At 67.0% G+C, this 113,823-nt stretch carries 103 protein-coding genes and 3 tRNA genes (1 of these 106 only partly in view); 65 read left to right on the top strand and 41 right to left on the bottom strand.

Translation table 11 applies throughout. The features are described from left to right. Positions 1-517: hypothetical protein (locus V7787_RS11065; protein ID WP_336088050.1), on the top strand; the 517-nt coding region annotated here is incomplete at its 5' end. Positions 518-704: 187 nt separating this feature from the next. Here the strand turns inward: V7787_RS11065 and V7787_RS11070 are convergent. Beyond that, a complete protein-coding gene (locus V7787_RS11070) occupies positions 705-1,163 on the bottom strand; it encodes a c-type cytochrome (protein ID WP_336088053.1) in 459 nt (152 codons plus the stop codon). Between the two features lie 8 nt (positions 1,164-1,171). After that, positions 1,172-1,549, bottom strand: coding sequence for a c-type cytochrome (locus tag V7787_RS11075; RefSeq protein WP_336088055.1), 378 nt, complete (start codon positions 1,547-1,549; stop codon positions 1,172-1,174). 373 nt (positions 1,550-1,922) lie between these two features. On the opposite strand from V7787_RS11075, the gene V7787_RS11080 reads away from it, so the two are divergent. The 6 genes from V7787_RS11080 (at position 1,923) to V7787_RS11105 (ending at position 12,560) form a co-directional block, all read left to right on the top strand. After that, entirely contained in the window at positions 1,923-3,086 is a 1,164-nt protein-coding gene (locus V7787_RS11080) for an efflux RND transporter periplasmic adaptor subunit (RefSeq protein ID WP_336088058.1), read from the top strand. Positions 3,087-3,198: 112 nt separating this feature from the next. Next, a complete protein-coding gene (locus tag V7787_RS11085; RefSeq protein WP_336088313.1) occupies positions 3,199-6,654 on the top strand; it encodes an efflux RND transporter permease subunit in 3,456 nt (1,151 codons plus the stop codon). Between the two features lies 1 nt (position 6,655). Next, a complete protein-coding gene (locus V7787_RS11090; RefSeq protein WP_336088060.1) occupies positions 6,656-9,757 on the top strand; it encodes an efflux RND transporter permease subunit in 3,102 nt (1,033 codons plus the stop codon). 107 nt (positions 9,758-9,864) lie between these two features. Then, on the top strand, positions 9,865-10,044 hold the full coding sequence (locus V7787_RS11095; protein WP_336088062.1) for a hypothetical protein: 180 nt from the start codon (positions 9,865-9,867) through the stop codon (positions 10,042-10,044). Between the two features lie 73 nt (positions 10,045-10,117). After that, positions 10,118-11,506: an efflux RND transporter permease subunit gene (locus V7787_RS11100; protein WP_336088064.1), complete on the top strand. Its 1,389-nt coding sequence runs from the start codon at positions 10,118-10,120 to the stop codon at positions 11,504-11,506. A 418-nt stretch (positions 11,507-11,924) separates the two neighbouring features. Further along, a complete protein-coding gene (locus V7787_RS11105) occupies positions 11,925-12,560 on the top strand; it encodes a class I SAM-dependent methyltransferase (protein ID WP_336088067.1) in 636 nt (211 codons plus the stop codon). 212 nt (positions 12,561-12,772) lie between these two features. Here V7787_RS11105 and V7787_RS11110 read toward each other — a convergent pair whose 3' ends face one another. Both V7787_RS11110 and V7787_RS11115 read right to left on the bottom strand, forming a co-directional pair. Continuing rightward, complete coding sequence (locus tag V7787_RS11110) at positions 12,773-13,978, bottom strand: TraB/GumN family protein (RefSeq protein WP_336088069.1); 1,206 nt, start codon at positions 13,976-13,978, stop codon at positions 12,773-12,775. 100 nt (positions 13,979-14,078) lie between these two features. Continuing rightward, a complete protein-coding gene (locus V7787_RS11115; protein ID WP_336088072.1) occupies positions 14,079-14,681 on the bottom strand; it encodes a TetR/AcrR family transcriptional regulator in 603 nt (200 codons plus the stop codon). Positions 14,682-14,860: 179 nt separating this feature from the next. Between V7787_RS11115 and V7787_RS11120 the strand changes: the two genes are divergently transcribed. Next, positions 14,861-15,499 (top strand): glutathione S-transferase family protein, encoded by a 639-nt coding sequence (locus V7787_RS11120; RefSeq protein WP_336088073.1) that lies wholly within the window; start codon positions 14,861-14,863, stop codon positions 15,497-15,499. Between the two features lie 224 nt (positions 15,500-15,723). On the opposite strand, the gene V7787_RS11125 is transcribed toward V7787_RS11120, so the two are convergent. Both V7787_RS11125 and V7787_RS11130 read right to left on the bottom strand, forming a co-directional pair. Then, on the bottom strand, positions 15,724-16,608 hold the full coding sequence (locus V7787_RS11125) for an alpha/beta fold hydrolase (RefSeq protein ID WP_336088075.1): 885 nt from the start codon (positions 16,606-16,608) through the stop codon (positions 15,724-15,726). Between the two features lie 62 nt (positions 16,609-16,670). Next, the gene (locus V7787_RS11130; RefSeq protein ID WP_336088078.1) at positions 16,671-17,291 is read right to left on the bottom strand and encodes a TetR/AcrR family transcriptional regulator; all 621 of its coding nucleotides are present in this window, start codon (positions 17,289-17,291) and stop codon (positions 16,671-16,673) included. Positions 17,292-17,489: 198 nt separating this feature from the next. Between V7787_RS11130 and V7787_RS11135 the strand changes: the two genes are divergently transcribed. Beyond that, complete coding sequence (locus V7787_RS11135; protein WP_336088081.1) at positions 17,490-17,639, top strand: hypothetical protein; 150 nt, start codon at positions 17,490-17,492, stop codon at positions 17,637-17,639. A gap of 14 nt (positions 17,640-17,653) precedes the next feature. Here the strand turns inward: V7787_RS11135 and V7787_RS11140 are convergent, their stop codons facing one another. From V7787_RS11140 to ykgO, 5 genes are all read right to left on the bottom strand, one after another. After that, complete coding sequence (locus V7787_RS11140) at positions 17,654-18,235, bottom strand: GNAT family N-acetyltransferase (protein ID WP_336088083.1); 582 nt, start codon at positions 18,233-18,235, stop codon at positions 17,654-17,656. Beyond that, on the bottom strand, positions 18,232-19,119 hold the full coding sequence (locus tag V7787_RS11145) for a carbon-nitrogen hydrolase (protein ID WP_336088085.1): 888 nt from the start codon (positions 19,117-19,119) through the stop codon (positions 18,232-18,234). Before V7787_RS11145 ends, V7787_RS11140 begins: the two co-directional genes overlap by 4 nt. Before the next feature lie 406 nt (positions 19,120-19,525). Further along, positions 19,526-20,560: an agmatine deiminase family protein gene (locus V7787_RS11150; protein WP_336088087.1), complete on the bottom strand. Its 1,035-nt coding sequence runs from the start codon at positions 20,558-20,560 to the stop codon at positions 19,526-19,528. Positions 20,561-20,564: 4 nt separating this feature from the next. Continuing rightward, the gene (locus tag V7787_RS11155) at positions 20,565-20,894 is read right to left on the bottom strand and encodes a phosphodiesterase (RefSeq protein WP_336088089.1); all 330 of its coding nucleotides are present in this window, start codon (positions 20,892-20,894) and stop codon (positions 20,565-20,567) included. Positions 20,895-21,104: 210 nt separating this feature from the next. Continuing rightward, complete coding sequence (ykgO, locus tag V7787_RS11160; protein WP_010342887.1) at positions 21,105-21,230, bottom strand: type B 50S ribosomal protein L36; 126 nt, start codon at positions 21,228-21,230, stop codon at positions 21,105-21,107. A gap of 293 nt (positions 21,231-21,523) precedes the next feature. Between ykgO and cmk the strand changes: the two genes are divergently transcribed. From cmk to galU, 8 genes are all read left to right on the top strand, one after another. Further along, positions 21,524-22,216, top strand: coding sequence for a (d)CMP kinase (gene cmk, locus V7787_RS11170; protein WP_336088091.1), 693 nt, complete (start codon positions 21,524-21,526; stop codon positions 22,214-22,216). 219 nt (positions 22,217-22,435) lie between these two features. Next, positions 22,436-24,121: a 30S ribosomal protein S1 gene (gene rpsA / locus V7787_RS11175; protein ID WP_336088092.1), complete on the top strand. Its 1,686-nt coding sequence runs from the start codon at positions 22,436-22,438 to the stop codon at positions 24,119-24,121. Positions 24,122-24,326: 205 nt separating this feature from the next. Next, positions 24,327-24,629 carry an integration host factor subunit beta gene (locus tag V7787_RS11180; protein ID WP_057947915.1) on the top strand — a complete coding sequence of 101 codons (303 nt, stop codon included), beginning with the start codon at positions 24,327-24,329 and terminating at the stop codon, positions 24,627-24,629. 272 nt (positions 24,630-24,901) lie between these two features. Beyond that, positions 24,902-25,186 carry a LapA family protein gene (locus V7787_RS11185; protein WP_336088100.1) on the top strand — a complete coding sequence of 95 codons (285 nt, stop codon included), beginning with the start codon at positions 24,902-24,904 and terminating at the stop codon, positions 25,184-25,186. A 2-nt stretch (positions 25,187-25,188) separates the two neighbouring features. Then, on the top strand, positions 25,189-26,364 hold the full coding sequence (lapB, locus tag V7787_RS11190) for a lipopolysaccharide assembly protein LapB (RefSeq protein WP_336088103.1): 1,176 nt from the start codon (positions 25,189-25,191) through the stop codon (positions 26,362-26,364). A gap of 2 nt (positions 26,365-26,366) precedes the next feature. Beyond that, a complete protein-coding gene (locus tag V7787_RS11195; protein ID WP_336088105.1) occupies positions 26,367-27,353 on the top strand; it encodes an MraY family glycosyltransferase in 987 nt (328 codons plus the stop codon). A gap of 36 nt (positions 27,354-27,389) precedes the next feature. Then, the gene (locus V7787_RS11200) at positions 27,390-29,300 is read left to right on the top strand and encodes a polysaccharide biosynthesis protein (RefSeq protein WP_336088106.1); all 1,911 of its coding nucleotides are present in this window, start codon (positions 27,390-27,392) and stop codon (positions 29,298-29,300) included. Next, positions 29,300-30,199, top strand: coding sequence for a UTP--glucose-1-phosphate uridylyltransferase GalU (gene galU, locus V7787_RS11205; RefSeq protein WP_336088107.1), 900 nt, complete (start codon positions 29,300-29,302; stop codon positions 30,197-30,199). The genes V7787_RS11200 and galU overlap by 1 nt, the downstream gene beginning before the upstream one ends. A 24-nt stretch (positions 30,200-30,223) precedes the next feature. Here the strand turns inward: galU and V7787_RS11210 are convergent, their stop codons facing one another. Further along, the gene (locus tag V7787_RS11210; protein ID WP_336088109.1) at positions 30,224-30,652 is read right to left on the bottom strand and encodes a hypothetical protein; all 429 of its coding nucleotides are present in this window, start codon (positions 30,650-30,652) and stop codon (positions 30,224-30,226) included. Between the two features lie 85 nt (positions 30,653-30,737). Here V7787_RS11210 and V7787_RS11215 point away from each other — a divergent pair, with 85 nt between their 5' ends. The 4 genes from V7787_RS11215 to V7787_RS11230 all read left to right on the top strand — a co-directional run bounded on the left by V7787_RS11215 (position 30,738) and on the right by V7787_RS11230 (position 34,325). Beyond that, positions 30,738-32,033, top strand: a complete 1,296-nt coding sequence (locus V7787_RS11215) for an NAD(P)/FAD-dependent oxidoreductase (protein ID WP_336088111.1) — start codon at positions 30,738-30,740, stop codon at positions 32,031-32,033. Further along, positions 32,030-32,404, top strand: a complete 375-nt coding sequence (locus V7787_RS11220) for a tRNA-binding protein (RefSeq protein WP_336088113.1) — start codon at positions 32,030-32,032, stop codon at positions 32,402-32,404. The genes V7787_RS11215 and V7787_RS11220 overlap by 4 nt, the downstream gene beginning before the upstream one ends. Before the next feature lie 226 nt (positions 32,405-32,630). Beyond that, positions 32,631-32,918 carry a hypothetical protein gene (locus V7787_RS11225; protein WP_336088115.1) on the top strand — a complete coding sequence of 96 codons (288 nt, stop codon included), beginning with the start codon at positions 32,631-32,633 and terminating at the stop codon, positions 32,916-32,918. Between the two features lie 234 nt (positions 32,919-33,152). Further along, positions 33,153-34,325: a glycoside hydrolase family 5 protein gene (locus V7787_RS11230; RefSeq protein ID WP_336088317.1), complete on the top strand. Its 1,173-nt coding sequence runs from the start codon at positions 33,153-33,155 to the stop codon at positions 34,323-34,325. A gap of 9 nt (positions 34,326-34,334) precedes the next feature. Here V7787_RS11230 and V7787_RS11235 read toward each other — a convergent pair whose 3' ends face one another. From V7787_RS11235 to V7787_RS11250, 4 genes are all read right to left on the bottom strand, one after another. Beyond that, positions 34,335-35,069, bottom strand: coding sequence for a methyltransferase family protein (locus V7787_RS11235; RefSeq protein WP_336088118.1), 735 nt, complete (start codon positions 35,067-35,069; stop codon positions 34,335-34,337). Between the two features lie 159 nt (positions 35,070-35,228). Beyond that, the gene (locus V7787_RS11240; RefSeq protein ID WP_336088121.1) at positions 35,229-36,434 is read right to left on the bottom strand and encodes an acetyl-CoA C-acyltransferase; all 1,206 of its coding nucleotides are present in this window, start codon (positions 36,432-36,434) and stop codon (positions 35,229-35,231) included. 27 nt (positions 36,435-36,461) lie between these two features. Then, positions 36,462-38,837 carry a 3-hydroxyacyl-CoA dehydrogenase/enoyl-CoA hydratase family protein gene (locus tag V7787_RS11245; RefSeq protein WP_336088123.1) on the bottom strand — a complete coding sequence of 792 codons (2,376 nt, stop codon included), beginning with the start codon at positions 38,835-38,837 and terminating at the stop codon, positions 36,462-36,464. 142 nt (positions 38,838-38,979) lie between these two features. After that, positions 38,980-39,600, bottom strand: coding sequence for a TetR/AcrR family transcriptional regulator (locus V7787_RS11250; protein WP_336088125.1), 621 nt, complete (start codon positions 39,598-39,600; stop codon positions 38,980-38,982). 428 nt (positions 39,601-40,028) lie between these two features. Here V7787_RS11250 and ndk point away from each other — a divergent pair, with 428 nt between their 5' ends. From ndk to aroQ, 11 genes are all read left to right on the top strand, one after another. Further along, positions 40,029-40,454 carry a nucleoside-diphosphate kinase gene (ndk, locus tag V7787_RS11255; RefSeq protein WP_055906769.1) on the top strand — a complete coding sequence of 142 codons (426 nt, stop codon included), beginning with the start codon at positions 40,029-40,031 and terminating at the stop codon, positions 40,452-40,454. Between the two features lie 156 nt (positions 40,455-40,610). Then, positions 40,611-41,789, top strand: coding sequence for a 23S rRNA (adenine(2503)-C(2))-methyltransferase RlmN (rlmN, locus tag V7787_RS11260; RefSeq protein ID WP_336088319.1), 1,179 nt, complete (start codon positions 40,611-40,613; stop codon positions 41,787-41,789). Next, the gene (gene pilW, locus V7787_RS11265; RefSeq protein WP_336088130.1) at positions 41,776-42,627 is read left to right on the top strand and encodes a type IV pilus biogenesis/stability protein PilW; all 852 of its coding nucleotides are present in this window, start codon (positions 41,776-41,778) and stop codon (positions 42,625-42,627) included. Before rlmN ends, pilW begins: the two co-directional genes overlap by 14 nt. After that, positions 42,627-43,451, top strand: coding sequence for a RodZ domain-containing protein (locus tag V7787_RS11270; protein WP_336088133.1), 825 nt, complete (start codon positions 42,627-42,629; stop codon positions 43,449-43,451). Before pilW ends, V7787_RS11270 begins: the two co-directional genes overlap by 1 nt. A gap of 135 nt (positions 43,452-43,586) precedes the next feature. Beyond that, positions 43,587-44,216, top strand: a complete 630-nt coding sequence (locus V7787_RS11275) for a YfgM family protein (RefSeq protein WP_336088135.1) — start codon at positions 43,587-43,589, stop codon at positions 44,214-44,216. Continuing rightward, positions 44,216-45,460, top strand: coding sequence for an outer membrane protein assembly factor BamB (gene bamB / locus V7787_RS11280; RefSeq protein WP_336088137.1), 1,245 nt, complete (start codon positions 44,216-44,218; stop codon positions 45,458-45,460). Before V7787_RS11275 ends, bamB begins: the two co-directional genes overlap by 1 nt. Before the next feature lie 429 nt (positions 45,461-45,889). Beyond that, positions 45,890-47,290 (top strand): ribosome biogenesis GTPase Der, encoded by a 1,401-nt coding sequence (gene der / locus V7787_RS11285; RefSeq protein ID WP_336088140.1) that lies wholly within the window; start codon positions 45,890-45,892, stop codon positions 47,288-47,290. Between the two features lie 407 nt (positions 47,291-47,697). Beyond that, entirely contained in the window at positions 47,698-48,318 is a 621-nt protein-coding gene (gene mobA / locus V7787_RS11290; protein ID WP_336088142.1) for a molybdenum cofactor guanylyltransferase, read from the top strand. Positions 48,319-48,355: 37 nt separating this feature from the next. After that, on the top strand, positions 48,356-49,576 hold the full coding sequence (locus tag V7787_RS11295; RefSeq protein WP_336088144.1) for a molybdopterin molybdotransferase MoeA: 1,221 nt from the start codon (positions 48,356-48,358) through the stop codon (positions 49,574-49,576). 184 nt (positions 49,577-49,760) lie between these two features. Next, a complete protein-coding gene (moeB, locus tag V7787_RS11300; RefSeq protein WP_336088146.1) occupies positions 49,761-50,897 on the top strand; it encodes a molybdopterin-synthase adenylyltransferase MoeB in 1,137 nt (378 codons plus the stop codon). Between the two features lie 73 nt (positions 50,898-50,970). Next, the gene (aroQ, locus tag V7787_RS11305) at positions 50,971-51,516 is read left to right on the top strand and encodes a gamma subclass chorismate mutase AroQ (RefSeq protein WP_336088148.1); all 546 of its coding nucleotides are present in this window, start codon (positions 50,971-50,973) and stop codon (positions 51,514-51,516) included. A gap of 100 nt (positions 51,517-51,616) precedes the next feature. Here the strand turns inward: aroQ and V7787_RS11310 are convergent, their stop codons facing one another. Together V7787_RS11310 and V7787_RS11315 are read right to left on the bottom strand one after the other, a co-directional pair. Next, on the bottom strand, positions 51,617-51,985 hold the full coding sequence (locus tag V7787_RS11310; RefSeq protein ID WP_336088150.1) for a RidA family protein: 369 nt from the start codon (positions 51,983-51,985) through the stop codon (positions 51,617-51,619). A 79-nt stretch (positions 51,986-52,064) separates the two neighbouring features. After that, entirely contained in the window at positions 52,065-52,844 is a 780-nt protein-coding gene (locus V7787_RS11315; protein WP_336088152.1) for an alpha/beta hydrolase, read from the bottom strand. Positions 52,845-53,114: 270 nt separating this feature from the next. On the opposite strand from V7787_RS11315, the gene V7787_RS11320 reads away from it, so the two are divergent. Next, positions 53,115-54,179 (top strand): DUF2272 domain-containing protein, encoded by a 1,065-nt coding sequence (locus V7787_RS11320; protein WP_336088154.1) that lies wholly within the window; start codon positions 53,115-53,117, stop codon positions 54,177-54,179. 152 nt (positions 54,180-54,331) lie between these two features. On the opposite strand, the gene V7787_RS11325 is transcribed toward V7787_RS11320, so the two are convergent. Then, on the bottom strand, positions 54,332-54,667 hold the full coding sequence (locus tag V7787_RS11325; protein ID WP_336088156.1) for a DUF1244 domain-containing protein: 336 nt from the start codon (positions 54,665-54,667) through the stop codon (positions 54,332-54,334). A 125-nt stretch (positions 54,668-54,792) separates the two neighbouring features. On the opposite strand from V7787_RS11325, the gene folD reads away from it, so the two are divergent. From folD to guaA, 3 genes are all read left to right on the top strand, one after another. Further along, complete coding sequence (gene folD / locus V7787_RS11330; RefSeq protein WP_336088158.1) at positions 54,793-55,671, top strand: bifunctional methylenetetrahydrofolate dehydrogenase/methenyltetrahydrofolate cyclohydrolase FolD; 879 nt, start codon at positions 54,793-54,795, stop codon at positions 55,669-55,671. A 453-nt stretch (positions 55,672-56,124) separates the two neighbouring features. Continuing rightward, positions 56,125-57,582, top strand: coding sequence for an IMP dehydrogenase (gene guaB, locus V7787_RS11335; RefSeq protein ID WP_336088160.1), 1,458 nt, complete (start codon positions 56,125-56,127; stop codon positions 57,580-57,582). A 75-nt stretch (positions 57,583-57,657) separates the two neighbouring features. Next, on the top strand, positions 57,658-59,226 hold the full coding sequence (guaA, locus tag V7787_RS11340) for a glutamine-hydrolyzing GMP synthase (protein WP_336088163.1): 1,569 nt from the start codon (positions 57,658-57,660) through the stop codon (positions 59,224-59,226). A 90-nt stretch (positions 59,227-59,316) separates the two neighbouring features. On the opposite strand, the gene V7787_RS11345 is transcribed toward guaA, so the two are convergent. Beyond that, positions 59,317-59,724 (bottom strand): GNAT family N-acetyltransferase, encoded by a 408-nt coding sequence (locus V7787_RS11345; protein ID WP_336088165.1) that lies wholly within the window; start codon positions 59,722-59,724, stop codon positions 59,317-59,319. A 394-nt stretch (positions 59,725-60,118) separates the two neighbouring features. Here V7787_RS11345 and V7787_RS11350 point away from each other — a divergent pair, with 394 nt between their 5' ends. From V7787_RS11350 to V7787_RS11370, 5 genes are all read left to right on the top strand, one after another. Next, positions 60,119-60,712, top strand: a complete 594-nt coding sequence (locus V7787_RS11350; protein WP_336088168.1) for a hypothetical protein — start codon at positions 60,119-60,121, stop codon at positions 60,710-60,712. A 97-nt stretch (positions 60,713-60,809) separates the two neighbouring features. Then, positions 60,810-62,393, top strand: a complete 1,584-nt coding sequence (locus V7787_RS11355; protein WP_336088170.1) for a tail fiber protein — start codon at positions 60,810-60,812, stop codon at positions 62,391-62,393. 75 nt (positions 62,394-62,468) lie between these two features. Next, positions 62,469-69,908, top strand: a complete 7,440-nt coding sequence (locus tag V7787_RS11360) for a LamG domain-containing protein (RefSeq protein WP_336088173.1) — start codon at positions 62,469-62,471, stop codon at positions 69,906-69,908. A 469-nt stretch (positions 69,909-70,377) separates the two neighbouring features. Further along, the gene (locus V7787_RS11365) at positions 70,378-70,536 is read left to right on the top strand and encodes a hypothetical protein (protein WP_336088176.1); all 159 of its coding nucleotides are present in this window, start codon (positions 70,378-70,380) and stop codon (positions 70,534-70,536) included. Between the two features lie 453 nt (positions 70,537-70,989). After that, positions 70,990-71,208 (top strand): hypothetical protein, encoded by a 219-nt coding sequence (locus tag V7787_RS11370; protein ID WP_336088178.1) that lies wholly within the window; start codon positions 70,990-70,992, stop codon positions 71,206-71,208. Positions 71,209-71,322: 114 nt separating this feature from the next. Here the strand turns inward: V7787_RS11370 and V7787_RS11375 are convergent, their stop codons facing one another. Then, entirely contained in the window at positions 71,323-72,012 is a 690-nt protein-coding gene (locus V7787_RS11375; protein WP_336088181.1) for a TetR/AcrR family transcriptional regulator, read from the bottom strand. Positions 72,013-72,118: 106 nt separating this feature from the next. Here V7787_RS11375 and V7787_RS11380 point away from each other — a divergent pair, with 106 nt between their 5' ends. After that, entirely contained in the window at positions 72,119-72,628 is a 510-nt protein-coding gene (locus V7787_RS11380) for a DUF1993 domain-containing protein (protein ID WP_336088184.1), read from the top strand. Positions 72,629-72,754: 126 nt separating this feature from the next. Further along, positions 72,755-73,234, top strand: coding sequence for a tRNA adenosine(34) deaminase TadA (tadA, locus tag V7787_RS11385; RefSeq protein WP_336088186.1), 480 nt, complete (start codon positions 72,755-72,757; stop codon positions 73,232-73,234). Between the two features lie 21 nt (positions 73,235-73,255). On the opposite strand, the gene V7787_RS11390 is transcribed toward tadA, so the two are convergent. The 4 genes from V7787_RS11390 to V7787_RS11405 form a co-directional block, all read right to left on the bottom strand. Next, positions 73,256-73,846 carry a hypothetical protein gene (locus V7787_RS11390; RefSeq protein ID WP_336088188.1) on the bottom strand — a complete coding sequence of 197 codons (591 nt, stop codon included), beginning with the start codon at positions 73,844-73,846 and terminating at the stop codon, positions 73,256-73,258. Positions 73,847-73,891: 45 nt separating this feature from the next. Continuing rightward, on the bottom strand, positions 73,892-75,028 hold the full coding sequence (locus V7787_RS11395; protein ID WP_336088190.1) for a Cache 3/Cache 2 fusion domain-containing protein: 1,137 nt from the start codon (positions 75,026-75,028) through the stop codon (positions 73,892-73,894). 689 nt (positions 75,029-75,717) lie between these two features. Then, entirely contained in the window at positions 75,718-76,200 is a 483-nt protein-coding gene (locus V7787_RS11400) for a DUF2721 domain-containing protein (protein ID WP_336088192.1), read from the bottom strand. 58 nt (positions 76,201-76,258) lie between these two features. Further along, the gene (locus V7787_RS11405) at positions 76,259-76,744 is read right to left on the bottom strand and encodes a DUF2721 domain-containing protein (protein WP_336088194.1); all 486 of its coding nucleotides are present in this window, start codon (positions 76,742-76,744) and stop codon (positions 76,259-76,261) included. 61 nt (positions 76,745-76,805) lie between these two features. Here V7787_RS11405 and orn point away from each other — a divergent pair, with 61 nt between their 5' ends. Further along, complete coding sequence (gene orn / locus V7787_RS11410) at positions 76,806-77,375, top strand: oligoribonuclease (protein WP_336088197.1); 570 nt, start codon at positions 76,806-76,808, stop codon at positions 77,373-77,375. Between the two features lie 551 nt (positions 77,376-77,926). Here the strand turns inward: orn and V7787_RS11415 are convergent. Together V7787_RS11415 and ppsA are read right to left on the bottom strand one after the other, a co-directional pair. Beyond that, complete coding sequence (locus V7787_RS11415; protein ID WP_336088199.1) at positions 77,927-78,889, bottom strand: mechanosensitive ion channel family protein; 963 nt, start codon at positions 78,887-78,889, stop codon at positions 77,927-77,929. 7 nt (positions 78,890-78,896) lie between these two features. Then, on the bottom strand, positions 78,897-81,275 hold the full coding sequence (ppsA, locus tag V7787_RS11420) for a phosphoenolpyruvate synthase (protein WP_336088202.1): 2,379 nt from the start codon (positions 81,273-81,275) through the stop codon (positions 78,897-78,899). Between the two features lie 134 nt (positions 81,276-81,409). Here ppsA and ppsR point away from each other — a divergent pair, with 134 nt between their 5' ends. The 5 genes from ppsR to V7787_RS11445 all read left to right on the top strand — a co-directional run bounded on the left by ppsR (position 81,410) and on the right by V7787_RS11445 (position 84,809). After that, positions 81,410-82,231, top strand: a complete 822-nt coding sequence (gene ppsR / locus V7787_RS11425; protein WP_336088205.1) for a posphoenolpyruvate synthetase regulatory kinase/phosphorylase PpsR — start codon at positions 81,410-81,412, stop codon at positions 82,229-82,231. A gap of 648 nt (positions 82,232-82,879) precedes the next feature. Beyond that, positions 82,880-83,440: a DUF1249 domain-containing protein gene (locus tag V7787_RS11430; RefSeq protein WP_336088207.1), complete on the top strand. Its 561-nt coding sequence runs from the start codon at positions 82,880-82,882 to the stop codon at positions 83,438-83,440. Positions 83,441-83,462: 22 nt separating this feature from the next. Next, positions 83,463-83,538, top strand: a tRNA-Ala gene (locus V7787_RS11435). A gap of 55 nt (positions 83,539-83,593) precedes the next feature. Beyond that, positions 83,594-83,669, top strand: a tRNA-Glu gene (locus V7787_RS11440). 156 nt (positions 83,670-83,825) lie between these two features. Then, a complete protein-coding gene (locus V7787_RS11445; RefSeq protein WP_336088209.1) occupies positions 83,826-84,809 on the top strand; it encodes an HNH endonuclease signature motif containing protein in 984 nt (327 codons plus the stop codon). Positions 84,810-84,940: 131 nt separating this feature from the next. On the opposite strand, the gene V7787_RS11450 is transcribed toward V7787_RS11445, so the two are convergent. From V7787_RS11450 to V7787_RS11480, 7 genes are all read right to left on the bottom strand, one after another. Then, positions 84,941-85,678, bottom strand: a complete 738-nt coding sequence (locus V7787_RS11450; protein WP_336088211.1) for a hypothetical protein — start codon at positions 85,676-85,678, stop codon at positions 84,941-84,943. Positions 85,679-85,766: 88 nt separating this feature from the next. Beyond that, positions 85,767-86,633 (bottom strand): STM4011 family radical SAM protein, encoded by an 867-nt coding sequence (locus V7787_RS11455; protein ID WP_336088213.1) that lies wholly within the window; start codon positions 86,631-86,633, stop codon positions 85,767-85,769. Positions 86,634-86,635: 2 nt separating this feature from the next. Then, a complete protein-coding gene (locus V7787_RS11460) occupies positions 86,636-88,018 on the bottom strand; it encodes an STM4012 family radical SAM protein (protein WP_336088215.1) in 1,383 nt (460 codons plus the stop codon). Continuing rightward, entirely contained in the window at positions 88,015-88,848 is an 834-nt protein-coding gene (locus V7787_RS11465) for an STM4013/SEN3800 family hydrolase (RefSeq protein WP_336088217.1), read from the bottom strand. Before V7787_RS11465 ends, V7787_RS11460 begins: the two co-directional genes overlap by 4 nt. Further along, complete coding sequence (locus V7787_RS11470; RefSeq protein ID WP_336088220.1) at positions 88,841-89,962, bottom strand: STM4014 family protein; 1,122 nt, start codon at positions 89,960-89,962, stop codon at positions 88,841-88,843. The genes V7787_RS11465 and V7787_RS11470 overlap by 8 nt, the downstream gene beginning before the upstream one ends. A gap of 3 nt (positions 89,963-89,965) precedes the next feature. Next, positions 89,966-90,877, bottom strand: coding sequence for an STM4015 family protein (locus tag V7787_RS11475; protein WP_336088222.1), 912 nt, complete (start codon positions 90,875-90,877; stop codon positions 89,966-89,968). A gap of 87 nt (positions 90,878-90,964) precedes the next feature. Continuing rightward, on the bottom strand, positions 90,965-92,362 hold the full coding sequence (locus V7787_RS11480; protein ID WP_336088224.1) for a GntP family permease: 1,398 nt from the start codon (positions 92,360-92,362) through the stop codon (positions 90,965-90,967). A 247-nt stretch (positions 92,363-92,609) separates the two neighbouring features. On the opposite strand from V7787_RS11480, the gene V7787_RS11485 reads away from it, so the two are divergent. Together V7787_RS11485 and V7787_RS11490 are read left to right on the top strand one after the other, a co-directional pair. Next, the gene (locus V7787_RS11485) at positions 92,610-94,835 is read left to right on the top strand and encodes a TonB-dependent receptor (protein ID WP_336088226.1); all 2,226 of its coding nucleotides are present in this window, start codon (positions 92,610-92,612) and stop codon (positions 94,833-94,835) included. Between the two features lie 288 nt (positions 94,836-95,123). Then, complete coding sequence (locus tag V7787_RS11490) at positions 95,124-98,462, top strand: hybrid sensor histidine kinase/response regulator (RefSeq protein ID WP_336088228.1); 3,339 nt, start codon at positions 95,124-95,126, stop codon at positions 98,460-98,462. Between the two features lie 774 nt (positions 98,463-99,236). Here V7787_RS11490 and V7787_RS11495 read toward each other — a convergent pair. Beyond that, a complete protein-coding gene (locus tag V7787_RS11495; RefSeq protein WP_336088230.1) occupies positions 99,237-99,902 on the bottom strand; it encodes a response regulator transcription factor in 666 nt (221 codons plus the stop codon). A 119-nt stretch (positions 99,903-100,021) separates the two neighbouring features. Between V7787_RS11495 and V7787_RS11500 the strand changes: the two genes are divergently transcribed. From V7787_RS11500 to V7787_RS11545, 10 genes are all read left to right on the top strand, one after another. After that, a complete protein-coding gene (locus V7787_RS11500; protein ID WP_336088232.1) occupies positions 100,022-102,055 on the top strand; it encodes a 3-hydroxybutyrate oligomer hydrolase family protein in 2,034 nt (677 codons plus the stop codon). A gap of 261 nt (positions 102,056-102,316) precedes the next feature. Next, complete coding sequence (gene pssA / locus V7787_RS11505) at positions 102,317-102,931, top strand: CDP-diacylglycerol--serine O-phosphatidyltransferase (protein ID WP_336088234.1); 615 nt, start codon at positions 102,317-102,319, stop codon at positions 102,929-102,931. Between the two features lie 72 nt (positions 102,932-103,003). After that, a complete protein-coding gene (gene phaE / locus V7787_RS11510) occupies positions 103,004-104,191 on the top strand; it encodes a class III poly(R)-hydroxyalkanoic acid synthase subunit PhaE (RefSeq protein WP_336088236.1) in 1,188 nt (395 codons plus the stop codon). A 1-nt stretch (position 104,192) separates the two neighbouring features. Continuing rightward, on the top strand, positions 104,193-105,263 hold the full coding sequence (locus V7787_RS11515; protein ID WP_336088238.1) for a class III poly(R)-hydroxyalkanoic acid synthase subunit PhaC: 1,071 nt from the start codon (positions 104,193-104,195) through the stop codon (positions 105,261-105,263). Between the two features lie 216 nt (positions 105,264-105,479). After that, complete coding sequence (locus tag V7787_RS11520; protein ID WP_336088240.1) at positions 105,480-106,199, top strand: SGNH/GDSL hydrolase family protein; 720 nt, start codon at positions 105,480-105,482, stop codon at positions 106,197-106,199. 7 nt (positions 106,200-106,206) lie between these two features. Further along, a complete protein-coding gene (locus tag V7787_RS11525) occupies positions 106,207-106,629 on the top strand; it encodes a DUF5329 domain-containing protein (RefSeq protein WP_336088242.1) in 423 nt (140 codons plus the stop codon). 46 nt (positions 106,630-106,675) lie between these two features. After that, complete coding sequence (locus V7787_RS11530) at positions 106,676-106,879, top strand: PspC domain-containing protein (RefSeq protein WP_336088245.1); 204 nt, start codon at positions 106,676-106,678, stop codon at positions 106,877-106,879. 57 nt (positions 106,880-106,936) lie between these two features. After that, positions 106,937-107,329: a hypothetical protein gene (locus tag V7787_RS11535; RefSeq protein ID WP_336088248.1), complete on the top strand. Its 393-nt coding sequence runs from the start codon at positions 106,937-106,939 to the stop codon at positions 107,327-107,329. Positions 107,330-107,781: 452 nt separating this feature from the next. Beyond that, a complete protein-coding gene (locus V7787_RS11540; RefSeq protein ID WP_336088250.1) occupies positions 107,782-108,324 on the top strand; it encodes a hypothetical protein in 543 nt (180 codons plus the stop codon). Between the two features lie 166 nt (positions 108,325-108,490). Beyond that, positions 108,491-109,024 (top strand): hypothetical protein, encoded by a 534-nt coding sequence (locus V7787_RS11545; protein WP_336088252.1) that lies wholly within the window; start codon positions 108,491-108,493, stop codon positions 109,022-109,024. Positions 109,025-109,349: 325 nt separating this feature from the next. Here the strand turns inward: V7787_RS11545 and V7787_RS11550 are convergent, their stop codons facing one another. After that, a complete protein-coding gene (locus V7787_RS11550) occupies positions 109,350-110,177 on the bottom strand; it encodes an NRDE family protein (protein WP_336088253.1) in 828 nt (275 codons plus the stop codon). A gap of 254 nt (positions 110,178-110,431) precedes the next feature. Here V7787_RS11550 and V7787_RS11555 point away from each other — a divergent pair, with 254 nt between their 5' ends. From V7787_RS11555 to V7787_RS11565, 3 genes are all read left to right on the top strand, one after another. Then, positions 110,432-110,749 carry a hypothetical protein gene (locus tag V7787_RS11555; protein WP_336088256.1) on the top strand — a complete coding sequence of 106 codons (318 nt, stop codon included), beginning with the start codon at positions 110,432-110,434 and terminating at the stop codon, positions 110,747-110,749. 3 nt (positions 110,750-110,752) lie between these two features. Then, positions 110,753-110,932, top strand: coding sequence for a hypothetical protein (locus tag V7787_RS11560; protein WP_336088258.1), 180 nt, complete (start codon positions 110,753-110,755; stop codon positions 110,930-110,932). Between the two features lie 126 nt (positions 110,933-111,058). Beyond that, positions 111,059-111,145: transfer RNA gene (locus V7787_RS11565), tRNA-Leu, on the top strand. Here the strand turns inward: V7787_RS11565 and V7787_RS11570 are convergent. Beyond that, complete coding sequence (locus V7787_RS11570; RefSeq protein WP_336088260.1) at positions 111,146-111,280, bottom strand: hypothetical protein; 135 nt, start codon at positions 111,278-111,280, stop codon at positions 111,146-111,148. Beyond that, positions 111,271-111,594, bottom strand: coding sequence for an I78 family peptidase inhibitor (locus tag V7787_RS11575; protein ID WP_336088262.1), 324 nt, complete (start codon positions 111,592-111,594; stop codon positions 111,271-111,273). The genes V7787_RS11570 and V7787_RS11575 overlap by 10 nt, the downstream gene beginning before the upstream one ends. A gap of 178 nt (positions 111,595-111,772) precedes the next feature. On the opposite strand from V7787_RS11575, the gene V7787_RS11580 reads away from it, so the two are divergent. Next, the gene (locus tag V7787_RS11580; RefSeq protein WP_336088264.1) at positions 111,773-112,153 is read left to right on the top strand and encodes a VOC family protein; all 381 of its coding nucleotides are present in this window, start codon (positions 111,773-111,775) and stop codon (positions 112,151-112,153) included. 13 nt (positions 112,154-112,166) lie between these two features. Here the strand turns inward: V7787_RS11580 and V7787_RS11585 are convergent, their stop codons facing one another. The 3 genes from V7787_RS11585 to metX all read right to left on the bottom strand — a co-directional run. Continuing rightward, positions 112,167-112,619 carry a DUF2214 family protein gene (locus V7787_RS11585; protein WP_336088266.1) on the bottom strand — a complete coding sequence of 151 codons (453 nt, stop codon included), beginning with the start codon at positions 112,617-112,619 and terminating at the stop codon, positions 112,167-112,169. Between the two features lie 164 nt (positions 112,620-112,783). Then, entirely contained in the window at positions 112,784-113,380 is a 597-nt protein-coding gene (locus V7787_RS11590; RefSeq protein ID WP_336088268.1) for a cysteine dioxygenase family protein, read from the bottom strand. After that, positions 113,377-113,823, bottom strand: the final stretch of a protein-coding gene (metX, locus tag V7787_RS11595; protein WP_336088270.1) for a homoserine O-acetyltransferase MetX. It continues 714 nt past the right edge of the window; only the last 447 of its 1,161 coding nucleotides appear in the window; the start codon falls outside the window, past its right edge; its stop codon occupies positions 113,377-113,379. The genes V7787_RS11590 and metX overlap by 4 nt, the downstream gene beginning before the upstream one ends.

Consider the following 113,823-nt stretch of genomic DNA (forward strand, 5'->3'; position numbering starts at 1 on the left):
GCCGGCGCCCGCGCCGGGCACCTGGTCCACGCCCAAGCGCGGCGACGATTGGGGCGAATCGAATCGCAACCGTCCGGGCGCGCAGCGCGGCGACTCGCCGGGGCTGTACAACAGCGACGGCAGCCTGCGCCTGGCCGACGCGCCGGGTTCGGCGTCGCCGGGCAATCCGCCGGGCACCATCACCGCGGAAATCAAGGATCTCGATCGCGCCGGCACCTGGCTGCGGCGCAAGCCGACCGATTACGAGCCGACCACGCTCGACAAGTATTGGCGGCCGGACGAAACCCTGTTGGCCGAGTGGGTGCGGCGCAGCGTGCGGATGGTGACGATTCCGATCCCGGGCTCCAACAAGCGGATCCAGTGCACGGTGGCGCTGTTGTTGGCCGGCGGCGGCTGCGGCATCAAAGATCCGAATTTCAACGAACAACCGGCCGAAGCGCGCCCGCCGCCGGATATCCCGTTCAAGAAGCATCTGCAGGAAGACAACGGCAGCGTCAGGCCGCCGCCGGGCGGTTGAGGGCGAGCGATTCGCGAAGTCCGACTGAAGCAGCGGCGTCCCGCGGGATTCGCTTCGGTCGCAAGCCGCGATCGCGGATCGTGGATGCCGGCGCGACTGCGATGCGGAGATTCGTCTGCAGCAGACACGAAAACGGCCCGCATGCGGGCCGTTTCGCTATCCGGGCGCGGACGGGCCGCGGCGCGGATCAGTGGATGCCGTGCAGATCGCGCAGGTGGATGTCCTTGTCGCGCGAACCGAAGTACGCGGCGAGGTCGGCGATCTGCTGGTCGGTCAGGTTCTTGGCCTGGCCCGACATCAGCGCGTGCTCGCGGTCGCCGTCGCGGTACATCTGCAACGAGTGGGCGATGTAATCGTGGTACTGGCCGGCCAGGGTCGGGTAGGTCGGATCGATCGGCGCATTGCCTTCCGGACCGTGGCAGCTCACGCACGACTGCTTGGTCGGGCTGCGTTCGCTGTCGCTGGCCAGCTTCTTGCCGTTTTCGATGTTGCCGGCCGGCAGGCCCGAGGAAGAACTGGTGTGGCCGGCGTTGCGGTCGGCCGAGGAATGGCCGGCCGGCACTTCGCCGCCGCCGGAGCAGGCGGTCAGGGCCAGAGCGAGCATGGCGATGGCGAGGCCGCTGTTGAGGAAGCTGGAGTTCGTCATGGGGCGGCTCACTTGGCGCTGGAAAGGAAGGCGGCGATGTCGGCGATGTCCTGGTCCGAGAAGCTCTGGGCCTGGGCCTGCATCGTCGGGTGCTTGCGCGCGCCCTTCTTGTATTCGGTCAGCGCATTGACCAGGTACTCCGGCGACTGACCGACGATCTTGGGAACGTGGTAGTTGGGGTACGCGTTCTTATAGCCCTGGACGCCGTGGCAGCCCTGGCACGTATAAGTGAGCATGCGGCCGGTTTCCGGATTGCCTTTGGCGGCGGCCGGGGCGGCGGTGGAAGCAGCGGCGGGTGCCGGGGCCTTGGCGGGTTCCTGTGCGGCCGCGGTGGCGGCGACCAGGGTCAGGGCAAAGCAGGCGGCGATCGTCAGCGGTCGCATCATGTCGTAGTCCGCAATCTCGAGTGGCTAGCGAAAGGTGTGGCTGGCTCTGCGGGGCCGAAGCCGCGCACAAGTCGGCGAGTATAGCCGGCGAGACGATTGCAACGAAGCCGTCCAATCACGCATCACATACTGATGCCGGTCCCGGAACTCGCCGCAAGGTCCTCCGAAGGCCGACTGGATGCCCATGCGATCCAGGTCCGATAAGTCCGGCCGCCCGTGCTCGCGCTTACCGTGCCTCAGAATAAATCCATGGCTCCAGTCATCATGACCTTCGGCGGATGTTGGCTTTCCGGGTCGGTGATATACCTATATACAACACCGGCATACGACCGGTAACCGACGAATTAATAGAACAATTTTGGGGTCGTCTCGAATGCGTCAACTCACCAACAACCGCAACAGCGGTCCGGCAGCGCGCGGCATGGCGCCCCCGGCCAAGGTAGCTCTGGCCGTCCTGGCGCTGGCATGCGCCCTGGGCCTGTCGGCCTGCAAGGGCGGGGCGGGCTCCGCCGAGGCGCAGGCCAAGGAAGCCAAGGACAAGGCCTCCGATGCGGTGCCGGTCGAAGTCGCCCAGGCCTCGCGCCGCGCGATCGCCGCCAGCTACACCGGCACCGCGCCGCTGGAAGCGCGGGCCGAATCGCAGGTGGTGGCCAAGACCTCCGGCGTCGCCTTCGAGGTCATGGTCGAGGAAGGCCAGCAGGTCAAGGCCGGGCAGGTGCTGGTGCGGCTGGACTCGGCCCGCGCCGAGCAGCAGGCCGCCCAGACCGGTGCGACCATGCGCAAGCTGGAAGCCAACTACGCCCGCGCCAAGCAAATGGCCGCGCAGCGCCTGCTCAGCGCCAACGACGCCGACCAACTGCGCTACGACCTGGAAAGCGCGCGCGCGGCCAATCGCCTGGCGACCCTGGAAGTCTCTTACGCCAAGGTCGAAGCGCCGATTTCCGGCGTAGTCGCCTCGCGTTCGATCAAGCCCGGCAACTTCGTCCAGATCAACTCGCCGATCATCCGCATCGTCGACACCTCGCGCCTGGAAGCGGTGCTCAACGTGCCCGAGCGCGAACTGGCCACGCTGAAGGCCGGCCTGCCGGTGCAGATGCAGGTCGACGCGATGCCCGGCAAGGTCTTCACCGGCACCGTCGACCGGGTCGCGCCGGTGGTCGATTCGGGCAGCGGCACCTTCCGGGTGATCTGCGCGTTCGACGGCGGCGGCGTGCTGCAGCCGGGCATGTTCGGCCGCCTGCGCATCGACTACGACAACCGCGCCGACGCGCTGGTGGTGCCGCGCGCGGCGCTGCTGGAAGACGAAGGCGATCCGGCGGTGTTCGTGGTGCGCGGCAAGAAGGTCTCGCGGGTGCCGGTCAAGCTGGGTTATCTGGATGGCGCCTGGGCCGAGGTCCGCTCCGGGGTCAAGCTCGGCGAGCAGGTCGTGGTCGCCGGCAAGACCGCGCTGCGCGAAGGCACCGAAGTGCTGATGATCAACACCAAGCCGGCCCCCGCGGTCGCCAGCGCCGCCGGCGCGGCCACCGACAAGCAGTAAGCGTCCGGCGCTTGCGGTCCGACGCGGCCGGCCCTCGGCCGCGTCCTTCGAAACCTATTGAACGTGGGGACTGACTGTGGCTCAGCTTCCGGACACGACGTCCTTTAACTTGGTGGAGTTTTCCACCCGCCGCCGGGTGACCGTGGCGATGGTAACCATCACCTTCCTGCTGTTCGGCCTGATCGCGCTGAACAGTCTGAAGGTCAATCTGCTGCCGGATCTGAGTTATCCGACGCTGACCGTGCGCACCGAATACACCGGCGCGGCGCCGACCGAAATCGAAACCCTGATCACCGAACCGCTGGAAGAAGCGGTCGGCGTGGTCAAGGGCCTGCGCAAGCTCAAGTCGGTCTCGCGCACCGGCCAGAGCGACGTGGTGCTCGAGTTCGCCTGGGGCACCGACATGGACCAGGCCAGCCTGGAGGTGCGCGACAAGATGGAGATCGTGCAGCTGCCGCTGGAAGCCAAGAAGCCGGTGCTGCTGCGCTTCAATCCCTCCACCGAGCCGATCCTGCGCATCGCGCTGTCGACCAAGGGCGGCGACAAGGCCAGCGACACCGAGGCGATCCGCCAGCTGACCGCGTTGCGCCGCTACGCCGACGACGATCTGAAGAAGAAGCTCGAACCGGTCGACGGCGTCGCCGCGGTCAAGGTCGGCGGCGGCCTGGAAGACGAAATCCAGGTCGATATCGACCAACAGAAAATCTCCCAGCTCAATCTGCCGATCGACACCGTGATCCAGCGGTTGAAGGCGGAGAACATCAATATTTCCGGCGGCCGCCTGGAAGAGGGCGCGCAGCGCTATCTGGTGCGCACGGTCAACGAATTCGCCAGCGTGCCGGAAATCCGCGAGATGCTGGTGACCACGCAGAAGCCCGGCGGCAACGCCGCGGCCGACGCGGCGGCGGAAATGGCGCGGGTGGCCGCGGCCTCGGGTTCGGCCGACGCGATGGCGGCGGCGGCTTCGGTGCAGAGCGCGAACTCGGGCGACCAGACCACCGCGGCCGGCGGCAAGCCGGTGCGGTTGAAGGACATCGCCGACGTCCGCCAGGGCTACAAGGAACGCGAGGCGATCATCCGCCTGGGCGGCGTGGAAGCGGTCGAACTGGCCATCTACAAGGAAGGCGACGCCAACACCGTGTCCACCGCCGACGCGATCCAGGCGCGGCTGGAGCAGATCAAGGCGCAGATTCCGCCGGACGTGGAACTGACCACGATCGACGATCAATCGCAGTTCATCCGCCACGCCATCAGCGACGTCAAGAAGGACGCGGTGATCGGCGGTTTCCTGGCGGTGCTGATCATCTTCCTGTTCCTGCGCGACGGCTGGAGCACGTTCGTGATCGGCCTGTCGTTGCCGGTGTCGATCATCGCCACGTTCTTCTTCATGGACCGCCTGGGCCTTAGCTTGAACGTGATGTCGCTGGGCGGCCTGGCCTTGGCCACCGGCCTGGTGGTGGACGACTCGATCGTGGTTCTGGAATCGATAGCCAAGGCGCGAGAACGCGGGCTCGGCATCCTCGAAGCGGCGGTGGTCGGCACCCGCGAGGTCAGCATGGCCGTGGTCGCCTCGACCCTGACCACCATCGCGGTGTTCCTGCCGCTGGTGTTCGTGGAAGGCATCGCCGGGCAACTGTTCCGCGATCAGGCCCTGACCGTGGCGCTGGCGATCGGCATTTCGCTGATCGTGTCGATGACCCTGATCCCGATGCTGAGCGCGCTGCGCGGGCGTCCGGCGCTGGGCTTCCAGGAAGAAGCGCCGCATCCGCGCTGGCGTCCGAACAATCCGGTGCTGAAGGTGCTGGCCTGGATTCCGTACGCGATCGTGGTGGCGGTGAGCTCGGTGTTCTTCGGCATCGCCTGGGTGGTGACGCGCGCATGGCGCATCCTCGGCGCGGTGGTCGGGCCGATCATGGGCAAGGCCAGCGATATCGCGATGGCGCCGTATGCGCGCGCCGAACGCGGCTACCTCAAGCTGCTGCCGGCGGCGATGGGGCATCGCGGATTGGTGTTGGGTCTGGCCGGTCTGGCCTTCGCCGCGACCCTGGCCGCGGTGCCGCTGCTCGGCGCGGATCTGATTCCGCAGCTGGCGCAGGACCGTTTCGACATGACGGTCAAGCTGCCGCCGGGCACGCCGCTGCGCGAGACCGACAAACTGGTGCGCGAGATCCAGCAAAAGCACGCCAAGGACCCCGGCATCCACGCCTGGTTCGGCGTCAGCGGCAGCGGCACGCGGCTGGACGCCAATCCGACCGAGAGCGGCGAGAACATCGGCAAGATCACCGTGGTGATGGCCGACGGCGGCAGCAAGCAGATCGAAGCCGAGGAAACCGAACGTCTGCGCCGCACCATGCAGGGCCATCCGGGCGCGCAGGTCGACTTCGCCCGTCCGCAGCTGTTCAGCTTCTCCACGCCGCTGGAAATCGAACTGCGCGGCCAGGATCTGGAAACCATCCAGCGCGCCGGCCAGCAGATGGCCAAGATGCTCCGCGGCAACCCGCACTTCGCCGACGTCAAGTCGACGGTGGAGCAGGGCTTCCCCGAGATCCAGATCCGCTTCGACCAGGACCGCGCCGGCGCGCTCGGCCTGGCCACCCGCGACATCGCCGACGTGGTGGTGAAGAAGGTGCGCGGCGACGTCGCCACGCGTTACAGCTTCCGCGACCGCAAGATCGACGTGCTGGTGCGCGCGCGCCAATCCGACCGCGAATCGATCGAAAGCATCCGCCGCCTGATCGTCAATCCGGGCAGCAACCGCCCGGTGACGCTGGAGTCGGTGGCCGAGGTGGTCGCCACCACCGGCCCGAGCGAAATCCACCGCGCCGATCAGGTGCGGGTGGCGATCGTGTCCTCGAACCTGCGCGACATCGACCTGGGCGGCGCCATCGCCGAGGTGCAGAAGCTGGTGCGCGAGCAGCCGCTCAGCGCCGAAGTGGGCATGCACATCGGCGGCCAGGGCGAGGAACTGCAGCAATCGATCAACTCGCTGTTGTTCGCGTTCGGCCTGGCGATCTTCCTGGTGTACCTGGTGATGGCCTCGCAGTTCGAGTCGCTGCTGCATCCGTTCGTGATTCTGTTCACCATCCCGCTGGCCCTGGTCGGCGCGGTGCTGGCGCTGCTGCTGACCCGCTCGGCGGTGTCGGTGGTGGTGTTCATCGGCCTGATCCTGCTGGTCGGCCTGGTGGTGAAGAACGCGATCATCCTGATCGACAAGGTCAACCAGCTGCGCGAACACGGCACGCCCAAGCGCGAGGCCCTGATCGAAGGCGCGCGTTCGCGGTTGCGCCCGATCATCATGACCACGCTGTGCACCTTGTTCGGCTTCCTGCCGCTGGCCATCGCCACCGGCGAAGGCGCCGAAGTGCGCTCGCCGATGGCGATCACGGTGATCGGCGGCCTGCTGGTGTCGACGCTGCTGACCTTGGTGGTGATCCCGGTGGTCTACGATCTGCTCGACCGCCGCGGCGACGAGTACTACCGCAACCGAGTGCGCAAGGCCGAACGCGAGGCCCGCGCGGCCGCCGACAAGATCGGCCACGACAACGATCCGCTGACCGAGGCGCACTGACATGAGCAGCGTTGCCGAGATCAGCATCAAGCGGCCCATCACGACCATCATGCTGTTCGTGTCGATGTTCGTGATCGGCCTGATCGCGGCGGTGCGGCTGCCGCTGGAATCGTTGCCGGACATCTCCGCGCCGTTCCTGGTGGTGCAGTTGCCCTACGACGGCTCCACTCCGGAAGAGGTCGAGCGCACCATCTTGCGCCCCGCCGAAGAGGCGCTGGCGACGATGACCGGCATCAAGAGCATGCACGGCAACGCAAGCTCGGATGCGGCGACCATCCAGATGGTCTTCAAGGATTGGGATCGCGACATCGCGATCACCGCCTCGGAAGCCCGCGAGCGCATCGATGCGATCATCGACGAGCTGCCCGACGGGTTTCAGCGCTATTTCGTGTTCAAGTGGTCCAGCGGCGATCAGGCGATCTTGCAAGTGCGTTTGGCCGGGGATATGGACCTCAGCCGCGAGTACGATCTGATCGACCGCGAGTTCAAGCGCCGTCTGGAACGCATTCCCGGCGTGGCCAAAGTCGAGATCGGCGGCGCCTCGCCCAACGAGGTGGAGATCGCGATCCTGCCCGACCGCTTGGTCGCCCACGGGGTGGATCTCAACACCTTGACCAAGAGCCTGCAGGCGCTGAACTTCTCGATTTCCGCCGGCCAGATCGAAGACGGAGGGCGCCGCCTGCGGGTGCAGCCGATCGGGCAGGTCACCGATCTGGAACAGTTCCGCAATCTGGTCATCAACAGCAGCGGCCTGAAACTCGGCGCGATCGCCGACGTTCGGCTCAAGCCCGCGCGTCTGGAGACCGGGCGTCGCCTGGACGGGCGCCCGGCGATCGGCCTGGACATCTACAAGGAGCGCAACGCCAATCTGGTGGAGGTCTCGAAGGCGGCGCTGGCCGAGGTCGAGGCGATCCGCGCCCAGCCGGCGTTGAGCAACATCGAAATCAAGGTGATGGAGAACCAGGGCGAGGAAGTCACCGGTTCGTTGTTGGAACTGGCCGAGGCCGGCGGCATCGGCCTGCTGCTGTCGATCGCGGTGTTGTTCTTCTTCCTGCGCCACTGGCCGTCCACGCTGATGGTGACCCTGGCGATTCCGATCTGCTTCGTGATGACCTTGGGCTTCATGCATTTCGTCGGGGTCACCCTGAACGTGCTGTCGCTGATGGGGTTGTTGCTGGCGGTGGGCATGCTGGTGGACAACGCCGTGGTGGTGGTGGAGAGCATCTACCAGGAACGCGAGAAGATGCCCGGCCAGCCGCAGTTGGCCTCGATCCTGGGCACCCGCCACGTCGCCATCGCCTTGTCGGCCGGCACCTTGTGCCACTGCATCGTGTTCCTGCCCAATTTGATCGGCGAAACCAACGACATCAGCATCTTCATGTCGCAGATCGCGATCACCATTTCGGTGTCGCTGCTGGCGTCGTGGCTCGTGGCGGTGAGCCTGATACCGATGATTTCGGCGCGGCTGAAGACTCCGCCGGCGGCCAATACCACCACCGGGCTGATTCCGTGGATTCAGCGCTCTTACGCCCATGTTCTGCGTTGGACCCTGGAACACCGCGGCCTGAGCCTGATCGGCATCGCGCTGGTGGTGGCCATCAGCCTGGTGCCGATGAGCAGGACCAAGTTCGATATGTTCGGCAACGAGGGCGGCACCGACGCTTTCATCCAGTATCGATGGAAAGGCAGCTACACCCGCGAGCAGATGTCGGCGGAAATCCTCAAGATCGAGCAGTTTCTGGAGGCGCGCCGAAAGCAGTACCACATCAAGCAGATCTATTCGTTCTTCAGCGAGCGCGGCGGCGGCGACGCCGGTACTCGCCTGCAGTTCCGCGAAGACGAGATCAAGAACAGCAAGGCGCTGGTCGAGACGATCTCCAAGGCGTTGCCCAAATCGGCAAAGGCCGAGATCAGCATGGGGCAGGGCGAGGACGGCGATCCGAACGGCGGTAAGAATGTCCAGGTTCAGTTGGTCGGCGATTCGACCGAAGCCCTGAGCGAACTGGCCGGCGACATCGTGCCGATGCTCGCGCGTCGGCCCGAATTGCGCGAGGTGCGCGTGGACGTCGGCGATCGCAACACCGAGCTCAACGTCAGCGTCGACCGCGAGCGCGCGGCGTCGTTCGGTTTCAGCGTCGAGGAGGTGTCGCGTTTCGTCGGTCTGTCGTTGCGCGGCGCGCAGTTGCGGGACTTCCAGCGCGGCGATTCCGAAGTGCCGGTGTGGGCGCGCTTCGCCGATGCGGAGAAGTACAGCCTGGAGAATCTGGCCGAGTTGACTGTGCGCGCTTCCGACGGCCGCAGCGTGCCGCTGCTGTCGATGGTCGACGTCAACGTGCGGCCTACCGCGAGCCAGATCAATCGCAACAACCGCCAGACCACGCTGACCATCATGGCCAGTCTCAACGGCAAGGCCACCACCCCGGAGGCGCGCAAGGCGATCGAGGACACGCTGAAGAGCGTGGCGTTCCCGGCTGGCTACAGCTACAGCTTCGACGGCAGCTCGTTCGAGCGCGACGACGACGCCGGCAAGCAGATGACCTTCAACTTGATCATCGCCCTGGTGATGATCTACGTGGTCATGGCCGCCGTGTTCGAGTCGCTGCTGTTCCCGGCGGCGATCATGAGCTGCGTGGTGTTTTCGATCTTCGGCGTGTTCTGGCTGTTCTGGCTGACCGGAACCGCGTTCACGGTGATGGCCTTCATCGGTATCCTGGTGTTGATGGGGGTGGTGGTGAACAACGGTATCGTCATGGTCGAGCACATCAACAACCTGCGAAGACGCGGGCTCTCGCGCAACCAGGCGCTGATCGAAGGCAGCCGCGAACGTCTGCGCCCGATCATGATGACGATGGGTACGGCGATCCTGGCGATGATTCCGATTTCGCTTAGCGACACTGTGGTGCTGGGCGGTCTGGCCTATTCGCCGATGGCGCGCGCGGTGGCCGGCGGTCTGGCGTTCTCGACCGTGGTCAGCCTGCTGTTCCTGCCGACGATCTACGCGATCCTCGACGACCTGCGCGCCGCCTCGGGCGCGCTGGTGGCGCGCGCGCGCGCCAAGCGGGGCGGATCGGGTGCGTCGGCGAGCGCGGTCGGACAGGCCTGAGCGCACGTACAGGCAAGCGGAGATTGACGCGGCATCTCCGCCGCGGCTATGGTCGCCGGGTCCGTCCCGCCGGGATGGACTTCATCGACAACTATCAAGGACGACACATGAAAAACCGATTGAAGCTCGCCGCGCTGTGCGCTTGCCTGACGCTTTCCGCCACCGTCATGACCGCTTCGGCCACCGGCGTTGGTGCGGGTGGGGTAGGGACTACCGGCACTCCCACCGCTCTGTGTGAAGCTGTGCAAGAAGTGATCTTCTTCTATGACTTGAAGTGCGGTCAGTAAGATATAGATCGCTTCGCCCGAGTCGTCATTCAGGGCGACGCTGACGGCAACGCAGAAACAAGAAGGCCGGCGAATGCCGGCCTTCTTGCGTTCGCGTCGGCGCGTGGCGGCGCCGATCCGCTTTCACCCCACCAACTTGCTGGCGATCTTCAGCGAGAACGGCGGCGGCAACGCCGGCACCCGCCTGCAATTCTTCGAGGATCAGATCAAGGACACCAAGACGGTGACCGATGAGATCAGCAAGATCCTGCCCAAGTCGGCCAAGGCCGAGATCACCGTCGGCCTGGACGGCGGCAACGGCGGCGGCGGAAACGAAGGCAAGAGCGTGCAGGTGCAGTTGGTCGGCGACTCCACCGAGACGCTGTCGGCATTGGCCGGCGATCTCGTGCCGATCCTGTCGCGGCGCTCGGAACTGCGCGACGTGCGGGTGGATGTGGGCGACCGCAACACCGAGCTCAACGTCAAGGTCGACCGCGAGCGCGCGGCTTCGTTCGGCTTCAGCGTCGAGGAAGTCTCGCGCTTCGTCGGCCTGGCCCTGCGCGGCGCGCAATTGCGCGACTTCCAGCGCGGCGAAACCGAGGTGCCGGTGTGGGCGCGGTTCGCCGGCGCGGAGAAATTCGGGATCGAGAACCTGTCCGAATTCACCGTCCGCTCGCCCGACGGCCGCAGCGTGCCGCTGCTGGCGATGGTCGACGTCAGCGTGCGTCCGACCGCCAGCCAGATCAACCGCAACAACCGTCAGACCACGCTGACCATCCAGGCCAACCTCAACGGCAAGACCACCACGCCGGAAGCGCGCAAGGCGATGGAGGAGACGCTCAAGGCGGTGGCGTTCCCGGCCGGCTACAGCTACAGCTTCGACGGCAGCTCGTTCGAGCGCGACGACGACGCCGGCAAGCAGATGATGGTCAACCTGGTCCTGGCCTTGATCATGATCTACGTGGTGATGGCGGCGGTGTTCGAATCGCTGCTGTTCCCGGCGGCGATCATGAGCTGCGTGGTGTTCTCGATCTTCGGCGTGTTCTGGTTGTTCTGGCTGACCGGCAGCTCGTTCACGATCATGGCTTTCATCGGCATCCTGGTGCTGATGGGCGTGGTGGTGAACAACGGCATCGTGATGGTCGAGCACATCAACAACCTGCGCAGGCGCGGACTGCCGCGCAACGAGGCCCTGGTCGAAGGCAGCCGCGAGCGTCTGCGCCCGATCATGATGACCATGGGCACGGCGATTCTGGCGATGATTCCGATCTCGCTCAGCGACACCGTGGTGCTCGGCGGCCTAGCGTATTCGCCGATGGCGCGCGCGGTGGCCGGCGGCCTGGCGTTCTCGACCGTGGTCAGCCTGCTGTTCCTGCCGACGATCTACGCGATCCTCGACGACATGCGCGTGAGCAGCGCGCGGCTGGTACGCCGCGCGCGCGGCAAGCCCGAGTTCGACACCGCCGCGCCCTCGCACGCCTGACCGCGGACGTCGCCCATCGTAGGCGAATCGAGTCCCCCTTTGAAAAAAGGGGGCTCGAAGCTGCGAGCAAGCCCACTCCCGCAGGGCTTAAGCCGCGCGACCCGAGCGGCAGTAACGATAGCGAACAGCGCCTGTCGCAGCTGCAGGCATTTGCCGTCCCCTTACCGGAAGCCGCCTAGGGATCTTAGGCGCCGCGCCCGGCCCGATGCATACGCAGCGCGACTGCAGGGCGCATCGCACGTGTCTACGTGCACGCAAGGCCGATTTCGTCGGATTGACCGGCGCCTGCGCCGACGGTTAGCCTCGGCGGGTCCTTCCGCTTGCCCGCGTGGTAACTGCGCCTCGGCGCGTCTTCCCGTGACATCGCGCTGCGCCAAGGAACCGTGCTGCTCTGCTGTTCACGATACAGGGACTAATCATGAATACGAGAACCAACACAATTGCGGCCGACTGGGAGACTCATAGTTACTACGAAGAAGCAGAGAGGTGGACTGCGTCGTTTTGGAACGAAGGTACCGCCTTTCGCTCTTTTTTCGACAAGCTCGACATTCGCCGAACCGCCGAATTGGCGTGTGGGCACGGCAGGCACGCGGCGCAAATCGTCGACCGCGTCGAGAAACTGACGCTGGTCGACGTGAATCGGTCGAATCTCGATGCTTGCAAGAACCGGTTTCGGGACCGCAAGAACGTTACCTACGTCAAAACGGATGGCGACTCGCTTCGCGATATCCCGAACGCCAGCCAGACAGCCGTATTCAGCTATGACGCCATGGTCCATTTCGAGGCCGACACGATCTTGCTCTACCTGGGCGAGATCGCTCGCGTCCTGGCGCCTGGCGGGCGGGCGTTGCTTCACTATTCGAATCTGCACAGCATGCCCGCCATCGAGTACGGCCAAGGGCCGCATATGCGCAGTTTTTTCAGCGAAACGATGATGATTCATTTCGCGCACCGGCGCGGCCTCAAGCGCGTCGACAGTCGGACCTTGGATTGGGGGCACGAACCCACCTACCATGCGCTCGACGCGCTTACGTTGCTCGAGAAGACGGCGTAAGCGGTGCGCGAGGCGATCGCCGCGTCGGATCGCGCCAGGGCAGTACATGCCCGGCGCGAACGTCGGATGCCTGGGCTAACGACGGTGTCGCGACTCGCGTGATTTTTCGGCCGGCCCGGTCGCTGCGTTGAAACGAAAAGGCCGGCGAAAGCCGGCCTTTTCGTCACCGCTAGAGTTGTTGCTGCGCTAAGGCCTCGGCTCGCGCAGCCCGCTCATCCCACCAACTTGCTGGCAATCCGAAACCCAGCCAACCACACCCCAATACCGGTCCCGATATTGGTCAACATGAAATTCAGCACCACCCGCGCCACCCGATTGCGATACCACCCTTTCACCGTCTGCGCATCGTCGCGCAAGGCCATGAAATCGCCATAAGCCGGCTTGCGCCGATGCACCTCGACCAGGGCGCTGAGCGCGCCGGTCGGCACGCCCGGCCGGAACGGCTTGAGCGGCGCCACCACCGCGGCGGTGATGATGCTCAGAGGATGCCCGCCGGCCAGCAAGCAGCCCAGCGCGGCCAGGCCGCCGGTGAACAGCACCCATTGCAGCAACAGGTCGGCGCCGACCGCCACGCCGCCTTTCCAGAAACCCCAGGCGATGCCGGCCAGGATCAGGCTGGTGATGACGATCATCACCCACGGCACCTTGCTCTTGGTTTGCACTTGTTCCAGCGCGGTGCGCTGCTCGACCGGGTCCTGCACGTCTTCGCGCAGGTGCTTGGCCAAGCCTTGCAGATGCCCGGCGCCGACCACCGCCAATACCTCGCGCGACTCGCCGGCGGTTTCGCGCAGGCGCGCGGCCATGTAGCGGTCGCGCTCGGCGATCACGGTTTCGTACAACTGCGGGCTCTCGGCGGCGAACTCGCCGAAGCTCGATTCGAGCATGTCGCCTTGCTTGAGCTTCTCGATCTCTTCCTCGCCGACCTCATCGGCGGCGAACAGGCTGCTGATCAGGCCGACGCCGAGCTTGGTCCGGCCCCAGAAACCCAGACTCTGCGAGGCGCGCTTGAAGGTCAGGCCGACCTCGCGGTCGATCAGGTGCACCGGCAATTCGCGTTGGCGCGCTTCCAGCACTGCGCGCTTGAGCTCGGCGCCCGGTTCGATGCCCAGTTGCTCGGCCAGCCGGCGCTGATACGCGGCCAGGGCCAGATTGGCCGCGAACAGCGCGGTCTTGCCCGAACGGATCACCTGGATCAGGTCCAGCTTGGCCAGCGCGTCGGGATCGGTCAGCGCTTGCAGGCGCTGCGCGTCCAGTTCCACCGCCACCGCATCGAAGCGGCCGCTGCCGACCGCATCGCGGACCGCATCGACGCTGGCCTGGGAGACGTGGGCGGTGCCCAGCAAGGTGTAGCGGACGCCGTCGCGTTCGACGATGGCGTGCGGTTGGCCGTGCAGGCCGTCGTTCAGCGGTTCATTCATTCGGGGGCTTCTGGCTCGCTCGGCGATCAGCTGTGCCGGAGCACAGAAAGGCCCGCAGCATAGAGGCTGCACGGGGTGCCGGCAAACTTGCGACGGCGGTCTAGGCGCGGCCGCGCGAGGCGGCTTCGGCGGTGCCGGCGGGCTCGCCGTCGGCCAGCGCCAGGACCTGCTTGAGCGCGGTCTGGCGGATCTGTTTGCCCAGTTCGGGGTCGTCGATCGCGCGCGCCAGCATCGCGCCGCCGACGCACAAGGTGGCCATCGTCAGCGCGCGCTCGCGGGCGTGCGCGCTGTCGCCCAGCGGGCGCTGCAGCGCGCCGATCAGCGCGTCCAGCACCTGGGTGTAGGTCTGCTTGACGCATTCCTCGCCGCGGGCGACGTCGGAGGAGAACGAAATCAGCGGACAGGTGTAGTCCATCTCGGCCTGGTGGCGGTCGGACAGGTAATCGGTGGCCAACTGGCGCGCATCCGGCGCGTTCGGCGCGCCGCCGCGGCCGGGCGCGCAGCTGAGGATGTGCCGGACCACCTCGGCGTACAGGTCCTGCTTGCGCTGGAAGTGGTTGTAGAAGCCGCCGCGGGTCAGCCCGGCCTCGGCCATGATCTGGTCGATGGAGACCTCGGAAAAGCCGTGCCGGTTGAACAGGCGGCGGGCCGAGTCGACGATCCGCGCCCGGGTCTGGGCCTTGTGTTCGACGGTGTAGGGCATGGCGGGACTCGGCGGCGGAGCGCCCGGCGCCCGGAAAGGCCGGCGCGGGGCTCGCAAGGGGGGAGGCATCGGCGGGAGCGCCGGTTGCGACCGGTTTAGCACGATTCTATCTATGTTCTTGAACATATTTAGACCCGCCGCAGAATCGTTGCCATCCTTCCGCCACAAGGAACTCCGCGATGAAGCTGTATTACTGCGAAACCCCCAACGCGCGTCTGGCCTGCGCCGCCGCGCGCCATCTCGACGCCCCGGTCGAACTGATCCGGGTCGACCTCAAGCTCGGCGAACAGCGCCATCCCGACTACCTGGCGCTCAACCCCAACGGCAAGGTGCCGACCCTGATTCACGGCGACACCGTGTTGTGGGAAGCGCCGGCCATCGTCTGTTATCTGGCCCAGGTCGCCGGCTCGGATTTGTGGCCGGCCGATCCGGCCGCTCAGTTCGACGTGCTGCGCTGGATCAACTGGAGCACCGCGCATTTCAACCGTCATGCCGGCTCGTTGTTCTTCGAGCGGGTGATCAAGCCGGGCTTCGGCATCGGCGAGCCGTCGCCGGCGGTGCTGGAGGAGGCGGGCAAATACTTCCGTCAATTCGCCAAGGTGTTGAACGGGCAGTTGCAAGACCGCCGCTATCTGCTCGGCGAGCGGCTCAGCGCCGCCGATTTCGCCGTCGCCACGATGCTGCCCTGGACCCAGGCGGCGCAGTTGCCGCTGGACGGCTTCGCTGCGATCGGCGACTGGTATGCGCGGATCGACGCGCTGCCGGGTTGGCGCGATCCGTATCCGGCGCGCGATGTCGGCGCTGCGGCCGCGGCTTGATCGCAAACAGGCATCGACTTGGGAGCAAGAACGATGGTGGCGATGGCTGCCATCGTTTTCTGCGCTAAGAAACGCTTGCGATCACAACCGACAAGAGCGGTTCGCGAATCCCGAATCTGTAAAAACGACCGGCCTGGCCGAAGCGGGAGGGGTAGAGCCCCGGCCAGACCGATCGCACTTTGCTCGTGGGGTTTGCTGTGGGTCGGGCGTTGCCGACGCGCCGTTCAGGCCAGCCCGTAAGGCAGGTTCTCGCTCGACACCACTTTCTCGCCGACCTGTTCGCCATGCAGGAAACGCAGCGCGGCGACGATCACGCCGCCGTCGTCGGCGATACGGTTATGGCCCAGGCCCTGAGTGCTGAGCAGGCGCGAATCGGGCCAGTAGCGGGCATAGCGCTCGCCCTCGGCCCAAGGCACTTCCTTGTCGCCCAGGTCGTGCACGATCAGCGCCGGCCGGGCGATCGACGGCGCGTTGCGGTGCGCCTGCTGCGAGTCGAAGCTGATGCCGATGCGCTTTTCGTAGTAATCGAAAATGCGCCGGCACACGTCCTCGCCGATCCACAGGAAACGGGCGAAGCGTTTGACCGCCGCGACCGGATCGGCCGCCGGCGCGATCAACACCGCGCGTTCGGCGCGCATGCCGCGCGCCATCGCCAGCAGCGCCGCGGCGCCGCCGAGCGAATGGCCGATCACCGCCGCGGCCGGGCCGTAGTGCTCGCCGACCGCGTACAGATGGCGGGTGAAGTCGGGCAGGGTGGCCAGCCGGCCGCCGCTGCGGCCATGGCCGAGCTGATCGAACGCGACCACCGCATAGCCTTCGGCGCGCAACTGCGGCAGCCACTTGGCCACGCGGGTGCCGTGGCTCGACCAACCGTGCGCGAACAGCACATAAGGCTGACGCTGCGGATCGCCCCAGACGTAAGTCGCGATGGTCTGACCGTCGACCTGCAGGCTTTCCTCGCGCGCATCGAAGGTCGGCGCCGCCAGCGCGCGCTTGCGCGAGGACGCGAACGGGGTGCAGAACAAATTCGCGGCGCGATGCATGGTCGCCTCCGGGGCGAACCAGGCCCCGGCGACGAAGCTCAGGCGCAGGCCGTATAACCGAAACATGTTACGAACGGTCGTGCTAATTTTGGCGATAAGCGGATACATGACGGACCTCATTCGGTCGCTCAGACGGAGGGGGATGCGGAGTAGGAGCGGATCAGGCGCTCGAAAGCGCGGCGGCCGCGTTGTTTGGCGGTGTCGTAGCCGAACAGGCCGGAATCGTGGTGCACGATCAGGGCCAGACCGTAGATTTCGAACGACAGTTGCGCGGTATCGGTATCGGCGCCGAGCTCGCCGGTGTCGATGGCCAGTTGCACGGCTTGGCCGAGCACCTGATGCCAGCGTTTTTGTTGATCGACCACCGCATCGCGCAGGACGCCGGGGCGGTCGTCGTACTCGCTGACCGCGCCGAGCAGCACGCAGCCGCCTTCGGTATGGCGGGCCCAATCGAACCAGGCGTCGACGATGGCGCCCAGCCGGACCAGCCCGCGCGGCTGCTTGAGCGCGGGCAGCAGCACATAACCGACGAAGCGCTGGCTGGCCATGTCCAGCACCGCCAGCTGCAGATCCTCGCGCGAGCCGAAGTGGGCGAACACGCCGCTCTTGGACATCCCCACCGCGGCCGCCAGCGGGCCGATCGATAAACCTTCCAGCCCCGCCGAGCAGGCGATGCCGTAGGCCTGATCGAGGATGGCTTCGCGGGTGGCGGCGCCCTTGTTGGTGGCGGTCAAGACTGACATGGGCATAAAAATAGCACGTCCGTTCGTTTTATTACGACCGTTCGTCGGGCGAACGGCCAAACTCAGCATAGCCAGTTTGGCTGTGGCCGGCCGGTTTGGAGGGCGGGCAGGATGTGTCTAATTGTGCGCGGCGCGCACAGAGGGGCTGGTGGCCGTGGCGATGGGGCCGGTCGCGCGGCCGTGTTCGGCCATTCGGATTGGAGGATGCGCGAACCGCAGTGGGTTCGGGCCGATGCGGATTTCCGCGGGCGATGTCGGGACTGCGCCGACGCGCAGATCGCGTTCGTCCGCGAGATTGTTGCGCTATGGACGACGACGCCGATGCCCGCGACAGGCGGCGACGGCTGCGCCTGAAGCCGTCGTACGACTCAGGACGCGCGCAAGCCGGGCACGTTCTGATCCGGCTCGCCGTCGTTGCCGTCGCCGAGCGCTCGCACCATCTGCACCGTGTCCAGCCAGCGGCCGTGCTTGCGGCCGATCCCGGGAAACACCCCGGCGAGTTTGAAACCGAGCCGCTCATGCAGGGCGACCGAAGCGGCATTGCTGCCGTCGCCGATCACCGCGACCATCTGCCGGAAGCCCAACGCGGCGCAGTCTTCTATCAAACGTTGCATCAGCGCCCGGCCGATACCGCGGCCGTGGCTGGCGGGCTCGACGTAGACCGAGTTTTCCACGGTCCAGCGATAGCCGATCCGGCCCCGGTACGAGCTGGCGTAAGCGTATCCGGCGAACACCGCGTCGCCGTCGCCGACGAACTCGGCGATCAGATACGGATAACCGGCGTCGACGATGGCATGCCAGCGCCGACGCATTTCGGCGTCGTCGGGCACGTCGTACTCATAGGTGGCCACGCCCTCGCGCACCTCGCGCGCATACAACGCGGCGATCGCGGCCAGATCGGCCTCGACCGCCGGGCGCAGGCGCAGTCCGCGGGGCGTGTCGGCGCTCAATCGCGATACCGCTTGAGCAGGTCGGCGTAGGCGTCGATGCGGCGGTCGCGCAGGAACGGCCAGATCCGCCGCACGTGTTCGCTGCGGCCCAGATCGACTTCGGCCATCACGATTTCCGGCTCGACGGTCTTGGCCTCGGCCAGGAACTCGCCCTGCGGGCCGAGCACATGGCTGGAACCCCAGAACTGAATACCCGACGCGCCGATCGGCGAGGGCTCGTGGCCGACCCGATTGACGCTGAGCACCGGCAGACCGTTGGCGACCGCGTGACCGCGATGGCTGAGGATCCAGGCCATGCGCTGGCGGTCTTTTTCGTCCTGCTGATCGTCCGGGTCCCAGCCGATCGCGGTCGGGTACAGCAGCAGATCGGCCCCGGCCAGCGCCATCAGCCGCGCGCCTTCGGGGTACCACTGATCCCAGCAGACCAGCACGCCCAGGCGGCCGACCGAGGTCTGGATCGGTTCGAAACCGATATCGCCCGGGGTGAAGTAGAACTTCTCGTAGAAGCCCGGATCGTCCGGGATATGCATTTTGCGGTACTTGCCGGCGATGCTGCCGTCGGTCTCATAGACCACTGCGGTGTTGTGATACAGCCCGGCCGCGCGGCGCTCGAACAACGAGCTGACCAGGACCACGCCGTGCTGCTTGGCCAACGCGCCCAGACGCTCGGTGCTCGGGCCCGGGATCGGTTCGGCCAGATCGAACTCGTTGACCGACTCGTGCTGGCAGAAATACGGCCCGTTGTGCAGTTCCTGCAGCAGCACCAACTTGGCGCCGCGCTTGGCGGCTTCGCCGACCCGGCTTTCGATGTTGGCCAGATTGGCCTCGCGCGAACCTTGGTCGCGGTCCTGGATCAGGGCGACGGGGAGGGTGGTCTTGGTCATCGGGAGCACGGGTTCGGCTGTGGGGCGGATCGCCATTGTAGGAAATACGCCATGACGGGGGCACTGCGGTGGCAGTGGCGGGGATATCGAGGCGAGAGAGCCGGAACGAAAGGCGGGCCGCTATTGCATTGAACGCCGCAACGTCAAGGCCACCGTCATTCCGGCGACAGGCGGAACATCCAAATCACCGTCATTCCGGCGAAAGCCGGAATCCATTTTGATCTTGATTTTGCTGCCCGCAGCGGCGAAGGCCCGACAAGAAGCAACGTCAAAATGGATTCCGGCTTTCGCCGGAATGACGGGTGCGGGGTTTTTGGGAGAGCAGGGCGTTGAGTTGCGGCTGACAGCTTTGAGCCTTGCCGCCACCCACCGGCTTGGACGCAGTGCGTTCCAAGCCGCCGAAGACTTACGCCACCACGCCCCGCGGCAACTGCATGGTCACGCAATGCAGGCTGCCGTTCTGCCAGATCAGCGGCCGGCACGGCACCGCGACGATCTCGCGGTCGGGGAAGGCCTGGGCCAACACCGCCTGGGCTTCGCCGTCGCGGGCGTCGCCGTACGCCGGCATCAGCACCGCGCCGTTGACGATCAGGAAGTTGGCGTAACTCGCCGCCAGCCTTCGGTTTTCGTCGATGATCGGCTGCGCCCACGGCAGCGCGAACAGCCGGTAGGGCTGACCGTCGCGGGTGCGCAGCGCGGCCAGTTCGGCGGCCATGGCCTGCAGTTCGGGGTAATGCGAATCGGTCGGATCGTCGCAGCCTTGGTAGACGATGGCGTCGACCGCGGCGAAGCGGGCCAGGGTGTCGATGTGGGCGTCGGTGTCGTCGCCCTCCAGATAGCCGTGATCCAGCCACAGCACCCGGTCCTGATGCAGCCAGGCCGACAGCTTGGCGGTGATTTCTTCGCGGCTGGCGTCGGGGTGACGCTCGTGCAGGCACTGCCAGGTGCTCAGCAGCGTGCCCGCGCCGTCGGTTTCGATGCCGCCACCTTCCAAAGCGAAATCAATGCTTTGGCGCTCACTCTTCGCGAAGATTCCCTGACCGTGCAGGCGCTCGACCAGCAGATCGTCCTGGCTGGCGTCGAACTTGCCGCCCCAGCCGGTGAAGCGGAAATCGAGCAGGCGGAAGCCGTCGCCGGCCTTGAGCGTGATCGGGCCGGAGTCGCGCAGCCAGGTGTCGTCGTAAGGCGCGTCGATGAAATGGACCCGGTCCATGTCGATCCGCGCCGAGGACAGGCGCGCGCGGGCATAGGCCTGGACGTCGTCGTCGGCCACGCAGATCAGTGCCGGCTGGAAGCGGGTGATGGCCGCGACCAGGGCGATGTAGGTCTCTTCGACCTCGCCCAGGCGCTCGGCCCAGTCGGTGTCGGCGTTCGGCCAGGCGATCAGAACCGCGGACTGGGGTTCCCACTCCGCGGGGAAGCGCAATGCATTGTTGGTCATAACCTCAAAGGATAGGCGGTTTCGGCCCGACTTCGTTGGCGTCGGCCTTGTTCGCGACCACGTCGATCACCCGGCTCTTCTCGAAATACACGGTGAAGGCGGGGTAGACCCAGCGATTGATCTGCGGCCACTGCTTCTTCTGACCGCCGCGCGCTTCCAGGCGTTGGGTCGGCTCGCCGTAGCGGCCTTTGACCTGCTCCATGCTCTGGCCGCGCGTCGGCAGCAGGGCCTTGCCCTCCTGCTGCACGCGCTGGATCAACAAGGTCTCGGCCGACGCGGCTCCGGAAAGGGCGAGCAGGGCGAGCAGCGGTGCAACGGCAATGCGCAGTTTCATGGCAAATCCACCTCGTCAAAGGACGCGGGATTCTAGGCACAAGGTGACGCTCAGCGGCAGCGTGCGGCCGTCACGGTTCTGTGAAGACGGCCACGGCGAAGGCGGGGCGATGGGGTTTCAGGGCGGCCGGGAAGGCCGATAACGAAGAAAGCCGCCTCGCGGCGGCTTTCGACTTGAACCACGGGCGACGGGCGAGCGCCGCCGGGTTTCTTAGCGCTGACGCGCCTTGAAACGCGGGTTCGACTTGCAAATCACGAAGACCTTGCCGCGGCGGCGGACGACTTTGCAGTCGCGGTGACGGGCCTTCGCCGACTTCAGAGAGGACAGGACCTTCATGACAGACCTCGGCAAAAAATGGATGGAATGAAGCGGTGGAAAAGTTAGCCCGCGATTGTAGCGGACAAATCTTCGTCCGATCAAGTGCTTGCGTAGAAAAAATCCGGACGGCGGCGAAAGCGGTCGGCGCCTGGGCCTGAAAACGCGGCTCCGAAGCCTGGATTCGGCCCGGTTCGATCCGGCTCGAAAGGCGGGTCCGCGCTGGCCGGATGCGCGTCCCGGGCCGCGCCGATGCGCCGACGGCAGCATAAAGAATGGCCGGAGCCGCCGCCATCGGCCGCATAATAGCGCGCATGAATAGCGCATCTTCCACTAGCGGCACCGTTCCCGTCCTGACCATCGACGGGCCCTCCGGCTCGGGCAAGGGCACCATCAGCCGGCTGGTCGCCCAGCGACTGGGCTGGCATTACCTGGATTCCGGCGCCCTGTATCGGGCGGTCGGCGTGGCCGCGGGCTGGGCCGACCTGGATCTGGCCGACCCGGCCGCGCTGGTGCGCTGCGCCTTCGACACCCGGGTCGGCTTCCGCGACGACCCCTCCGGCGAGCTGCGAGTGCTGGTCAACGACCAGGACGCCACCGATGAGCTGCGCACCGAAACCGCCGGCGCGGCGGCCTCGGCGATCGCCGCGATCCCGGAAGTGCGGGCCGCGCTGAAGGACCGCCAGCGCGCCTTCCGCCAGCCGCCGGGGCTGGTCGCCGACGGCCGCGACATGGGTACGGTCATCTTCCCGGACGCCCCGTTCAAGGTCTTTCTGACCGCCAGCGCCGAGGAACGGGCGGAAAGACGGTATAAGCAGTTGAAAGACAAAGGGGTTTGCGTTACGTTAGACGGTCTGCTGCGGGGGATTCTTGCCCGCGACGCCCGTGACGCCCAGCGCGCGGTGGCTCCGCTGCGACCGGCTGAAGACGCCGTTCGCATCGACACCACCGGTCTTGGAATCGACACGGTAGTCGAACAGGTGCTGGCTTTGTTGCCTGCCCGCTGAACGACGCGTCGCGGCCGCATCCGCCGCGCATCCGCAATAGATGTACCGCAAGTGCGACACCTAAACCCCATCGCAATTCCGCGATGGATCAACCACAACACATGATGCGGCTGCATCGCATCACATAACGGGTGGGTCGACCACGTTCTGCTTGCGTTGCCACCACGGCAACGATGTCAAACGGTGCGATCCGTGTGTTCAACCGAGATATTCAATCCAATGACCGAATCATTTGCCGAACTGTTCGAACAAAGCCAGCAGTACCTGGCCAAGCTGAAGCCCGGCGCCATCGTCACCGGCGTCGTCGTGGAAGTCCGCGGCGACGTGGTGGTGATCAACGCCGGCCTGAAGTCCGAAGGCATCGTGCCGATCGAACAGTTCCGTAACGACGCCGGCGAGATCGACGTTGCCGAAGGCGACGAGGTCAAGGTCGCACTCGACTCGATCGAGAACGGCTTTGGCGAAACCGTGTTGTCGCGCGAGAAGGCCAAGCGCGCGATGGTGTGGGACGAGCTCGAAGAGGCGCTCGAAAAGAACGAGACCATCACCGGCCGCATCAGCGGCAAGGTCAAGGGTGGTTTCACCGTCGACATCAAGGATGTCCGCGGCTTCCTGCCGGGTTCGTTGGTGGACGTGCGCCCGGTGCGCGACTCCGCCTACCTGGAAGGCAAGGAACTCGAGTTCAAGCTGATCAAGCTGGACCGCAAGCGCAACAACATCGTCGTCTCCCGCCGCGCGGTGGTCGAGAGCGAGTACAGCGTCGAGCGCGAACAGCTGATGGAGAAGCTGCAGGAAGGCGCGATCCTCAAGGGCGTGGTCAAGAACCTCACCGATTACGGCGCGTTCGTCGACCTCGGCGGCATCGACGGCCTGCTGCACATCACCGACATGGCGTGGAAGCGCGTGCGTCACCCGTCGGAAGTGGTGGAAGTCGGTCAGGAACTCGACGTCCGCGTGCTCAAGTACGACCGCGAGCGCAACCGCGTCAGCCTCGGCCTCAAGCAGCTGGGCGAGGATCCGTGGGACAACATCGCCCGTCGCTACCCGGCCAACACCCGCGTGTTCGGCAAGGTCAGCAACGTCACCGATTACGGCGCGTTCGTCGAGATCGAGCCGGGCGTCGAAGGCCTGGTCCACGTGTCCGAAATGGATTGGACCAACAAGAACGTCAACCCGTCCAAGATCGTGCAGGTCGGCGATGAAGTTCAGGTCATGGTGCTCGACGTCGATGAAGAGCGTCGTCGTATCTCGCTGGGCATGAAGCAGGTCACCTCGAACCCGTGGGAGACCTTCGCGGCCATCCACAAGAAGGGCGACAAGGTCGAAGGCCAGATCAAGTCGATCACCGACTTCGGCATCTTCATCGGCCTGGACGGCGGCATCGACGGCCTGGTGCACCTGTCGGACATCAGCTGGAACACCACCGGCGAAGACATCGTGCGCAACTTCAAGAAGGGCGACACGCTGGAAGCCGTGGTGCTGGCCGTGGATCCGGAGCGCGAGCGCATCTCGCTCGGCGTCAAGCAGCTCGAGCAGGACCCGATGGGTCAGTACGTCGCTTCCAACGCCAAGGGCTCGATCGTCAAGGGCGTGGTCAAGGAAGTCGACGCCAAGGGCGCTACGGTCGAGCTGGCCGACGGCATCGAAGGCTACGTCGCTGCGCGCGACATCGCCAAGGAGCGCGTCGAGGACGCTTCGCAGTACCTGAAGGTCGGCCAGGAAGTCGAGGCCAAGATCATCGGTACCGACCGCAAGGGTCGCAGCATGCAGCTGTCGATCAAGGCCAAGGACGAAGCCGAGCAGCAAGAGGCGCTGGCGGACTACAACCGTCAGTCCGATGCCGCCACCGGCACCACCAGCCTCGGCGCGTTGCTGCGCGAGCGTCTGGGCGGCAAGTCCGAGTAATCGGTCAAGGCTCCAACGCGTTACGGCCCGGATTCGTCCGGGCCGGCACTACCCGCGTCGCGGTCCGGCCCAGCGCCGGCCGCGATGCGATACCGGGGCGTTCCGGCCAGTGGCCGGACGCCTTCGGTCTGCGGCAGGGGATCGCGGCGTTTGCGCGATGTCGCAGTCTTCTCAACGACCTTCATAAGGCCAGGCAACACTCCGCATGACCAAGTCCGAACTCATCGAGATCCTTTCGCAGCGTCAGGCCCATCTCAAGGGCGACGATGTGGATCTGGCGGTGAAGGCCTTGCTGGAAATGATGGGCGGTGCCCTGTCTGCCGGCGAGCGGATCGAGATTCGCGGTTTCGGCAGCTTCTCGCTGCACTACCGTCCGCCGCGCCTGGGCCGCAATCCCAAGACCGGCGAATCGGTCGCGCTGCCCGGCAAGCACGTGCCGCACTTTAAGCCCGGCAAGGAACTGCGCGAACGCGTCAGCGGCGTCACGCCGTTGGATGAGGAAGGCTGAGCGCCGGAACGCGAGTCCATAGCCGCGGGCGAAAGCCGCCGGCCCATGGTTCGCCCCGTCCGACCGCCTGCCGTCCGATAGCCTGCCGTCCAATAGCGTGTTGCGGCCGGCATGGCCCGATGCGGCGCCATCCGCGCTCGCTCCTTCGAGTTGCCCAAGGATTTCCGCGACCGTCGCGGTTCCAACCCGCGCACCTATACGCGGCGTCCATCCGCGTCCGTTAAGCTAGGCGCGACACGCACGAGATCGTGCACGACTGATCGGAATCCCACATGCGCGTGATCCGTCTTCTCATTGCCCTGGTCTGTCTGGCCGCGGGCGCGATTCTGGGCGCCCTCAACCGGCAACTGGTCAGCATCGACCTGGGCATCGGTTTCGTTCCGGCGACCTCGCTGGGGATCGCTCTGATCGTGGCCTTGCTGATCGGCGCGCTGATCGGCGGCCTGGCGATCAGCGCCAGCGTGGTGCTGCCCTTGCGCCGCCGTCTGGCCCGCGCCGAGCGCGCCGAACGCAGTAGCGCGGCCCCGCCGCCGACGCTGACCGGACCCGAGGTCTGAGCATGGAATTCATCAGCCAGTGGTTCTGGTTCTTCCTGTTGTTGCCGGTCGCCGCGGTCAGCGGCTGGGTGATCGGCCGTCGCGGCGGCGAGCGCCATAGCGACAATCAGGTCAGCCGCCTGTCCACCACCTATTTCCGCGGCTTGAACTATCTGCTCAACGAGCAGCCCGACAAGGCGATCGAGCTGTTCCTGCATATCGCCGAGCTGGACAAGGACACCTTCGAAACCCAGGTCGCGCTGGGCCATCTGTTCCGCCGCCGCGGCGAGGTGGATCGGGCGATCCGCCTGCATCAGGCGCTGGTGCAGCGTCCCGGCCTGAGCGATCAACAGAAAGTCCAGGCGTTGTTGGCGCTGGGCGAGGACTACATGCGCTCGGGCCTGCTCGATCGCGCCGAAACCGTGTTCAGCGATCTGGTCGCGCTCGACAACGCGCCGCTGGCGCTGCGTCATCTGATCGGCATCTACCAGTCCGAGCGCGATTGGGACAAGGCGATCGAGAACGCGCAGCGCTTCGAAGCCGCCACCGGCGAGCCGATGGGCAAGCTGATCGCCCAGTTCGAATGCGAACTCGCCGACCGCCATCGCGCCGCCGGCGACAGCGAGGCCGCGCGTGCGGCGGTCAAGCGCGCGTACGAGGCCGATACCAACTCGGTACGCGCGGGCATGCTCGAAGGCCGGATCGAAGTGGAGGCGGGCAACGACCCCGCGGCGATCCGCGCGTTCGAACGCGTCGCCCGCGCCGACCCGGACTATCTGCCCGAAGTGCTGCCGGCGTTGCTGAGCTGCTATGAGCGCAACGGCGACGCCACCGGCGCGCGCGCGTTCCTGGCCGAGATGTGCGAGCACTACCGCGGCATCGCCCCGGTGTTGGCCCTGACCCGGATGGTCGAAGCCGAAGACGGCGTGCCGGCCGCGCGCGCCTATCTGGCGCGCCAGCTCAAGGACCGCCCGTCGGTGCGCGGCGAGGCGGCTTTGATCGACCTGACCCTGGCCGAGAACGCCGATCCCCTGGCGACCCTGCACGACCTCAAGCACATCACCGATCAACTGCTGGTGCGCAATCCCAGCTACCGCTGCAACCGCTGCGGCTTCGGCGCGCGCAGCCACCATTGGCAATGCCCGAGCTGCAAGGAGTGGGGGTCGATCAAGCCGCTGCTCAACTACGCGGTGGTTTGAGCATGTGGGAGTGGATCGCGATCTATGCGGCGCTGGGCGCGGCGGGCACCTGGCTGGCGCGCGCCTACGCGTTGCGCAGCAAGATGATCGACCAGCCCGGCGAGCGCCGCAGCCACAGCGTGGCCACGCCGCGCGGCGGCGGCATCGCCATCGTCGCCGCGGTCTTGGTCGCCACCGTGGCGCTGGGGCTGCGGTTTCCGCAGCAGGCGTTTCTGGCCCTGGCGTTCGGGCTGGGGTTGCTGCTGATCGCGGCGATCGGCTGGATCGACGACCACCGGCCGCTGTCGGCATTGCTGCGCCTGGTCGTGCACATCCTCGCCGCGGCGATCCTGGCCGGGGCGATCTGGTCTTCGCGCGGCGACCCGTGGCTGGCCTTGGCGACCTTTGTGCTCGCGGTCGGGCTGACCAACGTCTGGAACTTCATGGACGGGATCAACGGCATGGCCGCTTCCCAGGCCGCCTTGGTCGCGCTGGGGCTGGCCTGGTTCGGCGGCCCGGTCTGGGGCTGGCTGGCGCTGGCCTTGATGGCGGCTTGCCTGGGCTTTTTGCCGTTCAATTTCCCGCGCGCGCGGATCTTCATGGGCGATGTGGGCAGCGGCGCGATCGGCTACGCCATCGCCGGCTTGAGCGCTTTGGTCGCCGGCGGCATGGGCGTCAACGCCTGGTTGCTGCTGATCCCGCTGGCCGCATTCATGGTCGATTCCAGCCTGACCCTGCTGCGGCGTATGCGGCGTGGCGAACGCTGGTGGACCCCGCACACCCAGCATGCCTATCAGGTGTGGTCCCGGCGCATCGGTCATGCGCGAGTCACTTTTGCCTATACCGTTTTCACGGCCCTGGCATTAGCCTCCTTGCACCTTGTGACCGAAGTCCGAATGGGTTTCATGCTGTGTATGGGGGCCGGATGGTATATATCCGGCGCTTTTTTTTGGTGGCTGATCCAACGGACCCAAGCGCCCGCCGAGGTTTCGGGCGCCGTTGACGGCTAGACGTACGAATCCACAGTGCTGGCAGACGAGGCAGGAATGAGCTCATTGCGTGATCGACTCAAGAGCGGACTGCCTCGCCTGGCGGTCGTCGCGCACGATCTCGCGATGGTCTGGCTGGTTTGGCAAGCCCTGCACAAGCTGCGTTTCGGCGTAGTCGCCACGCCGCCGGTGCTGCCGCTGTGGTCGACCGAAATCGCCCTGGTCCTGGTCGCGCAAGGTCTGGTGTTCTGGCAGGTCGGTCTGTACCGCGGCCTGTGGCGCTTCGCCGGCGTCCCGGATCTTTGGAACATCTTCAAAGCCTGCATGCTGGGTTTGTTCGCCATCGTGCTCGGCCTGTTCCTGTACAACCGCCTCGACCTGGTGCCGCGCACCGTGCTGGTGCTGTACCCGCTGGTGCTGATGGGCATGCTGGGCGCGCCGCGGCTGCTGTACCGGGCCTGGAAGGACAGCCGCATCGACAACGCCAACGCGGTCTCGGTGCGGATCCTGATTCTCGGCGCCGGCCGCGCCGGCGAGGCGCTGGTGCGCGATCTGCGCCGCTTCGGCACCTATCACCCGATCGGTTTCCTCGACGACGCCGCGCGCCTGCGCGGCAGCAAGGTGCAGGGCGTTCCGGTCCTGGGCCGGGTCGAGGACGTGGCCGAAATCGCCCGTGAAACCGCGGCCAAGCTGCTGGTGATCGCGATGCCCTCGGCCGACGCCAGCGCGATGCAGCGCGTGGTCATGGCCTGCGAGCGCACCGGGGTGACCTTCCGCATGGTGCCGCGCCTGCAGGACGTGCTGGAAGGCCGTTCGCTGCCGGGCGAGCTCAAGGAAGTGGCGATCGAAGACTTGCTCGGCCGCAAGCCGATCCTGCCCGACTGGAAGGCGATTCGCGGCTGGCTCGGTTCGCGCTCGGTATTGGTCACCGGCGCCGGCGGCTCGATCGGTTCCGAACTGTGCCGCCAGTGCGCCCGCCACGGCGCCGGCCGGATCGCGTTGATCGAAATCGACGAGCTCGCCCTGGTCACCACCGAGACCGCGCTGCGCCGCGACTTCCCCGACGTCGAGTTCATCCCGATCCTCGGCGACTGCGGCGACAAGGCGGTGATCGAGTACGCGCTGAAGGTCGCCGAGCCCGACGCGGCTTTCCATGCCGCCGCCTATAAACAAGTGCCGCTGCTGGAAGCGCAATTGCGTGAAGCGGTGCGCAACAACGTGCTGGCCACCGAGACCGTCGCGCGGGCCTGCCGCGCCGCGGGCGTGGGCACGTTCGTGCTGATCTCCACCGACAAGGCGGTCGATCCGGTCAATGTGCTGGGCGCGACCAAGCGTCTGGCCGAGATGACCTGCCAGTCGCTGGCCGACCAGCGCAAGACCCGCTTCGTCACCGTGCGTTTCGGCAACGTGCTCGATTCGGCCGGCAGCGTGGTGCCGCTGTTCCGCGAGCAGATCCGCAACGGCGGGCCGATCACCGTGACCGACCCGGAAGTCACCCGCTTCTTCATGACCATTCCGGAGGCTTGCCAGTTGATCCTGCAAGCCTCGGCCATCGGCACCCACGAGGCGATCTACACCCTCGACATGGGCGAACCGGTGCCGATCCGGCTGTTGGCCGAACAGATGATCCGCCTGGCCGGCAAGCAACCCGGCCGCGACGTGGCGATCGTCTACACCGGCCTGCGTCCGGGCGAGAAGCTGCACGAAACCCTGTTCCATGCCGACGAGCGCTATCGCCCGACGGTGCACCCCAAGATTCTGCAGGCCGAACCGCGCGACGTGTCCAGCAGCGCCCTGGAGCATTCGCTGGCGCAATTGCGCGAAGCCTCGGTGCGCTACGACCGCGATGCGCTCGGCGCCTTGCTGCGCATCGCGGTTCCGGAGTTCCAACCGGTTGGTGAACACCCCGACTACAAGGAATCGGCTACCGTGGTCGCGTTCCCCGCTCGTAATGCCAGGAAGATTTGATGGCTGCTCGTATTCGCAAGGCCGTTTTCCCCGTCGCAGGCCTCGGCACCCGGTTCCTTCCCGCGACCAAGACCGTGCCCAAGGAAATGCTGCCGATCATCGATCGGCCGCTGATCCAGTACGCGGTCGATGAAGCCATCGAAGCCGGTTGCGACACGCTGATCTTCATCACCAACCGCTACAAGCACGCGGTCGCCGATTATTTCGACAAAGCCTACGAGCTCGAACACAAACTCGAACGCTCCGGCAAGACCGAACAGCTCGAACTGATCCGTAACGTGTTGCCCGCGGGCGTGCGCGCCGTGTTCGTGACCCAGGCCGAAGCGCTGGGCCTGGGCCATGCGGTGCTGTGCGCCAAGGACGTCGTCGGCAACGAGCCGTTCGCGGTGTTGCTGCCCGACGACGTGATCTGGAACCGCGGCCCCGGCGCGCTCAAGCAGATGGCCGACGCGGCGCAGGCCAGCGGCGCCAGCGTGATCGCGGTGCAGGACGTGCCCAAGGAACAGACCGGCAGCTACGGCATCGTGGCGACCGAAAACTTCGATGCGCGTCAGGGCCGGATCAAGGCCATCGTCGAGAAACCCAAGCCCGAGATCGCGCCGAGCAATCTGGCCGTGGTCGGCCGCTACGTGCTCAATCCGAGCATTTTCGGCCTGCTGGAAACCACCACGCCCGGCGCCGGCGGCGAGATCCAGCTGACCGATGCCATCGCCACCTTGCTGCAACGCGAGACCGTCAACGCCTACCGCTTCCAGGGCACGCGTTTCGACTGCGGCACCCACATCGGCTTGATCGAAGCGACCATCCGTTACGCGCTCGATCACGAAAAGCTCAGCGATTCGGCGCGGCAGCTGATGCAGAACGCATTGAGCGAGCTGGGCGTGGAAGATCTGGCTTGACGGGCGATCGCCCGCTCAGGCCGCTCAGCTGAGCCAGACCCAGGCCAGCAACGCCGTCAGCGCAAAGCCCGCGGCGGCGTAGCAGGCCCAGCGGCCGAGGCGTTCGGTCCGCCGCGACCAATCCAGCGCGGCGCGTTCGCGCAATACCCGCACGTCGCGATAGGTTTTCCACGCGCGCGGCGGAAACCGTTGCTCCCGGCGCGCGGCACCGCCCAGACGCAGCAGGCTGCGGCCCCAAAGCAGCAACGGCGCCACCGGCGCAGACGACAGCCCGACCAGCGCCCAACGCAGCCAGCGCCGCGCCTGCACCGGGTCGCCGGCGCTGGCCTGGGCTTGCACGATTTGCAGCCACTCATGCAATTGCCACAGCCCGACCGCGCTCAGGCACAGCAGCGCCGACAACAGCCCAAGGCTGCGTCTGCGGTAGGCTAGGTCGGCGCGGTGGATTTCCATCGTCTGCGATCTCGGCAAGCACGCGGCGGTCCGCGTTGTATCCCGCGCCGCCGGCTGGCCGCCATCAAACCGTTCCGATCCGCCCATGTCCATACCCGCCGAAAACTATTACCGCGCCAGCCTCGAGCAAGACCGCCGATGGCCGGCGTTGGAGCGCGCGGCGCAGACCCGGGTGTGCGTGATCGGCGGCGGATTCGCCGGGCTCAATACCGCCCTGGGCCTGGCCGAGCGCGGCGTCGACGCGGTCACCCTGATCGAGGCGCAACGCATCGGCCACGGCGCGTCCGGACGCAACGGCGGTTTCGTATTCGGCGGGTTTTCGCGCGGCGAGGACGCGCTGCTGCGCGAACTCGGGCCGCAACGCGCGCGCGCCTTGTACGCGGGCACGCTGGATGCGGTCGAACTGATCCGTTCGCGCATCCACCGCCATGCCATCGCCTGCGATGCGACCGAAGCCGGTGTGATCTGGGCCAACTGGTTCGGCGACCCGGAGGTATTGCGTTCGCGCCAGCGCCTGCTGGCCGAACATTACGACACCCATTGGCAATGGTGGCCGCGCGAGCGGCTGCGCGAACGCGTGCGCAGCCAGCGTTACTTCGACGCTTTGTTCGAACCGCAGGCGTTCCATTTCCACCCGCTCAAGTACGCCCAGGGTCTGGCCGGCCTGGCGCAGGAGCGCGGCGTGCGCGTGCACGAGAGCACGCCCGCGATCGCGCTGGAACGCGCGGGTGCGGGTTGGCGGGTGCGCACACCGCACGGCGACATCCAGGCCGAGCAAGTGGTACTGGCATGCGGCGGCTACCTGGCCGGGCTGCGCCGCGAGGTCGACGCGGCGGTGATGCCGATCGCGACCTACGTCATGGTCACCGAGCCGCTGGGCGCGCGTCTGGACGAAGCGTTGCGCACGCGCGCGGCGGTTTACGACAGCCGTTTCGCCTTCGACTACTACCGCCCGCTGCCCGACACGCGGCTGCTGTGGGGCGGGCGCATCTCGGTGCGCGACCGTTCGCCGGCGCAGGTGCAGCGCGTGTTGTATCGCGACCTGCTCAAGGTCTTCCCGCAATTGGCCGGCGCGCGCGTGGACTACGCCTGGTCCGGGCTGATGAGTTATGCGCGGCACCAGATGCCGCAGATCGGACAGGTCGATCAGGGCCTGTGGCTGGCCCAGGCCTTCGGCGGTCACGGCGTGGCGCCGACCACCTTCGCCGGCGAAGTCCTGGCCGCGGCGATCGCGCAAGGCGACCTGCGCTGGCGCGAGTTGTCCGATTACGGGCTGGTTTCGGCGATGAAGCCGGCCGGTCTGCTGGCCGCCCAGTTGAGCTACAGCTGGGCGCAGTTCAAGGATTGGTGGAAGGACACGACAGAGGGATCCCGAACATGAGTCAAGAACCAACCGGCGCGGATGCCGCGGCGCCGCAGCACGCGCCGATCGCCTGGAGCGATTTCGAAAAAGTCGTGCTGTGCGCGGGCACGGTGGTGCAGGTGGAGGAATTTCCGCAGGCGCGCAAACCGGCGTGGAAACTGTGGGTGGATTTCGGCCCTTACGGCACCCGCAAGACCAGCGCGCAGATCCGTCATTTGTACTCGGCCGAGGAATTGCTCGGCCGACAGATCGTCGGCGTGATCAATTTTCCGCCCAAGCAGATCGGGCCGTTCGTCTCGGAGTTCTTGCTGACCGGGTTTCCGACCGAAGAGGGCGTGGTGGTCACCGCGATCGAGCGGGCAGTACCCAACGGCACCCGCCTGGCCTGAATCGGCGCGGCCACGGCTGCGCCTTGGCGGCACCGTCGAATGCCCCTTGTAGGAGCGGCGCAAGCCGCGACCGCGAAAACACGGCCGCCGCGACCCCATCCGCAAGCACCGGAAAACACCGCTTCATTAAGTAAATTTAATCCCCAAAACACGCTTTTATGCTGGATCGATTGCTAGCATCCCGCTGCGATCCTTGTTCCGGTCGCGTCCCAGGGAGATGTCCGCCATGCGCCGTAAGCTCGCCGTTTCGCTCGCCGCCGTCCTGTTGTCTCTGAGCCTGGGCGCGATCGCCGCGCCTCAACCCGCGCCCGCCACCCAGCCGACCACCGGCAAGACCGCACCCGCCGCCGCACCCGCCACCAAGGCCAGCGTTGCGCCGGCCAAGGCCGCTCCGGCCAAGGCCGCGACCGAGCGCTGCCGCGACGACAAGGGCAAATTCATCGCCTGCGCCAAGAAAGCCGAGACCAAGCGCTGCCGCGACGACAAGGGCAAGTTCACCGCCTGCCCGAAATAAGTTCGCAAGTTTCGTCGCGGCGCGTTCCGTTCCATTCGCCAAACCCCGCGGACGCGCGAGCGCCGCGAGGTCGACGACCCGCTCCGGCGGACGTTCATCGTCCGCCGGAGTTTTTTGTTCGCGCACACGCAAAGCGAATTCAGCCAGATCGTCGCTGCGTTCACCCAGCTCCGCGTAGCATGGCCGCGACGAAATCGGAGCGGTTGCATGCGCAGTTATGCTTGGAGCGCCGTTATGGCGGCGATGTTGGCTTGCGCCTGGGCTCCGGCGCGCGCGGCCGATCTGATCGAGTTCTGGAATCAGCCGCGTCACGGCGGCAACAGCTTCAACCGCATCCCGCCCGATCGCGCGTACTACGACGCGCTGCACGGCTACGGCGCGAGTTGGGTGAGGTTGTCGTATGAAAAATGGACGCCCGCGCGGCGCGACTTCCTGATCGGCGATGCCGACCAATACCAGGGCCTGGAAGCCAAGGATCTGGCGCAGCTGAAGGCCAGCCTCGATCAAGCCCAGGCCGCCGGCCTGAAAGTGGTGATCGCGCCGCTGAGCCTGCCCGGCGCGCGCTGGAAGCAGAAGAACGACGGCCGCTTCGACGACCGCCTGTGGCAGGACAAGGACTACTGGAAACAAGCCGCGGCGTTCTGGCGCGATCTGGCCCGCGAACTCAAGGACCATCCGGCGGTGGCGGCCTACAACCTGGTCAACGAACCCGCGCCCGAGTTCAAGACCGCGCTCAGCGAACACGCCGACGCCAAGGCGATGCTCGACTGGTACCAAGGCGCGCGCGGCAGCGCCCGCGATCTGCCGCTGTTCTATGCGCAACTGATCAGCGCGGTGCGCGAGGTCGATGCGAAGACGCCGATCATGCTCGACAGCGGCTGGTACGGCGCCGCCGATGCCTTCGTCTACTGGCCCAAGCCGATGGACGATGCGCGCGTGCTCTACAGCTTCCACATGTACGAGCCTTACGCCGCCACCAGTGCGCCCAACATCAAGCGGGCCAAGCCGTACCCGTACCCGGGCAAGGTGCCGTTCGGCGCAGGCGAGCAGGTCTGGGACGGCAAGCGCGTGGCCGAGTACCTGCAACTGCCGCTGCAATGGGCGAAGACGCATGGGGTTCCGCGCGAGCGCATGGTCGCCGGCGAGTTCGGCTGCATGCGGCTGTTGCCCGGCTGCAAGGCCTACTTGAACGACGTGCTGAGCGTGCTCGACAAGCACCAACTGCACTGGGCCTTCTACAGCTTCCGCGAGGACAACTGGGACGGCATGGATTACGAACTGGGTTCGGCCAAGGTGCCGTGGGCGTACTGGCAGGCGATCGACGAAAACAAGCCCGACCCGGTCAAGCGCAAGCCGACCCCGGAATTCGAGCCGATCCTGCGGCGTTTGCGATCGCCGGAAAAATAACCGGCTGGGCTAGAGCAGGCCCGGCAACAGCCACCAACTGCGCTTCTTGTACGCCGCCCATTCCGGATAACGCGACATGCTCGCTTCCTTCAGCAGCATGTTCACTGCGAACACGCCCAGCCACACCCACGCCAGCACCAGCGCCGGCAGCCAATGCCAGACCATCAGCGCGAAGCTGCCGTAGATCATGATCTCGCCCAGATAATTGGGATGCCGCACGTAGCGGAACATGCCGTCGACGATCAGGCCGCGGCGCACGCGCAGGGTGAAGTACTTCTGCGCGTCGGCGGCGATCATGATCGCGCAGCCGAGGATGCACAGGCTGATGCACAGGCAGAACCAGACCGGCGCGGGCAGGGGATAGTCCGGCGGCGCGGGCGCGGCGATCAGCAGCCAGCCGAACAGCCAGTACCAGCCCAGCACGGTGGCGAAGGCGTTGATGCCGCCGCCGATGGTGACTTTGACTTGCCAGCTCGGATCGGGAAACGTCAGGTCCTTGAGGATCCACACCAGCCCATAACTGCCGTGCATCGCCAGATAGATCCAGGCCGCGGTGGAGTAGTTCTGGTACCAAGCGATCAACGCGCCTAGAAAAATGAAGGTGCCGGCCTTCTGGAAGTTGATCACCCAGGCCAGTTTCCACGGCCGCGGGCCGCCGAGAAAATCCTGCGACAGGTAGGTGGTGAGACGGCGCATCGCCAGGGCCCAGCGCGGAGCGGCGAGGGGCGAGACGGGTTCGCTCATGGGCAAGGCTCCGGATGCGGGCAGGGTCGAGGATGCGGGCCATCCCATCATGCCGGCCGCGCCGGGCACAGGGCGCGAGCGGCCAGAGGCGAGGCGAAAAGCGGCCACAAAAAAGCCCCGGGTCGCCCCGGGGCTTTTCGACGACCGATGCGGCTGCGCTTACAGCGACTCGAACACGCCCGCCGCGCCCATGCCGGTGCCGATGCACATGGTCACCAGGCCGTACTTCTGCTGACGGCGCTTGAGACCGTGGACGATGGTGGCGGTGCGGATCGCACCGGTCGCACCGAGCGGATGGCCGAGCGCGATCGCGCCGCCGAGCGGATTGACCTTGGACGGGTCCAGGCCGCTGTCGCGGATCACCGCCAGCGCCTGCGCGGCGAAGGCTTCGTTGAGCTCGATCCAGTCGATCTGGTCCTTGGTCAGGCCGGCTTGCTTGAGCGCCTTGGGAATCGCCGCGATCGGGCCGATGCCCATCACTTCCGGACGCACGCCGGCGACCGAGAAGCTGACGAAACGCGCGAGCGGGGTCAGGCCGTAATCCTTGACCGCCTGCCCGGAGGCCAGCAGCACCGCGGCGGCGCCGTCGCTCATCTGCGAGCTGGTGCCGGCGGTGACGGTGCCGCCGAACTGGCCGTTGCGGAACACCGGCTTGAGCTTGGCCAGCGCTTCCAGCGAGGCGTCCTGGCGCGGGCCTTCGTCGTGTTCGACCAACAGCTTGCGCAGCTTGATCGCATTGCCCGACAGGTCGGGCTGGTGCGAGATCACTTCATACGGGCTGATTTCGCTGGCGAACTCGCCGGCGGCCTGGGCGGCGATGGCCTTCTGGTGCGAAGCCAGCGCGAACGCGTCCTGGTCCTCGCGCGAGATCTTCCATTCCTCGGCGACCTTCTCGGCGGTGATGCCCATGCCGTAGGCGATGGCGACGTGGTCGTCGTTGAACACCGACGGCGACAGCGCGACCTTGTTGCCCATCATCGGCACCATCGACATCGACTCGGTGCCGCCGGCCAGCATCAGGTCGGAGTTGCCCAGGCGGATTTCGTTGGCCGCCAGCGCCACGGCCTGCAGGCCGGAGGAGCAGAAGCGGTTGATGGTCTGCGCGGCGATGGTGTTGGGCAGGCCGGCCAGCAGCACGCCGATGCGCGCCACGTTCATGCCTTGCTCGCCTTCGGGCATGGCGCAGCCGATGATCGCGTCGTCGATGCGGTTGACGTCGATGCCCGGCGCTTGCGCGATCACCGACTTGAGCACATGCGCGAGCATGTCGTCGGGACGGGTATTGCGGAACACGCCGCGCGGCGCCTTGCCGACCGGGGTGCGGGTGGCGGCGACGATGTAGGCTTCTTGAACTTGCTTGGTCATGTCTATGATTCCTGTAGTCGTCGTCGCTTAGTTGCGCAGCGGCTTGCCGGTCTTGAGCATGTGCGCGATGCGCTCCTGGGTCTTGGGCATCTGCGCCAAGGCCACGAAGTGCTCGCGCTCGAGCTTGAGCAGCCATTGCTCGTCGACCAGCGCGCCGCGGTCGACTTCGCCGCCGCAGATCACGGTGGCGATGCGGGTCGCGATTTCGTAGTCGTGCTTTGATATGAAACGGCCTTCCAGCATGTTCACCAGCAGCATCTTGAAGGTGGCGATGCCGACATCGCCGGCGACCTGGATGCGGCGGGCGGGCAGCGGCGGGCGATAGCCGCTTTCGGCCAGCGCTCGCGCTTGCGCCTTGGCCACGTGCAGCAGTTCGAAGGCGTTGAACACGACCCGGTCGCCTTCGCGCGCCAGCTTGAGCTCGCGCGCTTCGAAGGCCGAGGTCGAGACCTTGCCCATCGCCACGCTCTCGAACGCGGTCTTGAGTTCGGCGAACACGTCGCCGCCCGGACCGGCCGCGTCGGAGGCGCGCACCGCCAGTTCCTTCAGACCGCCGCCGGCCGGCAGCAGGCCGACGCCGGCCTCGACCAGACCGATGTAGCTTTCCAGCGCGAACACGCTGCGCGCCGAGTGCATCTGGAATTCGCAACCGCCGCCGAGCGCCAGCCCGCGCACCGCCGCGACCACCGGCACCAGCGAGTACTTGATCCGCTGGCTGGTGGCCTGGAAGTTGGCGACCATCGCCTCGAAGCCCTTCAGATCGCCGGCCTGCAGCAGGCCCAGCGCGCCGGACAGATCGGCGCCGGCCGAGAACGGTTCCTTCGGCTGCCAGATCACCACGCCCTTGAACTTCTTCTCGGCGATGGCGATGGCTTCCTGAATCCCGTTGAGCACGTGGTCGTTGACCGTGTGCATCTTGGTCTTGAAGCTGAGCACCGCGATGTCGTCGCCGTCGTCGGCCCACAAGCGCACGCCGTCGTTTTCGAAGACGGTCTGGCCCTGCGAGAACTTCTCGCCGAGCAGCGCGTCGGGGAAGCGCTGACGCGCGTACACCGGGTTGGACGAACGCGGCACCTGCGCGCCGCGGCCAGGGCTGTAGCTGCCCTTGCCGTCGTGCACGCCGTCGCGGCCGTCGAACACCCAGTTCGGCAGCGCCGCGCTGGCCATGGCCTTGCCGGCGACGATGTCTTCGGCGATCCACTCGGCGACCTGCTTCCAGCCCGCGGCCTGCCAGGTTTCGAACGGGCCCAGCGACCAGCCGTAGCCCCAGCGCATGGCGAAATCGACATCGCGCGCGGTGTCGGCGATGGATTCCAGATGGAAGGCGCTGTAGTGGAAGGTGTCGCGGAACGCGGCCCACAGGAACTGCGCCTGCGGATGCTGGCTGGCGCGCAGCGCGGCGAACTTCTTGGCCGGGTCTTTTTCCTTGAGCATCGCGGCGACGTCGGCATCGAGCTCGCCGGCGGAGACGCGGTAGTCCTGCGCCTTCAGATCAAGGACCAGAATGTCCTTGCCCTTCTTGGTGTAGAAGCCCGCGCCGGCCTTCTGGCCCAGCGCGCCTTTCTCGACCAGCGCGCTCAGCCACTTCGGCGCCTTGAAGTACTGGTGCCACGGGTCGTCGGGCAGGGTGTCGGCCATGGTCTTGATGACATGGGCCATGGTGTCCAGACCGACCACGTCGGCGGTGCGGTAGGTCGCCGACTTCGGCCGGCCGATGGCCGGGCCGGTCAGCGCGTCGACGGTGTCGAAGCCCAGACCGAATTGTTCGGTGTGGTGCATCGCCGCCAGCATCGAGAACACGCCGATGCGGTTGCCGATGAAGTTCGGGGTGTCCTTGGCGATCACCACGCCCTTGCCCAGGGTGGTGGTGAGGAAGGTTTCCAGGCCTTCCAGCACCGCCGCGTCGGTGGTCTTGGCCGGGATCAGTTCGGCCAGGTGCATGTAGCGCGGCGGGTTGAAGAAATGCACGCCGAGGAAGCGGTGGCGCAGTTGCTCGGGCAGCACTTCGGCGAGCTTGTTGATGCCCAGGCCCGAGGTGTTGGAAGCCAGCACGGCGTGATCGGGCACGTGCGCGGCGATCTTCTTGTACAGGTCCTGCTTCCAGTCCATGCGTTCGGCGATCGCTTCGATCACCAGATCGCAGCCGGCCAGCAGTTCCAGGCCGGTGTCGTAGTTGGCGGCGGTCAGGCGCTCGGCCAGGGCCTTGCTGGCCAGCGGCGCCGGGCTGAGCTTGGCCAGGTTGGCGATGGCCTTGTTGACGATGCCGTTGGGATCGCCGTCTTTGGCGGCCAGATCGAACAGGACCGTGTCGACGCCGGCGTTGGTGAGGTGCGCGGCGATCTGGGCGCCCATGACGCCGGCCCCGAGGACCGCGGCGCGACGGACTAGCAATTGGTTGGACATCGTCAACAACTCCTTGAAGGAATTCGGGAATCTTGGAACGTGGCGAGGGGAGGTCGCGCTCGTGCGAGCGGGCGGGTGGTAACCACCGGTGCACTGGGCACGCCGGCGGCGCCGGTCCCCGCCGGGACCGGGCCTGCGCCGCTCAGCTCTTGAAGCCGGCGGCGGCGAAACGGATCAGTTCGCGGGCGGCGCGTTCACGATGCGCCGCTTCGGTGACACCGGCGGGACGCTTGATCAGGCCGAAATCGGCCATGGCGTAGGTCAGCGACCCGGCCAGGAAGTCCAGGCGCCAATACAGTTCTTCCTTGGTCAGTCCCGGCACCGCGACGGCGATGGCCTTGGCGAATTCGCGCAGGACGTGGCCGTAGTGGTCGGACAGGAACTTGCGCAGGCTGTCGTTCTTTTCGGCGTAGGCGCGGGCGATCACCCGCACGAACGCGCCGCCGCCGTTGCGGTCCTGGGCCAGGGCCAGGGCCGGCTGGACGAACGCGGCCAGGATCGGTTCCAGCTCGCCCGGATGCTGAGCGGTGGCGGCCTTGAGCGCGCTCATGCGCTGCTCGGTCATCTCGTCCATGCGCCGGCGGAACACCTCGTTGACCAGGTTTTCCTTGCTGCCGAAGTGGTAGTTGACCGCGGCGATGTTGACGTCGGCGCGGCTGGTGACCTGGCGCAGCGAGGTGCCGGTGAAGCCGAACTGGGCGAACAGCTCTTCGGCGGCGCCGAGGATCCGGTCCTTGGTCGAGAAGTGTGCGGTGGTGGACATGCGGACGGGCGGACTCCGGTAGCGGGGGATGGCCTGCGCGGGCGGGGCGGCCCGGCGCGGGTCGTGAACGCTGGTCTTAAAGCGACGGCATGAATCAAACGCTTGTTTGATGCTAGTCCCGGAGGCGAGGGCGCGTCAATCCGACCGGCCTGACCGGATCGGTCGGTTGGTGTGCCGGGGCGACGCAGGCGATGTGAGATCTGTCGCAGTTCGTGCGGGTGAGGGTGTGCCGGCGATCGTCGGGTCGGTTCGGCGCAGCCGCCCCGGGCTTGCCCAAACCGGTGTGCCGTCGCATCCAGGGTGTGGCGGCGAGCCCGTGGTTACATGTAGAATTACGGGAGCCATATCGGCTAAACCCGCGTCCCGTCGCGGGTTTTCTGTTATTCTCAGGGCCGACCGCAAGCGGCCCGCCTACCCGGAGACTTTCCATGGCGCTGGAGCGCACCCTGTCCATCATCAAGCCCGACGCCGTCGCCAAGAACGTCATCGGCGAGATCTACACCCGTTTCGAAAAGGCCGGCCTGAAGGTCGTCGCTTCCAAGATGAAGCACCTGTCGAAGCAGGAAGCCGAAGGTTTCTACGCCGTGCACCGCGAGCGTCCGTTCTTCGCCGCCCTGGTCGAATTCATGATCAGCGGTCCGGTGGTGATCCAGGCGCTGCAGGGCGAGAACGCCGTGCTCAAACACCGCGATCTGATGGGCGCCACCAATCCGAAGGACGCCGCGCCGGGCACCATCCGCGCCGACTTCGCCGACAGCATCGACGCCAACGCCGTGCACGGTTCGGACAGCCTGGAGAACGCCGCGATCGAAATCGCGTACTTCTTCCCGGCCACCGACGTCTACGCGCGCTAAGCCGAACGTTACGAGACCGCAGTGAACGACATCCGCGACAACGCAAACGATCTTCCGCTCGCCGGCGACACGCAGACGACGGACACCGTTGCGCGCGCGCGGATTCCGATCGCCCAGGTCGAGGGCAAGACCACGGCGCCGAGCGATCTCGGCGCCGTGGTTCCCGATAACGGCAAGACCAATCTGTTCGACCTCGACCGCGTCCAACTCGAAGATTTCTTCGAGCAGACGCTCGGCGAGAAGCGCTACCGCGCGCATCAGGTGATGAAGTGGATCCATCACCGTTACGTCACCGATTTCAACGACATGACCGACCTGGGCAAGGTGCTGCGCGCCAAGCTCGAAGCGCATGCGCAAGTGCGCGCGCCGATGGTCGTGTTCGACAAGGCTTCCAGCGACGGCACCCACAAGTGGCTGCTCGGCATGGACACCAAGAACGCCATCGAGGCGGTGTATATCCCGGACAAGGGCCGCGGCACCCTGTGCGTGTCCTCGCAGGTCGGCTGCGCCTTGAACTGCCAGTTCTGCTCCACCGCGACCCAGGGCTTCAACCGCAACCTGTCGACCGCCGAGATCATCGGCCAGGTCTGGGTCGCGGCGCGTCACCTGGGCAACGTCCCGCATCAGCAGCGCAAGCTCACCAACGTGGTGATGATGGGCATGGGCGAGCCGCTGATGAATTTCGACAACGTCGTGCGCGCGATGAGCATCATGCGCGACGACCTGGGTTACGGCCTGGCCAACAAGCGCGTGACCCTGTCGACCGCCGGCATGGTGCCGATGATCGACAAGCTCGGCGAAGTCAGCGACGTGTCGCTGGCGGTGTCGCTGCACGCGCCCAACGATGAGCTGCGCAGCGAACTGGTGCCGCTCAACAAGAAATATCCGATCGAGCAGTTGATGGACGCGTGCGTGCGCTATGCGCTGCGCAAGCGCGGCACCTCGGTCACCTTCGAATACACCCTGATGAAGGGCGTCAACGATCAGCCCGCGCACGCGCGTCAGCTGGTCCGGTTGTTGCGTCAATTCGACAATGCGGTGCAGATGAAGGACGCGGCCAAGGTCAACTTGATTCCGTTCAACCCGTTCCCGGGCACCCGCTTCGAGCGGCCGGACGAGGTGGCGATCCGCGCGTTCCAGAAGCTGCTCAACGACGCCGGCATGATCGCGCCGGTGCGGCGCACCCGCGGCGACGATATCGACGCGGCCTGCGGCCAGCTCAAGGGTCAGGTCATGGACCGCACCCGCCGCCAGGCCGACTTCCGCAAGCAATTGCAGGCCCAGGGCCTGGACGGCGACGGCAACGACAAGGGTGTCGGCCATGCCGCGGCTTGATCCGGCGCAGCAGGGCCTCGCCCGCGGCGTTCGCGCCGTGGCGTTGATGGTGTTGGTGGTGGTAGCCGCCAGCGCCTGCAACCGGCTCAGCTTCATTCGGCCGAAGATGGATCGCAAAGGTTTCGAGCAGACCGGACCGAGCTACGACTTCAGCGACAAGCGCAAGAACGCCGGCGGCGAAAGCGCGGCGATGGGGCGGGTGATGTCGGCGCAACGTTCGTTGCAGGCCGGCGACGTGGCCAAGGCCCGCGACGAGCTCAAGCAAGCGCTCAAGTTCGATCCCAAGTCGGCCGAGGCCTACAGCCTGCTGGCGCTGCTGGCCGAGCGCGACGGCAAGAACGCCGAGGCCGGCGGTTATTACCGCAAGGCCGCCGAACTGGCGCCGACCCGCGGCGCGGCGCTCAACAACTACGGCGTGTGGCTGTGCGCCAACCAGCGCGGCAGCGAGGCGCTGGGCTACTTCGATCGCGCCATGGCCGATCCGGGCTACAGCAGCCCCGCGGTGGCCTTGGCCAACAGCGGCGCCTGCGCCGACAAGATCGGGCAGGGCGAACGCGCCGACCGCGACCTGCGGCTGGCGTTGTCGGCCGACCCGACCAGCACCATGGCGCTGAGCGCGATGGCGCAACGGCAACTGCGTCTGGGCAACGCGTTCGAGGCACGGGCCTTTTCTGAACGGCGCTTAGCCATTGAGCCTATTTCAGCTGAAGCGCTGATGACTGCGTCACAAATCGAGAAAAAACTCGGCGACATGGCTGCCGCCGCGAGATACGTTCAGCGAATGAGGGCGGAGTTCCCTGACGCGCAGGGCTCCGAATCGGGGGATGGCGGTAAGTGATGATGCAGTCGAACGAATTCGCGCCTGAGGTCGGCGGAAGCTGCGGCGCGCGTCTTAAACAGGCCCGCGAGGCGGCGGGGCTGTCCATCGAGGATGTGGCCGCGCGGCTCAAGATGCCGTCGCGCGTCGTCCAGTCGCTGGAAAACGACGACATCGCCAGCATCGGCGCGCCGGTCTTCGTGCGCGGCCAGTTGCGCAGCTATGCGCGCCTGGTCGGGATCGATCTGGAAAGCCAGCTCAGCGGTACGCCGGTCGCTTCGACCGCGCCGTCGGAACTGATCAGCCACACCCACACGCCGCGCTACCGCCGCGTGTTCGAACAAACCACGCGCCGGGCCGTCTATATCGTGATGACCGCGGCCATCGCGGTGCCGATCTGGATCGCCACGCGTCATCCGAGCAGCAACTCCACGGTGCAGTCGCTGGACATGGCCGCGATTCCGGCCGGTTCCGAAGCCGCTTCCACCGGTCCGGGCGCGGGTCCGCAACCCTCGGCCGCGGCGCCGCAGCGCACCCCGCTGATCGCGTCGATGGCGCCGCCGTTGCCGGCGCAGCCGGCCAAGACCCTGACCTTGAAGTTCAGCGGCGACAGCTGGGTGCAGATCGTCGGCAGCGACGGCGCCAAGCTCGAAGAAGGCATCCTCGGCGCAGGCCAGGAGCGCAGCTACAACCCCGGCGACGTCGCCAGCGTGCGTCTGGGCAACACCTCCGCGGTCGAAGTCAGCAACGCCGGCCAATCGGTCGATCTGGCGCCGTTCAGCCGCGCGAACGTCGCGCGCTTTACGCTATCCTCTGACGGTTCCCTCGCGCCGGTCTCCGACTGACCCGCGTCGCGGGTCCGCGAACACCTTCACCAGCCCGGCGCTGCATGACCTGCGGCATCGGGCCGGTCCATTACGGCCCATTCCTCCGCGTCCGCGCGGCGGCGGGTCGTTCAGCCAGCTTACCGACGGCGCATCATGGCGATTGACGATCTGCTCGACGAACACGAACAAAGCGAACGCGTACTGTCCTGGCTGCGCGCCAACGGCGCCGGCCTGATCGGCGGCATCGCCCTGGGCCTGGCCGCGATCGGCGGCTGGAAGTGGTGGGGCAACCACCAACTCGAACAACACGGCAAGGCCGCGTCCGAGTTCCAGGCCGCGGTCGACGCGGTCGGGGCCAAGGACAAGGCCGCCGCGGCCAAGGTCAAGGCGCTGCCGGCCGGCATGTACCAGACCCTGGCGGCGCTGGAACTGGCCAAGTCGCAGGTCGAATCCGATCAGCGCGACGCCGCCATCGCCACCTTGCAGGGCATCAAGACCGACGACGCGGCGATGGCCGATATCGTCAACCAGCGTCTGGCGCGCCTGCTGATCGACGCCAAGAAGCCGGCCGATGCGGTCAAGCTGCTGGCCAAGTCGGTGTCGCCGCTGGCGATCGAAGTGCGCGGCGACGCGCAATTCGCGCTCGGCAAGGCCGATCTGGCCCGCACCGAATACAGCGCCGCGCTCGGCAAGCTCGATGAAGCCTCGCCGCGCCGCCGTCTGCTCGAACTCAAGCTCACCGAAGCCGGCGGCACGCCGGTCAAGCCCGAGGCCAAGTCTTAATGATCCAAGCCCAGAAGATGTCCACCGGCGGCGCGGCCGTTCGCGCTATCGCCGCTGCCGTGTTGTGCGTGTTCGCACTGAGCGGCTGCTCCACCGTCAAGGGCTGGTTCGGCGGCAAGAAGAAGGACGACGGCAAGCCCAACGAGCCGACCGAACTCACCGACTTCACCGCCAGCGTCAAGGTCGACAAGGTCTGGTCGGTCAACGTCGGCAAGGGCGAGGACCGGATCGGCGTGGGCCAGGGCCCGGCGGTCGCCGACGGCCGGGTGTACGCGGCGGCGATCAAGGGCGGCGTGCATGCCTACGATCTGCAGACCGGCAAGGAAGTCTGGCACTTCGTGCCGACCCGTAAGGACAAGAAAGACCGCGAGAAGAAAGACAAAGAGATCCGCCTGTCCGGCGGCCCCGGCGCGGGCGACGGCCTGGTCGTGGTCGGCGGCCTGGACGGCGAAGTGATCGCGCTCGACGCGGCCACGGGCGCGCAGAAGTGGACCGCCAAGGTCACCAACGAAGTCATCTCCGCGCCGAGCATCGGCCTGGGCATGGTGTTCGTGCGCTCCAACGACGGCCGGGTGACCGCGTTCGACGCCGCCAGCGGCGAGCGCCGCTGGTTCTGGAACCACGAAGTGCCGATGCTGTCGGCGCGCGGCAACGGTTCGCCGACGCTGGGCCCGGGTTATGTGTTCGTCGGCAACGACGACGGCACGGTCAGCGCGCTCGGCGCCAGCGACGGTCGCAGCACCTGGGATCAGGCGGTCTCGCAGCCTGAGGGCCGCAGCGAACTCGACCGCATGGCCGATGTCGACGGCACGCCGGTGCTGGAAGGCACCACCCTGTACGCGACCAGCTTCAAGAAGCACACCGTCGCCATCGACGCGCCCAGCGGCCGTCCGATGTGGTCGAGCGAGCACGGCGGCGTCGGCCGTCTGGGCGTCAGCGCCGACAAGGTGGTGGTCAGCGATCCGGGCGGCACCGTCTACGGTCTGGACAAGAACGGCGGCAGCGCCCTGTGGTCGCAGCCCTCGCTGGCGCGTCGCAACCTGACCGGCGCTGCGATCCACGGCGATTACGCGGTGGTCGGCGATTTCGACGGCTACCTGCACTGGATGAAGCTGGAGACCGGCGAATTCGCCGCGCGCGCACGCGCCGGCGGCAAGCCGCTGAAGGCCGCTCCGGTGGTCGCCGACGGGCTGCTGATCGTGCAGAACGTCAAGGGCGAGGTCACGGCGTTCAAGTTGCAGTAAAGCGGGGAATGCAGCGGGAGTAGGGAGCAGGGATCGGGTGGTACGGCGCGGGTAGGTTGGCGCGCGGGTTCCGGTTCGGTTTTCGACTCCGCTGTCCTCGATGTTCGCGGCCCGGGCGGCTCTCAGCCGTTCCGGGCCGTTCGCTTTAGCGGTGTCGGCGGGTTCCGGCCAGTCGGGCACGTCGGTAGCTTCAGGCCGCCGCGGAGCTTCCGGGCCCGGCCTCAAAACCCGCCAGCGGCGCCCGCGAAAGCGTCTTCGCGCCCGCTCTGGCACTATGGCGGCCTGTTTCGCCGCGCCCGGCCCGATGAGGCTGGCTCGAAACAGCCCGAATCAAGCCGTTTCGCCGGGACCCGAAGGCCGACGCCGCCGCCCACGGCCGCGCACCTTCAGTTCCCGATTCCTTAATTCCCCAATTCCGGCTCCACACACATGCTGCCCCTAGTCGCCCTCGTTGGCCGCCCCAACGTCGGAAAATCCACCTTGTTCAACGCGCTCACGCGCACCCGCGACGCGCTCGTTCACGATGAGCCGGGCGTCACCCGCGACCGTCATTACGGTGTTTGCCGGCCCGAGGGCCAGCGCCCGTTCGCGGTCGTGGACACCGGCGGCATCGCCGGCGAGGACCTGGGCCTGGCCGGCGCGACCGCGCGCCAGGCGCGCGCCGCCGCCGAAGAAGCCGATCTGGTGTTGTTCGTGGTCGACGGCCGCGAAGGCGCTTCGGCCCTGGACGACGACATCCTGTCGTGGTTGCGCAAGACCGCGCGGCCGACCTTGCTGGTGGTCAACAAGACCGACGGCATCGACGCGCGCGCGGCGATCAACGATTTCGCCCGCTACGGCATCCGCGACGCGATCGCGGTGTCCTCGGCGCACCGTCAGGGCATCGACGAATTGCTGGCCGAAGTGTTCGCGCGCCTGCCCGAACAGGGCAGCACCGCCGAGCTGGACAACGATCCCAACCGCGTGCGCGTGGCCTTCATCGGCCGCCCGAACGTGGGCAAGTCGACCCTGGTCAATCGCTTGCTCGGCGAGGAGCGGATGATCGCGTCCGACGTGCCGGGCACCACCCGCGACTCGGTCGCCATCGACATGGAACGCGACGGCCGCCTGTACCGGCTGGTCGATACCGCCGGCGTGCGGCGCAAGTCCAAGGTCGAGGAAGCGGTCGAGAAGTTCTCGATCATCAAGACCCTGCAGGCGATCGAGCAGTGCCAGGTCGCGGTGGTCATGCTCGACGCCGGCGAAGGCGTCACCGACCAGGACGCCAGCGTGCTCGGCTACGCGCTCGATTCCGGCCGCGCCCTGGTGGTGGCGGTCAACAAGTGGGACGGGCAGACCGAATATCAGCGCCAGCAGACCGAAAACCTGCTGCGGCGCAAGCTGGCTTTCGTCGAATGGGCCGAACCGGTGCGGATCAGCGCCAAGCACGGCTCGGGCCTGCGTGAGTTGTTCGCCGCGATCCATCGCGCGCACGCCTCGGCGACCACCGAGATCGGCACCAGCGAAGTCACCAAGGCGATGGAAATCGCCTACGAAACCAACCCGCCGCCGGTGGTGCGCGGGCACGTGCCCAAGCTGCGCTTCGCCCATCCGGCCGGGGTCAATCCGCCGACCTTCGTGGTCCACGGCACCCGCTTGCGTTCGCTCAGCGACAGCTACAAGCGCTATCTGGAAAACTTCTTCCGCAAGCGCTTCAAGCTGGTCGGCACGCCGGTGCGGTTCGTGTTCAAGGAAGGCAGCAACCCGTACGAAGGCAAGAAGAACGTGCTGACCGAGCGGCAGGTGGCGAAGAAGAAGCGGCTGATTCGGCACGTCAAGCGCGGTAAGTAAGCGCGGAGTTGCTGGGCTGGTTGGCAGCCTGGATGGCGTAAAAGTCAAAATGGATTCCGGCTTTCGCCGGAATGACGGTGGAGGGCCGCGCCGGAATGACGGTGGAGGGCGGGCCGGAATGACGGGATTGGGGCTTGAGGTTGCTCCGATTCTCACGATCGCGATGGCGGTCCGGGGAACGTCGAAGTTGCAGCAAGATCAAAATGGGTTCCGGCTTTCGCCGGAATGACGGTGTTTGGAGCGACACGCCCCTCACCGTCATTCCGGCGAAAGCCGGAACCCATTTTGCTTTGCGCGCGCTCTGACGCTGGGGTGCGCCCGCCACTATCGATTCGCGGCCGCGTCGCTGAGCCAAACGCGTCGCGCCTGGGCCATCGGCCGCTCAGCTGCACCCCGAAGCGCGCACAATGTCGCTTCCCTCGGCTACCCGCTCGCGCATGCCCATCGCCGCCTCCGATCTCAGCCTCGGCCTGCTCGCCGGCGGTCGCGCCAGCCGTTTGGGCGGGCTCGACAAGGCGTGGCTGCGGCGCGATGGCGAGGCGCAAGTGCAACGCCTGGCGCGCTTGTACGCGCCGCAGGTCGCGCAGACCTGGGTCAGCGCCAACCGCGACCCCGAGCGTTACGCCGCGGTCGGCCTGCGCGCGCTCGGCGACGCGATACCCGATTGCGGCCCGCTCGGCGGCCTGCACGCGCTCAGCGAGGCTTGCGCGACGCCTTGGCTGTTCACCGTGCCGGTGGATGCGGTGAACCCGGACGCGAGTCTGCTGCCGGCCTTGGCCGCGGCACAGAACGGGCAGGGCGCTTACGTCATCGACGACGACGGCGTGCAACCGCTGTTCGCGCTATGGCCGGTGGCGCCGCTGCGCATCGCGTTGAAGCAAGCGTTCGCCCAGCGCCGCCTGGCGGTGCGCGAATTGCAGGCAGAGCTGGCGATGGCCGGCCTGCGCCTGGATGGCCTACGCTTGGGCAATCTCAATACGCCCGACGATCTGGCCGAAGCCGGTTTCGTCGCTGGCGAAGACCTTTGAACAAACCGCGCAGCGCGCGGCCGCGGAGCGAAACCCGATGAACGATTTCCCGACCGGTTTGCTGTTCGACCAAGCGATGGCGATCGTCGCCCAGGTCGCCGCCGAGCATCGCCTGGACTCCGAGTCTCTCGCGCTGTCGCGGACGCATGGACGGGTGCTAGCCCAAGACGTGGACGCGCCGCTGTCGTTGCCGCCGTTCGACAACAGCGCGATGGACGGTTTCGCCTTGCGTCATGCCGATCTGGACGGCGATGAAACCGGCCTGCATCTGATCGGCGATCAGTTCGCCGGCCTGTCGGCGGGCATGAGCCTGGGCGCGGGCCAATGCGTGCGCATCACCACCGGCGCGGCGATGCCGGCCGGCGCCGATACGGTCGCGATCAAGGAGAACGTGCGCGTGGACGGCGACCGGGTCGTCGTGCCGATGCTCGCGCGCGGGCAGAACGTGCGTTATGCGGCCGAGGACGTGCGCGAGGGCGAGCGGGTGCTGCAGGCCGGGCAGGTGCTGACGCCGGCGCGGGTGTCGCTGGCGGCGTCGTTGGGTTTGTCGAGTCTGAGCGTGCGGCGGCGGCCGACGGTGGCGGTGTTCACCAGCGGCGATGAACTGGTCGAGCCGGGCATGCCTTTGGCGCCCGGGCAGATCTACGACAGCAACCGCGACCTGCTGATGGGATTGCTGCGCGCCGACGGGCTGGAACCGACCGCCTGGCCGCGCCTGCCCGACGATCCCAGGCAAGTCGAGATCGCCTTGCGCGACGCGGCCTGCGCCTTCGATCTGGTGTTCACCTGCGGCGCGGTCTCGGCCGGCGAAAAGGACTACATCCCGGCGGTGCTGCGCGAGTTCGGCCGCACTCATTTCTGGAAGGTGAAGATGCGCCCGGGCATGCCGTTGCTGTTCGCCAGCATGGATCAGGCCCGGTTTCTGGGATTGCCCGGCAATCCGGTGTCGGTGATGGCGACGTACCTGAGCTTCGGTCGGGCCTTGATCGATGGTCTGCAGGGGCGCGCCGAGCCGCGCACGGTGCTGCGCGCGCGTCTGGTCGGTTCGATCGAAAAGACCCATCCGCGCCGCGAGTTCATCCGCGCGCGTTTGCGCAGCGGCGAGGACGGGGTGTTGTGGGTCGATCCCAATCCGGCGACGGCTTCGCATCGGCTGCGCGCGGCGGCGGATTCGGATGCGTTGATGGTGGTGGCGGAAGGGCCGCAGCGGTTGCAGGAGGGGGCGGTGATGGAGGTGTTGCCTTACGCGTTGGGGTGAACCCGGTGGTGGGGCTGCGGCCCTCACCCAACCTTCTCCCGCAAGCGGGAGAGGGCTTCAAGTGTCGGCGCAAGCGGCTGCTTCTGCCACTTGCTGGAAAGGGGTGGGCTGAGGGCCCTCGCGACGCAACACAGCATCGCGTCTCTCACCCGCCAGCGCCGCCACGACAGGCGATAATCGCCCCATGAGCATCGAACGAATTTCCCCCGCGCAGGCCCGCCAGCGCCAGCAAGCCGGCGCGGTCCTGGTGGATGTGCGCGAGGCGCACGAACGCGCCGCCGGCCATGCCGAAGACGCCGTGGGCGTGGCCAAGGACGCGCTGGAAGCCGATCCGCGCGCGAGCCTGCCCGATCCCGCCGCCGAGATCGTGCTGATCTGCCAATCCGGCGCGCGTTCGCTGCGCGCCGCGCAGACGCTGATCCAGGCCGGTTACCTGCGGGTGGCTTCGGTCGACGGCGGCACTACGCGCTGGCTCGCCGAAGGCCTGCCGATGGCGGTGCCGGAGCAATCCGATGAGGAACGCGATTTCTACGACCGCTATTCGCGCCACCTGCGCCTGCCCGAAGTCGGCGAAGCCGGCCAGCGCAAGCTGCGCGCGGCGCGGGTGGCGATGGTCGGCGCCGGCGGCCTGGGATCGCCGGCGGCGTTCTATCTGGCCGCCGCCGGCATCGGCACCCTGGTGCTGGCCGACGACGATGTGGTCGACCGCAGCAACCTGCAGCGGCAGATCCTGCACAGCGAAGAGCGCATCGGCATGGCCAAGGTCGAGTCGGCGCGGATCGCGCTGAGCGCGTTGAATCCACGGGTGCGGGTGGAGACCTTCGCCGAACGCATTTCCTCGGACAACGTCGAGCGTCTGATCGCCGACGCCGACGTGGTGTTCGACGGCGCGGATAATTTTCCGGTGCGCTATCTGCTCAACGACGCTTGCGTGAAGCTGGCCAAGCCGCTGGTGTACGGCGCGATCCACCGCTTCGAAGGGCAGGTCAGCGTGTTCGACGCCGGCCGCCATCGCGGCGCGTGTCCGTGCTATCGCTGCCTGTTCCCGGAGCCGCCGCCGCCGGAGGCCGCGCCCAATTGCGCCGAGGCCGGCGTGCTCGGGGTGTTGCCGGGTGTGGTCGGGCTGATCCAGGCCACCGAGGTGGTCAAGTTGATCCTCGGGCTCGGCGAATCGCTGGCCGGACGTTTGCTGAATTTCGACGCGTTGGGCATGCGCTTCCGCGAGACCCGCTTGCGCCCCGATCCGCAGTGCCCAGTGTGCGCGGCGGGGCGCGAGTTTCCCGGTTACATCGACTATCACGCGTTCTGTGCGACGCAATGAAATGACTAATTCTCCGGATCGTTCGGTTGCTGGCCTGCGCGCCCGCTCGCGCCTTCGAGTCGCAGGCCCTGTCGTGCTTGCCGTGGCGGGTTTGTTCGCCTCTGCCGCATCGGCGCGCGATGGCGCCGACGCGCAGTCCTCACCGGCGATGACGCGTCTGGCCGAGCTCAGCGCGCAACGGGTGTTGTTGGCCGACACCGTCGCGGCGAGCAAACGCGAATCCGGCAAGCCGGTCGAAGACGCGGCGCGCGAACAATCGCAACTCGAACTGCTCGGTGCCCGGGCGACCGCGTTGGGCCTGGCGCGCGAGCAGGCGACGGCGTTCTTCAAGGCGCAGATCGAGGCGAACAAATTGGTGCAGTACCGTTTGCTCGCGCAGCCCTCGCGCAGGCGCGGCGCCGCTCAGGCGGTCGATCTGGACGCGGTGCGCAAACGTCTGGACGGCATCAACGCCGAATTGCTGGACACCTTGGCGCCGGCCTGGTCCGAGGCGCGAGGCGCGGGTTGCACGCTGCGCGCGCAGGAAGCGCAGCAACGGGCCGCGCGGCGGCATCGGCTCGATGAGCTGCATCGGGTCGCGCTGGCGCGCGCGTTCGGCGATTTGTGCCGGATGCCTTGAAGGTCGAAATTCGGGATTCGACGACGGTCCGTCGAATCCCGCTGGCGCGCGCTCATCGAGCCGCACGCCTTCGCTCAGCTTTTTCGAATCCCTGCCGGATTCAAGCCGCCGCGACCGCCTCGATCTCGACCATCCAGCCTTCCTCGTACAGGTCGGCGATGATCACCGTCAGCGCCGGCGTGTGTTCGCCGAGAATTTCGTGGCGGATCTCATAATTGCGCTGGCGCAGCCGGCGCTCGGTGAGATACGTGGTGACCTTGACCAGATTGCTGAAATCCATGCCGGCCTGCTTGAGCTGATTCTCGACATTGGCCCAGGCGCGTCGGCACTGGCTGTCGAAATCCTTGGGCAGCACGCATTTCTCGCACTGGGGCAATTGGCCGCTGATGAACAACAAGCGCTGAAAACCGCTGATCTCGTGCGCTTGTGCATACGAAACTTGGGTGGGCTGGATCGCGTTGCGTTCCATGGTCGCGCCTTCGTGGTTGTGAAACGACAGGGAGCGGGCGGAACCGGCGGACTAGGCCGGCCTCCGCGCGCCGTTTCGATCAATCGATGAACTCCTTCAACGCCTGACCGTACTCCGGATACAGGGCGATGTTGTGATGGTCCGCGCCTTTCAGCTGGACCACGTCCACGCCCTGCGGGCGGGTTTGCAGCGAATGGATCAGACGGCTGGTGTTGGCCGGCGGGATCACGTCGTCGGCGGTCGCGCGCACCACCAGGATCGGGCCGAAATAGCCGCGCAGGTTGGCGATGGAGTCGTAGCGGTCGCGCACCAGCCAACGGGTCGGCAGCCAGCGGTAATGCGCTTGCGCGGTTTCGCTGAGGCTGTCGAACGGCGTCACCAGGGCCAGGCGCTGCACCGGCCGCTTGCCGGCGACATAGCTGGCCACGCCGCTGCCCAGGCTGCGGCCGATCACCGCCACCGGTTGCTGCGGGTGCTCGCGCGCGACCTGATCGAAGATCGCCAGCGCGTCGGCGAACAAGGCCGTTTCCTCGGGCGCGCCGTCGCTGGCGCCGAAGCCGCGGTAGGACAGCAGGTAGATGGTGCGATCGGGGAACCACTGCGCCAGGGTTTCGCGCATGTTCTCGATGCGTTCGGCGTTGCCGCCGAAATAGATCAGGGCTTTCTCGCGTCCGGTGTTCAGGCGCCAACCGCGCAGCACGATGTCGCCGCGCTCGACCGTGTAGTCGGTCATGTCCGAACCCAGGCGGGTGTTTTGCGGGAAGTACATCAACTCGCGTTGCTTGAAATACATCCAGCCGCAGATGCTGAGATATCCGGCGGCGGCCACGCCGGCGATCGCGGCGAGGGAGTGGAGCATGCGGGGGTTGCGTGCCATCGATGCGGGAGCCTTCCTAGCGGAACGTGGGACCCACCGTGGGCGGCCGCAAGCGGCCGCCGGAGCGGTGTGCGATGACTGCGACGATACCCCGCCGCGCCGATGCCCGCCAGCGCGGCGTCGATCGCGCTCGCGCTATCACGCGACTTGCACGGACAATGGCTAGGCTGGCCGAGGCGGCTTGTCCGAAGTCCTGCCGAGCAACCCTGCGTTCGCGCGCGTCGCGACGCATCGCCCTTGCGGAGATCGACGATGTCGCACAAGTTCGCCCTGGTTTTGCCGATTCTGGCCGCGTTGTCCGCGCTGGCCGCGCCGTTCTCCAGCGCGCGCGCCGCCGATGCGTGCCCGGCCTTGCGCGCGCAGGGCGCGGCGGCCGATACCGCGACCCGGGTGGCCGCGGCCGCGTGCCAGGAAAACCTGCAATGGTTCCGGCCCTTCATCGACACCCAGGGCCGGTTGGCCAGCGCCACGCTTAGCGAAGCGGAGACCGCGCGGCTGGAAGACGGCACCACCGAAACCTGGCGCCGCGTCGCCTCGTACTGGCGCGACACCGGCCTGTTGCAGCGCATGAGCGGGTTCGCCGGCGCCGATCAGTGTTTCGATCCCTACGGCAGCGGCTATTCGACGGTGGCGTGCCGCGCGTTCCTGATCGACAACCCGTGGTCGGCGGCGTTCGTGTCCTACGTGATGATGAAGGCCGGCGTGCCGGGCTTCCGGCCGTCGGCCAGCCATTACGACTACGTGCGCGACGCGTACCGCGGACAGGATCAGAGCCCGTTTCTGTACCTGGACCCGGCCAGCTCCGCCGCCGCGCCGGGCGATTTGCTGTGCGCGGTGCGTTCCAGCAATCGGGTCTATGGCTTTCAGGGCCTGATGGCCGCGCTCGACGGCGGCAGCGGCGGGCTCAACATGCATTGCGACATCGTCGTCGCGGTCAATCCCGGCAACGACGGCAAGGCGTATTTGATCGGCGGCAACGTGCAGCAGGGCGCGACGATGCGGTTGATGCCGGTCAACCGCAACAACCAATTCTGGCCGCTGGCGATGCGCAGCGAGACCCAGGTGGAGTGTTCGCCGGATACCGCCTCGGCCTGCGATATGAACAAGCTCGACTGGGCGGTGCTGCTCAAGCTCAAGCCCGAGGCCTCGCTGGCCCAGCTGGCGCCGGCGATTCCGCTGTTCGCGCCGCAGCAGGCGCCGGCGTCGCAGCAGCCGTCGGGCTGCTGCGTGCAGTGCGTGGTCGGCTCGGGCGTGCCGCGCTGCCCGAATCCGAATGCGCCGACGTTGCAGCCGCAGCCGGCGCCGTTGCAGAACTGAGCGGGGCGATCGGCCGAGAACCCGAATCCCCCTCACCACCGTCATTCCGGCGAAAGCCGGAACCCATTTTGACGTTGTTGTTGCGGTTGGGAGTTGCGAGTAAGAGCAAGATCAAAATGGGTTCCGGCTTTCGCCGGAATGACGGTGGGGGCTCAGCCGTGCCGCTTCTGCGCGGCTTCGAACGCGGCCAACTGCTCCGGCGTGGCGTCTTTCTGGAACTGCGCCTTCCATTCGCCGAAAGGCATGCCGTAGACCGCTTCGCGGGCTTCGTCCTTGGTCATGGCGATGCCGCGGCCTTCGGCGGCTTCGCGGTACCAGTCGGCCAGGCAGTTGCGGCAGAAGCCGGCCAGGATCATCAGGTCGATGTTCTGCACGTCGCGGCGCTCGTGCATCAGGTGGGCGAGCAGGCGGCGGAACGCGGCGGCCTCGATGGCGGTGGTTTCGTGGTCCAGCGGGGCGTGTTCGGCGGGCGGGGTGGGGTGGCTCATGGCGGGGCTCGCACTGCGACGGGAAGGGGGAATCGGCGGATCCGCCCGCGACAATGGGCGAATTCGCGCGGAAGAATGGGCGATAATGCGCGGCCCCGACTCTACCGCAGAGCCCTCGACCCCGCATGACGTCCGCATCGCACCCGGCCCGCATCCTCGACGGCAAACGCATCGCCGAAGACCTGCTCGATAACCTCAAGGCTCAGGTCGATGCGCGGGTCGGCTCCGGCCGGTCGCGGCCCGGGCTGGCGGTGGTGCTGGTCGGCAACGATCCGGCCTCCAGCGTCTACGTGCGCAACAAGCGCCGCGCCGCGCAGAAGGTCGGGATCCGCGCGATCGACTACGACTTGCCGGCCGACACCAACGACGAGCAATTGCTGGCCCTGATCGACCGGCTCAACGCCGACCCCGAGGTCCACGGCATCCTGGTGCAGCTGCCGCTGCCGGACCGGCGCGACGCCACCGCGCTGATCCACCGGATCGACCCGCGCAAGGACGTCGACGGCTTCCATCCGGAGAACGTCGGCCACCTGATGCTGCGCCAGTTCGGCCTGCGGCCGTGCACGCCGCGCGGCATCACCACCTTGCTGGGCTACACCGACCGGCCGGTGCGCGGGCAGAGCGCGACCATCGTCGGGGTCAGCAACCACGTCGGCCGGCCGATGGCGCTGGAACTGCTGATCGCCGGCTGCACCGTCACCAGTTGCCATAAATTCACCCCGCCGGCGGTGCTGGAAGCCTCGGTCCGCGGCGCCGACATCCTGGTGGTGGCCGCCGGCCGGCCGGGCCTGATTCCGGGCGAATGGGTCAAGCCGGGCTCGGTGGTGATCGATGTGGGGATCAACCGCCTCGACGACGGCCGCCTGGTCGGCGATATCGGCTTCGAAGCCGCCGCCCAGCGCGCCAGCTGGATTACCCCGGTGCCGGGCGGGGTGGGGCCGATGACGGTAGCTACGTTGATGCAGAACACGCTGGAAGCGGCTGAGGCGTCGGATCGGGGCTGAGTCGGGTCGGGGCCGGGACGCATCGCCCCGTTTTTGCTCGTTGTTCCCGCGAATTTTTGCTCGTCATTCCCGCGAAGGCGGGAATCCAGAGCCTTTAGCGCCATCCCTCCAGTCCGTCATTCCCGCGAACGCGGGAATCCAGTGACTTCAAGGGTTCTCGCACGAAAGGCCCTGGATTCCCGCGTTCGCGGGAATGACGAGCGAAAAAGCGGTGCGACTCGCCGCGGCCGCAGCCACAGAGTCACGGCCGCCACAGCTGCAACCGGCACCAGCACCGGCAACCGCCGACCCGCCACAACAGCGTCAGCGGCCCCAGCGGCTCCAGCCCCACCCAAAGCCCGGCTTAATAGCCCCGGCCCAGCCGCAAACAGAACGCCCCTTTCCGCCCACAAAACCAGCGCCGGACCCCCGGTTCGGGTTAGAATGGCGCGCTTCATCCTCCCGGGCCCGCCCATGCTGCGCATCCAGGCTGAAGCGCTTACTTACGACGATGTCTCTCTCGTCCCCGCGCATTCGAATGTCCTGCCTAAGGACGTAAACCTCTCCACCCGCCTGACCCGCGACCTGTCGATCCGTCTGCCGATTCTGTCGGCGGCGATGGACACCGTCAGCGAAGCCCGCCTCGCGATCGCGTTGGCACAGCTCGGCGGCATCAGCATCCTGCACAAGAACATGAGCCTGGAAGCCCAGGCCGCGCAGGTCGCCAAGGTCAAGAAATTCGAGGCCGGGGTGATCCGCGAACCGTTCACGGTGGGGCCGGAAACCACCATCGGCGAAGTGCTCAAGCTGACCCGCGCGCGCAACATCTCCGGCGTGCCGGTGGTCGACGGCGGTCAGCTGGTCGGCATCGTCACCAGCCGCGACATGCGCTTTGAAACCAAGCTCGACGATCCGGTCCGCCACATCATGACCAAGCGCGACCGCCTGGTGACGGTGCGCGAAGGCGCCGGCGACGACGAAGTGCTGCAGTTGCTGCACAAGCACCGGATCGAAAAAGTCCTGGTGGTCAACGACGGCTTCGAGCTGCGCGGTCTGATCACGGTCAAGGACATCCAGAAGAAATCCGACAACCCCAACGCCGCCAAGGACAGCGCCGAGCGCTTGCTGGTGGGCGCGGCGGTCGGCGTCGGCGGCGATACCGAGGCGCGCGTGGAAGCGCTGGCCGCGGCCGGCGTGGACGTGATCGTGGTCGATACCGCCCACGGCCATTCGCAGGGCGTGCTCGACCGGGTCCGCTGGGTCAAGAAGAACTTCCCGCAGTTGCAGGTGATCGGCGGCAACATCGTCACCGGCGATGCGGCGTTGGCATTGATGGATCACGGTGCGGACGCGGTCAAGGTCGGCGTGGGTCCGGGTTCGATCTGCACCACCCGCGTGGTCGCCGGCGTCGGCGTGCCGCAGGTGACCGCGGTGGCGATGGTCGCCGAAGCGTTGCAGGACCGCATCCCGCTGATCGCCGACGGCGGCATCCGCTACTCCGGCGATATCGGCAAGGCGCTGGTCGCCGGCGCGTCGACGGTGATGGTCGGCGGCTTGTTCGCCGGCACCGAGGAAGCGCCGGGCGAAATCGAACTGTTCCAGGGCCGCAGCTACAAGAGCTACCGCGGCATGGGCAGCCTGGGCGCGATGGAGCAGGGCTCCAAGGACCGCTATTTCCAGGATGCCTCCGACGCCGACAAGCTGGTGCCCGAAGGCATCGAAGGCCGAGTGCCGTACCGCGGCTCGCTCGGTGGCGTGGTCCACCAGCTCGCCGGCGGCCTGCGCGCGACCATGGGTTACGTCGGCTGCGCGACCATCGAGGACATGCGCAAGAAGCCCAGCTTCGTGCGCATCACCAACGCCGGCGCGCGCGAGAGCCACGTGCACGATGTGCAGATCACCAAGGAACCGCCGAACTATCGGGCCGGTTGATCGTGATCCAAGAAGGGAAACGCAGGTTTCCCTTCTTCGTTTTTGAACTCCCTGTTTTAGAGCTGCGGAAATTCCATGACCGACATCCATAGCGACAAGATCCTGATCCTCGACTTCGGCGCGCAGTACACCCAACTGATCGCGCGGCGCATCCGCGAGCTCGGCGTCTACTGCGAAATCTGGGCCTGGGACCACGATCCGGCCGAAATCGCCGCCTACGGCGCCAAGGGCATCATCCTCTCGGGCGGCCCGGAGTCGACCACCGAGGAAGGCTCGCCGCGCGCGCCGCAGCAAGTGTTCGATTCGGGCCTGCCGATTCTTGGCATCTGCTACGGCATGCAGACCATGGCTGTGCAGTTGGGCGGCGCCACCGAAGCGGCCGATCAGCGCGAATTCGGCCACGCCGAAGTGTCGCTGGTCGCGCAGGACCGTTTGTTCGACGGGCTCAAGGATCACCCGGGTTCGCCGCCGCGTCTGGACGTGTGGATGAGCCACGGCGACCACGTCGCCAAAGCGCCGGAAGGTTTCGTCGTCACCGCCAAGACCGACCGCATCCCGGTCGCCGCCTTCGCCGACGACGCGCGCCGCTGGTACGGCGTGCAGTTCCATCCCGAAGTCACCCACACCAAGCAGGGCCAGACCTTGCTGCGCCGGTTCGTGGTCGACATCTGCGGCTGCCAGACCCTGTGGACCGCCGCGCACATCATCGAAGACCAGATCGCGCGCGTGCGCGAGCAGGTCGGCAGCGACGAGGTCATCCTCGGCCTGTCCGGCGGCGTGGATTCCTCGGTGGTCGCCGCGCTCCTGCACAAGGCCATCGGCGAGCAGCTGACCTGCGTGTTCGTCGACACCGGCCTGCTGCGCTACAACGAAGGCGACCAGGTGATGGCGATGTTCGCCGAGCACATGGGCGTGAAGGTGGTGCGGGTCAACGCCGCCGACCGTTACTTCGAAAAGCTCGCCGGCGTCAGCGATCCGGAAGCCAAGCGCAAGATCATCGGCAATCTGTTCGTCGAGATCTTCGACGAAGAATCGCAGAAGCTCGCCAACGCCAAGTGGCTGGCCCAGGGCACCATCTACCCCGACGTGATCGAGTCCGCCGGCAGCAAGACCGGCAAGGCCCACGTCATCAAGAGCCACCACAACGTCGGCGGCCTGCCCGAGCACATGAAGCTCGGCCTGGTCGAGCCGCTGCGCGAGTTGTTCAAGGACGAAGTGCGGCGCCTGGGCGTCGAACTCGGCCTGCCGCGCGAGATGGTCTACCGCCATCCGTTCCCGGGCCCGGGCCTGGGCGTGCGCATCCTCGGCGAGGTCAAGCGCGAATACGCCGACCTGCTGGCCAAGGCCGACCACATCTACATCGACGAACTGCGCAAGGCCGGCCTGTACGACAAGACCAGCCAGGCCTTCGCGGTGTTCCTGCCGGTCAAATCGGTCGGCGTGGTCGGCGACGCGCGCGCTTACGAATGGGTCATCGCGCTGCGCGCGGTGGAGACCATCGACTTCATGACCGCGCATTGGGCGCACTTGCCGTACGACTTCCTCGGCACCGTGTCCAATCGCATCATCAATGAGCTGCGCGGTGTGTCGCGGGTGGTCTACGACATCAGCGGCAAGCCGCCGGCGACGATCGAGTGGGAGTGAGCTAGCTCCCCGCGAGGTCCGTGTCTGCGAAACGCCGCCTTAGTGCGGCGTTTCGCGTTTCTGCGCCGGCCGCATCGGGCCCGCGAGCGGCTAGCGCAAGCGGATCAGTCCGGCGTCGGTCGGGACGAAGCCGCAGGCGTCGAAGTAGAACCCGCGCAGGTCGGGTTCGAAATCTACGTGCAGCCACTCGCATCCCGTTTGCTTGGCATTGCGCACGGCTTCTTCGATCAGCCGGGTGGCGAACCCCCGGCGTTGCGCGTGCTTGGCCACCATCGTGTCGAGCACGAACGCGTGCACGCCGCCGTCCCAGGCGACGTTGACGAATCCCAGCAAACGGCTTCGCTCGCGCAAGCACACCCATCCCAGGCTGTAGCGGTTGACCTGGGTCCACCAGTCGTCGGCGCAGGGGCGGTGGTCGAAGCACTGCGCGTGCAGCGCATTGACTTCGCCGTTGTCGAAATCGCCGCGCCATTGGAAGGTGAGTTCGGTGTCGGTCATCGATCGCTCCGGTTTCGCCCATCGTCGCGCCGCCAATAACGTTCCCGCAAGCCTCTCAGCCGCCGGCCTTCGCGCCGGCGACGTAAATCCGCCGTAGATCAGGCCACGACGGAACGCGCGGGATTAAATGCGTCGACCCCGATTTCGCCGACTCACCGATTCGCCGCTGATGCCGAAAAGACACCGCAAGCAACCCGATTGCCCGATCGGCCAGCGCTCTAATTGCCGCAGACGGCACGGCGCCAGCGGCCGGGGACAGGCATCCCATTCCGGCGGCGCGCGGAAAGGCCCGAGCGAGGCAAGCGGCGCGTGGCGTTGTTTATCGGCGATACCAGCGACCGCTCGCGGGCCAAACGTGCGCTCCATCGACGCAGCACAACCGGAGAGCAGGCAAATGCGTGTGGCAGAAAAAGTTCTATCGATCGACGATTTCCGCAGCCTGGGCGCGTTCGAGATCTACAAGCCCGCGGCGGTGGCGGCGTTCGCGGTATCGCGCGAGGCGCGCGAGAGCGAGTTGGACGAAAGCATCGCCTGCGATCTGACCTTCAAACTGGGCGATCTGTTCGCCTCCAAGACCAAGTTCCTGCGGCTGCTGTGGCTGGCGCGGCAGCCGGGGGTGCTGCCGTCGGCGCTGATGCATCGCTACGCCATCGACATCGCCAAGCGCGCTTGCGAGCGTTTGCATGGCGAAGAAGGCTTCGCCGATATCCGGGTCAGCGCGGCGCTGTCGGCGCAGCAGGCCTTCATCGTCGGCGAGAGCCATGCGCGCGCGGTCGAGCCGCTGCGGCAGGCGGTGCGGCAGGCGGCCGCCGATCACTCCACCCACGGCAGCCCGCGCGCCGCCGACGCCTGCGCCATCGTCTATGCCGCGCTGGATGAAGACGCGCACGAAGCCGGCGCCGAGGCCGCGTCCTCGTACCTGGAACTGTTCCCCAAGGACCACGCCTGGGTGCGCGCGCATCTGCTGGAACTGGTGCGCGGCTGGTGATTCCGCCCGCGACGGGCGCCTGACGACTATCGCGGCGAGGCCCGGCTCCCGAGCGGGAACCGATCGGCTCGCGCGCGCGACACACAGAGGAAAGACCATGGCAATCGACATGATGGGCGATGCACCGGTCGGTGCGATCGTGCCGTTTTTCGGCGAAGTGCCCGCATCGGTGAACGAAGCGGGTTGGTTGGTGTGCAGCGGGCAGGTCTTGTCCCGCAAGGAGTGGCCCGATCTGTTCGAAGCGATCGGCCATGCGTTCGGCTACAAGTCGCAGCAAGACGATTTCTGCCTGCCCGATCTGCGCGGGGTATTTCTGCGCACGCTCGATGCCGGCGCCGGCAACGACAAGAACGCCAAGGACCGCACGCCGTCCGGACCCAACGGCAGCGGCAACGGCGGCGACAAGATCGGCAGCTTCCAGCGCGACGCCACCCGCACCCCGCGCGCGGGCTCGTTCTCGATCCAGGGCGCGTTCAACGCCGACTACAACACCACCCACGACGGCTGCGACGGCGACAGCCGCATCCGCTACAAGAGTTCTTCGCAAACCGTCGATTACGGCGGCGGCGACGCGGAGAGCCGGCCGGTCAACATCAACGGCATTTACCTGATCAAGGCCAAGCCCAACGACCGCAGCCGCCCCGCGGTCGGCCAGGTTCCGGTCGGCGCGGCGATGAGCTTGCCGTTCAAGCCGGGCCCGGACACGCCGGTCGACGATTTCTGGCGTTATTGCGAAGGCCAGACCTTCATCTCGGCGCAGGGCAGCACGTTCTACGAACTGTTCGAAATGCTCCAGTTCGGCAATGGCGGCGAATCGGGCGCGACCCCGCGTTTCGCCATTCCGGATTTGCGCGGCGTGTTCGTGCGCGGACTTGCGGCCGGACGCGACGGCGCTCAGTTCGATCCGGACCGCGGCAAACGCGAGACCCCGCGCCCGAACCTGAGCAAGCAAGGCAACGCCGGCGACAAGGTCGGTTCCTATCAGGGCTGGGCCACGGCGATGCCGCGCAAGAACGCGTTCTCCGCGTCCATTCCTTCCTATCCGTACGACAAAACCTCCAAGTACCAGGCCGGTTTGGCCACCGCCGCGGCGTTCGGCAGCGACAAGACCTTCGACGTGACCGGCGGCGATGCCGAAACCCGGCCGATCTCGATGGCGATGCGCTGGTACATCCGCTTCATGGCCTCGGGCACGCAGCCCACTCCGGGCGAGGAGTTGCCGCTGGGCGCGGTGATCGCGGCGGGCACCGAGGGCGGTTCGCTGGCGAAATGGCGGCCGTGCCATGGGCAGATTCTGCAGATTCGCGACTATGAGGCCTTGTTCAAGATCATCGGCACCCAGTTCGGCGGCGACGGCAAAGAGAACTTCCAATTGCCCGATCTGCGCGGCTATTTCCTGCGCGGTGTGGGCGAGGAGGGCGCCAGTTATCCGCGTCCGCGCGGCGAGCCGGACAAGACCGCGGGCGCCAAGCAGGTGGACGCCACCGCCAAGCCCAACAACAAGTTCACCGTCACCCTCAAGAACTGGCCGGGCGGCTCGACCCACAACGTCATCAACTACGGCACCGGCACGCGCCTGCTCAAGGTCGTCGGCGATCCGTCGGTGAAATCGCCCGACGGCGACGACGAAACCCGTCCCATCAACGTGTACGTGCAGCACCTGATCAAGGTTCTGTACTGATCCGGCGCAGCCGCCTCGCCAGCGCGGGGCAGCGGCCGCGAACGCCATCCACGAACGTCTTGCGAGGACCAGGCAATGATTCGCTATATCCATCCGACCGCGACCCGGCATCAGGGGCGCGGCGTGCTGCTGGCCGAAAAAATCGAAAGCGACAGCCAGGGCGCCGTCGAACGGCGCAGTCTGGTCTACAACATCCTGGCCTTGAATCCGGACGTGACCGACGACGGATTGGGTTGGCAGGGGTTTGCGATGTTGCCGGCGGATGAGCAGCGCCAGACCAGTTTGTCGGGTTTCAGCGTGTTGCGCGTGCTCGATGTCGATGAATCGTTCGGCGCCGCGCAGGTGGTCTCGGATGAGACCCATTTGTATATCTTCCGGCCGGACCGGCATGCCTTGTTGGTCGAGCGTTTTTTGTTGGTCGAGCGGCCTGACCCGAATGCGCGCGATGGTCGCGGCCTGGCCTTGGTCGCCGACTGGGAAGTGCGTTTCCGCCGCAGCGGCAGCCCGGACTTGCCCAAGTCGCCGACCGATGTGTCGGGTTACAAGAACCCCGACGGCACGCCGTTCCTGGATCCACGCCGTTATCTGTCGCTGTCTTCGGGCGTGGCCGGCAGCGAACTGGATCTGTCGCTGGGCTTCAGCGCGATGCTGCTGCCGACCGCGGAACCGGGACGGCTGCAATGGCGGTTGTTCGCCCGCAACGGCGGCGGCGATCGCTTGTACAGCTACGCGGTGCCGCGCCTGAGCGACGGCTGGTTCGATCTGGATGCGGCCACGCTGGACGAACAGGGCCGGGTGTTGCCGCTCAATTCGCTGATGCCGGTGCTGGAAACCCAGGAGGGAAACAAGCCGCTGGCATTCACCGGCCAACCCGCGGCGACGCTGTACCAGCGCCTGGAACCGATGGCCAGCGCGGTCGGCGGTTCGGTGCAGATGCGCACCGCCAATCGGATCCTGCTGGCGTGTCCGGCGTCGCTGCGGGCGTCGGAGTCCGACTCCGGCGCGGATGCGGAGGACGCGCGCTTGTCGACCTTCGATTTCGAAGTCGACAGCAGCGGTGGCGTGGCTTACGACGGGCAGTTCGATCAAGCCATCGAGGTCGGCGAGACCGGGCCGGATTCGCTCAGCGTCGAATTCGGTCTGCCCTCGTACGCGTCCATCGATAACGGCGTGGCCGGCAGCGCGCAGTTCAGCCTGCAGTTGTGGCTCAATCCGCAGCGCGGACCGGTCGGCGCCGAGGAAGCGGGCCAACCGCGTTCGATCCTTTCGCAAAGCGGCGACGCCGCGCCCGAGCAGCGCGGGCTGACGCTCGACATCGTCGAACAGTTCCGCATCCGCCTGCGTTATGGCACCGGCGCCGAAGCGGTCTCGGCGGTGACCCGCGGCAATGTGCTCAGCTACGGCAGCTGGAGCAACATCAGCGTGGTCGGCGACGGCAAGCGCCTGGCGATCTACCTCAACGGCAACGAAGTCGCGGTCGATACCGTCGGCACGCCGGCCGCGGCGCCGGTCGGCAAGATCGATCTGATCGGCGCGGCGCAGGGCGGATTCCTGGGCCAGATCACCGAAACCCGGATCTGGTCGCGCGCGCTCAGCGCGGCCGAGATCCAGGCCAACATCTTCGAGCCCTTGAGCGAACAAAAACCGGTCGAGGGCGTGCTGGCGTATTGGCCGATGGACGGCGGCACCGGCACCTCGATCGCCGACGCCAGCGGCAACGGCCACGACGCGGCGATGCACGGCGCGGTCTGGAGCGAGGGCACCGCGCCGATGGCGCGCAAGCTGCATCCGATCAATCAGATCGACGCCGGCAACCGCGGCTTGTCGGCGGGCTGGCTGAAGCCGTCGCAGGTGTATCCGCAGTTCGGCCCGGTGCAGGCCGATTCGCGTCCGCACGCTTTGGCTACCGGCGACGGCCCGATCCATCTGTACTTCTCGGGCCTGCAGCGGCGTTTTTGCGTGGCGCGGATGTCGGCGCAGGCGCAGCGCGCGTTCTTCACCGGCAGTTGGAGCGCGCGCAAGGGCGACGGCAGCGTCGCCGAGAACGGCCGGATGGTGTTCATCACCCGGCAGACCGGCGCTTACAACAGCTTTACCCAGATCGCCATCGCCGCCGGCGCATCGGCCTTGAGTTGCGATGTATCCATCGACGGGCCCGGCGACAGTGCGCCCAACGCTTCGGCGCTGCTGCGGCGTTTCGCCCGCGCGAAATCGACCGTGAAGGAAACATGGAGCGGCGTGCCGCGCCGGTTGGGGTATTTCGAACCCATCCTCAACGGCCGTGCGGTCAGCGATCCCAACGATCCGCGCATCGCCGCCGGCACCGCGGTGTTCTACGACTACGCCGGTCAGCGCGCGCAGGCGTTGCTGGAGTTGAGCCCGGAAGCCGGGTTGGCCGGTTTGCGCTTCGTCAGCGCGTTGCCGCGCGATTTCGCCCTGAGCGAACTGCGGGGCACGGCCGACGGCGGCGAGGTTGCGTTGCACCTGCAATTCAAGGGCGCCGGCGATGCGCCGATCCGGGTGCGCTTGGGTTCGGTGCCGCGCGCGCCGGAGGCGATCGTAGACTTGCTGCGCGGCCGCGCCGCGGAGGCGGCATACGCCGGCAATGAGGCCTCGACCAGCGCCTGGGCCTTGCCCAGCGGCGGCACCCATCTGTTCGTGCTCGCGCCGCGCGTCGATAACGGCGTGCCGGTGGTGCGCGGCGCGGTGTTCCGGCTCAGCGCCGGCAGCGATTCGAGCAAGGCCGAATTCAGCGCCGAACTGCAACTGCAGGGCCAACCTGCGCTTAAGGCGACTTGGTCCGATGTTCCGCGCCGCGGCCCCGAGTTCATCAAAGCATTGCGTGCCGGCACCGCGCCGGAGCAGAAGCTGGTGTTGGCCGAACTGGAGTTCCTCGACCAGACCCAGGGCGACTCGTTGAACGCCGACAACGTGATCGTCGATGCCCAGGCCAATCTGCGTTACGCGACCGCGTTGCTGGCGGTGGTGCGCGAAGGCGCCGGCGGCGATCTGCCGAACGAGTTCGACCTGCGCTGCGGCACGCTGCAAGGCGTGGCCGGGCCGGTGGTGGCGCCGGAAGCCAGCGTGGCTTCGGCCTTGGTGTCGGTGCAAGCCTTGAGCTTGCCGCAGATGGGATATCCGGCGGCGGTGTCGTTGGGCGGCACCGGCGACGGCGCAATCGTGTTGGCCACGCCCGGACGCGACGGCGGCTGGCTGCGCGATCCGCCGCGTTACGCCCAGTCCTTCGACGGCAAGGGCGCGTTGAGCGTGGATCTGGCCAAACTGGCCCCGGCCGCGGACGTTTACGACGTGCCCGGCGCGGTCACCATCGAGGCCTGGGTGTTGCCGGACGAATCGCAGCGGGCCAAGACCCGCGACAGCGAAACCCTGCAGAGCATGCTGCATTACTCCTCCACCCAGCGCGGCTTGTCCTACAGCCTGGGCTATGTGCCGGTGGAAACGCCGCGTTTCTTCGAGCAAGTGCAGTTCTCGCTGACCGACCTGGCGGTTCCGGCGACGCGGCCGGCGGAGAAGCTGGTGCGCGATCAGAAGTACACCGTGCAGATGTATCTGCGTCCGGTGTTGCTGTCGGTCGGCACCGGCTGGTTCTGGCAACGGCAGGCGCCCGACGGCAGCGGCGACGCCGAACGGCTGTCGATCCGCATTCCCGCCGCACAGGGCGACGATGCGGATGCCGCGCCCGCCAACTGGCGGGTGGTGTTCAGCGCCGGCGCGCATGAGCTGGAATCCACCCGCGCGCTCGAAGGCAACCGCTGGACCTTGGTGAGCCTGGTGCGCGACGGCCGTTCGGTGCGGCTGTACGTCGACGGCGAGTTGGCGGCGCAGCACGACGACATCGCCCAGCCGGCGATGGCCAGCAACCGTTACACCGTCGCCAATCCGGCCAACAACGCGTTCTTCGAGTTCGAACCCAACGAGTTCGCCGCCTGGAACCAGACCCGCAGCGCGCAGGAAATCCGCGCCGGCTATCTGCGCCCGTTGACCGGCGCCGAGCCGGGCTTGGCGGCGTTGTATCCCTTGTCGCGGCCGGAAGCCAACTACCAACTCACCAACCGCGCGCGCTGGACCACCACGATCTACAACACCAAGTTCGCCGGCAAACCGTTCTTCACCAAGACCGGTCTGTTCTTCGATCTGGTCGCCAGCTACGGCGGCCGCGCCAGCACCACGCTGACGCCGGCGCTGGCGCCGCATCGCTGGCTGCACGTGGCCGCGGTGCTCGACCGCCGCGGCGCGTTGAATCTGCGCAACCGCGCCAGCGCGGCGGCCAGCGGCAACCGGGAAGTGGAGTTGAGCAACAGCTTCTCGGTCGACGCGCGCATCCGGGTGTCGGCGCTGGAGAAATCGCGGCAAGTGATCGTCGGCCGTTTCGATGCGGCGGCGAACGCGCAGGTCTATGAGTTGGGCGTGCGCCAGGACGGACGCGCGTATGCCACGGTGCGGCTGCGGCCGTTGGCGGGCGGACGCTTGTCCAGTCCCGATCAGGGGCTGGTGACGCTGCTCGCCGATCAGATCGTCGACGCGCAGGCGCCGCATCACATCGCCGCGTCGCTGTCGCTGGTGACGGTCAACGACAGCGTCAGCCGGCGCGAGGTCACCGCGCTGGCCGGCGACGTGTTCGTCGACGGCGTCGGCAACGAGCGGATTCTCGCGCCGGTCGACGCCGATCTGGGCCTGTACCGTTTCGTCCGGGTGATCGGCGGCACCGGCTCGGGTTATTACCGCAGCGGCGACTGGGTGGTTATCGAGGCGATCGAGTCCACCCGTTTCACCCGCTGGTACGGGCCGATCGGCGATCTGGAGGGATTCAAGCCCGGCGATCGCAAGGTCAGTTTCCGCATGCCGCAGGGCGACAAGTTCACCGATCGCACGATCGCCGCCGATGCGTTCATCGACGCGGTCGAATTCGCCCGCGCCTCCACCCCGACCCGGGTCGGCGTGTCCGGCCGCGGCGCCAGCGCCGACGGCCATTTCGGCGGACAGATTTCGGACGTGCGGGTGTGGAACGAGAGTCTCAGCGCCGAGCAGGTGGCCGAACTGGCGGCGCAGCCGGGCGCGTCGCCGTTCGACGACAAGCTGGTGTCGTGGTGGTCGTTTTCCGAACAATCCGGCCGTCTGGCCAAGGATCGGGTCGGCAGCAACGATCTCACTTTGACCTCTAGCATGTCCTGGACCTGGTTCGACGGCGCCAGCGTGTCGTTCTATCTCGACGGGCAGGCGCTGCCGACGGTCGGATTGAAAACGCCCGCGTACACCGACACGCCGCGGCAGATGCGGATCGGCGGTCTGGCCAATCGCGACGGCAACTTCGCCGCCGGATTGCTCGGCAAGCTCGACGAGTTGCGGCTGTGGCGCGGGCCGCGCACGCGCGAACAGATTCTGATCAACATGTCGCGCTACCAGACCGGCGCGGAGCCGGGGCTGGCGGGTTACTGGCGTTTCGACACCGGCTCGGGCCGGATCGTCGCCGACCGCACCGTCCATCGCGGCGACGGTCTGTACTTCAACGACCAGGGGCAGTCGGCGCCGATCGCCTGGAGCGCCTCCTCGGCGCCGGTCGGTTTCGACGCGCCGATCGTCAACGATGTGCTCGACACCCGCGACAGCCCCGAAGCGGTCGAGCTGGGGGCGCTGCCGGCTTCTGTCGCGGTGTTCGAGTACGGCGACACCTTGCGGCTGGCCGACGGCAGCGCGCAGGGCGTGCTCAAGCGCAGCTACATCTTCGACGGGATCAGCGGTCTGGACGATTACACCGGGTACAAGGTCGGCGATCTGGAGCGCATCTACATCGGCCAGGTGCAGACCGACCCGACCGTGGTCGGCTTCATCGAAGGCGCGCCGCCGTTGCCCAGCGAAAACCTCACCCGGCCGTTGACCGGGCCCTCGGACGTGGACACGTACAACGGCATCTCCGCGGTCACCTTGACCGATGAGCAAAGCCAGACCGTCGCGCTCGCCGCGAGCAACGACGTCTCCAACAAGACCCAGTTCAAGCTCAGCGTCGGCGGCGCCGGCACGGCGGAAAAGGACGAAGTCATCGGCATTCCGCCGATCCAGACCGCGGTCAAGACGGTCCAGTTCCAGCTCAAACTCGGCGTGCAGGTCAGCGGTTCGTTCGAGACCAGCACCGGGGTGGAGCGCGGCGTGAGCAGCGGCGCGCAGCGCAGCATCACCCAGCGTCTGGCCAACGGCGGGCAGTGGGAAGGCAAGAATCCGGAAGGCGGTTATTTCCTGGAGAGCGGCGAGCGCCGTTTCGTTCCCGGCAATGTCGGCTCGGCCTTGGTGAAATCGCAGGTCGCCGATCTGTATGCGCTGCGGGTGCCGTCCACCGGCGCGCTGGTGTCGATGTCGGCCGAAGCCAATCCGGAGATTCCGCTCGACATCAACATCATCCGCTTTCCGATCGACCCGTCGTACCAACTCGCCGGTTCGCTCGACGGCCAGATCGGTCTGCAGAAGGCGCCGGGCACCGAGCGCAGCTATTACAAACCGCGCGAGGCCTACACCTTGAAGCGCGAGGTCGAGCGTCAGCGACAACGACAGGTGGCGTTCTACGAACAGACCGATCTGCAGGCGCAGTTGGATCTGGGCGCCGACCTCGGCGCCGCGGCGGCGCGCAATCCGGCCTTCAACGCCGATCTGACCGCGCCGGTGCGCGACATGGTCAACACCTACGTCTGGTCCGCCGACGGCGGCACCTATGCCGAAAGCGAGGGCTTCAGCACCGAGTTGACCGAGAGCTTCAGCGTCGGACGTTCGGTGGAAATCGGCGTGGGTTTCAACTTCAGCGTGTTCTTCACCTTGTTCGGCGGCGGCGTGTCGATCGACGGCGAACTCGGCAGCACCTTGACCACCGGCTTCAGCGCGACCAAATCGCTGAGCCGCGAGCGGGCGTTGAAGCTGGAGGTGGAAGCCGAGCCCGATCCGTTGCCGTTCCGCTACGACGAGGACGACAAGCTGGTCGAAGAGGCGGTGCCGGGCAAGGTCGACGGCTATCGCTTCATGAGCTTCTTCCTGGCCAATCGCAGCGAGCATGCGGCGAGCTTGTTCGATCAGGTGATCGATCAGCATTGGCTGTACAGCTCGCAAGACCCCAACGCGGCCGCGCTGCGCCAGGCCCGCGCCCGTCGCCAGGGCACCGCGCCTTGGCGGGTGTTGCACCGGGTGACCTACGTCAGCCGGATTCCGCCGCGGTTCCAGGCGGTGCCGCCGTTGAGCGATCGCGGCGCCGAGCCGGAAGCGCCCAATCAAGCGCAAAACGCGGTGTTTCTGAGCTTGGTGCGGGCCAAGCTGCCCGCGCGCGGCGCCTCGGCGGCGGAGATTTCCGCCGCCGTGCAAGCGGTGCTCGACAGCGATACCGAGGCCTTGCTGCCGTGGTGGGCGCAGTTCCGCCAGGCGGCGCGGATCGCCAATTCGCCGCAGCAAAAGCAGTTGGCTCAGATCACCGGCGACGCCATCGCCTATGCGATCTCGGTGATCGGCGCGGCGGCCTGAGCGCGGCCGGGCCGGGTCCGATGCGTCCGTGGCGATGCATCGGACCTGGCGCGCATCGCCGCGCGGTTGTGTGATTGCAGACCCGTTCCGGCGTGCCATCGCGAGCTAGGGTTCGCTACACCCGCCGCGCGGCAGATCGCCGCGGTCACGGCCGCACAAGGATGTCGCAAGGGATGGATCGCGCTCATCGCAGCCGGACTCCGCAGGCCGCCGCTTCGCCGGCCGGACGCGGCGGTGCGCCGGCGGCTTGCCGCGATTCCCGCTCGCGCCGTCGCCGCTGCGGCGATCCGCCGGTCCGGCACGGCGAACCCAACCTTCCCGAACGATGCGCGCCCAACCCGCGCGCATCGCGACGGATCGCGGCCGCGGACGGAGCCGCGGTCCTTCGCGTCGGGCGGCCTTCGTCGCCGGCGTCCGAGACGGCCGGGACAGGACGGTCCCGACGGTCCCACCATCCTTGGAGAGGACGATGAACAAGAAGCCACGTATCAAGCTGCTGATGGCCTGCTGTGCGTTCGCGATCGGTGTCGGCGTCAGTCTTACCGCGTTCGCGCGGCCGTGCTGCAGCAGCTGCGATCCGGACGATCCGGATTCGCGGTGTTGGGCCATTTGCACCCCGGGCTGCTGAGCCCAGGCAGGCGGGAAGGGGGCCTCGGCCTGCTTCCCGCGCGCCGCCCGGCGTCGCCGATGGCGATCCGGGCGGCGCGCAGTAACCCCGGCGCAATGCCGCGGGTGGCGGGCGATCCCGCGATGTCGGCATTGGTTGTTCGCGCTGCTGCGCCGGGTCCGCGCAAGGTTGGCGCGGTGCCGCGCGTGCGCCGGTGAGAGGCTGGCCGGTCGCGGCCATTTAGGACAAAAACAGGCCGCAATGCGGCGTAGTCTGATCCGCGTCGCCCCGCTGGCCGATGGGGCCGCCGCGGTCTCGCGCCTCGCTTCGGCAAGGCCATGCGATGGGCCGCATTCGCGCCGATCCGCCGCCGATGTCGAATTCGGCGCGGCTGGATCGTCGTGTCAGGCGAGTCGGGATGAATGCGTCGCACGCACGCCCGGCTTGGCATCGAGTCCGATCAGGAGAAACAGCATGTCCCGATATCTGCCGATCGCCGCGGCGCTGTTGGCGTTGCCGCACTTGTTGGCGGCCGCCTCGCGCAACGACGTTGCCGCGCGCATGAGCCGGCCGCAGTTGGTGTGCGAGCGAATGCAGGGCGCTTGTGTCGCCCGATACGATGAAGCGACGCGTGCGCGCCGGCCCGGCGAGCGTGCGGGCGTGGCGGCGACGCGTCGTTACTTGCAGCCCTGAGGCTGGAGGTCCCGGGTTAGGAGCTGCGCGAGCTGCGACCGCGAAAATCGAACGACCGCGTCATCCCAAACCAACGCCGTTACTCGATTTTCGCGGTCGCAGCTTGCGCAGCTCCTACAGGGGGTTTTGCGGCCACGCTTTCAGCGCGGTGCGCAGCACTTCGCGCAATTGCGCTGGCGTCGCGCCGTCGCGGGCCTGGATCGACAGGCCTTGCACCACCGTCGACAGGAACTTCGCCAGTTCGGCCGCGTCGGTATCGCCGGCTACGTCGCCTTCGCGTTGGCCGCGTTCGATCCGGGCGCGGAAGCCGGCTTCGATCGAGGCCCGGTGCGCGGCCAGTTCCTCGCGCAAATGCGCCGCCTGGCCCAGGCCGCCGACTTCGGCGGCGACCAACATGCAACCGGCGCGCGATTCGCACGCGCCGAAGCCTTCGGCGATATCGGCGAACAAGCGTTCGAACGATTCGCGCGCGCCGGCTCCGTCGGCGTTCAACGCCGCGCCATGCCGCTGGCGGAACTGCTGCAGATAGCGCTGCATCGATTCGCGGAACAGCTGCTCTTTGCTGCCGAACGCCGAGTACAGACTCGGCGGGGCGATGCCCATCGCCGCGGTCAGATCGCTCAGCGAGGTGGCTTCATAGCCCTGGCGCCAGAACAACAGCATCGCCGTTTCCAGCGCCGCCTCGCGGTCGAACGCGCGCGGCCGGCCGCGCGGGCGGGCCGGCTTTTTCGCCGACGCGGCATCGCCGTCGGCGGGTTGCGGAACTGCAACGCCTATTTCCATAGCGATCGATAATAAATTCATTGACCGCCCCCGGGCAAGCGCTCAGACTCGCCTGCGGCCTCGGCTGTGTCGGTGTTCGACGCGAGCGCCGCTTTCGCTGTTTCCCGCCACGAAAACAGGAATCCCCATGAGCCTGACGCTCTACGACATCTCCGTTCCGGCCTTCACCCGCGGCCTGGACACGCTGTCCCATCTGCTCGACAAGGGCGCCGCCCATGCCGATGAACACGGCATCGAGCATTCGGTGCTGATCGGCGGGCGGCTGGCGCCCGACATGTACACCCTGATCGGCCAGGTGCAGTCGGCCAGCGACGCGGCCAAGTTCGGTGCGGCGCGGTTGGCGGGGATCGCGCCGCCGAGTTTCGCCGATACCGAAACCACCCTGGACGAGTTGCGCGCGCGCATCGGCAAGACCCGCGATTTCCTCGATACCGTCGCTCCGGACAGCATGAACGGGCAGGAGGATCGGGAAATCGTCATCCGTCCGGGCGGGCGCGAGTTGAAGTTCGCCGCGCGCGATTACATCCGCGGCTTCGTCTTGCCCAACTTCTATTTCCACCTCACCACCGCCTACGGAATCCTGCGCCACCAGGGCGTGCCGCTGGGCAAGATGGACTTCCTGCGCGGCGCCGCCTGAGCGGGGCCGCGTCCGTCGCGCGCGCCGGGATAGCCTAGAATGGGCCTCGGCGTAGCGCGCGATCGCGCACGCGCGCAGCGTCGGATCAAGACGCCGCCGCGACGCCAGGACCTGGATCTTTCCCTAGTGACGTATCCGCCCGACATCGACGAACGCTGGATGCGCCACGCGCTCGCCCTGGCCGAGCGCGCCGAGCGCGACTACGACGAAATCCCGGTCGGCGCGGTGCTGGTGTCGGCCGCCGGCGAGGTGCTCGGCGAAGGCTGGAACCGCAACATCGGCGATTTCGATCCCAGCGCCCACGCCGAGATCGTCGCCTTGCGCGAAGGCGGCCAACGCATCGGCAATCACCGTTTGCTCGGCACCACCTTGTACGTGACCTTGGAGCCGTGCGCGATGTGCGCGATGGCGATGGTGCACGCGCGGGTCGCGCGGGTGGTGTACGGCGCCGGCGATCCCAAGACCGGCGCGGCCGGCAGCGTGTTCGATCTGCTCGCCGACCCGCGCCACAACCATCGGGTGGCGGTGCAGGGCGGGGTGCTCGGCGAAGAAGCCGGCGCGAGGTTGACCGCGTACTTCCGCCGCAAGCGCGGCAAGCCGGCCTGAGCCGGCCGCCACGGCGGCGCTTCAGCGCACCGCGGCGACCGCCGCGCGCGCTTCCTCGCTGAAGCGTTGCGCTTCCTGCTGCGAATACAACTGCCCGGCGAGTTGGGCGATCGCGCGCTGCGGATCGCCGCCGGTGGCATCGAAGGCTTCCTGACACAGCAGCCCGGCGATCGGGCCGAGATAGTTCAGCGCCACTTGTTCCAAGGCCTGACGCACGCGCGGATTGACCACCACTTCCGGCGGCGCTGTGCCGTCGGCGGCCGGCGCGGGCGCCGACGGCGCGGCGTATTGCTGCCCGCCCAGATCCTGCTCGAACCCGCCCAGCAGCCATTCCACCGACGACTCGCTCAGCGGCGCGCGCCCGGCCGGCAGCGCGGAGATGCCGCTGCTTTCAAAGCGCATCTTGACCGAGGACACCATCGACAGGCGTTGCACCGCTTCTTCGTTGCGCAGCATCCGGTACACCACTTCCTGCACCTGCCCGCTGTGCAGGCGGACGATGCAGGAGTGATTGTCTTCGGTGACCAGGTAAGCGAAGCCGGAGGAGCGCTTCTGCGCCAGCGTCTTGAGCTCGCGCAGCACCTGCACCAGCGGTCGGAACTCATTGCTCATGCCGGGCTCCCTGAGTCCTTAGATCGGCGTGCGAAGAGACGGCGGTCAGCGCGAGAGCTTGGCCAACCGCTCCATCGCCACCCGCACGCTGTAGGACAGACGCGAAATGGCGCGGGCCAGCTTGCCGATTTCGTCCTTGAGCTCGGTCTCGTCGATGGTGTGGCCCCATTTGCCGACGCTGAGTTCTTCGGCGACGGTGGTCAGGTGCTGGATCGGCTTGAGCACGCGGCTCCAGATCAGGCCCCACTGCAGGCCCAGGATCAGCACGCACACCAGCAGGCCGATGCCGCCGATCCACAGCGACTGGCGCCAGATCGCCTTGTTGACGTCGCTCTTGGGATAGGCCGCGACCAGGCTGAAGCCCCAGTTCGGCACCTCCTGACGGTTCACCACCCAGTCGCCCGGGTTTTCGGCGGCGATGCGCGTGATCTCGCCCGGATCGGTGGTGGCGCCCACCTTGGAGTGAAAGCGCAGCTTGTCCTTGCTGTCGAACACCGCGATGAAGCCCGAGTCGAGCACCTGGCTGGCGTCGACGACTTCCGACAGCACCTTCAGGTCGGTCTTGTAGCCGACGTACCACACGCCGATCGGGCGCAGGCTGTCGTTGTCGGTGAAGATCGGCTCGTAGCCGGTGACGTAAGGCGTGCCGAGAATGTCGACCACGCCGTAGAAGTTCTCGCCCTTGCGCATGTGCGGGATCACCTGGCCGAGCGGATCGAGCTGGGTGCCGATCGCGCGGCTGCCGTCGTCCTTGCGCACGTTGGTGGCCACGCGCACGAAGTCTTCGCCGTCGCGGGCGAACAAGGTGGCGGTGCCTTCGGCGATGCTGGTCACGCCGTCGACCAGGGCGAAGTTGTTGGCCTGCGACACGCCGCCGAGGACCAGATCGTTGGTGGTGCGGCCGCCGACGGTGACGCGCCCGCCCAGGTTGGCCGAGCCGTAGCGGCGGCCTTCGCTGCGCAACAGGCGCATGGCGTCGTGGGTGCGGTCGAGCATGATCGAGCGGGTGACCCCGAACAGACTCTGCAGCGCCAGGGTGCGGCGTTCGATCGACTGGGCCGCGTCCTCGCGCACGTGGCGCGCCTGCAGCACCGCCAGCACGATGGTCAGCGCGACCACCGACACCAGCACCAGCGCCAATACGGGCAGCAGCAGGCGCACCCGCAACGAGTGAAGAAACATCGGATTATTCCCCTGAAGCGCGTTGATGAATGAGTGCGATCCGAACCGCGGCTAAGCGGATCCGCGGACGATGCGCCTGAGCGCCCGGAGCGTGATGCGCGCAACTACCGCCCGACGGCAGCGGTAAGGTAGCGGCATCGATTTTTGTTGTGCAATGCGACCTTAGCTCGCATCGACGGTACCGCGTCGGCGTTATGGAAGCGGGCCTGCGCTGGTGCGGTGCGATGGCGGGGCGGTTGCGGTGGGTCGCTTGCGCGTCGCGCGTGAAACAGGGTGATTGTGTTATCACGCGGAACTGCGTTGGCTTTTGTTGAGTGCGGCGCAGCATATCCGGGTCGGTGCGCCGCGATTCGTGAGGACAGTCGCAGAAAGAATTCCTGTCGCCCGGCTGTCGCCGGCGGCGACGGCTAACTGTGAGGAGCGCTCATGCGGTCTGTGCTGGCGGACACGCGACGCGGACGCCGGCTCGGCGAGGGCGACGCTCGCCGAGTGATGTCGGTCGCATCCGCGCTCGCACGACGGTTGCGTTTGCGTTGCCGAAGTTTGCGTGCGGCGGAGTACGCTGCTGTCGACGCGGCCCGCGAATTTCCCTGATTTGCGGCGGAATCGATTCGCCGCTCAAACGCCGCATACCCGAATCCGTCGTCGACGTCGTGGAGCGGATTTCGATAGTGCGACGTCGTTCTGATTCAGTCGCGCTTCTTGCGTCCGTTGTCGCGATCGAACTCGCGCTTCACTTCCGCGTCGAGCATGCTCACGCTCATGCGCGCTTCGCGGCCCAGATTGATCGACGCGGCCAACACGAACAACACCCCGCACATGGCCAGGCCGGTGGGCACGCCGCGAAGTCGGTAATCGGTGAATTGATCGATGCCGATCGACAGGCTGGTGGCGACGAAGGCGGTCATCGCCGCGTACAGCAACTGCAGGCAGATCAGGATCAGCCGCACCCGCCGCCGATGCAGGATGATCCGCGCTTCCAGATACTGGCGCGCGTGATCGTCGACGGTGTCTTCCAGCGTCGCCAGTTGCTGGCGCATGCGGTCGACCACGCGGGCCAGACGGTTGTTGGAGGACACCAGCAGCGATGCGGTCGCGGTCAGGAAGAACGCCGGCGTGATCATCGCCGAGACCACGGTGTAGTGGGAGCTTAGTTGCAGCGGGTCGGGCATGGCGGACTCCGGGGTGGGCTGCGGATGCGGGCGAGGGCGGTGCGGACGGCGGCCCGATTCAGGTCGGCGCCTTGGCCCAGCGCTTGACCGCGTTGGCGTGGCCGTGGTCCATCTCCTCGTTGACCGCCTCGACCGCCAGCGAGGATTCGCGCGCCAGCAGCAGGCTGGCGGCGAACATCGCCAGCACGCCGAAGGCGGCCAGAATGGTCGGCACCAGGCCCAGCCGGTAGCCCAGCACCGCGTCGCCGGCCACGGTCAGGCTGGTGCCGACGAAGAAGCTGATCGCGGTGTACAGCAGCTGGCTGCCGCGCAGGATGATGCGGCTGCGCTTCTTCTGCCGCAGGATGTGGCGCTCGACCAACTCGCGTTCTTCCGGGTCCTCGGTCTCGGCCAGTTCCTTGAGCAGCACCCGGGCGCGGTCGATCACCCGGGCCAGGCGGTTGTTGGCCGACAGCAGCAGCGAGGCGGTCGCGGTCAGGAAGAAGGCCGGGGCCAGCATCGCGGTCAGGATCGCGTAGTGGACGTCTGGGGCGCTGGTGCTCATCGCGGCGGCATCGGGGAGGCGGTGGGCTATGATGCCGCGACACGGACACGACGGCGAGGCTATGACCGACAAGACTGCGCACGAGCACCGGCTGATCTGGATCGATCTGGAGATGACCGGCCTGGACACCGACCGCGATTCGATCCTGGAGATCGCCACCGTGGTCACCGACGCGCAGCTCAATGTGCTGGCCGAGGGCCCGGAACTGGCGATCGCCCACCCGCTGGAGCGGCTGGAGGCGATGGACGAATGGAACCGCAACCAGCACGGCAAGTCGGGCCTGTGGAAGCGGGTGATCGAGCAGGGCGTGGCGATGGCCGATGCCGAGAGCCGGACCCTGGATTTCCTCGCCCAATGGGTCGCGCCCAACACCTCGCCGATCTGCGGCAACTCGATCTGCCAGGACCGCCGCTTCCTGCACCGCTGCATGCCGCGGCTGGAGAAGTACTTCCACTACCGCAATCTCGACGTCAGCACGATCAAGGAACTCGCGCGCCGCTGGGCGCCGGACGTGCTGGCCGGGCTGGGCAAGGACAGCAAGCACACGGCGCTGAGCGATGTGATGGATTCGATCGCCGAGCTCAAGCATTACCGCGCGGCGATGGGGAAGTTGGGCGGCGAGGGTGGGTGAGGGTGGCGATTGCGTGCTTGGCGGCGTCGCGACAAGTCGCTGGATCCCCGCGTTCGCGGGGATGACGACCTGCGCGGGGATGACGACCTGGGAGATTCACGACGCAACCTGCCTCACGTCATTCCCGCGAAGGCGGGAATCCAGAGACTTCAGAGTCATGTCGCGATAAGGCCCTGGATCCCCGCGTTCGCGGGGATGACGGCTTGTGATAGCTGCCGCGCACCCGCCTATCGTCATTCCCGCGAAGGCGGGCTCCGCTCCACTTCGGCGGAGCCGAACATCCAGAGACTTCAGAGTCATGCCGCGATAAGGCCCTGGATCCCCGCGTTCGCGGGGATGACGGCTTGTGAGAGCTGCCGCGCACCGACCTATCGTCATTCCCGCGAAGGCGGGAATCCAGAGACTTCAGAGTCATGTCGCGATAAGGCCCTGGATCCCCGCGTTCGCGGGGATGACGATCTGGGAGATTCGCGATGCGACTGTTTAACGTCATTCCCGCCAATGCGGGAATGACGGGCAGGAGCAGAGCGACGCTTAGCCGACGCGAGCCGTCAACTCTTCGGCTTGGCCGGCGCAGCCGCGACATCGCCATCGTCGGCCACCGCCTTGGTCAACACCTCGCCGATCGGCCGCCCGTCGGCATCGTGGTGATACACGTGCAGATCGCGCTGCGGGTACGGAATGTTGAGGCCCTTGCCGATCAGCTCGTTGCGGATGCCTTCGACCAGATCGCTGCGGGTGCGCATCAGGTTGGCGGTCTTGACCCAGGCGCGCAGTTCCAGATTGACGCTGCTTTCGGCCAAGGCCGTCACCAGCACTTCCGGCGCCGGGTCCTGCAACACGTTGGCGTGGGCCTTGGCCAGCGTCAGCAGGGTGTCCTTCGCGGTCTTCAGATCGTCGTCGTAACCCACGCCGACGGTGAGGTCGATCCGGCGCTTGGGGTTGGCGGTGAAATTGATGATGACCGCGGTGGTGATCAGGCTGTTGGGCAGCACGATGACCCGGTTGTCGATGGTGCGCAGGCGGGTCTGGAACACCCGGATCTGCTCGACCGTGCCTTCCACGCCCGCGGCCTGGACGTGATCGCCGGCGCGGAACGGGCGCAGCACGATCAGCATCACGCCCGAGGCGATGTTGGACAACGAGTCCTTCAGCGCCAGGCCGATCGCCAGACCGGCCGCGCCCAGCACCGCCAGCACCGAGGTCATCGGCACGCCGACTTGCTGCAAGGCCGCGACCGCGACCACCACCACCATCGCCGCGTAGGCGATGTTGCGCAGGAAGCCGCGCAAGGTGACTTCCATGTTGGCCCGGGTCATCGCGCGCTCGAGCGCGCGCGACAGCCACTTGGCCAGCCACAGCCCGATCAGCAGCACCGTCAGCGCGCTGAGCAGCTTCAACCCCGAGCTCTGCGCCCAGGCGCTCAGCTTGTCGATGTCCAAGCCGGCCTCAAGTCCCAGCAGGGACTTGGGCACCAGCGCTTGTGCGGCGTCTTGAGCGGGTTGTTTCGCCATCGATCGCTCAGGCCTTGGCCTTCGCCTTGGCCAGACGCAGCCAGGTGTCGACCACGGTGTCGGGATTGAGCGACACCGACTCGATGCCTTGCTCCATCAGCCACTCGGCCAGATCCGGATGATCGCTCGGGCCCTGGCCGCAGATGCCGACGTACTTGCCCTTGGCGCGCGCGGCCGAGATCGCCATCGCCAGCAGCTTCTTCACCGCCGGATCGCGTTCGTCGAACAGGTGGGCGACGATCGCCGAATCGCGGTCCAGGCCCAGGCTGAGCTGGGTCAGATCGTTGGAGCCGATCGAGAAGCCGTCGAAGATCTCCAGGAACTCGTCGGCCAGCAACGCGTTCGACGGCACTTCGCACATCATGATGATCTTCAGGCCGTTCTCGCCCTGCTTGAGGCCGTTCTTCTCCAGCACCTCGACCACCCGGCGGCCTTCGTCCAGCGTGCGCACGAACGGAATCATGACCCAGCAATTGGTCAGGCCCATCTGCTCGCGCACCTTCAGCACCGCCTGGCATTCCAGGGCGAACGCGTCGGAGAACGACGGGTCGACGTAACGGCTGGCGCCGCGGAAGCCGATCATCGGGTTTTCTTCATGCGGCTCATAACGCGAGCCGCCGATCAGGTTGGCGTACTCGTTGGACTTGAAGTCCGACAGACGCACGATCACCGGATGCGGCGCGAACGAGGCGGTGATGGTGGCGATGCCTTCGGCCAGGCGATCCACGTAGAACTGCACCGGATCGCCGCCGTAGCTGGCGATCTTTTCGTCGATCTTCTTCTTGGTCGCCGCATCCTGCGAGGCGTAGTCCAGCAGCGCCTTGGGATGGATGCCGATGTGGCTGGCGATGATCATTTCCAGGCGCGCCAGGCCGACGCCGGCGTTGGGCAGCATGGCGAAATCGAACGCGCGCTCGGGGTTGGCGACGTTCATCATCACCTTGAGCGGCGCCGGCGGCATCTTGTCCAGATCGGCGACATGGCGCTCGAAGGGCAGGGCGCCGTTGTAGATGTAGCCGGTGTCGCCTTCCGAGCAGCTGACGGTGATGACTTCGCCGTCCTTGATCGTTTCCAGCGCATTGCCGGTGCCGACCACCGCGGGCACGCCGAGTTCGCGCGCGATGATCGCGGCGTGGCAGGTGCGGCCGCCGCGGTTGGTGACGATCGCGGCCGAGCGCTTCATCACCGGTTCCCAGTCGGGATCGGTCATGTCGGCGACCAGCACGTCGCCCGGTTGCACCCGGCTCATGTCGTCCAGGCTGCGCACCACGCGGGCCACGCCCGAACCGATCTTCTGGCCGATGGCGCGGCCTTCGGCGATCACTTCGCCGCGCTTTTCCAACTGGTAGCGCTCGATCTGGGTGGCCTTGCCGCGCGACTTCACCGTTTCCGGGCGCGCCTGGACGATGAACAGCTTGCCGCTGACGCCGTCCTTGGCCCATTCCACGTCCATCGGACGGCCGTAATGCTTTTCGATCACCAGCGCCTGCTTGGCCAGCTCATGCACGTCGGCATCGTCGATCGAGAACTTGGCGCGCAGATCGGCCGGAGTGTCCTCGGTGCGCACGCGCTCGCCGGGCTGGTCGGAATAGACCATGCGCAACTGCTTGGCGCCGACGCTGCGGCGCAGGATCGCCGGCTTGCCCTGGCTCAGGGTGGGCTTGTAGACGTAGAACTCGTCCGGATTGACCGCGCCTTGCACGACCATCTCGCCCAGGCCGTAGCTGGAGGTGATGAACACCACGTCGCGGAAGCCCGATTCGGTGTCCAGGGTGAACAGCACGCCGGAGGCGCCGACGTCGGAGCGCACCATCAACTGCACGCCGGCCGACAGGAACACGTCTTCGTGCTTGAAGCCGTGGTGCACGCGGTAGGCGATGGCGCGGTCGTTATACAGGCTGGCGAAGACTTCCTTGACCTTGCGGACGACATCGTCCTCGCCGGTGACGTTGAGGAAGGTTTCCTGCTGGCCGGCAAAGGAGGCGTCGGGCAAATCCTCCGCGGTGGCCGAGGAGCGCACCGCCACGGCCACGTCGCCGCCGCCGTTTTCGCTGCACAGCTTGCGGTAGGCGGCGCGGATGTCCTGGTCCAGGTCCGGCTGCAGCGGCGCGTCGATGACCCAGCCGCGGATTTCGCCGCCGGCCTGATTCAGCGCGGGGACGTCTTCCACGTCCAGCGTGGCCAGCTTGTCGAAGATGCGCTGGTGCAGGTTGTTGTGGGCGATGAAGGCCTTGAACGCCTCCGAGGTGGTCGCATAGCCGCCGGGAACCGATACGCCCAGGTTCGCCAGATTGCCGATCATCTCGCCAAGCGAGGAGTTCTTGCCGCCTACGCGGGCCAGGTCGTTGAGGCGCAGCGCGTGCAGCCAGAGGATGTTCTCGTTCAAGACACACTATCTCCGTGGGGGGCGAGGACGCGTCGGGCGCGGCCAAGACGCTATGATCGCCCGTGCGTCCGGGGCATACAAGCTTGATCCGGCGGGCTTTTTCGTATTGGTGCAGCTTTCCCGAGAGGTTATCGATGGCAGGAACCCGCCCGGTTTTCTACGTTTCCGACGGCACCGGCATCACCGCCGAGACCATCGGCCACAGTCTGCTGACCCAGTTCACCGAAACCCGTTTCGTGACCGACCGCCTGCCTTTCGTCGACAGCGTCGAGCGCGCCCAGGAGGCCGCGGCCAAGATCCGCGAGGCCGCGGTGACCTACGGGGTGCGCCCGGTGGTGATCAATTCGTGCATGGACGGCGAGGTCGGCGCGGCCCTGGCCGAGAGCGGGGCGCTGATGCTGGACGTATTCGCGCCGTTCATCGAGCCGCTGGAGCGGGAGCTGCACGAGACCCGCCAGCGCCGGATCGGCCAGGCCCACGGCATCGCCGACTTCGATACGTATCACCGGCGCATCAACGCGATGAACTTCGCCCTGACCCACGACGACGGCCAGAGCGTGGACTACAACGACGCCGACCTGATCCTGGTAGCGGTTTCACGCGCCGGCAAGACCCCGACCTGCGTGTATTTGGCCCTGCATTACGGCGTGCGCGCGGCCAACTACCCGCTGACCGAGGAAGACCTGGAGCACGACCGCCTGCCGCCGCGGCTGCGGCCCTACCGCAACAAGCTGTTCGGCCTGACCATCGACCCGGTGCGGCTGCAGCAGATCCGCCAGGAACGCCGGCCCAACTCGCGCTACGCCCAGTTCGACACCTGCAAGCGCGAGGTCGCCGCGGCCGAGACGATGTTCCGCGCCGAGCGGATTTCGACGTTGAGCACGACGCATACCTCGATCGAGGAGATCGCCAGCAAGGTGCTGACGACGTTGGGGATTCATCGCGAGATGTTCTGACTTGGGGCGGGGGAGCGGGGTGCGGGTGGTTCCACCGCGCTCCCGTCTGCCGTCATTCCCGCGCAGGCGGGAATCCAGAGACTTCAGAGACATGTCGCGATAAAGCCCTGGATCCCCGTGTTCGCGGGGATGGCGGCTTGAGAGAGACGCCGCGCGGCTACCTATCGTCATTCCCGCGAAGGCGGGAATCCAGAGGCTTCAGAGCCATGCCGCGATAAAGCCCTGGATCCCCGCGTTCGCGGGGATGGCTGCTTGAGAGAGGCGCTGAGCAGCTACCTATCGTCATTCCCGCGAAGGCGGGAATCCAGAGGCTTCAGAGTCATGCCGCGATAAAGCCCTGGATCCCCGCGTTCGCGGGGATGACGAGCGAAGGCATACCGCGATCGGCGACCTCACAACGTTCCGCTCAAGCGCCATCGATGATGGATAAGAGTTGCGCGGCAGGCGCGCAAACACGCATCGCCACGACATCGCACGGGACGGTCAAGAAAGAGCAGGGAAGTCCGTCGCCTCGAAGGCTGAATGGGCCGCCGGTTCGAGCCTGCGTGGAGGCTCCGGCGCGCATCGCGAAAGAGCCTATAAATTAAGGGTTTTCGGCCGTTTCGTCAATCCTGCCGCGAGCGCCTTTACAAGAGTAGGATCGCGTGCATGAGCCAATCCGCTTCCCGCTTCGCGCGCATCCCCAAACTCAGCCGCTTCGGTTGGCTGATGGGCCTTTACTCCGAGAACCACGAACGCCTCACCCGCATGTTCGCGCCGGCCGGACTGGCGCGCGGCACTTACTTGTCCAGCGTCGGCGACGGCCTGGACTTGCGCCTGGACGTGATCGAGCAACATCGCTACACCACCGAAATGCGCTTGACGTATGCGCTGTTGGACCCGCTGACCGGCGAGCCCGATCCCTCCGCCTATCTGCGCCTGTACCACGATGCGCATCAGGTCGAGGCCACCCATTGCTACGTCGGCCGACGCTGGCAGGACGCCATCGGCATGTACCCGCCGCCGGCCCAAGTGATCGGTCACCGGATGCGGATGAATACTTTTTTAGGAAAGTGGCTCGAGTATCTAGCGGAACGTGGCCATGGCATGGCAAGATTGCGCCCCGTCGAACACGACCCGGCTTCACCCGATCCACACGGACCTGGTTTAGCCGGAGCGGCAAAAAAACTTAGCGATGACCGCTTGACGACATCGCTGAATAGCCGCTAAGATGTTCGTCTTTCCAGCACGTGGGGCCATAGCTCAGCTGGGAGAGCGCTACAATGGCATTGTAGAGGTCGCCGGTTCGATCCCGGCTGGCTCCACCACTCTTCAGAATTGAAAGGGTTTTTGAAGGGTTAGCTGCAAGTACAAATCAGTTTTGTCCCCATCGTCTAGAGGCCTAGGACATTACCCTTTCACGGTAGCGACCGGGGTTCGAATCCCCGTGGGGACGCCAAACACGAATCAGGGCTCGGGAAACCGGGCCCTGATTCGTTTTGCGTGGGCGAAAGAGCGTGTTCGGCTTCAACGCGGCGATGCCGAGGCGGTCGTGGCGATTGTCGAAAAACAGGCGGCAGGGCAACCTGATCGACGGCCCCTTGGGAGATAAGGAATGGTCGCCAAGCGCATATTTCGTTCGGATGAGAGCTTCGATGCGGAGGGGATCACGCGCAGCATGATTCCTGCGTTCCTCGAGTCGCGCGGGTTCACCGCCATCAGCGATGAACAACGATCGTTCGGGAAGACCGTGCAGCAGATCATTCGCGCCCGGAATCCTTCGGGCGAGCTGATCGCCGCTCATGTCCGGCTGTGTTGGCATCGAGAGAAAGGCAACCACAAGCAGCAGCGCTACTCAGCCACGCAGTTGCTATCGAAGATTCGGGACGGGAACTGGATCGAATCGCTGGAAGCCAAAGTAAGGCGGGACCGAGCTAAAGGCGCGACCCATACGCTGGTAGTTCAGCGAGAAGGGGACCGCATCAGCGATGCTGTGCTTATTCCGCTGGCTCAGCTGGTCGAGGCCTGGGCGGCGCAGCGCGATCTCAGCGCGGCGTTGATAGCTGAAGGCCGATTCAGGCACAAGCGAAAGAACCATGCCATGAACGGTTCGAGCCCGACGCTGTGGCTGCATGATGAGCAAGCTCCGGAACTGCGAAACGTACTGCGCACAAGACCGGGCGTGGTAGATCTGATGGAGGAACGCCCGGCGGGTGGTCATCCTGCGTCGGACGACACGTTCGACGATCTGCTCGGTATCGACGCGGCCTTGCTTGGAAACGACGGGGCCGTGCGAATCCAGGTCGTACGCTCGTATGTCAAGCGCGATGAGAAAGTGCGTGCGGCGGTAATCGCGCGTGCGCGCGGCAGCTGCGAGCGTGAAGGGTGCGGTGCATCGCGCGATTTCCGCGGCTTCCTCGATGTCCACCATATTCTTGGCGTCGACAAGAGCGACCGCGTCTGGACCTGCGTGGCGCTCTGTCCTAACTGTCACCGCGAGGCGCATCTTTCTCCGCAGGCCACTAAGATCAACGAGCAGCTATCCACGTTCGCGAGCCAATTCAAGGGTACTGGCGGGCGGGCCGAATCGCCGCGCTGACTAGAAGGGCGGAGAGGGAGCAAGCGTCGAATTTCGCGCCAGTCGGGCGCCAAGGCGACTGGATGGAGGGTCGACAAAACGGGCGACGGCGATACCGCCGTCGCCCGCCTTGAGTGCGGCTGACTTCGAACTCAGTCGGCCGAGGCGGCGTACATGCCGTTGTGCACGGTCTCCAGGATGTCGTTGTAGCTGCCGGTCGACCACTCCTGCCCCTTGCGCGGCGCATACAGCGTCATCGTCGCCGGGATCGCGCGCGTGGCGGGCTGGCTCAGCGAGCGGTCGAATTCGGCGACGGCTTCGAGCAGCTTCTTGGTCTTGAGCTTGGCCGGGTCGCCCTTGGCCGCCAGCACCTCTTGCAGGCGCGCGTTCAGCGCCGGCACGGTGCATTCGAGTTCGACGTTGCTGATGCGGCCGTTCTTGACGTGTTCGTTGGCCGTTTCCTGGTTCGACACGCCGCGGCACTGGGCGGTGGCGGCGAGCTGGTTCACCCGCTTGATCGACGCGGCGATGGCGGGCTTGGCCTTTTTCTTGTCGACCTTGGGCATGTCTTCCAGGATCGCGTCGGCGAAGCCCTGGTACTGCTGTTCCAGGCTGCTGGTGTCGGCCAGTTCGGTGAGGTCGAAGGCTTCGCCGGTGGAATACTGCGGCTTGAGGTAGGCGTTGAGCTGGGTGGCGGCTTCCACGTCCTGCCTGAGCGCGACGCGGGCGTAGAGTTCGGCGACCTGCTCGGGCTTCATGGTGTTCTTGGGCGCGCGCGACTTGGCGGCCTTGGGCGGCTTGGCCGCGTGCGCCGGTTCCAAGGCCGGTGCGAGCACGGCCGGGATCAGCAGGGCGGCGAGAAGGGCGTTGCGGAGGGTGTTGAGGGGCATGCTGCGATCCTTTGCGGAATATTGAGGCTTAAGGGCCGCTCGAAGCGGCCGCTGGGTGGGAGGGGCCGGTGGACGGCCGCCGCTACAGCTAGACGAACGAGGGCACCCGTTCCAGTACGCCGCCGGCGTAGTCGCGCTGGAACGGCAGGTCCGGGCGGTGGGCGTAGCCGATATAGCAATCGCAGCGGGCGTTGGGGCAGGCGCGGCGGCGCAGTTGCGCGGCGAAGCTGCCGTCGTACAGGTTGCCCAGCGGCTCGGCGACGAAATGGCAGCGGCGCACGTCGCCGTCGCCGTCGACCGAGACCACGTTTTCGCCGGTCAGGCACGGCGCGCCGAGGCTCGGCGCGGGTTCGAGGTTGTAGCGGAAATGCGGGTCGATCGCTTGCAGGCGTTCGATCTGGGCCGGGTCGTAGTAACCCGGCGGACGTTCGTCGTAGGCGTTGAGCCACAGCGGCGTGGTCGGCGGAAGCTGCGCGCGCATGGCTTCGATTTCGTCCATGTGCTCATGCATCGCGACCATGCCGATGCTGTGGCGCACGCCGCGGCGGGTGAGTTCGCGGCAACGCGCCAGGAAGGCCGCGCGGGTGACTTGGCTGGGGTGGTAGGTGCACCACAGCGCCAGCTTGCTCAGATCGGCCTGCTCCAGCCAGCGCATGCCGATGCACAGATTGGTCTGGATCGCGACCCGACGCAGTTGCGGCAACTGGCTCAGGGCGACCATCGCTTCGCGGTAGTGGCGACGCACCAGGCCTTCGCCCCACGGGGTGAACAGGATCGACAGCTGCGTATCCTGCCGCTGCGCCCAATCGACGAAACGGGCCAGATCTTCGGCGTCGCGGCGCAACGCGGCGCGGGTGTCGTAGGTCTTGGCGAACGGGCAATAGCCGCAGTCGTAATTGCAGCTGCTCAGGCGGCCGCGATAAAGAATCGACAGATGCGCGTTCGGCCCGAGCATGCTCAATCCAGCCGGTAGTCGTGCATGCGCTCGGCGATCTGCGCCGAGGTCAGCCACGGGCCGATGGTGTCGGCGCGGGCCAGGCCGGCTTCGGTCAGTTCGAGCAAGCCGTCGCTGGCGACGGCCAGGCCGAGGTCGAACAATTCGCGCAACTGCGGCAGGTCGTCCAGGCAATCGGCGCCGAAGCGCTCGCGGTAGGCGACGCGGTCCAGGCCCGGGCGGATCAGCAGCGATTGGATCGCGTGGCGGCGGCGTTGTTCGTCCTCGCTCAGGCGGATGCCGTAATCGGCGTAGGCGAACGAGTCCGGTTCGCGGGCGAGGTAGTGATCGAGAATCTCGGCGACGCTGCGCCGGGCCACGCCGTACTCGCTGGAATAGTGCAGGCCGGAAGCGTACGAGCGTGCGCCGCAGCCGATCCCGACCATGCCGTCGCTCTGGCAGCAGTACACCGGCGCGGCGATGTCCGGGGCGTGCGGCGCGCGGAACATGCGCATCGACACTTGCTGGTAACCGGCGGCGAGCAGGCGTTCGCGTCCGGCGCGGTACAACGCCAGACGGTCGTCGAGCGGTTCGGGTTGCAGGGCGAAGCCGCCGCGTTCGCCCTTTTTCGCTTCGATCCGGCCCAATCCGGTCAGCGGACGCACGTACAGCGGGTAGAGGTAGATTTCTTCCGGCGCGTGGGTCAGGGCGCTGTCGATGGAGGCGAGGAAACTCGACTGGGTCTGCCCGGCGATGCCGTAGATCAGGTCCAGGTTCATCGTGGCGATGCCGGCGGCGCGGATCGCATCGATCGCTTGTTCGACCACCGCGCGTTGCTGCGGCCGCACCAGGGTGCGCACTTCGGCGTCGCTGAAACTCTGGATGCCCATGCTGACCCGGTCGATGCCGCGTTCGCGGCACAGGCGCAGTTTGTCCAGGTCGACGGTTTCCGGCGAGACCTCGATGCCGGCGGGGACCGCGCGCAGGTCGATGCTGGCGTGGCGTTCGACCAGGTCGAAGACCCGCCGCAGTTGTTCGCTGTCCAGATAGCTCGGGGTGCCGCCGCCGAGGGCGAAGCGGACGAAGCGATGATCGCCCAAGGCTTGCGCGGTCGCGCGCAGCTGATGTTCCAACTGGCCCAGATAGGCCTCGACCTTGGCCGCATCCGGCCGCGCCAGGGCGAACAGATTGCAGAAGCCGCAGCGGTAGGAACAGAACGGGATGTGCAGGTACAGGAACAACGCGTCGCGGCGTTCGCCGGCCCACAGTTCGGCCAGCGATTGCGCCGGTTGCAGCGGACGGTACGCGGTCTTGTGCGGGTAGGAGTACGAGTAGGCCTGATACGGCGGCAAGCGCAGCAGTTCGGCGAGGCTGGGCGGAGTGGCGGTCTGGACGATGGCGTTCATGGATCGAGCAGGAAATGCGCGTAGGGCACGGTCATCACCGTCTCGTGGGCGAGGCGATGGCCGTGGTAGCCGTCTTCGCCGTAAGCGGTGCCGTGGTCGGAGCAGACGATGGCGAAGGCGCCGCCGCGCGCGCGCAGTGCGGCGAACAGCGGCGCCAGTGCGCCGTCGACGTAGCGCAGCGCGGCGCAGTGGCTGTCGTAGCCGTCGTGCTCGGCGCCGGGCAGGTAATGGCGATTGGGTTGGTGCAGGGCGGAGACGTTGATGAAGACGAAGCAGCGCCGTTCGCGCGCCTGATCGCTGGCCAGCCGTTCGCAGGCCAGCGCGACTTGGCGTTCGGTCGAGCCGGGCGCGGTTACGCCCAAGTCCGGATGCCAGTGGCTTTCGTCGAACAGATCCGGGAACTGCGAACCCAAGGGATTGCGCTTGTTGAAGAATCCCACGCCGCCGATGCAGATGCAGCGGTAACCGACGTCGCGCAGGCCGGAGACGATGTCGGCGCGGTAGCGGAACACATAGGTGTCCGTGGCGGTGGTTTCGCTGCCTTCGAAATCCAGCGCGAACAGCCGCGGATGCGGGCCGGGCCGGGCGGGCGTCGGCAAGAAGCCGGCGAAGAACGCGGCATGCGCGGCGTAGGTGAAGCTGCCGGGGGTGTGGCGTCGCTCCCAGCCTTGCGCCGGCAGATAGCGGCCCAGCACCGGCAGTTCGCCGCGTTCGAAGCAGTGCTGGGCGGCGTCGTAACGCAAGGTGTCCAGGGTGATCAGCAGCAGATCGCGGTGACCGACGATCGCGTGCATGTCGGGGTTGTCGAAGCGGGCGCCGGACTCAGGCATGGGCCGGCTCCGCCAGGGCGCGCGCGGACAGCGCGGCTTGGTCTTGGTAGGTGCTGTGGCCTTGCCACGGCAGGCTCAGCAGCAGATCGCCGAAGGCGTTGGCTTCCAGAATCCAACTGCGGCCGTCGCGCAGGATCAGGTCGAAGCCGATCATGCGGCTGCGCGGGAAGGCCGCGGCGGCGCGTTCGGTGGCGTCTTCCAGCAGGCCCGCGGTCTGCGTGTCGAGCCAATCGGCGAGCGCGCCGCGGCGGTTGCCCAGATGCAGATTGGTCAGCGGCGTGCGGCTGATCCGGGCCAGGCGATGGCGCGCGCGTCCGTCCAGGGCGATGGCGCGGATGTCGTAATGGCCGGCGCCGTCCGGCGCGCGCGGCTTGGCGATCCAGCGCTCGGCATAGGCGCCTTGCGCGGCGACGGCGTCGACCGCTTGCGCGATTTGGCGCGGGTCGGTGTAACGGCGCGGGCGCAGCGAGTTGTAGATCCGGGGCTGGTCGCGGTCGTCGCGTTCGTGGTCGGCCAGTTCGGCCGAGCCGTACAGCACTTCGCGGCCGCGGCGGTCGCGGCGATAGGCCAGCACGCCGGCGCCGGAGGAGCCGTAACGGGCCTTGATGAAGACCTGGCCGCTGCCGAGTTCGCGCAGTTGCGCGTAGCCGTCGACGTCGCCCAGCAAAGGCGGAATCGCAACGCCCTGGGCCTGCAACCACTGCTGGCAATCGTGCTTGTCGCTCATCCGCAGAATGTCGTCGGGCGGGTTGAGGTAGTTGGCCTCGCGCGGCAGGGCTTGCAGCAATGCGCGGAATCCGGCGTACCAGTAATGCTGATACGCCAGTTCGCCGTGACCGAGCGCGCGCGGCCGCGGCCCGGGTTGGCCGAGCGCGCGCCAGCCGCGCTCGATCAGCGCGGTGTGCAACTGCGGCGCCTCGCCGGTCGATTCGATCTTCACCAGCGCACGCGGCCGCCGTGCGATCGCATCGGCGGCCAACTCAGGCGCCTCCAGCAGGCGCTCGTAATGCAGCTCTTCGGCCGCGGGCAGGCCGCGCTCATGCAGGGCCTGTTGCAGCCCCAGGATCCGGCGGCTGCCGCGCGGGCCGATCAGCAGCCAGCCGGGATCGGCCACGGGCTACTCGGCTACGGCGACGTAGCGCTCGCCGTCGTCCTCGTCTTCATGATCGTCCAGAACCACTTCGCAGGGCAGGGCGCGCAACTTTTCCTGCCACTGCGGCGAGATGTAGTGGTGACTCAGATCGATGCGTTCGATCGAACCCAGGTACGGGCTTTCGGCCAGGGCTTGCGCGCCGACGTCGCCGATGGTGCCCAGCGACAGATCCAGGGTGCGCAGCGAACCCAGCCACGGCTGTTGCGCGACCCAGGCCGCGACTTCATCGCTGATTTCCGAATCGCGCAGGCCCAGATAACGCAGCCGGGTCGGGTCGATTTCGCCGAGCAGGTTCTGATACGGGGCCAGGCCGCCGTCGAAACCGTAGCCGTCGCTGCCCAGCCACAGCTCCAGATGGTTCAAGGCCGGCAGGGTCGAGCCGGCGATGGCGTCGACGATCGTCGACGGCAGGCCGCCGCATTCGATCGCCAGTTCTTCCAGCGCCTCGTGCTGGAACGCCTGCAGCTCCAGATTGGTCGAGCCGCGGATGCGCAGCGATTGCAGTTGCGGGAACGCGGCCAGCAGCGGGTTGTAGGAGGTCTGGATGATCCAGGAGATCTCGCAGTCCTCGTAGGTCATGTCGCCGATGAACAAGGCCTTGAGCGCGGGCAGTTGCGCGCGGCGTTCGATCAGCGTGTCCAGGTAGCCCTGCGGGCCTTCGTCGTGGGCCTCGCTCCAGGCGCCGATGATCAGCGCTTCCAGGCTGGCCGGATCGACCTGCGACAAGAAACTTTCGAGCAACTCGCGCTGGCTTTCGGCGCTGTCGTAGTCCTGGGTCAGGCGGTAAACCACATCGCCGCCGGCGGGCGTGTCGCCCATCTGGAAGTTGACGACGCGTTTGCCGCGGTAGATCTGCGAGTACTCGCCGATGGTCACGAGGGGCTCCTTGCCTGCCTTTAGGTAGCCGGCAGCATACAGAAGGACCGGCGACGGTTGTAAGCGGCGCCGCTGCCGTTGGCCCGGTCAGACCCAGCCGGTGAGGTAGAACGTCGCGATCACCACGAACACCGCCGCGGTCTTGATCAGCGTGATCGCGAAGACGTCCTTGTAAGCCTGACGATGGCTGAGCCCGGTCACCGCCAACAGCGTGATCACCGCGCCGTTGTGCGGCAAGGTGTCCATGCCGCCGGAGGCCATCGACGCGACCCGGTGCAGCACGTCCATCGGAATGCCCGCGGCCTGGGCGTTGGCGATGAAGGTGTCGGCCATCGCCGCCAGGGCGATGCTCATGCCGCCGGAGGCCGAACCGGTGATGCCGGCCAGCGCGGTCACGGTGACGGCCTCGTTGACCAAGGGGTTGGGAATCGCGCCGAGCGCGTTGGCGACCACCAAAAAGCCCGGCAGCGCCGCGATCACCGCGCCGAAGCCGTACTCGCTGGCGGTGTTCATCGCCGCCAGCAACGCGCCGCCGATGGCGGCCTTGCTGCCTTCGGCGAAGCTGGCCGTCACCGGTTTCCAGGCGAACGCGAGCACTGCGGCGATGCCGATCAGCAAGGCGCCTTCGACCGCCCAGATCGCGGCGATCTTCGACACCTCCTGGACCACCGGCGCGGCGTCGCCGATCACCGCCGGATCGAAGCTGTGCTGCTTGCCGTAGACCTGCGGCAGCCAGGTGCTGAAGAGTTTGTTGGAGACGCCGACCAACAGCAGCGGCGTGATCGCCAGTAGGGGGTGGGCGAGTTTTCCGCCGACGAACGGCGCCGGTTCGTTGAGCAGGTTCTGGCCGTAGCCTTCGCCGGCTTTCAATGCGGCGCGCCGGCGCCAGTTCAGATACAGCAGGCCGACGATCAGGATGAATACGCCGCCCAGGCTGCCCAGGATCGGCGCGGCCCAGGTGTCGGTACCGAAGAACGCGGTGGGAATGATGTTCTGGATCTGCGGTGTGCCCGGCAACGCGTCCATGGTGAAGGTGAACGCGCCCAGGGCGATGGTGCCGGGAATCAGCCGCTTGGGGATGTCGCTTTGGCGGAACAGCTCGGCGGCGAAGGGATACACCGCGAACACCACCACGAACAGCGACACGCCGCCGTAAGTCAGCAAGGCGCAGACCGCGACGATGGCCAGCATCGCGCGTTCGCGTCCGACCAGGCGGATGGTCGCGGCGACGATCGATTTGGAGAAGCCGGAGGTTTCGATCAGCTTGCCGAAGATCGCGCCGAGCAGAAACACCGGGAAATACAGCTTGAGAAAGCCGACCATCTTGTCCATGAACAGGCCGGTGAACATCGGCGCGACCAGGCTGGGATCGGTCAGCAACACCGCGCCCAGCGCCGCCACCGGCGCGAACAGAATCACGCTGTGGCCGCGGTAGGCGACATACATCAGAAAGCACAGCGCGGCCAACACGATCACAAACGCCATCGATTCGATTCCCCAGCGGACGACGCGGGCGGCTTGGCCCGGTTGCGCGCAGTGTCGGCAATGCGCGGGCGCGCGGGGCATTGTCCGAAGGTACAGCTGCCGGCTGCGATCGGCGTCTCATAGGCTGTGCGCCATGACGGGGGAGCGCGCCTCCACCGTCGCTGGCGGCCCGCGCAATGCGGGCGGTAGGGATGCGACGGCGACGGTGGCTTTGATGCGGCCGGACGGGATTGGGGAGGAGAACCGAGTGAAGTTGAGCAAGCAGATTCGACGCCAGGGCTTGAGCCTGGCGATTGCGGCGGCGCTGGTGGCGCCGACGGCGTGGGCGCAAGACACCGCTGCGGACGCGCAAGCCAAGACCCTGGGCGGGGTCACCGTGACCGCGCGCAAACGCGAGGAGACCTTGCAGGAAGTGCCGGTGGCGATCACCGCCTTCACGCCCGAGGCACTGGACCGGCTCAACGTCGAAGACCTCAGCGATCTCGACGCGCAAGTTCCCAACCTGACCATCTACGCCGCGCGCGGTTCCAGCAGCACCATCACCGCCTACATCCGCGGGGTGGGCCAGTCCGATCCGCTGTGGGGCGTGGACCCGGGCGTGGGCATCTACATGGACGATGTCTATATCGCCCGTCCGCAAGGCGCCTTGCTGGATGTGTTCGACGTCGAGCGGATCGAAGTGCTGCGCGGCCCGCAAGGCACGCTATACGGCAAGAACACCATCGGCGGCGCGATCAAATACGTCTCGCGCGGCTTGCCGACCCAGTTCGACGGTTTCGCCCAGGTGTCGGTCGGCAACTACGGCCAGCTCGACGTCAAGGCCGCGGTGGCCGGGCCGATCGGCGGCGCGACCCAGGGCGGCGATGCGACCTTGCGCGGGCGCTTGTCGGTCGCCAGCCTCAATCGCGACGGCTACGGCAAGAACATCGTCACCGGCCAGGACGTGAGCGACAAGGAAATCCTGGCCTTGCGCGGCAGCCTCGGCGCCTACGTCAGCGACGCGCTGGACATCCAGTTCGCGTTCGATTGGATGGACGACCAGTCCGGCGTGCGCGGCGCCAAGATGCTGGCGCCGAACCGGTTCGCCCCGGGCGTGGCGCCGCTGGACAGCCGCTACGACATCCGCAGCGGCATGCCCAACGTCAACGACACCACCATCAAGGGCGCCTCGGCCACGGTCAACTGGCGCGCCAACGAGGACTGGAGCGTCAAGTACGTGCTGGCCAAGCGCGAGTCCGACACCGAGACCAACATCGATTTCGATACCTTGCAGAACAAGATCGCCGACGTGAAAGCGTTCTACAGCGATCAGCAGGTCAGCCACGAGTTGCAGCTCAACTACGACGGCGGCGGCCGCGCGCGCGGGGTGATGGGCGTGTACGCCTTCGACGGCGAGGCCGGCGGGCAGGTGTTGAACAACTTCTTCAACCTCAGCTTCGGCGACACCCAGGGCACGGTCTATACCGATTCGATCGCGTTCTACGGCGATTGGACCTTCGATCTGACCGACAAGCTCAAGCTCGACGTCGGCGCGCGTTATACCGATGAGGACAAGCGTGCCAAGGTGTTCAATCAGGGTTATCGCGACCCGAACTTCACCGTGCCCAGCGGCGTGATCGCGGCCAACTTCGACCGCAAGATCAACTTCCAGAACACCTCGCCGAAGGTCTCGCTGGATTATCAGATTGCGCCGGACATCCTGCTGTACGGTCTGGCCACCCGCGGCTTCAAGTCCGGCGGCTACAACATCCGCGCCCAAGCCGCGGCGGTGCCGCGTTCGGCCGAGCCGTTCGACGATGAGGTGGTCGACAGCTACGAGATCGGCAGCAAGATGGCGTTCTTCGATCAGCGCCTGTTCTTGAACCTGTCGTACTTCCACAACAAGTACAAGGACATCCAGCTGTCGGTGTTCACCGCTTACGACAGCAACGGCGACGGCACCAACGACGCGTTCTTCGGCGATTTCACCAACGCAGGTTCCGGTACGGTGAAGGGCCTGGAAGTCGAGTACCAATGGCTGCCGAGCGAGCACTGGCTGATTTCCGGCAACCTGGCGTGGCTGGACGCGAAGTACGACGAGTTCATGTATGCCGGCGTCAATATCGCCAGCGAGCAGGAATTCACCAACGCTCCGGAGTTCTCCGGCGCGTTGAACGTGGAGTACCGCACCGATTTGTCCGGCGGCGGCAATCTGTCGGCGCGGGTGGGGTATAGCTATCAGAGCGACGTGGTCGCCACCACCGAGATCGTCCGCACCGGCGCGTTGCCGATCACCCAGGACGGGTACGGTCTGGTCAATGCGGGCGTGACCTGGAAGAGCGGTGGGCCGTGGACGGTGTCGTTGCAGGGCAGCAATCTGGCGGACAAGGAATACCGCACCACCGGTTACAGCTTGAACTCGGCCTTGGGTGTTTACACCGGGTTCTATGGGCCGCCGCGGCAGTACACGTTGTCGGTCAAGTACGACTTCTGATCGCGAAACGGGGAGTGCGGCTTGGACGCTGCGGCGGGCCCGCGCTCATTGAGCGCGGGCTCGTGTTTTTTAGGGGCAAGAGCAAATCCCCCCTGGCCCCCCCTTTTGCAAAGGGGGGAACGCGTTAGGTGGGTGATGGGGTAGTTGAGACGGCGCTGAGGCCTCGTTGCCGGGTAAAGCACCCCGTGTGCCTTTGCCGTTCCCCCCTTTGAAAAAGGGGGGCAGGGGGGATTTGCTTTTGCTCCCACCACACCCCTCCCACTATCCTGCGCCGATGCGCCCGCCTGCATGCCCATGCTGAACCTCACCACCGTAGCCCTGGCCAGCCTGGCCTGGCTCGCGTTGATGTTCGGCACGGCGCTGTTCGCCGAGCGCCGGCCCAACGTGCTGGCCAAACATTGGCGGCACATCTACGCGCTGTCGCTGGCGGTGCATTGCACCTCCTGGACCTTCTACGGCACCGTCACCCAGGCCGCGCGCTACGGCTGGCCGTTGCCGCCGACCTTTCTCGGTTCGATCCTGTTCTACGCCCTGGCCGTGGGCTTCATGGTCCGGCTGGTCAAGCTGGCGCGCGAGACCAACGCGACCTCGCTGGCCGATCTGATCGCGACCCGGCTGGGCAAGGACGCGTGGCTGGCGGCGACGGTGACCCTGATCGCCGCGCTCGGTCTGATTCCCTACATCGCCTTGCAGCTCAAAGCGGTGGCGATGAGCTTCGCGGTGTTGACCACGCCCGCCAGCGAGGGTGCGGTGTTGCCGGCCTGGCGCGACAGCGCGCTGTACGTGGCGTTGGCGATGGCCTTGTTCGCGATGCTGTTCGGCACGCGCCGGGCCAGCGCGGCCGAGCACAATCGCGGGCTGGTGTTGGCGATGGCGTTCGAGTCGGTGTTCAAGCTGGCGGCGATGCTGGCGCTGGGCGCGTTCGTCTGGTTCGGCCTGGGCGATTTGCCCGCGCCGGCGATCGCGCCTACGCCCGCGCCGGAGGCGACCGGTTTCGCGCCGCTGGTGCTGTTGGGCGCGCTGGCGATGTTCATCCTGCCGCATCAGTTCCACGTGGCGGTGGTGGAATGCCGCGATGAGCGCGACGTGCGTACCGCGCGTTGGCAGTTCCCGCTGTATCTGCTGCTGATCGCGCTGCCGGTGTTGCCGCTGGCCAAGGTCGGCCAGTCCTTGCTCGGCGCGCAGGTGCCGTCGGATTTGTACGTGCTGGCGCTGCCGCTGGCGCAGGGCAATCACGGCTTGGCCTTGTTCGCGTTTCTGGGCGGGCTCAGCGCCGCGACCGGCATGGTCGTGGTCAGCACGCTGACCTTGAGCCTGATGATCGGCAACCATTGGTTCGCGCCGAATCTGTTGCGCGGCGCGTGGTCGCGCAATCGCGATCTGCGCGGCCGGGTGCTGGCGCTGCGCCGCGCCGGCATCGTCGCGATCATGTTGCTGGCGTGGGGTTACAGCCGCTTGATCGCGGGCAGCGAGGCGCTGGCCGATGTCGGCGCGGTTTCTTTCTCGGCCTTGGCGACGTTGGCGCCGGCCTTGGCGTTCGCGGTGTGGCGGCCGCAGACGCCGCCGCGTGCGGCGATCGCCGGCATCGCCGCGGGTTTCGCGGCGTGGGCCTGGGTGTTGCTGTTGCCGATGGTGTTCGAAGCGCGCGGCGCGGCGCCGGCGTGGTTGCACGAGGGGCCGCTGGGCTGGCAATGGCTGGCGCCGGAACGCTTGTTCGGCCTGACCGGCTGGAGCCGGCTCGGCCGCGCGGTCGGCGCCAGTCTGTTCGTCGGCGCCTTGGTGACGGTGCTGGTGGCGATGCGTCGCCGCGAAGCGCCGCGCGATGCGCGCCGCGGGCTGGATGCACAGACGCTGCGCGATGCCGGCCTGCGTTTTCTGCCGCGCGAACGGGTGGCGCAGTTGCTCGACGGCGTGGCGCTGGGCGCGCCGGTGGCGGCGGCGGTGGAGGCCGGGGTCGAACGCGAGTTGGCGGCGGTGCTGGGTTCTTCCTCGGCGCGGGTGCTGCTGGACGCGGCGCGGCGCGAAGCCGGGCGCGATCTGGATACGGTCGCGGCGATCGTCGGCGAGGCCTCGGCGGATCTGCGCTTCAACCAACGCGTGCTGGAAGCGGCGTTGCAGAACATGAGCCAGGGCATCAGCGTGGTCGATGCGCAGTTGCGTCTGGTGGCGTGGAACCGGCGCTATGCCGAGTTGTTCGGTTATCCGCCGGAACTGCTGCAAGTCGGCCGGCCGATCGAGGACCTGGCGCGCTGGGCGATGCAGCGCCTGCCGCTGCAGGGCGATCTGGACACCGCGCTGGAACGGCGTCTGGCGTTCATGCGCGCCGGCACCGCGCATTTGTCCGAGCGGGTGCTGGCCGACGGCAGCATCGTCGAGATCCGCGGCAACCCGATGCCCGGCGGCGGCTTCGTCGCCACCTTCACCGACGTCACCGCGTTCCGTCGCGCCGAGGCCGGGCTGATCCAAGCCAACGAGACCTTGGAGCAACGCGTGGCCGAACGCACCGCCGATCTGGAAGTGGCGACCCGCGAGGCCGAGCGCGCCAACGAGGCCAAGAGCCGCTTCCTCGCCGCGGTCGGGCACGACCTGATGCAACCGCTGCACGCCGCGCAATTGTTCACCGATTCCTTGAGCCAACAACTGGCCGATCCGGATCAGCGCGCCACCGCCGCGCGGATCGGCGGCGCGCTGGATGCCACCGGCGATCTGCTGACCGGTTTGCTCGACATGTCGCGTTTGCAGGCCGGCGGACTGGTGCCGCAGCCGCGCGAGTTTCCGCTCAGCGAAGTGCTCGACCCGCTGGCGGCCGAATTCGCCGCGATCGCCGCCGCGCGCGGCCTGCGTTTCCGTTACGTCGCCACCCGCGCCTGGACCCGCAGCGATCCGCAACTGCTGCGCCGGGTTCTGCAGAATTTTCTCGCCAACGCGGTGCGCTACACCGCGCAAGGGCGAGTGCTGCTGGGCGTGCGCCGCCGCGGCGCGCTGCTGGAAGTGCGGGTGCACGATTCCGGCCCGGGCATCGACCCGGCGCAGCAGCGGGCGATCTTCGAAGAGTTCCGCCGCGGCCCCGATGCGCCGGGGCAGGGCCTGGGGCTGGGTTTGTCGATCGCCGACCGCATCGCGCAATTGCTAGACGCGCCGTTGACCTTGCACAGCCGGCTCGGCCACGGCACCGCGTTCGGCGTGCGGCTGCCGGCATTGCGCACGGCCTCGCCGCCGGCCGCGGCGCTCAGCGCCCGATCCGGGCTCAGCGGTTTGCGGGTGTTGACCGTCGACAACGACGCGCAGGCGTTGGCGGCGCTGGGCGAAGTGCTGGCGCGCTGGGGTTGCCGGGTCGACGCGGTCGCCGACGGCGAAGCCGCGCGCGCGGCGATGCGCGATCAGCCGGCCGCGTTGTGGCTGTTCGACTTCCACCTCGACCACGACGACACCGGCCTGGCCTTGGCGCAGCGGCTGAGCGAGGAGTTCGGCGCCCGGCCTTGTTTGCTGCTCAGCGCCGACGCCGGCGCCCAGGTGCGCCAGGCCGTGCACGAGGCGGGGCTGTCGCTGCTGGCCAAACCGGTCAAGCCCTTGGCCTTGAAGTCGGTGCTGGACCGGCTGCTGGCGGCCGGCGCGGGGTCGCGCTGACCTTACAGCGAGGCGGCGAAAGGCGGCCTCAGCGCACGTCGGCGATGACGGCTCGGGGTGGAGGAAATGTCAAGAAAATTCCGTGGCGATTTTTTGGCCAAACCTATTGCAATGCTTATGTCACAAAGCGTTGCGGCCGATCGCGACCTCACTGTCCGCAGGTTTGTCCACAGGCTGTGTGGACAACCTCGGGGGCGTGGAACGTCGGCGAAGATGAATCCGATGGTGGGGCGAGGTGAGAGAAGGTGAGCGGCGTGCGAGGGCGATTGGGTGTCGGCGCGATGGGGGAATTTGTGAAGGTCGATTTCACTGCGCTTGGGTTTTGCTTGCGTCGGGTCTGAAGCAGCTGAACATCCTCCCCGAACGTCGTTCCCGTGAGCGTGGGAATCCAGCGCCAAGAGCCTTCAGCGCGATCTCCACAGAACGTCATTCCCGCGAAGGCGGGAATCCAGAGACTTCAGCGTCATCCCGCCAGGACGTCATTCCCGCGAACGCGAGAATTCATTGACTTCGAACGTTCTCGCACGAAAGGCCCTGGATATTCGGCTCCGCCGAAGTAAAGCGGAGCCCGCGTTCGCGGGAATGACGGTCTGGGGAGATCGCGCTGAAGGCTCTTGGCCCTGGATGTTCGGCTCCGCCGAAGTAAAGCGGAGCCCGCGTTCGCGGGAATGACGTTCTTGAGGGAGATCGGTTTGTCGATGCTTTTCAGCGCATTCGGCGGCGTCGCGGGCGAAGCATCAACCGGCGCCGGCGCCGCAGCGCGTCAAACCAAAATTACTCTTCGATCCGCCGCGCCGGATCGGCCAACTCCAACTCCCGCAACACCACCCCCGCCTGAGTGCGATTGCGCACCCCAAGCCGATCGAAGATCGCCGACAAATGCGCCTTCACCGTCCGCTCCTGCACATCCAGCCGATCGGCGATCTGCTTGTTCAACAACCCTTGCGCAACCAGACTCAGCACCCGGAACTGCTGCGGCGACAGACTCGCCAGCCGCGAAGCCAGATCCGCATCGCCGCGTTCGCTATGGGTACGCGCCACCGCCGCGCGCAGCGACGCCGGCAGCCATTGCTCGCAGGCCAGCACCGCGCGGATCGCGTCGCGCAGTTCGTCCAGTCCCGAACTCTTGGGCAGATAACCGGCGGCGCCGTGATCGAGCGCGCGGCGGACCACGCGCGGGTCGTCGTTGGCCGAGACCACCGCGACCGCGGTGCCCGGATATTGGGCGCGGATCGCCGCCAGCCCGGCCAGGCCGTGATTGCCGGGCATGTGCAAGTCGAGCAAGACCAGGTCGATGCCGGGTTCGGCCTCCAGCGCGGCCAGGGCGTCGTCGAGCGTGCCGGCCTCGCGCACCACCGTCTCGGGCACGGCATCGGCCGCGGCCTGGCGCAGCGCGGCGCGGAACAGCGGGTGGTCGTCGGCGATCAGCAAAGTCGGCATCGGCCAAGCCTAACAGGCCGCGGCGGCCGCTCCGCGCCGCAACCGGGCCCGGGCGCACGGCCGGCCCGGCTGTACGAAAGTACGATGAGCGGCGCACGCCGACTTGTTAGCCTGCTGCAATGAGCGCCCACCCCTTACCCATCGCCGCGGCTTGCGCCGCCGTTCTGTTGTTGGCCTGCACGGCCGCCTCGCCGACGCCGGCCGCAGCCGCCACGCGCGGCGCCAAGGCGGCCGCGGCGAAACCCGCCAAGGATTCGACTTCGATGTTCAGCCAGCTCCGCCAGACCGAACACCGCGGCGAGCACGACGATCTGCTCAGCGCCGGCCTCGGCCTGGACGGCCTGCGCGCGCTGGTGCCGCCGGCGTTCGCCGATGCGGCCCATCCGACCCCGGCCGAGCTGCGCCGTCGCGCATTGTGGTCGAACTGGCGCGGCATCGCCGATCTGGCGCCCGGCGGCGGCTATGGTGAGCTCTACGGCAGCCTGGCCAAGGTCGAGGGCCGCGAGTTCAGCGCGTTCGCGACCGTGCCCGGAGCGAAACAGCCGCATCGCGTATTGGTGCAGGTGCCGGACGGTTTCGATCTGGACAAGCGCTGCATCGTAGTCAGCGCCTCATCGGGTTCGCGCGGTATTTACGGCTCGATCGCGGTCGCCGGCGCCTGGGGTTTGCCGAAAGGCTGCGCGGTGGCCTACACCGACAAGGGCGCGGGCACCGATTATTTCGATCTCGACGCGGGCTTGGGCGTACGCGCTGACGGAACCGTCGGTTCGCCCGAAGACGGCGACCTGGCGTTTCTGCCCGACGCCGAGCAGCGCAAGGACGGCCGCGGCGTCGCGTTCAAGCACGCGCATTCGGGCGACAACCCCGAGGCCGATTGGGGACGGCATGTGCAACAAGCCGCGCAGTTCGCGCTGAACGCGCTCGATCGCGCGTTTCCGAAGCGCGCACCGTTCACCTTCGCCAATACCCGGGTGATCGCGGTCGGCATTTCCAATGGCGGCGGTGCGGTGCTGCGCGCGGCCGAGTTGGCGGGCGAAGACGGCAAGGGCTGGCTCGATGCGGTCGTGGCCGGCGAACCCAATGTCTACGTCGAAGGCGCGCGTCCGTTGTACGACTACGTCACCGAAGCCGCGGTGCTGATGCCCTGTGCGCTGTTGCATAAACCACTGGGCGCGATGCCTGTGGCTCCGATCGGCGGTGGGCCGGCCACAGGATATTGCGAAGTCGCGGTGCAGACGGGCCTGCTGAGCCCCGACGCCGAAGCGGACCGGCTGGCCAAAGCGGGCATGTCGACCGCAGAGGCGACACAGGCCTTCGACACCTTGTATGCGGCGCGCGCGAAACGCGCCTACGAACTCTTGCGCGGCAAGGGCTGGAGCGATGAGGCCCTGCGTGCTGGCGTGCTGTCGGTGAATTTCGAATTGTGGGGTGCGGTCGCTGCGACGTATGCCTCGGCTTATGCGCGGGTTGCGCCAGCGGGTAATTCCAAAACGATCAATCAACCTTGGCCGCGTTACGACTACGCCGCGGGCACGTCGAGTAACGCCGGCCAGCTCCGGCAACCACGCGCGGCCACCGCCGAAGAGCGCGCGGCATGGTGGTCCGATGCCAGCGGCATTCCGCCCGGTGCGGGCGTGTACCTGTTCCCGACCATGACCAACCGCATGTTTACCGACGTGCATTCGCTGGTCGACTTACGGCGGCTGTGGACCGGTGTGGACGCGGCCGATCCTGCGGTCGGGTCGGACTATAAGGTCGCGTCGGAGCAAGGACGTCGCGTGCGCGCGGGCGTCGAACAGACCCGCGCTTCGGCGCCGCGCAAGGATCTGCCGATCGTGGTCGTGCACGGACTCGACGACGGCCTGATCCCGCCGGCCTTCAGCAGCGCGCCTTACGCGGCGATGGCGCAGAAAGCCGGCGCGAAGCTGAGTTACTGGCAGATCAAAAACGTCCAACACTTCGACGCCTTCCTCGGCTTGCCGGCGCTGAGTTCGCGTTATCTGCCGTTGCTGCCGTATGTCTACAGCGCGCTGGACCGAGTCGACGCGCATCTGGACAGCGGCGCGCCGCTCCCGGCCGACGCGGTGATCCAGACCACGCCGCGGGCACAAGGGCAGGGACTGAAGGCAGAGAACCTGGCGATTCCCCAATAAGCCAACACCCGTCAAGCGCCTAAACCCATCGCCCCCTTTGCAAAAGGGGGCAAGCGCCCGACGCAGTCCCGCTGCAAACGAAACCACCGCGCGGGGGATTTGCCCCAGCGCCCAGCGCAGCCCCCCAACCGCACCGCCGATGAACCGGCGCCCCAACCACCGCGCTTTGCGACCTCCGCCCCTTGCGGCCAATACGCCTGCTTTGGCAGGCTGAACGCCCGCTTGGACGGCCGCGCGCCGTCCGCCCAGGAGCAGCGCCGCATGCCGCGTCATTTTTCGATGCTCCGCGAATTCCACCTCGCGGATTGGTTCACCCTCGCCAACGCCTTCTGCGGCACCGGCGCGATCTTTGCCGCGATGCGCTTTCTGCAGGAAGGCGGCGTGCGCGATCTGATGATCGGCATGGCGCTGATCCCGCTGGCCTTCATCTTCGATGCGCTCGACGGGCGGGTGGCGCGGTGGCGCAAATCCTCCTCGACCCTGGGCCGCGAGCTGGATTCGCTGGCCGACGTGATTTCCTTCGGCGTCGCCCCGGCCGCGTTGGCCTATGCCTGCGGCCTGCAGGGCGGTTGGGACTGGGTGGTGCTGAGCTATTTCGTCGGTTGCGGCGTCAGCCGTCTGGCCCGCTACAACGTCACCGCCGAGGCCCTGGCCGGCGATGAGGGCAAGGTCAAATACTTCGAAGGCACGCCGATTCCGACCAGCCTGTTGCTGGTGATCGTGTTGTCGGTCGCCGCCTGGCAGGGCGCGATCGGCGAAAACCTGTGGTTCGGCGGCGTGCGCATCGGCCCGTGGCTGTTCCATCCGCTGGTGCTGATGTTCGCCTTGTCGGGCTCGCTGATGATCAGCAAGACCCTGCGGATTCCCAAACCCTGAAGGCCCGTACCGCCGCCAACACCGCCACGCAACGCGCCGTTGCTATGATCGGGTCAAACCCTGGAGGCGGCGATGGCGAATTTCGGTTTCGGTTCGAACAACCCCGGCGATTTCGGCGCAGGTTTCAATGCGCAGGACTTCGATCGGCTGGCGCGTCAGTACTGGGGCGCATGGGGTGAAATGATGCGCAACGGCGGCGCGCCGCAGCCCGCGCAGCCCTCGGTTCCGGGCTGGAACGAAGCGCTGAATTGGTGGTCGCAACTGGCCAAGGGCGGCAGCCCGCAAGTCGAGGACACGCTGGACCGCTTCAACAGCCAGGCCCGCGGCTGGTTCGGCGAAATCCAGAAGCTGGCCGCGCAATTCGCCGGCAGCAACGCCTCCGCCGGCGACATCGCCGGGGCGTTCAAGCAAGCCCTCGGCGGCGGCGCGGCCAACCCGTTCGCCGATGTGTTCGGTGCGATGCGCGGCCCCGGCCAGCAGGACTTCAATCGCTGGGCCGAACAGATCGGCCCGTTCCTGGAGCGGATGCAGAGCGGCGGGCAGTCGCTGCTGGGCTTGCCCACCTTCGGCTTTTCGCGCGAACACCAAGAGCGCGTGCAGCAACTGATTCAGGCGCATCTGGACTATCAGAAGCAAAGCCAGGCCTATAACGCGCTGATGGCCGAAGCGGGGCAGGACGCGTTCTCGCGTTTCGAAGACAAACTCGCCGAGCGCAGCGAACCCGGCCGCCAGATCGGCTCGGCGCGCGCCTTGTTCGATCTGTGGATCGACGCGGCCGAGGACGCTTACGCGCAGATCGCGCTGTCGCCGCGTTTCCGCGACGCTTACGCGGCGCTGGTGAATTCGCAGATGCGTTTGCGCGCCGGCGTGCAGAAGGAGATCGAGCAGGCCAGCGGCCAGTTCGGCATTCCGACCCGCACCGAGATCGACGCTGCGCACCGCAAGATCGTCCAGCTCGAACGCGAACTGCGCCGTTTGCGCGATGAATTGCACAACCCGCGTCCGGCGCGCGAGGCCGGGCCGAAGTCCGAACCGCGTCCGGCGGAACCCAAGCCCGCGGCCAAACCCGCGCCGGCCAAACCGGCGGCGAAGAAGGCCGCGGGCAAATCCGCCGCGCCCAGCCGCGCCAAGCCCGCCGCGCGCGCGCCGGCGAAGAAATCCGCGCCCAAGACCGCGATCGCGCGGCCGCAACCGCCGTCCAAACCCGTCGCCGCCGCGGCCGTGAAGCCGCGCAAGACCGCCAAGCAGGGAGCGCGCTGAGATGACCGCACCGATCAATTTCAGCGCCGAATCGCTGGCGCAAGAAGCGATGGCCGCGCAACAGAAACTGCGCGCGGGTCTGGATTCGTTGCGCGAAGTCGACAACATCGACTACGGCGCGACCGCGCGCGAGGAAGTCTGGCGCGACGGCAAGGTCGTGCTGTATCGCTTCCGCGGCGACAACGCGCCGACCGCCAAGGTGCCGTTGCTGATCGCTTACGCCCTGGTCAACCGCCCGTACATGGTCGATTTGCAGGCGGACAAGTCGATCGTCCGCGGCCTGCTCGAACGCGGCCAGGACGTCTACATTCTCGATTGGGGTTATCCGGACCGGTCCGACCGCTATCTGGAACTGGAAGACTACATCCAACGTTTTCTCGGCGGCGCGGTCGATCACCTGCGCCGCGAGTACCGCCTGGACGCGATCAATCTGCTCGGCATCTGCCAGGGCGGGGCGTTCTCGCTGTGCTATTCGGCGTTGAATCCGAACAAGGTGCGCAACCTCATCACCATGGTCACGCCGGTGGATTTCCACACCAGCGACAACATGCTGTCGAACTGGACTCGCGGGCTGGACATCGATCAGTTCGTCGACACCCTCGGCAATGTGCCGGCCGACGTGATGAACTGGTGTTACCTCACGCTCAAGCCTTGGCGTTTGTTCGTGCAGAAGTATGTGGGGCTGATCGACATTCTCGACGACAAGCGCGCGCTGGAAGACTTCCTGCGCATGGAGAAGTGGATCTTCGATTCGCCCGATCAGGCCGGCGAGGCGTTCCGTCAGTTCATCAAGCAGTTCTATCAGGGCAACGGCTTCGTCAACGGCGGTATCGACATCGGCGGGCGCGCGGTGGATCTGGGCTATGTCGACATGCCGGTGTTGAACATCTATGCCGAGCAGGACCATCTGGTGCCGCCGGCGGCGTCGAAGGCGTTGGCGGATTTGGTCGGCAGCCAGGATTACAGCGAGTTGTCGTTCAAGGGCGGGCACATCGGAATCTATGTCTCCGGCCGCGCTCAGCGCGAAGTGCCGGGGGCGATTCATGATTGGTTGACGCAGCGGTCGCGCTGACGGGCGGCCCTCACCCCAACCCCTCTCAGCCTTGCACTCCCTTGCGGCGCCCGAAGGGTGTGCAAGGCTGAGAAGGTGCCCGAAGGGCGGATGAGGGCACGAGCGCGGTTGCGCTATCGCTTTGAGTTTTGTCCTCCACGCAAACCGCCCGATCGCGTCGCGATCCGCCTGCAGCAGCGGAGTTAATCTGCCCCCTACAACCGCCGGAGCCCCCGCATGCGCCGAATCCTGACCTTATTGCTGATCCTCGCACTGAGCGCCTGCACCGCGACACCCAGCAAACAATCCGCGACCAACACCGCCCATCCCGAACCAGCCCCCGCCGGCACCGCGCAACGCGACCCGGGCGAATGGGAACCGACAGTACAAGCCTGGGAACAAGAAGACGCCCGCGTGCGGCGGATGCCCGGCAGCGTCGTCTTCGTCGGCAGCTCCTCGATCCGCCTGTGGTCCACCCTCAGCGAAGACTTCCCCGGTATCGCAATCATCCAGCGCGGCTACGGCGGCTCGCGCCTGTACGACTCGGTGTACTACGCCGACCGCATCGTCAACGCCTACCAACCGCGCGCGGTAGTGTTCTACGCCGGCGAAAACGACCTGCACGAGGGCCGCACGCCGCGTCAGGTGCGCGACGATTTCGTCGCCTTCGTGCGTCGGGTCCAGGCCGGCACGCCCAAGGTCCGGATCGCCTTCGTGTCGATCAAGCCCAGCCCCTTGCGCGCACCGATCCTGGCCCAGGTGCGCGAGGCCAATTCGCTGATCCACGACTACATTCGCGGCGCCCGCGGGGTCGAGTATCTGGACGTGTTCACGCCGATGGTCGGCGCCACCGGCGAGCCGCGTCCGGAGCTGTTCGTCGAAGACCGCCTGCACATGAACCGCGAGGGTTACGCGATCTGGACGCGCGTGGTCGGCGCGTGGCTGGACAAGCTTTAATACGGCGATGAACGCGATCCCGCTCCCGTCCGTCCGCCGTCCGCGCCGCTGGGCCGCGGCGCCGTTGCTGCTGGCCGCGCTGGTCTGCGGCGGCGCCATCGCCGCGCCCTCGGCCCAGGCCGAACGCGAGACCGAGCAGCTGATCCAGGCGCTGGGCCAGTCGGGCTGCCAGTTCGAACGCAACGGCAGCTGGTACCCGGCCGACGAAGCCCAGGCCCATTTGCGCAAGAAGCTGGCCTACCTGCGCAAACGCGGCCTGGCCGATACCGCCGAGTTGTTCATCGAACGCGCCGGCAGCCAAAGCAGCCTCAGCGGCAAGCCTTACCGGGTGCGCTGCGGCGAGCGTCCGGCGGCGACTTCGGCGGCGTGGCTGCAAGCCAAACTCGTTCAGCTGCGCGCCGCGCCCGGGGCGACGACGCCATCACCCTGACGCGATAGACTGGCTCCGGTCTCGCCGCTGCCCGGAGGGCGCACGCATGTCCAGCGCCACTCGACCGTTATGCCGTTCGCGCCACGACCGCATGCTCGCCGGCGTCGCCGGCGGTATCGCTTACCGCCTGCGCTGGAACCCGGTGCTGGTGCGCGCGGGCTTCGTGGTGCTGGCGCTGGCGACCTTCGTGCTGCCGGTCGCGCTGGCCTATCTGATTCTGTGGCTGCTGCTGCCGGAAGAGGGCTGCTGACTGGCCGCGTGGCTGCGAATCGCGGGCGCCGCGCTCGGTGCGGTCTGGACCTCGCCGGTGACCGCGGTCGGTCTGTTGGCCGGCCTGCTGGCGATGCCGTTCGGCGCGCGCGCGCGCTGGCGCGGCGGCGATCTGGCCCTGGTGTTCCACCATTGGCCCTGGGGGCCGGGCGGGGCGATCACCTTGGGCAACGTCATCCTGCACACCGGTACCGATCTGGACTCGCTGTGCCGCACCTACGCTCACGACGCCGGCCATCGCGACGAGCCGCCGATCAAGCTGGCCGACCACGAGCGCGCGCACGTCTACCAGTACATGGTGCTGGGCCCGCTGTTTCTGCCGCTGTACTTGCTCTGCGGCGGCATCAGCGTGCGCAACCGTTTCGAACGCGCCGCCGACCGTTACGCGCAGACCGGCAGCGGCTGGTGGCCGTGGTCGAAGGCGCCCTAGGCTGAATACGCGCGGCGCGCGGATTCAGCCTAGGGCCTTCGCGATCGATCACGAAAATTTGATCCTCGGCTAACGCCGCCGGCGTTAACCTGCGCGCGTCGGAGAAAAACCAACGGGCGCGAGCCCGATGCAATCGCTCCGATAACGGAAGGCCCGGACACCCGAAGAACATCTTCGAGGCCTGGGCCTTCTCATTTGCGTGGCGCGAACGGGCGCTGCGCAAACGCGCGCCGCCGACGTCGAGCGAGCGCGAGCGACGATGCGGCATGCATCGCTGCGCCAGACATCCCGCCATGAGCCGGTTTGTCCCGATTCCACGAGTTCATTCAAGTCTCCCGAGCGCATCGGCCGGGTGCCGCGTTGTTCGCCGCGTCCGCGGCGAGCCCGCGGCGCCGGCGATGCTCGCGGAGGCCGACACGCGAAGACGAATCGTCCAACAGACAAGGATCTCTATGAAAGTCATGACCATCGCGCTGGCCGGCCTGCTGGGCCTGGCCGCGCTGCAACCGGCGCAAGCGCAGTTCACCATTCCGCAGGGCCCGTTCGCCAATTCGCAAGCGGTGGCCGCCTGGTGGAACGCCAACAACACCAGCGGCGTGAAGACCCAGGTGCTCTACAACGGCAGAAAGATCTACGAGCGTCTGGCCGGTTTCAATCCGAACATCGTGGTCAAGTACTACCAGTGCAATCAGACCAACGACGTGCGCACCTACTGCGGCCACACCCTGGACGGCTTCACCACCTCCGACGGCCTGATCGATCGCATCGACACCATCAACGGCACCCGCGCCGCGCTCGCCGACAGCGACATCTACGTGGATGAAGTGCTGATCCGGCCGTTGACCGTTCCGGGTCCGGCGCCGAGCAAGAAATACTTCCTGATCTCGTGCAAGGGCGACGCCACCATCCGCGAACCCACCGGCAACGTGTACTACCGCGTGCGCGCGTGGACGCCGACGTTCAATCCGCCGTATGCCGGGCACTGCTATCCGTAATCGGCTTGGCGACGCGCGCGGATGAGCCGTTTTCGGCCGATCCCGCGAGTAGTGGTAAGTCGCCCGTTCGGATCGTTTGCCGCGCCGCGTCGCACCTGAGCGACGCGGCGCCGGTAGCGCCTAGCGGCGACGGTCGAAGACGAATCGCCCATACCCAAGGAGCTTTATGAAAGCCATGACCCTCGCGCTGGCCGGCTTGCTCGGACTGGCCGCGCTGCAACCCGCGCACGCCCAATTCACCATCCCCAACGGCCCGTTCGCCAACCAGCAGGCGGTCGCCGATTGGTGGAACGCCAACAACACCAGCGGCGCGGTGACCCAGATCTTCTACAACGGCAAGAAGATCTACGAAAAGCGCAACGGCTTCGGCCCGGCGCTGATCGTCAAGTACTTCCAGTGCAAGCAGACCAACGACGTGCGCAGCCGCTGCGGCCACCACCTGGATGCGTTCGCCCGCGCGGACTGGTTGATCGATCAGATCGAAACCCGCAACGGCACCCGTCCGGCGACCACCGATTCGGACATCTATCTCGACGGCGTGCTGCAGGTCGACGACCCGTCGATGAATGCGCCCTCGGGCAAGTACCTGATCACCTGCAAGGGCGATCCCAGCTTCCGCGAACCGGGCGGCAATACTTATTTCATCGTGCGCGGCTGGGTGCCGGATTTCAGCCCGCCGTACATCGGCCGCTGCTACTGATCGCGATCGGATTCGACGGCCGATAGCGCCGGCCGAATCGGAGTAAACGGGCAGGACGCCCTGGTTGTATTGCTGTGTGTTGCAGCCGATGGTTTCAGGCCGGTTCCGGAGATCGCACGACGATCTCCGGAACTGCTGTCGTAGCGGACTAGCTGCGGCCACTAAAAAACGCGCAATTCACTCGCCGTCATCCCAGCCAAAGATCGCGCAACCCACCTGCCGTCATTCCGGCGAAAGCCGGAATCCATTTTGACTTTGCTTTTGCCGCCCGGCGCAGGATCGTCCAGCCGTTAGCTCCAAGCACCGACTCACCCAGCGCGCTTCATCACCGCCCAATACGCAAACTCACCGCCGTCTCGCCCCCAGCGCTGCCATTAGGCCCATAGCGCCGCTCGATGAACCCGATCGACTCCTCCCCAATCAACACGATGCTGCTGCAACGCGTGCCATAGCGCTCGCCGAGCACGAACGGCGGCGACAGCATGCGTTCCAGCTCCAGACCCACGCCGGTATCGGGCAGCGCATCGTCGGGCGCGACCGTGGTGTCGGCCATGGCCGCCAGCAACATCGCCAATCCCGGATCCTCGCTGCTGGGCGCGGCGTTCGCGCCGGCATCGCCGCGCGCGAGCGTCTGCAACGACGCCGGCGAATCCAGCCACGCCGACAACGCGCGTGTGGCCAACCCACTCTTGGGCCAGGGCGCGTCGAAGGCGCCGTTGGACATCGCGTGCACGCCGGGCGCGACCGGATACGCCTGAAACCGCGGATGATTGCTGCCGAACATCAGTTCGCGGCCGTCCCACAGCATCAGATTGAAACGTCCGAACCGCATCGCCTCGGCCTGCAGGCTTTGCAGATAGTCCGATGCGGACATCGACCCGCGGATGAAATCGCGCACCAGCGCACCGCGCGAACGCGGCGCGGTTTCCATAGTGCGGCCGTCGCGCACATTGGTCACCGCGGCGAAGCGGCCGCGATCGGAAATCATCAGCCAGCTGCCGCCTTGCAGCAGATCGCGCCCGCCGAAAACATGCGGATCGTCGGGATCCACGCCGGCCGGCGCGGTCGGCCGTTCATGGGCTTCGTCGCGATTGGCGATCAGCGCCAAGCGATAACGCGGATGGTGGAGCCAGGCGAGGGCGATCAGGCACATGACCGGATTCTAACCAACCGCGGCGCCGATGCGGCCGCATGCAACGCGCGTGCGCGGCGTTCCGCCAAGCGCCGGCTGTTCACAAGCCGGCGCCGCGCGCAACCGGCAGGCGGCGCAAACGCGGCGGGACCAATGGCAGGTGCCAGGCGCGCGGCCTGGACATAATCTGGCCACCGTCTCAACAGATGAGATCGCTCCGCTGTCTGCTAACTGGCTCAGACGGGGAGACGCAAGCGATGAATCGTGGTGCCAGGATGTTGCTGCAACTGTTCGCGCCGGCCGTGGTCGTGGCCGCGGGCGGAGTGGCCGCAGGAACGTTGTTGCTGGAGTCGGGCGCGGCGTTCGCTCAAGCGGCCGCCGCGAATGAGGACTACGCGCTGATCGCGCGTTCGCTGCAATTGGGCAGCGTCGGCGCCGGCCTGCTGATGACGATGCATTCGTTATGGCGGCTGTGGCGATGGGAGCGCGGCATGGAACCGCAATGTCCCTGCGGCGGCTTGTTGTCGCGGCCCAGCGCCACGCGCGGCCGCCGCCGTTGCCTGGGTTGCAGACGGGATCACCCGGAGAACTGAATCATGCTCGCCACCGCTGCCGCTATCCGATGCACTGTCGCTGCATGGCCGCTCGCGGCGCGTGGCCGGCCAGGGTACGCGGCGGCGCCGCTGCGCAACGCCGACGACGCTCGGCAAGCGCGCGAGGGCGAGGCGCCGGCCGCGCCGCCGCCGCAGGCGCGCCCGGCCGAAGAACCGCATTGAGCCGGCGCGAACCGGGGCCGAGGCCGGCGGACACGGCCGCCGCCAGACCCAGCAAAATTTCTTTGCCCCGATCGCACCGATGGGGCGCATTCGCGGCCCAGGTCTGGTTATAATGCGCGACCCGCTGCCGGAGTGGCGGAATCGGTAGACGCAGCGGACTCAAAATCCGCCGCCCTTAAAAGCGTGTGGGTTCGAGTCCCACCTCCGGCACCATTACACTGAAGCCCGCAGATTGCGGGCTTTTTTGTTTTCGGCGAGCGCGCTTTCGACGACCGCGCCGTCGATGGTTTCGTTGTCGGCAGCGCAAGTCGCACGGCCGACAACGAGCGCCCCCAGCTTCAGCCGCAATCCACCGCCGTGATCACGTTCTTGTCGTCGACCCGCACATTGAGTCGGTCGTCGCGCTGGTCCTGCAAATACGCGCTGTCCGGGGCGATGATCCGCCACAAGCCGGCGCCGCTTTCCTTGAACAGCCGGCGCCCGGTCGGCTCGTCCGCGGGCTTGCCGACCGCCCAGGCCAAGCCGCTGGCGTTGCACAGCCCGTGGCCGGCGGCGGTCGGCTTGGAGGGGTTCTGCGAGCAGGCCGCGGCGGTCAGGGCGAAGGCGCAGGCGGCCATCAGCGACAGGCGGGCGGACAGCGGCGTGTTGCGGTGGGTGTTCATGGGTGTCCAGGCGGCGAGAGAGGACTAAACGCTAGCGCGGCGGATGTGTGCGCGCGGCGATGAATGCCGGTGGGAGGCAATGCCGGGTCGGAGGGCGGCCGCAAGTCGGCATCGTTCGCCACGAGCCGTTTGTTGGTTGCGCGGTTACAGTCGGGCTTCCCGCCTCCGGAGCGTTCCGATGACCGACGCCGTCCGCCCGCTGCACTGCGCCTACGTGCTCGCGGTGCCCGATGCCGAGGCCACCGCGTTGTGGTGGCAGACCCTGTTCGGTTTCGAGCGCTGGCTGGAGCCGCCGGGCTGGGTGTTCCTGCGCCGCGGCGCTTGCGATCTGCGCCTGGGCAGCTGCCCGGACGCGTTGGTCCCGCGCGAGACCGGCGATCACAGCTACTTCGGTTACGTGGTGGTCGCGTCGGTCGACGCGTTGTTCGAGCAGGCGCGTGCGAACGGGTTCGCGGCGCTGGCGCCGCCGCGCGATCAGCCTTGGGGCATGCGCGAAATGATCGTGCACACCCCCGACGGGCATCGGCTGGTGTTCGCGCAGGAGATCGTCGGCGCGTGAGCGCCGCGGCGGCTCAGAAACCGCCGTAACGCGCCATCGCCGCGGCGCAGACCAGGATCGCCGCGATCAGCACCAGTTCGAACCGGATCAGCAGGCGCAAGGTGGCGACGTCGCCGGCCGGCGGCAGAAAATTGGGGTCGTTCTTGAGCGCCTTGCGCCAGCGCAGCAAGCGCACGGTCGGCAGAATCGACAGCAGCGCGATCAGGATGAAAGCGGCGAACTTGGCGTGAAACCACGGGTTGTGGTCGTAGAAATCGTGGCCCTTGACCCCGAACATCACCCGCGACAGGCCCACGCCCAGCAACAGCACCGCGCTGATGCCGTAACCGGCGTCCAGGCCGGCCAGCCGGCGCAGGACCGTGGCATCGATGGGGCCGCGCAGCAGCACCGATTCGGCCACCAGCATCGCGATCAGGGAAAACACCAGCAAATGGTGCGCGGCGGCGAGCAGCAGGTCGGTCAGCATCGACGGAACTCCGGGCGGCGGCTGGGAGAAACGGTGATTGCAGGTTGCGAATGCAGCGGGCCGCGCGTGATCGCAACGGCCGCGGCGTTCGAGCCGCAAACCTCGCACGGCTTGCGCCGCGAGGTTTGCGTTCGATCTCTAGAAGCTTGGGTGTCGCGCCGGCCTCAGGCCGCTTCGTCGGTTTCCAGGGCCTTGTCGACCCGGCGGAACCACTCGCCGTCGCGCGGCACGAACATCGAGCAGCACTCCATCGGCGCCTTGTAGATGTGCAGCGACACCGCGACCGAGTCTTCGCTGGCGTTGCGGATGGTGTGGTATTCGTGCGGCGGAATCAGGCTGCCGGCGCTGCCGGGGCCGGCGTGCATGCCGCCCGCGGCGCGGAAGCGGAAGTTTTCGCCGTTGCGTTCGAGCAACTCGTACTGGGTGATTTCCAGTTCGCCGTCCCACACGCCTTCCACGCACCACAGGCCGCTGTGATCGTGCATCGGCGTGCCTTGGCCCGGGCCCCAGGTCATCGCCACCACGCTGTAGCCCAGTTGCGGGCTGCGGTAAAGCTCGCGGCGGGCGTAGTGGTCCTGGATCGGGTCGAACACGCAGTCGGGCAGGTTGACGTCGCGGTCGCGGATCATTTTGCACAAGGTGTTGCGCAAGGCCGCGGTGACCGCGTGTTCGTCGCCGGCGGAGACCGCGGCGTCGATGGCGGCGACCAGTTTGTCGTGGCCGGGGAAATCCAGGTCGGGCAGGGCGTCGGTGGCGTTCATGCCACAGATTCTACGCCTGTCCGCAGTTCGGCGAGAAATCCGCCGACCGCGGGGCCGAAGCGGGCGATGTCGACCAGGAACGCGTCGTGGCCCTGCGGCGATTCCAGCGGCACGAAACGCGCATCGACGCCGCCGGCGCGCAGGCCTTCGGCGATTTCCTGCTGTTGCTGCAGCGGGAACAGGATGTCGGTGTGAACGCCGATGGCCATGGCCTTTTCCAGCCGGATCGAGGCCAGGCCGCGGCGCACCTGTTCATCATTGTCCAGGCCGGTGCTGTCGCCGCAGTAGTCGCCCAGGTCGAACCAGTCCATCGAGCGGCTGAGATACAGGTAGCTGTTGGGGTCGAACCGGCGAACGAACCGGCGGGCGTGGCCTTCCAGGTAGCTTTCGACCTCGAATTCCAGGCCGAACGGCTCCTCATCGGCGCGGTCGGAGTCCAGCCG

Source organism: Pseudomonas sp. CGJS7, from assembly GCF_036961695.1.

Excerpts from the sequence above, each read along its gene's own strand:
- moeB (WP_336088146.1), top strand. The coding sequence starts at position 49,761 with ATGAGCATCGAACGAATTTCCCCCGCGCAGGCCCGCCAGCGCCAGCAA.
- V7787_RS11490 (WP_336088228.1), top strand. The coding sequence starts at position 95,124 with ATGCCCATGCTGAACCTCACCACCGTAGCCCTGGCCAGCCTGGCCTGG.
- V7787_RS11390 (WP_336088188.1), bottom strand. The coding sequence starts at position 73,846 with ATGAGCAATGAGTTCCGACCGCTGGTGCAGGTGCTGCGCGAGCTCAAG.
- V7787_RS11295 (WP_336088144.1), top strand. The coding sequence starts at position 48,356 with ATGAACGATTTCCCGACCGGTTTGCTGTTCGACCAAGCGATGGCGATC.
- V7787_RS11590 (WP_336088268.1), bottom strand. The coding sequence starts at position 113,380 with ATGAACGCCACCGACGCCCTGCCCGACCTGGATTTCCCCGGCCACGAC.
- pssA (WP_336088234.1), top strand. The coding sequence starts at position 102,317 with ATGCCGCGTCATTTTTCGATGCTCCGCGAATTCCACCTCGCGGATTGG.
- V7787_RS11115 (WP_336088072.1), bottom strand. The coding sequence starts at position 14,681 with ATGCCCTACACCGTCGAACACAAGGCCCAGACCCGGGCGCGGATCGTC.
- V7787_RS11360 (WP_336088173.1), top strand. The coding sequence starts at position 62,469 with ATGATTCGCTATATCCATCCGACCGCGACCCGGCATCAGGGGCGCGGC.
- V7787_RS11310 (WP_336088150.1), bottom strand. The coding sequence starts at position 51,985 with ATGGAACGCAACGCGATCCAGCCCACCCAAGTTTCGTATGCACAAGCG.
- phaE (WP_336088236.1), top strand. The coding sequence starts at position 103,004 with ATGGCGAATTTCGGTTTCGGTTCGAACAACCCCGGCGATTTCGGCGCA.
- galU (WP_336088107.1), top strand. The coding sequence starts at position 29,300 with ATGGCTGCTCGTATTCGCAAGGCCGTTTTCCCCGTCGCAGGCCTCGGC.
- V7787_RS11480 (WP_336088224.1), bottom strand. The coding sequence starts at position 92,362 with ATGGCGTTTGTGATCGTGTTGGCCGCGCTGTGCTTTCTGATGTATGTC.
- V7787_RS11185 (WP_336088100.1), top strand. The coding sequence starts at position 24,902 with ATGCGCGTGATCCGTCTTCTCATTGCCCTGGTCTGTCTGGCCGCGGGC.
- ndk (WP_055906769.1), top strand. The coding sequence starts at position 40,029 with ATGGCGCTGGAGCGCACCCTGTCCATCATCAAGCCCGACGCCGTCGCC.
- V7787_RS11555 (WP_336088256.1), top strand. The coding sequence starts at position 110,432 with ATGTTGCTGCAACTGTTCGCGCCGGCCGTGGTCGTGGCCGCGGGCGGA.
- V7787_RS11560 (WP_336088258.1), top strand. The coding sequence starts at position 110,753 with ATGCTCGCCACCGCTGCCGCTATCCGATGCACTGTCGCTGCATGGCCG.
- V7787_RS11215 (WP_336088111.1), top strand. The coding sequence starts at position 30,738 with ATGTCCATACCCGCCGAAAACTATTACCGCGCCAGCCTCGAGCAAGAC.
- V7787_RS11245 (WP_336088123.1), bottom strand. The coding sequence starts at position 38,837 with ATGTCCAACCAATTGCTAGTCCGTCGCGCCGCGGTCCTCGGGGCCGGC.
- V7787_RS11495 (WP_336088230.1), bottom strand. The coding sequence starts at position 99,902 with ATGCCGACTTTGCTGATCGCCGACGACCACCCGCTGTTCCGCGCCGCG.
- guaB (WP_336088160.1), top strand. The coding sequence starts at position 56,125 with ATGCTGCGCATCCAGGCTGAAGCGCTTACTTACGACGATGTCTCTCTC.
- V7787_RS11455 (WP_336088213.1), bottom strand. The coding sequence starts at position 86,633 with ATGCTCGGGCCGAACGCGCATCTGTCGATTCTTTATCGCGGCCGCCTG.
- V7787_RS11550 (WP_336088253.1), bottom strand. The coding sequence starts at position 110,177 with ATGTGCCTGATCGCCCTCGCCTGGCTCCACCATCCGCGTTATCGCTTG.
- V7787_RS11325 (WP_336088156.1), bottom strand. The coding sequence starts at position 54,667 with ATGAGCCACCCCACCCCGCCCGCCGAACACGCCCCGCTGGACCACGAA.
- V7787_RS11150 (WP_336088087.1), bottom strand. The coding sequence starts at position 20,560 with ATGACCAACAATGCATTGCGCTTCCCCGCGGAGTGGGAACCCCAGTCC.
- V7787_RS11430 (WP_336088207.1), top strand. The coding sequence starts at position 82,880 with ATGAGCCAATCCGCTTCCCGCTTCGCGCGCATCCCCAAACTCAGCCGC.
- V7787_RS11460 (WP_336088215.1), bottom strand. The coding sequence starts at position 88,018 with ATGAACGCCATCGTCCAGACCGCCACTCCGCCCAGCCTCGCCGAACTG.
- V7787_RS11145 (WP_336088085.1), bottom strand. The coding sequence starts at position 19,119 with ATGACCAAGACCACCCTCCCCGTCGCCCTGATCCAGGACCGCGACCAA.
- V7787_RS11200 (WP_336088106.1), top strand. The coding sequence starts at position 27,390 with ATGAGCTCATTGCGTGATCGACTCAAGAGCGGACTGCCTCGCCTGGCG.
- V7787_RS11090 (WP_336088060.1), top strand. The coding sequence starts at position 6,656 with ATGAGCAGCGTTGCCGAGATCAGCATCAAGCGGCCCATCACGACCATC.
- V7787_RS11380 (WP_336088184.1), top strand. The coding sequence starts at position 72,119 with ATGAGCCTGACGCTCTACGACATCTCCGTTCCGGCCTTCACCCGCGGC.
- V7787_RS11500 (WP_336088232.1), top strand. The coding sequence starts at position 100,022 with ATGAGCGCCCACCCCTTACCCATCGCCGCGGCTTGCGCCGCCGTTCTG.
- V7787_RS11520 (WP_336088240.1), top strand. The coding sequence starts at position 105,480 with ATGCGCCGAATCCTGACCTTATTGCTGATCCTCGCACTGAGCGCCTGC.
- V7787_RS11375 (WP_336088181.1), bottom strand. The coding sequence starts at position 72,012 with ATGAATTTATTATCGATCGCTATGGAAATAGGCGTTGCAGTTCCGCAA.
- V7787_RS11370 (WP_336088178.1), top strand. The coding sequence starts at position 70,990 with ATGTCCCGATATCTGCCGATCGCCGCGGCGCTGTTGGCGTTGCCGCAC.
- V7787_RS11135 (WP_336088081.1), top strand. The coding sequence starts at position 17,490 with ATGCGCGAACCGCAGTGGGTTCGGGCCGATGCGGATTTCCGCGGGCGA.
- ppsR (WP_336088205.1), top strand. The coding sequence starts at position 81,410 with ATGGCAGGAACCCGCCCGGTTTTCTACGTTTCCGACGGCACCGGCATC.
- V7787_RS11395 (WP_336088190.1), bottom strand. The coding sequence starts at position 75,028 with ATGTTTCTTCACTCGTTGCGGGTGCGCCTGCTGCTGCCCGTATTGGCG.
- V7787_RS11240 (WP_336088121.1), bottom strand. The coding sequence starts at position 36,434 with ATGACCAAGCAAGTTCAAGAAGCCTACATCGTCGCCGCCACCCGCACC.
- der (WP_336088140.1), top strand. The coding sequence starts at position 45,890 with ATGCTGCCCCTAGTCGCCCTCGTTGGCCGCCCCAACGTCGGAAAATCC.
- V7787_RS11350 (WP_336088168.1), top strand. The coding sequence starts at position 60,119 with ATGCGTGTGGCAGAAAAAGTTCTATCGATCGACGATTTCCGCAGCCTG.
- V7787_RS11365 (WP_336088176.1), top strand. The coding sequence starts at position 70,378 with ATGAACAAGAAGCCACGTATCAAGCTGCTGATGGCCTGCTGTGCGTTC.
- V7787_RS11070 (WP_336088053.1), bottom strand. The coding sequence starts at position 1,163 with ATGACGAACTCCAGCTTCCTCAACAGCGGCCTCGCCATCGCCATGCTC.
- bamB (WP_336088137.1), top strand. The coding sequence starts at position 44,216 with ATGATCCAAGCCCAGAAGATGTCCACCGGCGGCGCGGCCGTTCGCGCT.
- V7787_RS11075 (WP_336088055.1), bottom strand. The coding sequence starts at position 1,549 with ATGATGCGACCGCTGACGATCGCCGCCTGCTTTGCCCTGACCCTGGTC.
- V7787_RS11540 (WP_336088250.1), top strand. The coding sequence starts at position 107,782 with ATGAAAGTCATGACCATCGCGCTGGCCGGCCTGCTGGGCCTGGCCGCG.
- V7787_RS11125 (WP_336088075.1), bottom strand. The coding sequence starts at position 16,608 with ATGTTTCGGTTATACGGCCTGCGCCTGAGCTTCGTCGCCGGGGCCTGG.
- orn (WP_336088197.1), top strand. The coding sequence starts at position 76,806 with ATGACCGACAAGACTGCGCACGAGCACCGGCTGATCTGGATCGATCTG.
- V7787_RS11195 (WP_336088105.1), top strand. The coding sequence starts at position 26,367 with ATGTGGGAGTGGATCGCGATCTATGCGGCGCTGGGCGCGGCGGGCACC.
- V7787_RS11220 (WP_336088113.1), top strand. The coding sequence starts at position 32,030 with ATGAGTCAAGAACCAACCGGCGCGGATGCCGCGGCGCCGCAGCACGCG.
- folD (WP_336088158.1), top strand. The coding sequence starts at position 54,793 with ATGACGTCCGCATCGCACCCGGCCCGCATCCTCGACGGCAAACGCATC.
- V7787_RS11275 (WP_336088135.1), top strand. The coding sequence starts at position 43,587 with ATGGCGATTGACGATCTGCTCGACGAACACGAACAAAGCGAACGCGTA.
- V7787_RS11120 (WP_336088073.1), top strand. The coding sequence starts at position 14,861 with ATGAAGCTGTATTACTGCGAAACCCCCAACGCGCGTCTGGCCTGCGCC.
- V7787_RS11445 (WP_336088209.1), top strand. The coding sequence starts at position 83,826 with ATGGTCGCCAAGCGCATATTTCGTTCGGATGAGAGCTTCGATGCGGAG.
- V7787_RS11530 (WP_336088245.1), top strand. The coding sequence starts at position 106,676 with ATGTCCAGCGCCACTCGACCGTTATGCCGTTCGCGCCACGACCGCATG.
- V7787_RS11575 (WP_336088262.1), bottom strand. The coding sequence starts at position 111,594 with ATGAACACCCACCGCAACACGCCGCTGTCCGCCCGCCTGTCGCTGATG.
- V7787_RS11315 (WP_336088152.1), bottom strand. The coding sequence starts at position 52,844 with ATGCTCCACTCCCTCGCCGCGATCGCCGGCGTGGCCGCCGCCGGATAT.
- V7787_RS11525 (WP_336088242.1), top strand. The coding sequence starts at position 106,207 with ATGAACGCGATCCCGCTCCCGTCCGTCCGCCGTCCGCGCCGCTGGGCC.
- V7787_RS11180 (WP_057947915.1), top strand. The coding sequence starts at position 24,327 with ATGACCAAGTCCGAACTCATCGAGATCCTTTCGCAGCGTCAGGCCCAT.
- V7787_RS11235 (WP_336088118.1), bottom strand. The coding sequence starts at position 35,069 with ATGAGCGAACCCGTCTCGCCCCTCGCCGCTCCGCGCTGGGCCCTGGCG.
- V7787_RS11545 (WP_336088252.1), top strand. The coding sequence starts at position 108,491 with ATGAAAGCCATGACCCTCGCGCTGGCCGGCTTGCTCGGACTGGCCGCG.
- V7787_RS11105 (WP_336088067.1), top strand. The coding sequence starts at position 11,925 with ATGAATACGAGAACCAACACAATTGCGGCCGACTGGGAGACTCATAGT.
- V7787_RS11130 (WP_336088078.1), bottom strand. The coding sequence starts at position 17,291 with ATGCCCATGTCAGTCTTGACCGCCACCAACAAGGGCGCCGCCACCCGC.
- V7787_RS11405 (WP_336088194.1), bottom strand. The coding sequence starts at position 76,744 with ATGAGCACCAGCGCCCCAGACGTCCACTACGCGATCCTGACCGCGATG.
- V7787_RS11400 (WP_336088192.1), bottom strand. The coding sequence starts at position 76,200 with ATGCCCGACCCGCTGCAACTAAGCTCCCACTACACCGTGGTCTCGGCG.
- V7787_RS11210 (WP_336088109.1), bottom strand. The coding sequence starts at position 30,652 with ATGGAAATCCACCGCGCCGACCTAGCCTACCGCAGACGCAGCCTTGGG.
- V7787_RS11250 (WP_336088125.1), bottom strand. The coding sequence starts at position 39,600 with ATGTCCACCACCGCACACTTCTCGACCAAGGACCGGATCCTCGGCGCC.
- V7787_RS11465 (WP_336088217.1), bottom strand. The coding sequence starts at position 88,848 with ATGCCTGAGTCCGGCGCCCGCTTCGACAACCCCGACATGCACGCGATC.
- V7787_RS11345 (WP_336088165.1), bottom strand. The coding sequence starts at position 59,724 with ATGACCGACACCGAACTCACCTTCCAATGGCGCGGCGATTTCGACAAC.
- V7787_RS11270 (WP_336088133.1), top strand. The coding sequence starts at position 42,627 with ATGATGCAGTCGAACGAATTCGCGCCTGAGGTCGGCGGAAGCTGCGGC.
- V7787_RS11155 (WP_336088089.1), bottom strand. The coding sequence starts at position 20,894 with ATGAAACTGCGCATTGCCGTTGCACCGCTGCTCGCCCTGCTCGCCCTT.
- V7787_RS11225 (WP_336088115.1), top strand. The coding sequence starts at position 32,631 with ATGCGCCGTAAGCTCGCCGTTTCGCTCGCCGCCGTCCTGTTGTCTCTG.
- cmk (WP_336088091.1), top strand. The coding sequence starts at position 21,524 with ATGAATAGCGCATCTTCCACTAGCGGCACCGTTCCCGTCCTGACCATC.
- mobA (WP_336088142.1), top strand. The coding sequence starts at position 47,698 with ATGTCGCTTCCCTCGGCTACCCGCTCGCGCATGCCCATCGCCGCCTCC.
- V7787_RS11230 (WP_336088317.1), top strand. The coding sequence starts at position 33,153 with ATGGCGGCGATGTTGGCTTGCGCCTGGGCTCCGGCGCGCGCGGCCGAT.
- V7787_RS11415 (WP_336088199.1), bottom strand. The coding sequence starts at position 78,889 with ATGGCGAAACAACCCGCTCAAGACGCCGCACAAGCGCTGGTGCCCAAG.
- V7787_RS11580 (WP_336088264.1), top strand. The coding sequence starts at position 111,773 with ATGACCGACGCCGTCCGCCCGCTGCACTGCGCCTACGTGCTCGCGGTG.
- V7787_RS11355 (WP_336088170.1), top strand. The coding sequence starts at position 60,810 with ATGGCAATCGACATGATGGGCGATGCACCGGTCGGTGCGATCGTGCCG.
- V7787_RS11450 (WP_336088211.1), bottom strand. The coding sequence starts at position 85,678 with ATGCCCCTCAACACCCTCCGCAACGCCCTTCTCGCCGCCCTGCTGATC.
- V7787_RS11110 (WP_336088069.1), bottom strand. The coding sequence starts at position 13,978 with ATGAATGAACCGCTGAACGACGGCCTGCACGGCCAACCGCACGCCATC.
- pilW (WP_336088130.1), top strand. The coding sequence starts at position 41,776 with ATGCCGCGGCTTGATCCGGCGCAGCAGGGCCTCGCCCGCGGCGTTCGC.
- V7787_RS11100 (WP_336088064.1), top strand. The coding sequence starts at position 10,118 with ATGCCGGCCTTCTTGCGTTCGCGTCGGCGCGTGGCGGCGCCGATCCGC.
- V7787_RS11515 (WP_336088238.1), top strand. The coding sequence starts at position 104,193 with ATGACCGCACCGATCAATTTCAGCGCCGAATCGCTGGCGCAAGAAGCG.
- rpsA (WP_336088092.1), top strand. The coding sequence starts at position 22,436 with ATGACCGAATCATTTGCCGAACTGTTCGAACAAAGCCAGCAGTACCTG.
- ykgO (WP_010342887.1), bottom strand. The coding sequence starts at position 21,230 with ATGAAGGTCCTGTCCTCTCTGAAGTCGGCGAAGGCCCGTCACCGCGAC.
- lapB (WP_336088103.1), top strand. The coding sequence starts at position 25,189 with ATGGAATTCATCAGCCAGTGGTTCTGGTTCTTCCTGTTGTTGCCGGTC.
- V7787_RS11095 (WP_336088062.1), top strand. The coding sequence starts at position 9,865 with ATGAAAAACCGATTGAAGCTCGCCGCGCTGTGCGCTTGCCTGACGCTT.
- V7787_RS11080 (WP_336088058.1), top strand. The coding sequence starts at position 1,923 with ATGCGTCAACTCACCAACAACCGCAACAGCGGTCCGGCAGCGCGCGGC.
- V7787_RS11585 (WP_336088266.1), bottom strand. The coding sequence starts at position 112,619 with ATGCTGACCGACCTGCTGCTCGCCGCCGCGCACCATTTGCTGGTGTTT.
- guaA (WP_336088163.1), top strand. The coding sequence starts at position 57,658 with ATGACCGACATCCATAGCGACAAGATCCTGATCCTCGACTTCGGCGCG.
- V7787_RS11320 (WP_336088154.1), top strand. The coding sequence starts at position 53,115 with ATGTCGCACAAGTTCGCCCTGGTTTTGCCGATTCTGGCCGCGTTGTCC.